Origin of the sequence: Idiomarina sp. UBA4520 (assembly GCF_002388365.1) — a bacterium.
GTDB classification, from domain to species: Bacteria; Pseudomonadota; Gammaproteobacteria; order Enterobacterales; family Alteromonadaceae; genus Idiomarina; species Idiomarina zobellii.
The window spans coordinates 19,231-134,573 of sequence record NZ_DGMK01000021.1; the positions used below are offsets into that span (position 1 = coordinate 19,231).

Annotated in this window: 104 protein-coding genes, 1 tRNA gene and 1 pseudogene (1 of these 106 running past the window's edge); 38 read left to right on the plus strand and 68 right to left on the minus strand. The window is 47.5% G+C overall.

The window, feature by feature from the left end:
- Positions 1 to 4 precede the first annotated feature (4 nt).
- The 9 genes and pseudogenes from B3850_RS10210 to dusA all read right to left on the minus strand — a co-directional run.
- A pseudogene (locus B3850_RS10210) lies at positions 5 to 125 on the minus strand (ribosomal protein S19 family protein); the annotation flags it as partial.
- A gap of 16 nt (positions 126 to 141) precedes the next feature.
- Positions 142 to 966 (minus strand): 50S ribosomal protein L2, encoded by an 825-nt coding sequence (rplB, locus tag B3850_RS10215; RefSeq protein WP_053954202.1) that lies wholly within the window; start codon positions 964 to 966, stop codon positions 142 to 144.
- Between the two features lie 14 nt (positions 967 to 980).
- Positions 981 to 1,283, minus strand: a complete 303-nt coding sequence (gene rplW / locus B3850_RS10220; RefSeq protein WP_053954201.1) for a 50S ribosomal protein L23 — start codon at positions 1,281 to 1,283, stop codon at positions 981 to 983.
- Positions 1,280 to 1,885, minus strand: coding sequence for a 50S ribosomal protein L4 (rplD, locus tag B3850_RS10225; RefSeq protein ID WP_053954200.1), 606 nt, complete (start codon positions 1,883 to 1,885; stop codon positions 1,280 to 1,282). Before rplD ends, rplW begins: the two co-directional genes overlap by 4 nt.
- Before the next feature lie 18 nt (positions 1,886 to 1,903).
- Entirely contained in the window at positions 1,904 to 2,542 is a 639-nt protein-coding gene (rplC, locus tag B3850_RS10230; protein WP_053954199.1) for a 50S ribosomal protein L3, read from the minus strand.
- Positions 2,543 to 2,580: 38 nt separating this feature from the next.
- Entirely contained in the window at positions 2,581 to 2,892 is a 312-nt protein-coding gene (gene rpsJ / locus B3850_RS10235; protein ID WP_053954198.1) for a 30S ribosomal protein S10, read from the minus strand.
- Between the two features lie 223 nt (positions 2,893 to 3,115).
- The gene (locus tag B3850_RS10240) at positions 3,116 to 4,336 is read right to left on the minus strand and encodes a dipeptidase (RefSeq protein ID WP_058576140.1); all 1,221 of its coding nucleotides are present in this window, start codon (positions 4,334 to 4,336) and stop codon (positions 3,116 to 3,118) included.
- Between the two features lie 168 nt (positions 4,337 to 4,504).
- Entirely contained in the window at positions 4,505 to 4,774 is a 270-nt protein-coding gene (locus B3850_RS10245) for a hypothetical protein (RefSeq protein WP_286874812.1), read from the minus strand.
- A 180-nt stretch (positions 4,775 to 4,954) separates the two neighbouring features.
- Positions 4,955 to 5,962 (minus strand): tRNA dihydrouridine(20/20a) synthase DusA, encoded by a 1,008-nt coding sequence (gene dusA / locus B3850_RS10250; RefSeq protein WP_414654260.1) that lies wholly within the window; start codon positions 5,960 to 5,962, stop codon positions 4,955 to 4,957.
- Between the two features lie 168 nt (positions 5,963 to 6,130).
- On the opposite strand from dusA, the gene zur reads away from it, so the two are divergent.
- Genes zur through B3850_RS10270 form a run of 4 tightly spaced genes read left to right on the plus strand, consistent with a single transcriptional unit; the run spans position 6,131 to position 9,897 of the window.
- The gene (zur, locus tag B3850_RS10255) at positions 6,131 to 6,571 is read left to right on the plus strand and encodes a zinc uptake transcriptional repressor Zur (protein ID WP_053954195.1); all 441 of its coding nucleotides are present in this window, start codon (positions 6,131 to 6,133) and stop codon (positions 6,569 to 6,571) included.
- Positions 6,572 to 6,596: 25 nt separating this feature from the next.
- On the plus strand, positions 6,597 to 8,927 hold the full coding sequence (locus B3850_RS10260) for a M1 family metallopeptidase (RefSeq protein WP_286911711.1): 2,331 nt from the start codon (positions 6,597 to 6,599) through the stop codon (positions 8,925 to 8,927).
- Entirely contained in the window at positions 8,917 to 9,423 is a 507-nt protein-coding gene (locus tag B3850_RS10265) for a DUF6702 family protein (protein WP_286874816.1), read from the plus strand. Before B3850_RS10260 ends, B3850_RS10265 begins: the two co-directional genes overlap by 11 nt.
- A 3-nt stretch (positions 9,424 to 9,426) precedes the next feature.
- A complete protein-coding gene (locus tag B3850_RS10270) occupies positions 9,427 to 9,897 on the plus strand; it encodes a chemotaxis protein CheX (protein ID WP_053954193.1) in 471 nt (156 codons plus the stop codon).
- A gap of 13 nt (positions 9,898 to 9,910) precedes the next feature.
- Here the strand turns inward: B3850_RS10270 and dnaB are convergent, their stop codons facing one another.
- From dnaB to B3850_RS10360, 18 genes are all read right to left on the minus strand, one after another.
- Complete coding sequence (dnaB, locus tag B3850_RS10275) at positions 9,911 to 11,305, minus strand: replicative DNA helicase (RefSeq protein ID WP_053954192.1); 1,395 nt, start codon at positions 11,303 to 11,305, stop codon at positions 9,911 to 9,913.
- An 85-nt stretch (positions 11,306 to 11,390) separates the two neighbouring features.
- Positions 11,391 to 12,353 carry a DUF4097 family beta strand repeat-containing protein gene (locus tag B3850_RS10280; RefSeq protein ID WP_286874817.1) on the minus strand — a complete coding sequence of 321 codons (963 nt, stop codon included), beginning with the start codon at positions 12,351 to 12,353 and terminating at the stop codon, positions 11,391 to 11,393.
- A gap of 160 nt (positions 12,354 to 12,513) precedes the next feature.
- On the minus strand, positions 12,514 to 12,966 hold the full coding sequence (gene rplI, locus B3850_RS10285; RefSeq protein ID WP_053954190.1) for a 50S ribosomal protein L9: 453 nt from the start codon (positions 12,964 to 12,966) through the stop codon (positions 12,514 to 12,516).
- 41 nt (positions 12,967 to 13,007) lie between these two features.
- On the minus strand, positions 13,008 to 13,235 hold the full coding sequence (rpsR, locus tag B3850_RS10290) for a 30S ribosomal protein S18 (protein ID WP_011235166.1): 228 nt from the start codon (positions 13,233 to 13,235) through the stop codon (positions 13,008 to 13,010).
- Between the two features lie 10 nt (positions 13,236 to 13,245).
- A complete protein-coding gene (gene priB / locus B3850_RS10295; protein WP_053954189.1) occupies positions 13,246 to 13,545 on the minus strand; it encodes a primosomal replication protein N in 300 nt (99 codons plus the stop codon).
- Between the two features lie 19 nt (positions 13,546 to 13,564).
- Entirely contained in the window at positions 13,565 to 13,915 is a 351-nt protein-coding gene (rpsF, locus tag B3850_RS10300; RefSeq protein ID WP_053954188.1) for a 30S ribosomal protein S6, read from the minus strand.
- Between the two features lie 136 nt (positions 13,916 to 14,051).
- Complete coding sequence (locus B3850_RS10305) at positions 14,052 to 14,483, minus strand: signaling protein (RefSeq protein ID WP_286875829.1); 432 nt, start codon at positions 14,481 to 14,483, stop codon at positions 14,052 to 14,054.
- A complete protein-coding gene (rlmB, locus tag B3850_RS10310) occupies positions 14,473 to 15,219 on the minus strand; it encodes a 23S rRNA (guanosine(2251)-2'-O)-methyltransferase RlmB (protein WP_053954186.1) in 747 nt (248 codons plus the stop codon). The genes B3850_RS10305 and rlmB overlap by 11 nt, the downstream gene beginning before the upstream one ends.
- A gap of 3 nt (positions 15,220 to 15,222) precedes the next feature.
- Entirely contained in the window at positions 15,223 to 17,514 is a 2,292-nt protein-coding gene (rnr, locus tag B3850_RS10315) for a ribonuclease R (RefSeq protein WP_286875831.1), read from the minus strand.
- 141 nt (positions 17,515 to 17,655) lie between these two features.
- The gene (locus tag B3850_RS10320; protein ID WP_286911712.1) at positions 17,656 to 18,264 is read right to left on the minus strand and encodes a hypothetical protein; all 609 of its coding nucleotides are present in this window, start codon (positions 18,262 to 18,264) and stop codon (positions 17,656 to 17,658) included.
- Between the two features lie 2 nt (positions 18,265 to 18,266).
- Entirely contained in the window at positions 18,267 to 19,394 is a 1,128-nt protein-coding gene (locus tag B3850_RS10325) for a murein transglycosylase domain-containing protein (RefSeq protein WP_058576134.1), read from the minus strand.
- On the minus strand, positions 19,357 to 20,070 hold the full coding sequence (locus B3850_RS10330; RefSeq protein ID WP_053954180.1) for a hypothetical protein: 714 nt from the start codon (positions 20,068 to 20,070) through the stop codon (positions 19,357 to 19,359). Before B3850_RS10330 ends, B3850_RS10325 begins: the two co-directional genes overlap by 38 nt.
- Positions 20,070 to 21,353 carry a hypothetical protein gene (locus B3850_RS10335; RefSeq protein WP_286911713.1) on the minus strand — a complete coding sequence of 428 codons (1,284 nt, stop codon included), beginning with the start codon at positions 21,351 to 21,353 and terminating at the stop codon, positions 20,070 to 20,072. Before B3850_RS10335 ends, B3850_RS10330 begins: the two co-directional genes overlap by 1 nt.
- Positions 21,354 to 21,365: 12 nt before the next feature.
- Positions 21,366 to 22,751 carry a hypothetical protein gene (locus B3850_RS10340; RefSeq protein WP_286875839.1) on the minus strand — a complete coding sequence of 462 codons (1,386 nt, stop codon included), beginning with the start codon at positions 22,749 to 22,751 and terminating at the stop codon, positions 21,366 to 21,368.
- A complete protein-coding gene (locus B3850_RS10345; protein ID WP_286911714.1) occupies positions 22,748 to 23,875 on the minus strand; it encodes a hypothetical protein in 1,128 nt (375 codons plus the stop codon). Before B3850_RS10345 ends, B3850_RS10340 begins: the two co-directional genes overlap by 4 nt.
- Positions 23,872 to 24,771: an LPP20 family lipoprotein gene (locus B3850_RS10350; RefSeq protein ID WP_286875843.1), complete on the minus strand. Its 900-nt coding sequence runs from the start codon at positions 24,769 to 24,771 to the stop codon at positions 23,872 to 23,874. Before B3850_RS10350 ends, B3850_RS10345 begins: the two co-directional genes overlap by 4 nt.
- 29 nt (positions 24,772 to 24,800) lie before the next feature.
- A complete protein-coding gene (locus B3850_RS10355; RefSeq protein WP_058576128.1) occupies positions 24,801 to 25,487 on the minus strand; it encodes a hypothetical protein in 687 nt (228 codons plus the stop codon).
- A gap of 187 nt (positions 25,488 to 25,674) precedes the next feature.
- A tRNA-Leu gene (locus tag B3850_RS10360) sits at positions 25,675 to 25,759 on the minus strand.
- 206 nt (positions 25,760 to 25,965) lie between these two features.
- Between B3850_RS10360 and B3850_RS10365 the strand changes: the two genes are divergently transcribed.
- Positions 25,966 to 26,475: an RDD family protein gene (locus B3850_RS10365; protein ID WP_286875845.1), complete on the plus strand. Its 510-nt coding sequence runs from the start codon at positions 25,966 to 25,968 to the stop codon at positions 26,473 to 26,475.
- 20 nt (positions 26,476 to 26,495) lie between these two features.
- Here B3850_RS10365 and lptG read toward each other — a convergent pair whose 3' ends face one another.
- Positions 26,496 to 27,566, minus strand: coding sequence for an LPS export ABC transporter permease LptG (gene lptG / locus B3850_RS10370; RefSeq protein ID WP_286875847.1), 1,071 nt, complete (start codon positions 27,564 to 27,566; stop codon positions 26,496 to 26,498).
- Positions 27,567 to 27,568: 2 nt separating this feature from the next.
- Positions 27,569 to 28,675: an LPS export ABC transporter permease LptF gene (gene lptF, locus B3850_RS10375; RefSeq protein ID WP_058576125.1), complete on the minus strand. Its 1,107-nt coding sequence runs from the start codon at positions 28,673 to 28,675 to the stop codon at positions 27,569 to 27,571.
- A gap of 135 nt (positions 28,676 to 28,810) precedes the next feature.
- Here lptF and pepA point away from each other — a divergent pair, with 135 nt between their 5' ends.
- From pepA to B3850_RS10395, 4 genes are all read left to right on the plus strand, one after another.
- A complete protein-coding gene (pepA, locus tag B3850_RS10380) occupies positions 28,811 to 30,316 on the plus strand; it encodes a leucyl aminopeptidase (protein ID WP_286875850.1) in 1,506 nt (501 codons plus the stop codon).
- 1 nt (position 30,317) lies between these two features.
- The gene (locus B3850_RS10385) at positions 30,318 to 30,767 is read left to right on the plus strand and encodes a DNA polymerase III subunit chi (protein WP_286875851.1); all 450 of its coding nucleotides are present in this window, start codon (positions 30,318 to 30,320) and stop codon (positions 30,765 to 30,767) included.
- Between the two features lie 7 nt (positions 30,768 to 30,774).
- Positions 30,775 to 33,624 carry a valine--tRNA ligase gene (locus B3850_RS10390; RefSeq protein ID WP_286911715.1) on the plus strand — a complete coding sequence of 950 codons (2,850 nt, stop codon included), beginning with the start codon at positions 30,775 to 30,777 and terminating at the stop codon, positions 33,622 to 33,624.
- Positions 33,625 to 33,738: 114 nt separating this feature from the next.
- Positions 33,739 to 34,176, plus strand: a complete 438-nt coding sequence (locus B3850_RS10395; protein ID WP_286872687.1) for a hemerythrin domain-containing protein — start codon at positions 33,739 to 33,741, stop codon at positions 34,174 to 34,176.
- A gap of 21 nt (positions 34,177 to 34,197) precedes the next feature.
- Here B3850_RS10395 and rraB read toward each other — a convergent pair whose 3' ends face one another.
- The 6 genes from rraB to B3850_RS10425 all read right to left on the minus strand — a co-directional run bounded on the left by rraB (position 34,198) and on the right by B3850_RS10425 (position 40,635).
- Positions 34,198 to 34,581: a ribonuclease E inhibitor RraB gene (gene rraB, locus B3850_RS10400; RefSeq protein WP_286872689.1), complete on the minus strand. Its 384-nt coding sequence runs from the start codon at positions 34,579 to 34,581 to the stop codon at positions 34,198 to 34,200.
- A complete protein-coding gene (locus B3850_RS10405; RefSeq protein ID WP_286872692.1) occupies positions 34,578 to 35,303 on the minus strand; it encodes a 1-acylglycerol-3-phosphate O-acyltransferase in 726 nt (241 codons plus the stop codon). Before B3850_RS10405 ends, rraB begins: the two co-directional genes overlap by 4 nt.
- Before the next feature lie 15 nt (positions 35,304 to 35,318).
- Positions 35,319 to 37,559 (minus strand): DNA topoisomerase IV subunit A, encoded by a 2,241-nt coding sequence (parC, locus tag B3850_RS10410; RefSeq protein ID WP_286911716.1) that lies wholly within the window; start codon positions 37,557 to 37,559, stop codon positions 35,319 to 35,321.
- Between the two features lie 24 nt (positions 37,560 to 37,583).
- On the minus strand, positions 37,584 to 39,476 hold the full coding sequence (gene parE, locus B3850_RS10415) for a DNA topoisomerase IV subunit B (protein ID WP_286871823.1): 1,893 nt from the start codon (positions 39,474 to 39,476) through the stop codon (positions 37,584 to 37,586).
- 65 nt (positions 39,477 to 39,541) lie between these two features.
- A complete protein-coding gene (locus tag B3850_RS10420) occupies positions 39,542 to 40,009 on the minus strand; it encodes a DUF1249 domain-containing protein (RefSeq protein WP_286871821.1) in 468 nt (155 codons plus the stop codon).
- Between the two features lie 8 nt (positions 40,010 to 40,017).
- Positions 40,018 to 40,635, minus strand: coding sequence for an NUDIX domain-containing protein (locus tag B3850_RS10425; protein ID WP_286871819.1), 618 nt, complete (start codon positions 40,633 to 40,635; stop codon positions 40,018 to 40,020).
- Positions 40,636 to 40,856: 221 nt separating this feature from the next.
- Here B3850_RS10425 and tolC point away from each other — a divergent pair, with 221 nt between their 5' ends.
- Together tolC and lpxL are read left to right on the plus strand one after the other, a co-directional pair.
- Complete coding sequence (gene tolC, locus B3850_RS10430; protein ID WP_273268500.1) at positions 40,857 to 42,230, plus strand: outer membrane channel protein TolC; 1,374 nt, start codon at positions 40,857 to 40,859, stop codon at positions 42,228 to 42,230.
- Between the two features lie 100 nt (positions 42,231 to 42,330).
- Positions 42,331 to 43,257: an LpxL/LpxP family Kdo(2)-lipid IV(A) lauroyl/palmitoleoyl acyltransferase gene (gene lpxL / locus B3850_RS10435; protein ID WP_129497053.1), complete on the plus strand. Its 927-nt coding sequence runs from the start codon at positions 42,331 to 42,333 to the stop codon at positions 43,255 to 43,257.
- On the opposite strand, the gene glnE is transcribed toward lpxL, so the two are convergent.
- The gene (gene glnE, locus B3850_RS10440) at positions 43,241 to 46,105 is read right to left on the minus strand and encodes a bifunctional [glutamate--ammonia ligase]-adenylyl-L-tyrosine phosphorylase/[glutamate--ammonia-ligase] adenylyltransferase (RefSeq protein WP_286911717.1); all 2,865 of its coding nucleotides are present in this window, start codon (positions 46,103 to 46,105) and stop codon (positions 43,241 to 43,243) included. The genes lpxL and glnE overlap by 17 nt on opposite strands.
- Positions 46,105 to 47,679, minus strand: coding sequence for an inorganic triphosphatase (locus B3850_RS10445; protein ID WP_286911718.1), 1,575 nt, complete (start codon positions 47,677 to 47,679; stop codon positions 46,105 to 46,107). Before B3850_RS10445 ends, glnE begins: the two co-directional genes overlap by 1 nt.
- Before the next feature lie 151 nt (positions 47,680 to 47,830).
- Here B3850_RS10445 and putA point away from each other — a divergent pair, with 151 nt between their 5' ends.
- Positions 47,831 to 50,998 carry a bifunctional proline dehydrogenase/L-glutamate gamma-semialdehyde dehydrogenase PutA gene (putA, locus tag B3850_RS10450; RefSeq protein WP_286911719.1) on the plus strand — a complete coding sequence of 1,056 codons (3,168 nt, stop codon included), beginning with the start codon at positions 47,831 to 47,833 and terminating at the stop codon, positions 50,996 to 50,998.
- Between the two features lie 83 nt (positions 50,999 to 51,081).
- Here putA and B3850_RS10455 read toward each other — a convergent pair whose 3' ends face one another.
- From B3850_RS10455 to B3850_RS10470, 4 genes are all read right to left on the minus strand, one after another.
- Complete coding sequence (locus B3850_RS10455) at positions 51,082 to 51,504, minus strand: hypothetical protein (protein ID WP_286874014.1); 423 nt, start codon at positions 51,502 to 51,504, stop codon at positions 51,082 to 51,084.
- Positions 51,485 to 53,269 carry an acyl-CoA dehydrogenase C-terminal domain-containing protein gene (locus B3850_RS10460; RefSeq protein ID WP_286874016.1) on the minus strand — a complete coding sequence of 595 codons (1,785 nt, stop codon included), beginning with the start codon at positions 53,267 to 53,269 and terminating at the stop codon, positions 51,485 to 51,487. Before B3850_RS10460 ends, B3850_RS10455 begins: the two co-directional genes overlap by 20 nt.
- A gap of 111 nt (positions 53,270 to 53,380) precedes the next feature.
- Positions 53,381 to 54,073, minus strand: coding sequence for a general secretion pathway protein GspB (locus B3850_RS10465; RefSeq protein ID WP_286874019.1), 693 nt, complete (start codon positions 54,071 to 54,073; stop codon positions 53,381 to 53,383).
- Between the two features lie 2 nt (positions 54,074 to 54,075).
- Positions 54,076 to 55,482 (minus strand): ExeA family protein, encoded by a 1,407-nt coding sequence (locus B3850_RS10470; RefSeq protein ID WP_273268498.1) that lies wholly within the window; start codon positions 55,480 to 55,482, stop codon positions 54,076 to 54,078.
- A gap of 118 nt (positions 55,483 to 55,600) precedes the next feature.
- On the opposite strand from B3850_RS10470, the gene B3850_RS10475 reads away from it, so the two are divergent.
- The gene (locus tag B3850_RS10475) at positions 55,601 to 56,737 is read left to right on the plus strand and encodes a multifunctional CCA tRNA nucleotidyl transferase/2'3'-cyclic phosphodiesterase/2'nucleotidase/phosphatase (RefSeq protein ID WP_286874025.1); all 1,137 of its coding nucleotides are present in this window, start codon (positions 55,601 to 55,603) and stop codon (positions 56,735 to 56,737) included.
- Here the strand turns inward: B3850_RS10475 and folK are convergent.
- On the minus strand, positions 56,721 to 57,230 hold the full coding sequence (folK, locus tag B3850_RS10480) for a 2-amino-4-hydroxy-6-hydroxymethyldihydropteridine diphosphokinase (RefSeq protein ID WP_286874028.1): 510 nt from the start codon (positions 57,228 to 57,230) through the stop codon (positions 56,721 to 56,723). The two genes, B3850_RS10475 and folK, sit on opposite strands and share 17 nt — an antisense overlap.
- A 9-nt stretch (positions 57,231 to 57,239) precedes the next feature.
- Positions 57,240 to 57,623, minus strand: coding sequence for a dihydroneopterin aldolase (folB, locus tag B3850_RS10485; RefSeq protein ID WP_286874030.1), 384 nt, complete (start codon positions 57,621 to 57,623; stop codon positions 57,240 to 57,242).
- A 98-nt stretch (positions 57,624 to 57,721) separates the two neighbouring features.
- On the opposite strand from folB, the gene plsY reads away from it, so the two are divergent.
- A complete protein-coding gene (gene plsY / locus B3850_RS10490; RefSeq protein ID WP_053954151.1) occupies positions 57,722 to 58,312 on the plus strand; it encodes a glycerol-3-phosphate 1-O-acyltransferase PlsY in 591 nt (196 codons plus the stop codon).
- Here the strand turns inward: plsY and tsaD are convergent.
- The 3 genes from tsaD to B3850_RS10505 all read right to left on the minus strand — a co-directional run bounded on the left by tsaD (position 58,296) and on the right by B3850_RS10505 (position 61,556).
- Positions 58,296 to 59,345, minus strand: coding sequence for a tRNA (adenosine(37)-N6)-threonylcarbamoyltransferase complex transferase subunit TsaD (tsaD, locus tag B3850_RS10495; protein WP_286911720.1), 1,050 nt, complete (start codon positions 59,343 to 59,345; stop codon positions 58,296 to 58,298). The genes plsY and tsaD overlap by 17 nt on opposite strands.
- A gap of 103 nt (positions 59,346 to 59,448) precedes the next feature.
- Positions 59,449 to 60,522 (minus strand): phosphodiesterase, encoded by a 1,074-nt coding sequence (locus B3850_RS10500; RefSeq protein ID WP_286874036.1) that lies wholly within the window; start codon positions 60,520 to 60,522, stop codon positions 59,449 to 59,451.
- The gene (locus B3850_RS10505; RefSeq protein ID WP_286874039.1) at positions 60,522 to 61,556 is read right to left on the minus strand and encodes a type IV pilus twitching motility protein PilT; all 1,035 of its coding nucleotides are present in this window, start codon (positions 61,554 to 61,556) and stop codon (positions 60,522 to 60,524) included. Before B3850_RS10505 ends, B3850_RS10500 begins: the two co-directional genes overlap by 1 nt.
- 34 nt (positions 61,557 to 61,590) lie before the next feature.
- Between B3850_RS10505 and B3850_RS10510 the strand changes: the two genes are divergently transcribed.
- The 4 genes from B3850_RS10510 to B3850_RS10525 are packed head-to-tail and all read left to right on the plus strand — an operon-like array spanning position 61,591 to position 64,124.
- Positions 61,591 to 62,301, plus strand: coding sequence for a YggS family pyridoxal phosphate-dependent enzyme (locus B3850_RS10510; protein WP_286874042.1), 711 nt, complete (start codon positions 61,591 to 61,593; stop codon positions 62,299 to 62,301).
- A complete protein-coding gene (proC, locus tag B3850_RS10515) occupies positions 62,301 to 63,125 on the plus strand; it encodes a pyrroline-5-carboxylate reductase (RefSeq protein WP_058576103.1) in 825 nt (274 codons plus the stop codon). The genes B3850_RS10510 and proC overlap by 1 nt, the downstream gene beginning before the upstream one ends.
- Before the next feature lie 9 nt (positions 63,126 to 63,134).
- Positions 63,135 to 63,662, plus strand: coding sequence for a YggT family protein (locus B3850_RS10520; protein ID WP_058576102.1), 528 nt, complete (start codon positions 63,135 to 63,137; stop codon positions 63,660 to 63,662).
- A gap of 36 nt (positions 63,663 to 63,698) precedes the next feature.
- Positions 63,699 to 64,124 carry a DUF4426 domain-containing protein gene (locus B3850_RS10525; RefSeq protein WP_129497068.1) on the plus strand — a complete coding sequence of 142 codons (426 nt, stop codon included), beginning with the start codon at positions 63,699 to 63,701 and terminating at the stop codon, positions 64,122 to 64,124.
- Positions 64,125 to 64,132: 8 nt separating this feature from the next.
- Here the strand turns inward: B3850_RS10525 and B3850_RS10530 are convergent, their stop codons facing one another.
- Positions 64,133 to 65,863 (minus strand): potassium/proton antiporter, encoded by a 1,731-nt coding sequence (locus tag B3850_RS10530; protein ID WP_286874052.1) that lies wholly within the window; start codon positions 65,861 to 65,863, stop codon positions 64,133 to 64,135.
- Positions 65,864 to 65,987: 124 nt separating this feature from the next.
- Here B3850_RS10530 and rdgB point away from each other — a divergent pair, with 124 nt between their 5' ends.
- Together rdgB and hemW are read left to right on the plus strand one after the other, a co-directional pair.
- Entirely contained in the window at positions 65,988 to 66,596 is a 609-nt protein-coding gene (gene rdgB, locus B3850_RS10535; RefSeq protein ID WP_286911721.1) for an RdgB/HAM1 family non-canonical purine NTP pyrophosphatase, read from the plus strand.
- Entirely contained in the window at positions 66,596 to 67,750 is a 1,155-nt protein-coding gene (hemW, locus tag B3850_RS10540; protein WP_286911722.1) for a radical SAM family heme chaperone HemW, read from the plus strand. The genes rdgB and hemW overlap by 1 nt, the downstream gene beginning before the upstream one ends.
- Here the strand turns inward: hemW and trmB are convergent.
- Both trmB and B3850_RS10550 read right to left on the minus strand, forming a co-directional pair.
- Positions 67,747 to 68,466 (minus strand): tRNA (guanosine(46)-N7)-methyltransferase TrmB, encoded by a 720-nt coding sequence (gene trmB / locus B3850_RS10545; protein WP_286874062.1) that lies wholly within the window; start codon positions 68,464 to 68,466, stop codon positions 67,747 to 67,749. The genes hemW and trmB overlap by 4 nt on opposite strands.
- 112 nt (positions 68,467 to 68,578) lie before the next feature.
- Entirely contained in the window at positions 68,579 to 69,673 is a 1,095-nt protein-coding gene (locus B3850_RS10550) for an OmpA family protein (RefSeq protein ID WP_286874065.1), read from the minus strand.
- 115 nt (positions 69,674 to 69,788) lie between these two features.
- On the opposite strand from B3850_RS10550, the gene mutY reads away from it, so the two are divergent.
- The 4 genes from mutY (at position 69,789) to B3850_RS10570 (ending at position 73,654) form a co-directional block, all read left to right on the plus strand.
- Positions 69,789 to 70,829: an A/G-specific adenine glycosylase gene (gene mutY / locus B3850_RS10555; RefSeq protein ID WP_286874067.1), complete on the plus strand. Its 1,041-nt coding sequence runs from the start codon at positions 69,789 to 69,791 to the stop codon at positions 70,827 to 70,829.
- Between the two features lie 11 nt (positions 70,830 to 70,840).
- Positions 70,841 to 71,113, plus strand: coding sequence for an oxidative damage protection protein (locus tag B3850_RS10560; RefSeq protein WP_053953997.1), 273 nt, complete (start codon positions 70,841 to 70,843; stop codon positions 71,111 to 71,113).
- 175 nt (positions 71,114 to 71,288) lie between these two features.
- Complete coding sequence (gene proB / locus B3850_RS10565; protein ID WP_053953996.1) at positions 71,289 to 72,404, plus strand: glutamate 5-kinase; 1,116 nt, start codon at positions 71,289 to 71,291, stop codon at positions 72,402 to 72,404.
- A complete protein-coding gene (locus B3850_RS10570) occupies positions 72,401 to 73,654 on the plus strand; it encodes a glutamate-5-semialdehyde dehydrogenase (RefSeq protein ID WP_053953995.1) in 1,254 nt (417 codons plus the stop codon). The genes proB and B3850_RS10570 overlap by 4 nt, the downstream gene beginning before the upstream one ends.
- An 83-nt stretch (positions 73,655 to 73,737) precedes the next feature.
- On the opposite strand, the gene B3850_RS10575 is transcribed toward B3850_RS10570, so the two are convergent.
- On the minus strand, positions 73,738 to 75,723 hold the full coding sequence (locus B3850_RS10575; protein WP_058576093.1) for a 3-deoxy-D-manno-octulosonic acid kinase: 1,986 nt from the start codon (positions 75,721 to 75,723) through the stop codon (positions 73,738 to 73,740).
- A 5-nt stretch (positions 75,724 to 75,728) separates the two neighbouring features.
- Positions 75,729 to 76,505: a hypothetical protein gene (locus tag B3850_RS10580; protein WP_058576092.1), complete on the minus strand. Its 777-nt coding sequence runs from the start codon at positions 76,503 to 76,505 to the stop codon at positions 75,729 to 75,731.
- Between the two features lie 121 nt (positions 76,506 to 76,626).
- Between B3850_RS10580 and B3850_RS10585 the strand changes: the two genes are divergently transcribed.
- Positions 76,627 to 78,183, plus strand: coding sequence for a cryptochrome/photolyase family protein (locus B3850_RS10585; protein WP_273268042.1), 1,557 nt, complete (start codon positions 76,627 to 76,629; stop codon positions 78,181 to 78,183).
- Between the two features lie 12 nt (positions 78,184 to 78,195).
- Positions 78,196 to 78,732, plus strand: a complete 537-nt coding sequence (locus B3850_RS10590; protein ID WP_273268044.1) for a lipocalin family protein — start codon at positions 78,196 to 78,198, stop codon at positions 78,730 to 78,732.
- Here the strand turns inward: B3850_RS10590 and B3850_RS10595 are convergent.
- The gene (locus B3850_RS10595; RefSeq protein ID WP_273268046.1) at positions 78,729 to 80,495 is read right to left on the minus strand and encodes a DEAD/DEAH box helicase; all 1,767 of its coding nucleotides are present in this window, start codon (positions 80,493 to 80,495) and stop codon (positions 78,729 to 78,731) included. The two genes, B3850_RS10590 and B3850_RS10595, sit on opposite strands and share 4 nt — an antisense overlap.
- A gap of 349 nt (positions 80,496 to 80,844) precedes the next feature.
- On the opposite strand from B3850_RS10595, the gene B3850_RS10600 reads away from it, so the two are divergent.
- The 9 genes from B3850_RS10600 (at position 80,845) to nspC (ending at position 93,966) form a co-directional block, all read left to right on the plus strand.
- Positions 80,845 to 82,287 (plus strand): NAD-dependent succinate-semialdehyde dehydrogenase, encoded by a 1,443-nt coding sequence (locus tag B3850_RS10600; protein ID WP_053954012.1) that lies wholly within the window; start codon positions 80,845 to 80,847, stop codon positions 82,285 to 82,287.
- Positions 82,284 to 83,657 carry an aldehyde dehydrogenase family protein gene (locus B3850_RS10605; RefSeq protein ID WP_286871835.1) on the plus strand — a complete coding sequence of 458 codons (1,374 nt, stop codon included), beginning with the start codon at positions 82,284 to 82,286 and terminating at the stop codon, positions 83,655 to 83,657. The genes B3850_RS10600 and B3850_RS10605 overlap by 4 nt, the downstream gene beginning before the upstream one ends.
- Positions 83,658 to 83,732: 75 nt before the next feature.
- Positions 83,733 to 84,584 carry a thioredoxin gene (gene trxA, locus B3850_RS10610; RefSeq protein WP_286871837.1) on the plus strand — a complete coding sequence of 284 codons (852 nt, stop codon included), beginning with the start codon at positions 83,733 to 83,735 and terminating at the stop codon, positions 84,582 to 84,584.
- A gap of 71 nt (positions 84,585 to 84,655) precedes the next feature.
- Positions 84,656 to 85,741: a cell division protein ZapE gene (gene zapE / locus B3850_RS10615; RefSeq protein WP_286871839.1), complete on the plus strand. Its 1,086-nt coding sequence runs from the start codon at positions 84,656 to 84,658 to the stop codon at positions 85,739 to 85,741.
- Positions 85,742 to 86,037: 296 nt separating this feature from the next.
- A complete protein-coding gene (locus B3850_RS10620; RefSeq protein ID WP_286911723.1) occupies positions 86,038 to 87,456 on the plus strand; it encodes a sodium-dependent transporter in 1,419 nt (472 codons plus the stop codon).
- Positions 87,457 to 87,475: 19 nt separating this feature from the next.
- The gene (locus B3850_RS10625) at positions 87,476 to 89,305 is read left to right on the plus strand and encodes a GNAT family N-acetyltransferase (RefSeq protein WP_286871843.1); all 1,830 of its coding nucleotides are present in this window, start codon (positions 87,476 to 87,478) and stop codon (positions 89,303 to 89,305) included.
- Positions 89,306 to 89,368: 63 nt separating this feature from the next.
- Positions 89,369 to 91,537 (plus strand): prolyl oligopeptidase family serine peptidase, encoded by a 2,169-nt coding sequence (locus tag B3850_RS10630; protein ID WP_286871846.1) that lies wholly within the window; start codon positions 89,369 to 89,371, stop codon positions 91,535 to 91,537.
- 84 nt (positions 91,538 to 91,621) lie between these two features.
- Complete coding sequence (locus tag B3850_RS10635; protein ID WP_273268058.1) at positions 91,622 to 92,821, plus strand: saccharopine dehydrogenase family protein; 1,200 nt, start codon at positions 91,622 to 91,624, stop codon at positions 92,819 to 92,821.
- Between the two features lie 11 nt (positions 92,822 to 92,832).
- Positions 92,833 to 93,966, plus strand: coding sequence for a carboxynorspermidine decarboxylase (gene nspC, locus B3850_RS10640; RefSeq protein ID WP_286911724.1), 1,134 nt, complete (start codon positions 92,833 to 92,835; stop codon positions 93,964 to 93,966).
- A gap of 26 nt (positions 93,967 to 93,992) precedes the next feature.
- On the opposite strand, the gene B3850_RS10645 is transcribed toward nspC, so the two are convergent.
- From B3850_RS10645 to acs, 7 genes are read right to left on the minus strand one after another with little or no spacing between them, the layout of a single operon-like run.
- A complete protein-coding gene (locus B3850_RS10645) occupies positions 93,993 to 94,625 on the minus strand; it encodes a tetratricopeptide repeat protein (protein ID WP_286911725.1) in 633 nt (210 codons plus the stop codon).
- Between the two features lie 28 nt (positions 94,626 to 94,653).
- Positions 94,654 to 95,439, minus strand: a complete 786-nt coding sequence (locus B3850_RS10650; protein ID WP_286871858.1) for a type III pantothenate kinase — start codon at positions 95,437 to 95,439, stop codon at positions 94,654 to 94,656.
- A 9-nt stretch (positions 95,440 to 95,448) separates the two neighbouring features.
- A complete protein-coding gene (gene birA / locus B3850_RS10655; RefSeq protein WP_286911726.1) occupies positions 95,449 to 96,432 on the minus strand; it encodes a bifunctional biotin--[acetyl-CoA-carboxylase] ligase/biotin operon repressor BirA in 984 nt (327 codons plus the stop codon).
- A 28-nt stretch (positions 96,433 to 96,460) separates the two neighbouring features.
- Complete coding sequence (gene murB / locus B3850_RS10660; protein ID WP_286871863.1) at positions 96,461 to 97,450, minus strand: UDP-N-acetylmuramate dehydrogenase; 990 nt, start codon at positions 97,448 to 97,450, stop codon at positions 96,461 to 96,463.
- A 23-nt stretch (positions 97,451 to 97,473) separates the two neighbouring features.
- The gene (locus tag B3850_RS10665; protein WP_286911727.1) at positions 97,474 to 100,929 is read right to left on the minus strand and encodes a PAS domain-containing hybrid sensor histidine kinase/response regulator; all 3,456 of its coding nucleotides are present in this window, start codon (positions 100,927 to 100,929) and stop codon (positions 97,474 to 97,476) included.
- The gene (locus B3850_RS10670) at positions 100,926 to 101,558 is read right to left on the minus strand and encodes a response regulator transcription factor (RefSeq protein ID WP_126751880.1); all 633 of its coding nucleotides are present in this window, start codon (positions 101,556 to 101,558) and stop codon (positions 100,926 to 100,928) included. Before B3850_RS10670 ends, B3850_RS10665 begins: the two co-directional genes overlap by 4 nt.
- A 21-nt stretch (positions 101,559 to 101,579) precedes the next feature.
- Positions 101,580 to 103,520: an acetate--CoA ligase gene (gene acs, locus B3850_RS10675; RefSeq protein WP_286911728.1), complete on the minus strand. Its 1,941-nt coding sequence runs from the start codon at positions 103,518 to 103,520 to the stop codon at positions 101,580 to 101,582.
- Between the two features lie 182 nt (positions 103,521 to 103,702).
- Between acs and B3850_RS10680 the strand changes: the two genes are divergently transcribed.
- Positions 103,703 to 104,875 (plus strand): DcaP family trimeric outer membrane transporter, encoded by a 1,173-nt coding sequence (locus B3850_RS10680; RefSeq protein ID WP_053953973.1) that lies wholly within the window; start codon positions 103,703 to 103,705, stop codon positions 104,873 to 104,875.
- A gap of 84 nt (positions 104,876 to 104,959) precedes the next feature.
- Here the strand turns inward: B3850_RS10680 and B3850_RS10685 are convergent, their stop codons facing one another.
- The gene (locus B3850_RS10685) at positions 104,960 to 106,267 is read right to left on the minus strand and encodes an alkaline phosphatase (protein WP_286871878.1); all 1,308 of its coding nucleotides are present in this window, start codon (positions 106,265 to 106,267) and stop codon (positions 104,960 to 104,962) included.
- Positions 106,268 to 106,356: 89 nt separating this feature from the next.
- Positions 106,357 to 107,667 carry an exodeoxyribonuclease VII large subunit gene (gene xseA, locus B3850_RS10690; protein ID WP_053954011.1) on the minus strand — a complete coding sequence of 437 codons (1,311 nt, stop codon included), beginning with the start codon at positions 107,665 to 107,667 and terminating at the stop codon, positions 106,357 to 106,359.
- A 146-nt stretch (positions 107,668 to 107,813) separates the two neighbouring features.
- Here xseA and B3850_RS10695 point away from each other — a divergent pair, with 146 nt between their 5' ends.
- Together B3850_RS10695 and B3850_RS10700 are read left to right on the plus strand one after the other, a co-directional pair.
- On the plus strand, positions 107,814 to 108,728 hold the full coding sequence (locus B3850_RS10695; protein ID WP_286871880.1) for an alpha/beta fold hydrolase: 915 nt from the start codon (positions 107,814 to 107,816) through the stop codon (positions 108,726 to 108,728).
- Positions 108,725 to 109,996: an O-acetylhomoserine aminocarboxypropyltransferase/cysteine synthase family protein gene (locus B3850_RS10700; protein ID WP_286911729.1), complete on the plus strand. Its 1,272-nt coding sequence runs from the start codon at positions 108,725 to 108,727 to the stop codon at positions 109,994 to 109,996. The genes B3850_RS10695 and B3850_RS10700 overlap by 4 nt, the downstream gene beginning before the upstream one ends.
- Positions 109,997 to 110,058: 62 nt before the next feature.
- On the opposite strand, the gene mscS is transcribed toward B3850_RS10700, so the two are convergent.
- The 7 genes from mscS to gspI all read right to left on the minus strand — a co-directional run.
- Positions 110,059 to 110,880: a small-conductance mechanosensitive channel MscS gene (gene mscS, locus B3850_RS10705; protein WP_053953969.1), complete on the minus strand. Its 822-nt coding sequence runs from the start codon at positions 110,878 to 110,880 to the stop codon at positions 110,059 to 110,061.
- Positions 110,881 to 110,956: 76 nt separating this feature from the next.
- Positions 110,957 to 111,703, minus strand: a complete 747-nt coding sequence (locus tag B3850_RS10710; protein ID WP_058576070.1) for a type II secretion system protein N — start codon at positions 111,701 to 111,703, stop codon at positions 110,957 to 110,959.
- A complete protein-coding gene (locus tag B3850_RS10715; protein ID WP_286871701.1) occupies positions 111,700 to 112,218 on the minus strand; it encodes a type II secretion system protein M in 519 nt (172 codons plus the stop codon). Before B3850_RS10715 ends, B3850_RS10710 begins: the two co-directional genes overlap by 4 nt.
- A 4-nt stretch (positions 112,219 to 112,222) precedes the next feature.
- Positions 112,223 to 113,428, minus strand: coding sequence for a type II secretion system protein GspL (gspL, locus tag B3850_RS10720; RefSeq protein ID WP_286871702.1), 1,206 nt, complete (start codon positions 113,426 to 113,428; stop codon positions 112,223 to 112,225).
- A 3-nt stretch (positions 113,429 to 113,431) separates the two neighbouring features.
- A complete protein-coding gene (gene gspK, locus B3850_RS10725; RefSeq protein ID WP_286871705.1) occupies positions 113,432 to 114,412 on the minus strand; it encodes a type II secretion system minor pseudopilin GspK in 981 nt (326 codons plus the stop codon).
- Positions 114,402 to 115,085 (minus strand): type II secretion system minor pseudopilin GspJ, encoded by a 684-nt coding sequence (gspJ, locus tag B3850_RS10730; protein ID WP_286871707.1) that lies wholly within the window; start codon positions 115,083 to 115,085, stop codon positions 114,402 to 114,404. Before gspJ ends, gspK begins: the two co-directional genes overlap by 11 nt.
- On the minus strand, positions 115,075 to 115,343 hold the 3' portion of the coding sequence (gspI, locus tag B3850_RS10735) for a type II secretion system minor pseudopilin GspI (protein ID WP_126751891.1). The gene runs 124 nt beyond the window's last position; the window shows 269 of its 393 coding nt (coding positions 125–393); the start codon falls outside the window, past its right edge; the stop codon is at positions 115,075 to 115,077. The genes gspJ and gspI overlap by 11 nt, the downstream gene beginning before the upstream one ends.

Genomic DNA, 115,343 nt, shown 5'->3' on the forward strand with positions numbered 1-115,343 from the left:
GGGATGATCATTGAACGACGGGACCAAGTTTTAATTGGCTTTTTATCCCCGGCTTCCAACGCTTTCTCCACCTTATTTAGCAGGTGAAGGTCTATAAATGGACCTTTTTTAAGAGAACGTGGCATGTTTAATCCTCAACTCTTATTTGTTGCGACGACGTACGATGAACTTATCAGTACGCTTGTTCTTACGGGTTTTGTAGCCCTTGGTCGGCGTGCCCCATGGACTTACTGGGTGACGACCACCAGAAGTACGGCCTTCACCACCACCATGTGGGTGATCAACTGGGTTCATCGCCACACCACGTACGGTAGGACGAATACCACGCCAGCGGTTTGCACCGGCTTTACCCAATTGACGCAGCATGTGTTCTGCGTTACCAACTTCACCAAGAGTAGCGCGGCCTTCAGCTTGAACGCGACGCATTTCACCAGAACGTAGGCGAATGGTTACGTAAGCACCATCGCGCGCCAAGATTTGGCAATATGCACCAGCTGAACGAGCCATCTGCGCACCTTTACCAGGTTGTAATTCAACAGCGTGCACAACACTACCCACTGGGATATTACGCATTGGCAAAGTGTTACCTGGTTTAATAGGCGCATCTGAACCAGATTGAATGCGGTCACCCACTTTCAAGTTCTTAGGCGCTAAAATGTAACGGCGTTCACCGTCTGCATACAGAACCAAAGCAATGTTTGCTGAACGGTTCGGATCGTATTCAATACGCTCCACTTTTGCAGGAATGCCGTCTTTATTACGTTTAAAGTCGATAATACGGTAATGGTGCTTGTGACCACCGCCGATATGACGAACCGTAATACGACCGTTATTGTTACGACCACCAGACTTGCTGTTCTTTTCCAGCAATGGTGCGTAAGGCTTGCCTTTGTACAGATCCTGACCAACGACTTTTATCTTGTGGCGTTGACCCGGAGACGTAGGCTTACTTTTAACTACAGCCATGTTTATTCCTCCTGTTACTCAGCGCCGCCAGCGAAGTCAATGTCAGCACCTTCTTTCAAGGCAACATACGCTTTTTTCCAGTCGTTACGCTTTCCGAAACGGAAACCGGTACGCTTGGTTTTACCTTTAACTTTGACGGTACGTACGTTTTTGACTTCAACTTCAAAAAGTTTTTCGACAGCTGCTTTGATTTCGGCTTTTGTCGCATCAACAGCAACTTTGAATACAACAGTGTTGTTGCCTTCAGCAGTCATTGTCGACTTTTCCGAAACGTGAGGTGCTACAATCACATTAAGCAAACGTTCTTCGCGCATCATGATAACACCTCCTCAAGCTGCTTGACGGCGTCTGCAGTCATCAATACTTTTTCGAAAGCAATCAGACTGACAGGGTCGATACCCTGAACGTCACGCACGTCGACTTTATGCAAGTTGCGAGACGCTAAGAATAGGTTCTCATCAACTTCTTTGGTCACGATTAAAACGTCATTCATATCCATTTCTTTAAGCTTCGCAGCCAGTTGCTTCGTTTTTGGCGCTTCAACACCAAACTTCTCAACAACGACCAAACGCTCTTGGCGAATGAGCTCTGAAAGGATGCTTTTAATCGCACCACGGTACATTTTCTTGTTAACTTTCTGGGTGTGATTTTGCGGTTTAGCCGCAAACGTTGCACCACCAGAACGCCAGATTGGACTACGGATAGTACCCGCACGAGCACGACCAGTCCCTTTTTGACGCCAAGGTTTCTTACCGCCACCTGCTACTTCAGAACGAGTCTTCTGAGCTTTAGTGCCCTGACGAGCACCTGCAGCGTATGCTACAACTACTTGATGGACAAGGGCTTCATTAAACTCACGTCCAAAGGTAGCTTCGGAAACCTCAAGACCGCCTTTTGCGTCTTTCAATGTTAATTCCATCACTATTCTCCTCAGACGTTATGCCTTGACCGCAGGTTTAACGATAACATCACCACCGGTTGCTCCCGGTACCGCACCTTTTATTAATAAAAGATTGCGCTCTGCATCAACTCGAACGAGTTCAAGTGATTGCGTAGTGACTTGTTCATTACCCATTTGGCCAGCCATTTTTTTGCCTTTGAATACTTTACCAGGCGACTGGTTTTGACCGATTGAACCCGGCGCACGGTGAGCCAATGAGTTACCGTGAGTAGCGTCCTGGGTACGGAAGTTCCAGCGCTTAACAGCACCAGCAAAACCTTTACCTTTTGAAGTACCAGTAACGTCTACTTTCTTAACTTCTGCCAAAACTTCAACAGTCAGTTCTGCGCCAACTGCGTAGTCTTCGCCTTCGCCATTTTCCAGGCGGAATTCCCAAAGACCACGACCTGCCTCAGTACCAGCTTTAGCGAAGTGACCCGCTAAAGGCTTGGTTACGCGGCTTGCTTTCTTCTCGCCTGTGGTCACTTGAAGGGCACGATAACCGTCTGTTTCCTCAGATTTAATCTGAGTCACACGGTTCGCCAGCACTTCGATCACAGTAACAGGAACAGAAGCGCCGTCTTCCTGGAAGACACGCGTCATTCCTACTTTACGACCGACTAGACCTATAGCCATTGTTAAAACCTCTCGTGTGTAATCCTATTACTGCCCACTTAACCCAAGCTGATTTGTACATCAACACCAGCTGCCAAATCTAAACGCATAAGCGCGTCTACGGTTTTGTCAGTTGGGTCCATGATGTCAATCAGACGCTTGTGGGTGCGGATTTCGTACTGGTCACGCGCGTCTTTATTCACGTGTGGGGAAGTCAGCACGGTGAAGCGTTCTTTCCGTGTTGGCAGTGGGATAGGACCACGTACCTGAGCACCAGTGCGTTTTGCAGTTTCTACGATCTCTGCAGTCGACTGGTCGATCAGACGGTGATCGAACGCTTTCAAACGAATCCGAATTCTTTGATTAGCCATAAATAAATCAAAGCCTCAATAAAAAAGAGCATTTAAAAAAGAGCACAGAAAACCGCAACCTCCCTGGCACATACCGGGGGTGCGATATTCTACGTCAACCGTTCAGTCCCCAATCGGGACTGTTGTCGAACCCCAATAAATAAAAAGCTTTCGCTAAAAATTCATGGAGTGGCCGCGAATTATACGGATTCGCGGCCTTGTGTCAAGACTTAAAAGCTCTTAATTAGTGTCCTTCAGCGTAATCTTCGACCGCTTTCCAAACACGCATTAAGTTTTCGCCGAGAATCATTTGTATTTCTTTCTCAGAGTAACCACGATCAAGCAGTCCCTGAACCAGGTTTGGGTAGTCTGAAACATCTTTTAATCCAACCGGGAGAGAGTCCCCTACTCCATCGTAATCAGAGCCCACCCCAATGTGTTCAACACCAATAAGCGCTTTTACATGGTCAATATGGTCCAGTACCGTTTCCAGTGTTGCGAACGGATACGGGTTATTTGCTTCAATGTCAGCGATGCGACGCTTCGCTTCTTCGCTATCGGCTCCATACTGCTCTTTCACGGCGCTAATACGTTTTTTCATCATGTCGCGGTAGCGGTTAGCCTGTTCCGCAAGAAATGACGAGCCAAAGTTAATTTGAATCACACCTTCATTTTCAGCCAAAGCTTTAAGCATGTCGTCGCTCATATTACGCTCAAAACCTGGTGTGTACTTACGTAACGATGAGTGAGAGGCAATAACAGGCACTTCACTAATTTCAACAGCCTGGTAAAACGCATCGTCTGAAATGTGAGAGACATCAACCATCACCCCCACTTTGTTCATTTCTTTGACGAGCTTCTTACCAAAAGGACTTAAACCATCCCATTGGCGGCGTATGTCGTACGATGAGTCTGAAATGTGGTTTGACAGCGAGTGAGCTAACGTAATGTAGCGAATACCACGCTCATAGAACATGTGTAGGTTATCCAAGTCACCTTCTATGGGGGTTCCGTTTTCCATGCCCAGCGCTATCGACATTAAGCCTTTTTCCTTATTCGCACGAATATCGTCAGTGCTATATGCCATCGCAAATTTATCAGGGGCACGCGCAACCAATGCTTCCATGCCATCGATCAATTCATGTGCCAACTGAACACTGCCACCACTTTCTTCATAAGAGGCTGGTATATAAATGGACATAAATGGCGCATCGAGGCCACCTTCTACCGCTCTTGGGTAATCGAAATCACCGTCCTTGGTTGCAACGGATACGTCGTCCCATTTGTCACGGATGCGATACGGAACATCAATATGCGTATCCACGAGCAAATACTCATGCGCTAAATTGATTGCTTTTTCAGAAGCTTGATATTGGGTTTCTTGTTCGTTCGATGATGATTGGCTGGCCGTTGCACAACCGGTTACAGCAACCAAAATGGATGCGGCAAGTAATGACTTTAACATGCGTATTCCTCATTATTGTTTTTAGAGATACACGCAGATTAGCAAAAGTCTAACCTTGTCGCATCATTGATGCGCTCAATCCCATTGCAGCTCCGATAATTAACGTACCTATTACCGGAGCTGCTAACCAGCCAACCCACCAGGGCTCAAAGATAATCATGCTTCACCCTACTGAATTTGCTTGGCTTTATTGTCTTCCGGAAGCTCTTCTTTAGACGACTCAGCAACCACAGTTGTCTCTAAAGAAAATGCTTCTGCCGCCCACTCTTGTAGTGACGCTACCGCCGAGTTTTTAATTAACTGCAAACTCTCTACTGTCATTTGAGTGACTTGCGTTTGTACCTCTTCCGACAAAGACATCTCCTGCTTGTCTGAAGCAAAAGCTGATGAACTGAACAACATAACACCACTGACTGCACCGATAATTAACGCTTTCATGAGGTTCTCCTTTGATTTAGTCATTGCGTTAGTTAAGTCGCTAAAACTAATTCAAAGGTTGTGCCAATTTTATAAGCTTTTGTTTTTAATTAGTTTATTTATATTTTGGCGCTTTAGAGATGAAAAGGAAGTGGTGAGAATCACCACTTATTAGTGAGTTTCCAAATGAGGTTTAAGCTTTTATGTCATTAATTCGCTTATCGGTTTTTTGTGATCATTTTTAAAGTCCAGGGCGCCCTTTAAAAGGGACTCGCCGCTTTGTGCTTTGGGGCCTTTAATGCTCAAATACTGCCGCCAACGCTTGCCCCCGGGAAGCCCCTGAAAAAGCCCAAGCATATGCCTGACAACATGCCAAGCTCTACCGCCGCTGGCAATATGCTTGTTAACGTAAGGGATCATTGCTTCGACGACCTCCTCACGGGAAACTGAGTTCGCCACGCAACCGAGAGTTTCGTCAAAAGACGTTAATAGCCAAGGGTTTTGGTAAGCCGCTCTGCCAACCATCACGCCATGGACATTCCGTAAATGGTTAACAATGCTTTCCGTTGTTTTAATACCGCCATTTATTGCAACAGGAAAGCCTTTATAGCGCTCCTGAGCTTTATAAACCCGGTCATACTGCAGCTCCGGAATATCTCTGTTTTCTTTCGGGCTAAGTCCCTGAAGCCAGGCTTTTCGAGCATGCAGGGTCAGTTGGTCAACTCCAGCGTCCACAACAGAGTCAGTGAACGCATAAAGGAAGTCATCGCTGTCATAGTCGTCAATACCCAACCGAGTTTTGACGGTTACCGGAATATCGACTGCTTTTTTCATGGCTTTTACACAGTCTGCGACAGCTGCAGGCTCTGCCATTAAACAAGCACCAAAGCTACCATTTTGAACACGATCAGATGGACAGCCCACATTAATATTAACTTCATTGTAGCCACGCTCTTGAGCTAAAGCTGCGCATCGAGCCATATCTTCAGGATTACAGCCGCCAAGTTGCAGAGCCACGGGATTCTCTTCTTCGTTATAAGCTAAGAAGTCCTGTTTACCGTGTATAATTGCGCCTGTTGTCACCATTTCAGTATAAAGCAAGGTTTCTTTCGTGAGTAAACGATGAAAGTAACGGCAATGACGATCGGTCCAATCCAGCATCGGAGCCACTGATAATCTGTAATTGTAAGCTGTTGCCACTGCCGGTATTCCTTATTTACTACTGTCAAACTGAGCGCCCTATTCTATCGTAAACCACGGCTTATATCAGCACAGAAATTAGTAAGGATGAGTCGTGTCCAGACTTAAGGTAAAAGCCTTTCACTTAACCACAAAACTCACTACAATGGCTTTAACTTTTTTTAAATATCCAGGCTAATGACTCGTCAAGAAGCGCAACGACTAATTCGAAAAGCTGAAGTTCTTTGTCAAAAACGAGGAGCAAGGCTAACCACCGCCCGACGTGAGGTTTTCACTATTTTAGCCGAACAGTCCGGAGCCATTGGTGCCTATGACTTACTCGACCAACTTCGGGAAGTGATACCCAACGCCAAACCTCCAACCATTTACAGAGCGTTAGACTTTCTTCAGGAACAAGGTTTTGTTCACAAAATAACGTCGTCTAACAGCTTTGTTCTCTGTACGCATTTCGATCATCAACACCCAGTGCAAATGCTTATTTGTGACTCTTGCGGTGATGTTCAGGAAATTCAATCTGAAGGGGTATACGACGAGCTAAAGCACCAGGCCGAAGCTCAAGGGTTTAAGGTTGAACAGCAAACAATAGAAGCACATGGCTTGTGCACTAAATGCCATTAAAATAAAAACTAAACAGGTCTTTACTATGAAGTTATATCTATATGCGCTAACGGCGACGGTTTTATTGGCGACTAGCCAAGCAAGCCATGCTCAGGCATTTGAAGATAAGTTTCGTCAGCTGAATGACGATAAATTTCGCAGTCCGAACGTTTATCGCACAGCTTCTGGTGCTCCGGGGCACGAGTATTGGCAGCAAGAAGCTGACTATCATATAAAAGTACAGTTGGATGATGAGAATCAGAGCATTACTGCTCAAAGTACCATCACCTACACCAATAACTCACCTGATACTTTGCGCTATTTGTGGGTTCAGCTTGACCAAAACCGGTTCCGCAAAGACTCCATAGGCCCCCAGTCAGACAGCACCAGCAAGCCTGAGCGAATTAGCTTTTCCCGTATGGAAAGCATGATGACCCAGGAAAGTTTTCCAGCAGGGTACGAGCTGACAGAAATTAGCTATGACAACGGTGAGCCACTCTCTCATTATGTCAACGATACAATGCTGCGTTTGGACTTAGACGAGCCGTTAGAAAGTAGTGAAAGCGTCACTTTTAATATCAACTGGGCTTTTAACATCATCGAAGCCGACGTGCTCGGTGGTCGTGGTGGTTACGAGTATTTCGAAGACGATGGTAACTACCTGTATGAAATGGCACAGTGGTTCCCTCGCATGGCCGCTTACTACGATGTTGAAGGCTGGCAGAATAAACAATTTGTTGGCAACGGTGAGTTTGCACTAGAGTTTGGTGACTACCGTGTTGAAATTACCGTTCCTGCCGACCATGTTGTCGCATCAACCGGCGTTCTACAAAATCCGAATGAGGTGCTAACTTCGACCCAGCGTCAGCGTTTAGAGCTAGCCCGTAATTCAGATGAGCCTGTCAAAATAGTTACTCAAGAAGAAGCTTTAGAGAACGAAAAGGAAGGCACAGACGACACCAAAACCTGGGTTTTCGAAGCCGACAAAGTGCGCGACTTTGCCTGGGCTTCTTCTCGCAAATTTATTTGGGATGCACAGGGCTATAAAAAGAATGACACTGATGTCATGGCAATGTCATTTTATCCTGAAGAAGGGAACCCGCTTTGGGAGCGCTATTCGACAGCATCGATTATTCATACCATTGAACATTACAACGACTATAGCTTTGACTATCCATACCCGGTCGCTATTTCTGTAAATGGACCAGTCGGTGGTATGGAGTACCCAATGATAACCTTCAACGGGCCTCGTCCTTACGTCGATGAAGAATCCGGAGAGAAATACTATTCAGCGCGTACTAAGTACGGGCTCATTTCAGTTATCATTCATGAAATTGGTCATATTTATTTCCCAATGATAGTGAATACCGACGAACGTCAGTGGACTTGGATGGACGAAGGTATTAATACTTACCTACAGTTCCTGGCTGAACAAAAGTGGGAAAAAGACTACCCGTCCTGGCGGGGTGAGCCGCGCAATATTACCCGTTATATGGCAAGCGCTAACCAAATGCCAATAATGACCAACTCAGAGTCGATACTCCAATTCGGCAATAACGCCTACGGTAAGCCTGCAACTGCTCTCAATATTTTGCGTGAAACCATTGTCGGCCGCGAATTGTTTGATTTCGCATTCCGTGAGTACGCTCACCGTTGGAAGTTCAAACGCCCAACCCCAGAGGATTTATTCAGAACATTAGAAGATGCCTCTGGCGTTGATTTGGACTGGTTCTGGCGCGGCTGGTTTTATTCTACTGACCATGTAGATATTTCGTTGGATAAAGTGCATTTACTGACAATAAACACGCAAGACCCTGAAGTGGAAAAAGCGTGGCAGCGGGAGCAAAAAGAACAAGAGCCAACTTCGTTAACAACGAAGCGTAATGCCGATGTCAATTATAAAATTCATCAGCAGCCCCACCTGGCCGACTTCTATAACGAGAATGACGAGTTTACCGTCACGAATGCCGATAGAAACGAATACAACGAGCTGTTAAAAGGACTGAACGAAGAGCAAAAAGCAATGCTCGAAAATGGCAGTAACTTCTATGTGCTCGACTTTTCGAATATCGGCGGCTTGGTTATGCCTATTTTGCTCGACTTGCACTATGAAGATGGCAGTAAAGAACATGTTCGTATTCCAGCGGAGATATGGCGCCGCTCTCCAGAGCAGGTTAGTAAGCTATTAATACGCGATAAAACCTTAACTCAGGTAGTCATTGACCCGAACTGGGAAACTGCCGACGTCGATACGACCAATAACTACTGGCCGGCACGTGCCGTTCCATCAAGAATTGAACTGTTCAAGCGCGACGACCGTAAAGACAGTTTAATGGAGCGTTATGATGAGAAGTTGAAGTCAGACGATGAAAGTTAAAGTTTTCGCCCTAGTAATCGGTGTTGTGCTGACGCTTCCTGCGTTAGCACATCGCTATTTTTTTGGACTAACCGAGATAAGCAGTAACCAAAACACCGGAGCCGTTGAGTTTGTTCATCAGTATACGTTACATGACGTTCAGCATGCGCTTAGCAAGTTAACAGGCGAGCGGTTTAGTCTAGATCAAGAAAACGCAGAGGCTGTGTTACAGCAATGGGTCACGGATAACTTCTCAGTCAAAAACACCAAAAGCGAAGAAGCGAGCCTGAAGTGGGTTGGTTTTGAAGCCGACTATCAGAAAATATGGGTCTACCAAGAGCTACCTAAGCAAAAAAATCTGTGCGGATGGGAAGTCTCTAATACCCTGTTATTCGACAGTTTTTCCGCGCAAGTGAATACTGTCAACGTTGTTGATAGGTACGGTAACCGTAGCCTGATATTAACGGATGAAAACAGAACTGATATCATTAACTGCCAGAAAGACAGTAAGGAATAAATAATGAATGCCGAGTTTGTAAACCCATTTCTTCAAGCGTTGCAAAATGTCTTGTCGATGATGGCTCAAATGGAATTGAAACCTGGGAAGGCTCAGTTAAAAAAAGATGAGTATGCCCGTGGCGATGTATCGGGGATTATCGGCATGGTCGGTCCTCAAGTTAAGGGATCTTTTTCGATTTCTTTTGAAGAGAACCTCGCTTGCGAAATCATGAATAAGATGCTCGGCGAGCTGCCTGACAGTATAAACGAAGACGTCTGCGACATGGTGGGTGAAATTACCAATATGGTGACAGGTGGCGCTAAGAAGACCTTAGGTGAAAACGGATACGACTTTGATATGGCAACGCCGATAGTCGTGTCAGGAAAAGACCACACTATTTCACATAAGTCTGAAGGCTCGAAACTTATAATGCCGTTCAACCACGTTGCCGGCAAAGCCTACATCGAAATTTGCTTCGACAAAATAAAGTAACGCAGAACGACGACTAATATCGGTCGTCGTCTGCAGCACGGGCATAATTGTCGAACCTCGATAAGTGCCCGTGGAATTTCAAATCGACCTTCCCGATAGGTCCGTTACGCTGCTTACCAATAATAATTTCGGCCATACCTTTTTCAGCAGAATCAGGGTGATACACCTCATCTCGGTAAATAAACATAATAACGTCCGCATCCTGCTCTATTGAGCCGGACTCACGCAAGTCCGAATTAACCGGACGCTTATCTGAGCGTTGTTCTAGTGAGCGGTTTAGCTGTGACAATGCAACGACCGGTACCTCTAACTCTTTCGCTAAAGACTTTAATGACCTCGATATTTCCGCAATTTCAAGCGTTCGGTTTTCAGACATACCCGGGACAGTCATAAGCTGAAGGTAATCGACCATGATCATAGAAAGCCCTTTATGCTCCCTATGAACACGACGCGCACGAGACCTGACTTCCGTCGGCGTTAATCCCGATGAGTCATCAATATAGATATTATTTCTATCGTTAAGCATATTCATGACCGACGCTATTCTGGCCCAGTCATCATCTTCCAGTTTACCCGTTCTCACTTTGTTCTGATCAACGCGGCTTAACGACGCTAACATACGCATCATCAGCTGCTCTGCAGGCATCTCTAAGCTAAATACCAGTACTGGCTTATCGTCATTAAGTGCAATGTTCTCGGCCAAGTTCATGGCAAAGGTCGTTTTACCCATCGACGGGCGGGCAGCAACGATAACCAAGTCAGACGGCTGTAAACCTGCCGTCATTTGGTCCAAATCTGTAAAGCCAGTCGAAACACCGGTCACACCATTGTTGTTCTTGAGCTTACTGAGTTGCTCTATTTTTCCTACAGTACGCTCAAGAATCTGATTAATACCTTGTGGCCCTTCGCTTGAGCTTACTCGTTTTTCCGCAATTTTAAACACTTTAGATTCGGCGAGATCCAATAACTCGGCACTGCTTCTGCCCTGGGTGTCATAACCCGACTCGGCAATGTCATTAGCCGCCCCTATCATTTCGCGCAGAATTGCGCGCTCTCTGACAATATTGGCATAAGCAAGTATATTCGCAGCACTCGGAGTGTTCTTGGCGATTTCACCAAGATAGGCGAACCCCCCAATCTGCTCTAGCTCACCGGCTGTTTCTAAAGACTCAGAGACCGTTACAAGATCCATAGGCTGGCTGCGCTGCGCCAGCTCATTCATTGCTTTGAATATTAAGCGATGCGCGCGATGGTAGAAATCTTCCGAAATGACGCTGCCGGCAACACTGTCCCATGCGTCGTTATCAAGCATAAGGCCGCCTAAAACCGACTGCTCAGCCTCTATGGAATGAGGCGCAGAGCGCAGTGCTTCCACCGATGCATCACGTTTTCTTGCTGTTTCTGCCATCCGAAAAACCTAAGATAGGAAATAAAAAAGAGGGGAGTACTATACAAAATCCCCTCTTAATTAGAAAGCAAGTTTGCCGATGAAACTAGTCTTTGCTTAACGTTATTTCACCGCTGACTGTTGTGGCAGAGACATCCGCCGTTGCATCGCCGAGTTTAAATTCTAATGTTGATGATGGACCCCATTCAGCTTTTTCTACTTTCTCATCGGTTAAACGATTAGTGATTTTTCCACCCGCGTTTGATTTGATGGAGAAATTAGCATGTAAGTCACCCCGCCATTCAAAGTCTAAGTCGCCACTGACTGACTTGGCTTCGACTCGAGCAGACTCTGCCAGTCCTGAGGTCAACTGTGCATCGCCGCTCACGGTTGTCATTTTAGCGTGACTTAAAATGCCAAGTGTTGCGTTAATATCACCCGAGACAGACTGCATAGTAATGTCTGACAGACTATCAGATTCGACAATGATATCGCCGCTAACCGCCTGATAGGAGCCTTCAGCAGACGTATTTTCCGTATCCGTTATGTCTCCGCTGACTGTCTCGAAACTGCCGTTACCACTCGCTCGTTTTGAATTAATATTGCCACTCACCGTTTTCAGATGTATTAACCCACTAATGTCACTAACACTGATATTTCCACTCACCAGACGCACATCGAAATCGTTGGTAAAACCAGCAGCCAATACATCCATAGATACACCTTTAACATCGATATCCATTGACTCTGGTGCATACACTTTTAAATCTGATCCGTCTGAATCAGACGAAGAGAAACTAAAGCCTTTATTTTGAGGGGTTTTAACCTCTACATATAGGGTGTTCCCCCGTTTCTCAAAGATAAACTCTTCAGCTTCTTCATCAAGTGTTCCTACAACTCTTACACTGTCAGTTTCAGAGGTAATGAGCTCCAGCTTTCCTCGCATATTATCAATAGACAGTCTACTGGTTGGCGAAACCTCAAGCTCCTTGTCGACTTTGTCTTGTGCCAGAGCTGATGAAGTTATCAAAAGCAAAGCACTGGTTAATAGAGTTATTAATGTTTTCATGTCATTCTCCCGGTTAAATTTCTTTCAGTTGTTGACTCTGAGGCTAATATGACTGGCTCAGTAAAATTAACTTCCTGCTGAAAAGCTTTACATAAGGTATACCGAAGGCAAAAAAAAAGCTGCCCGGAGGCAGCTTTTTTTAATCGGTTAGTTGCCGAAATTACTCAGCAGCAACAACTTTCAAAGTGATGTTCGCAAATACATCTGCATGCAGGTGCAATTCAATGTCAAATTCACCAACTTCACGGATAGTTCCGTGAGGCATTAACACTTCGCTCTTCTTCACTTCAACGCCTGCTGCAGTTACTGCATCAGCGATGTCGCGAGTACCGATAGAGCCGAATAGTTTGCCTTCATCACCCGCTTTAGATTCGATAACAACTGCATCTAACGCATTAACTTTTTCAGCACGCGCTTCAGCTTCTGCTAAGTGCTCAGCTAATTTGGCTTCGTACTCAGCACGGCGCTGTTCGAACAGCTCGATGTTGCTTTTAGTTGCAGGTACTGCTTTTCCTTGTGGGAAAAGGAAGTTACGTGCATAACCAGATTTTACGCTTACTTGATCGCCAAGGCTTCCCAAGTTAGCAATTTTGTCTAATAAAATGATATTCATTTTCTCGCTACCTCTACTTTTGGTAATCGAACCGCGCTAGCTTACTGATGTGAATCAGTATAAGGCAGCAGTGACAAATAACGAGCACGCTTGATAGCGCGCGCTAACTGACGCTGATACTTAGCAGATGTTCCAGTAATACGGCTAGGAACGATTTTACCGGTTTCGGTAATGTAGTTCTTAAGCGTAGCGATGTCTTTGTAATCAATTTCTTTTACGCCGTCTGCTTTAAAGCGGCAGAACTTACGGCGACGGAAAAAACGAGCCATGATGGTCTCCTTAAATCAATTCTAGATGCTGAGCGTGAAGTACGAGACGCGGCGTACCGCTATTGTCTTCGTGTCTGTGCAGAAAGCCTTCTGCTAAGACTTCACAACCCACCGTCAATTTTTGTAACCAGTGTTGTAACCCTTCACCACTTAAAACGACTTGAATTCGCACATAAGACTGGCGACTCATACCCGCTTCGGGTTGCATCGACCGATGCTCAATAACTAACTGCAAATGTTCTATGCCTGATGGGCTAGTTTCCAGCTTTGCAGCTTTGCTTAAAGTTCCGGTTAAATGCAGTCGATTCATAGTGAATAGTCAGCTTGCTTTACGCAGCTTCACTGTCACCTTTGCGATCTTCCTTCGGCTTAGTCAGCGGCGAAGGTTCAGTAATCGCTTCTTTCTTACGCATGATCATGTTGCGTAATACTGCATCGTTAAAACGGAATGCAGTTTCAAGCTCTTCCACAACCTCTGCAGACGCTTCAACGTTCAAAAGAACATAGTGCGCTTTGTGCAGTTTGTTGATTGGGTAAGCCAATTGACGACGGCCCCAGTCTTCTAAACGATGGATTTGACCACCACCTTGCTTGATCGTTTCGCTATAGCGCTCGATCATGCCAGGTACTTGCTCGCTTTGGTCCGGGTGGACCATAAATACGATTTCGTAATGACGCATTACAGTTTCCTTTTGGTTCGTATAGCCTCGGTTCAGCTCAGCCGCACTGACATAGAAGCAAGGAACTCAACTAGTAGTTAATACAATGGCTGATTTAAGCCGCGCGATACTATCAAAAAAAAGCGCTGACCGCAACTTAGTCAGCGTCTTTATGAGCTTTTTCAATACGCGAGCTTAGGAGGGAGACGAGGCGGTCCGCTAATTCATTTGCAACGGCTTTCTCACCGCGAACGATTAAATGATCAGCCGCGCTGCCTTCTTTAAATACCGAGGCATCCAATTGAATACTGGTGTCGTCTTCTGTGACTTTCGTCTGAACTTGCCACTGCGACTCTTTCTCTTTAACAACATGCCATTCGTGCCTTACCTTTAAGCGGTTTTTAATGTCGATAACCAACTCTTCTGCAGCACGACTGTCTGCCTGTTCTACATTAAATGAGAACGACACAAAAGGTTTTGTTGAGCGCATCCACTCAGGACTATCCCAGTTTGGCGTCCAACTGATAAACAACACGGCAATCATTGCCAGAGCGATACCTACAGGTATCAGTTTTCGCTTAAGCTCCACTGCGCTGCCTCACCACTTCGAACAGACAAACACCACTAGCCACTGAAACATTTAAGCTGCTGACACTACCACTTAACGGTATTGAAACAAGCTCGTCACAAGTTTCGCGAGTCATGCGTCGCATGCCTTTTCCCTCGGCTCCCATCACTAAAGCTACGGGGCCTCTGTAATCAATATCATATAAAGACTGGGTGGCTTCGCCAGCGGTGCCGTAAACCCAAACACCTTTTTCCTGAAGGTCCCGCAGAGTTCTCGCCAAGTTAGTAACAACCACTAAAGGAACCTGCTCCGCAGCACCAGAGGCGACTTTTCTTACTGTCGGTGTAATTTGCGCAGACTTGTCCTTAGGCACAATCACCCCAGTAACACCTGCAGCATCAGCAGTTCTCAGGCACGCCCCTAAATTATGAGGATCTGTCACACCGTCCAGCACTAAAAATAGCGCTGGTGCTTCCGAGCCGTCCAGAAGCTGAGCCAGGTCATGCTCTGTTAATGTCGGCGGCGAATGCACAGTTGCAACAACACCTTGATGGTTACCACCTTCAGCGCGTTTTTCCAACGCTTGCTTCGGCACCCATTGCGGTCGAATGCCAGCGGTATAACACTCATTAACAATTTCTTTAACCGACTCGTCCTGACGTTCTTTCGACACGTAAAGCTCGACTAATCGGTCGGGGTGGTTTTTCAAAATTGCCTTAACGGCATGCAAACCAAAAACGGTAACTTTCTGACTCATTGTTTATTTCCGGTTTTTATTGCGAGAGCCCTTTTTACGCTGGCCTCCGCGCTTATTTTTTGAAGGCCGACTGCCCTTAGGTTTACCAGCCCCTTTCTTAGGCATATCACGTTTTTTACCACTTGGGCTTGTCGCTTCCAGTAAGCTCAAGTCAATTTTTCGATCGTCCAGATTCACGTCTTTCACTTTGACTTTAACACTGTCCCCCAAACGGAACACGCTATGACTATTTTCCCCTATCAGCATGCCTTTTTGCTGGTCGAAGTGATAATAATCGTTGTCTAAGTTGCTTATGTGAACAAGACCATCAATTTGATAGTCGCTCAACCTAATAAACAGGCCAAAGTTTGTGACTGAGGATATTACGCCTTCAAACTCCATGCCTATGTGATCAAGCATGAACTCACACTTCAGCCACTCATCGACTTGACGGGTCGCATCATCAGCACGACGCTCGGTCATAGAAGTATGCACGCCCAGTTCATCTAACTGTGTTTCTGAATACGACCAAGCACCAACTAAGCCTTTATCACTGCCATTTTGCTTGCGAACTATCGACTTAATGGCTCGATGCAAAATTAGATCAGGGTAACGGCGAATTGGCGATGTAAAGTGTGCGTATGATTTCAGTGCTAAACCGAAGTGCCCTTTGTTTTCCGGTTGATACACCGCTTGCTGCATTGAGCGCAGTAGCATGGTTTCTATCAACTCGTGATCCTGACGGTCTTTCACTTCTTCCAGCAGCTTCGCATAGTCTCTTGGGGTAGGTTCTTCTCCGCCCCCTAAGTTGAGACCGAGTTCACCAAGAAATGCTCGAAAGCTGGTTAGACGCTCGTCGCTCGGTGTCTCGTGAACACGGAATAAGGCGCCCACTTCCTTGTCAGATTCAATCAATTGAGCCGCTGCAACGTTCGCCATAATCATGCACTCTTCAATAATTTTATGTGCAACATGGCGTTTAACAGGCTCAATACGATCAATTTTACGTTGAGCGTTGAATATAAAGCGCGTTTCCTGGGTATCAAACTCAATAGCAGAACGACGCTTACGTGCAGCGCTTAACGCGTTATAGAGTTTTCTAAGTTCCTCTATGTTTTCAAGAACCGGTTCATACTGCTCTCGTAATGCTTTGTCGCCATCGAGAATGTCTTTAACTTTGTCATAAGTGAGTCGCGCATGGCTTTTCATAACAGCGGGGTAAAACTTCGACGTTTTTAACTTACCACGCGGCCCCAGCTCCATTTCAGCGACCATGCATAAACGATCAACGTCAGGGTTTAATGAGCACAGGCCATTTGACAGCTTCTCCGGCAGCATCGGAATAACGTTATTCGGGAAGTAAACAGAATTGCCACGTTCTGTCGCAGATTTATCGAGTACCGTATCCGGACGAACATAATAAGAAACGTCAGCAATAGCGACCCACAAGCGCCAGCCCTTTTCTTCAGGTATACAGCAAACCGCGTCATCAAAGTCACGAGAGTCTGCGCCATCGATAGTAATTAATGGCAATTCACGTAAATCGACACGACCTTCATAGGCTTCTTTCGGCACCTCTTCACTGTACTTTGACAGTTCACTGTCTATTCCCTCTGGCCACTCATTTGGGATATCGTGCTCACGTATGGCCACTTCAATTTCCATACCCGGTGCCATATGTTCACCCAATACTTCGGTAACATGGCCAATAGGGCTGGTACGACGACTGGGACGTCGGGTGATTTCAACAACCACTAACTGGCCATGGCGAGCGCCATTTTTGTCGGCATCTGGAATTAAAATATCCTGACTAATGCGGTTATCGTCGGGAACAACTATGCCCAGATCATGCTCAATAAAGTAACGACCAACGATATTGCGATCCCGCGGTTCCGTTACCCGAACAATGCGTCCTTCTGTTTTCCCTCGGTTGTCTTTACCACTTTTTTTAACTAAAACCCGGTCACCATGCAGGACTGAATACATTTGATGGTGCGGTATAAATAAATCCGGCCCGCCTTCATCAGGCTGACAAAAGCCAAAACCATCTTTGTGGCCAATAATACGGCCTTTAATTAAGTCCATGCGCTCGGGTATTCCGTAGGCATTGGCCTTACTGTATATCAGCTGCCCATCGCGCTCCATAGCACGCAAGCGTCGCTTTAAGCCAACCGCCTGACGTTCGTCATCGAGTTTGAAAACACGGATAAATTCCTCAAAAGGCACCGGCTTGCGGTTGTCTTTCACTAACTGAAGTAGCTGCTCTCGGCTTGGAATTTCAACTTCGTATTCGGGCACTGTTTTATTGTCTGACATAGAATCCTATTTACTGTTGTTCGGTTAAATTACCGATGCCCAACAGTATACGTGCTGTGGAAAGGATTGTCAGTGTTGGAAGAAAATAACCCGATATGACAGCCGTCAGACCGGGCTATTTGAGTGTTTTTTAGAGGGGAATTAAAGAGACTCTAGCTCTTTTTCCAGCTCTTTCATTGCTTTTTGAGTACGAAACTCTTCATAGAGCGCCGCTTTAGATTGTGGATCAAGCTGACGGTTTGACTCATCAACTAAAGTATCAAAAGTTTCACGAGTGTCTTCTTTCACAACTAAAGCACACAAATACTTTTTACCATCAATTTGCGCTAACGAAATTTCTTCCGGCGTTGAACCTTCTAGAGTTTCGCTGGAAACTTGTTTAGTGACCTGCTCAAATGTCGAACCAACATCACTTTTGCCTTCAGCCTGAAGCTTGCGGTTATATAACTTATCTAACACACTCGCCTTTATGCTGATTTGTTGCGCCATATCCGCTCGTGCAGCAGCCACAGCTTGTGGTCTATCTACGGCCATATTTCCTGACCAGTCTACACACGCTGATGAAGCTAGCCCTTTGTCCGATTTAGGAAGAAACACCCAAGCAGGCGCTGAGTCTTGAGGATTTCCGGTCACAGACTGCATCTGCTGATTTGCCTGTGCCGACGACTTTTGCTCTTCTGTTTGTTCCGGTTGAGAGGCACAAGCAGCTAATGCAAAGCACACCCCTATGGTAATCAAATGTTTTTTCATAATTATAAACCCAATGTTTTTTGATAATGAGCTTCACGCTCAGTGACTTTTGTTAAATAATTCTTGGTTTCCGATGCCGGCAAATAAGTCATTAAATGCTCGTACACTTGCTTCGGTGACATTTGGTTCGCAGCTCTACTCGCTCTCGTCAATGAAGTGGTATTCGTCATTGCCCGCGCCACATTTCCCGGTCCAGTATTATAAGCCGCAATTGCCATATAAAAGCGAGACTGAGTATTGCGAACATCTTTAAAATAGCGGTTTATCAACAAATGAAAATAAACGCTGCCAGCCTGTATATTTCTATTCGGATCAAACAGGTATTCAGGCGTTAGCAAGCGTTGTTGACCATGCAAAAAGCCAGTGATGTCTTTTCCTGCTGACGTAGGAACTATCTGCATTAAGCCAAAAGCAGGAATGTGAGAACGGGCCAGCGGGTTAAAGCTAGATTCAGTATGGATAACAGCTATAACTAACTCGGTTGGGAGCCCCCATTGACGCGCGTAAGTCTCTGCTGCCGGTAGTACTCGTTTTACGCGATCTGATACCGCAGCGTCTGGCATCTTGATAGTCACTGAGGCTCGTTTACCGGAGCGCTGTACTTTTTGCTGAGACAAGTCCTGCGCCTCGACCTTTCTGCCTAGCAAAGACTCAGATTTCTGTGGTTGCTTTTGAGAGCGGCTATTAACACTCATGCCCGCATTGATTAAGACAGGATCGGACTCAACAGCTTCTTGCGCAGAGGTCTCATTCAACCGTTTAACTTCAGCTTTCGCAGTGTTTAATACATCCGCGTCGTCAGAGTCATCCAAAACTTCCACTGTAATAGTGTTGTTTTCATAATCGACGATGGTTCGACGACTTTTGTCGTCCGAATATTCAACCCAGCGTTTTTTATCAGGGAGCTTAGCGTCATCCCACTTTTCAGCAACTTCCTTACGATACGCTTGCTCGGCTTCCCGCCAACGCTCAACAAACGCCTGAAATTCCTGCTCACGTTTATCCTGGAACTCCTGAAACTCAGTCTGCTGCTCTTTAAGGTACTGCTCAAATTCAGCATCGTCCTGTGCAACCGTACTAAAAACGCTGAGACTAAAAATAGCTAGATAAATCGTCGGCTTTTTCAGCATCTTCCCGCTCCTTTTGTTCTTCAGCATTCAGCTTTAATTGACGGCACTCCACTGAGTCGCAGCTACTGGTTAAGTCAATCACTGATTGCCAACGGCCATCAGAAAACCAAATTGATGACACTGCGTATTTTGCAGCATTCATGATCAATGCACTGTCATTAAGGTTAGTGTCTAAATAGCCTAGACGTTGCTCCTCGGGCGCCAGCTTCGCGATTAACGCCACTGCATCGGCAGAAGAATACGAGTGTGATAAAGCTTCTTTAAGAAAAGGCTTTATCTGTTCAAGCTCGCCCTGTTCGACCAAAAACCATGCTGCTCTTACCGATAAGCCGGCGATATTCAATGACCAATCACTGACTTGTGACTCCCCCGTACAATGCAGCCACCCGGACTCATTCCATGAGTTAAACTTCTCAATGTCTGCTCGAAGAAATGAAACCTCACCAGGCACGCTAAGGCCAACACGTTCACTCAGACGTTCTCTAACTTCGGCTCTAAGAGGTAAAGTCAATGCTGACCGACAAGCTTTTTGCCAGGCCTGGCTTGGTAATTTCGAGTCAGTTCGCACTCTAGCTTCGCCGTCTGAAATCTCTTTTTCAAACCGACTCAGCTCTGGTGGCTCTGAAGCTATAGCAAGCTGGGACAAAAGCCCCAGCGATGCAATAAACCACTTCATTATAGGTTATCTTCGTCAGACACCTTACCTGACGCCCCTTGAGGGTTCGCCGCTTCGTCGTTTTGGCCACCATAAACTCGAATATTCCGACCTGAATTGCTTGGATTAGCTGTACCGCCGGCTTCCATTTCGCGTTTAGCTTCGCGAGACACCGCTTCTAAAGAAGGAGAATAAACGGATACGGTATACATCCAATGACCATCTTCGCTCGCAAAGCTCCGGTTACTGACGCCCGGAGGCAGTTGACCTTTAGTGACAGCGCCATATTCATCAGACATTTTCAATTGATTAAGGAAGACAGTACGTTCGCTATCCAGTTTTTTTGCAGTTGTCGGATCTTCTAAGCGCGGATCACCGCCGTATTCAAACTGCTGATTTGACTCCACTTGATCTTCGCTGAAGCTGCCTTTCCAATAAACTTCATCGCCCTGCATAGTGCCAATAAGCGCGCTGTTTGCTCGGCTTTGTGACTGGCGTTTAGCCGCATCTTTCAGGCGTCTTGCAACACGCGGGTTATCGTTATCGCGAATAATTGCAGAGCCATAACCCATTAAAATAATTTCGCCGGTGTCAGCATGGGTTAGGATTTTCGCTCCCATTGGCGGCAAAACACCACTGTTAATATCTGCAACTACTTGCTTAAATACTTCATTCGGGTTTGTCGTTACGGCAACAGCGCCATGGCTGTCACGAATTTGCGCGCGTGTTTTAGGTGTTGAAATTAAGCTAACTCGAACTGTCTTTTCATCAACGTTGTCATAAACATCGAAAGTGACATAGCCAGATAAAGAGCCAGATACAGAGTCAATGCAATTCTCTTGCATAGTCGTTGATTCATTAGTAACCGAGTCAGAACCCGTTTGGATATCATCCAATACGGTTTGAACAGCGTTCTCACATTCCTGTTGAATGCCATTCATATTTTCAATAAGCTGCTTCTTCGCAATTAGCGCGGCTTGGTTGTATGCGCCACGCTTCGATAACAGCGTCGCATTCATATTGTCGTAGGTGTTATAACTAGAACTACCGATAGACAAAATCCCGGTTCCGCTGCCAACCTGAACTAAACGAATACCATCCTGGTTTTCATCTACAAGCTGTTGGTGAGCTGCTTTTACAGCCGTTTTCTCGTCTTTACCGACAACCACATTACCTTTAGTAACGACGTCGGCAGACTCCACATTTTCGCCAGGTCGGGCCGGAGTCATATCTGTTAAGTCAAAGTCTTGTGCAAATGTTGGCAACGCAGCCAATAACGCTAAAGTTAAGAGTGAACGTTTCATTATTTATTTTCCTTAATCAAACCGAATAGTAAATTCATTGTTTATTTGAGCTTTGGGCAGGCTTTGTGCTGCTATTGGTCGTACCGACTGATGCAGAGCAGCAACAAGTTCACCGGTTGCTCCGGCATATCGCAAACTGGCTTTGTAATAGTCCCCCTGACTATTCACAACTACGTCTTTCACACCGCCCAGTGTCGACAAAATAGAAGACAGTTTATCGGGCTGAGACAAGTAACGCGTATGTATAAAAATATCGCGAACCATGCCACCTTGTGCGACCACCTGATTAAACGACTTTTTCAGCGTTTTGCGCAGTGACTGCTGCTGTTCGGGAGTCGCCAGGTGCACATCAATAAGGTCGTGTTCGACCTGAGCACTTGTCGGCAACGACAATAAGCTTGGTTCATTTCGCCAAAGCCCGTATTGCTGACCCGATAAATCTTCTACCTTTACATTGAGCTGCAGTCGACTGTTAGCACCCCGTTCCCGAAGAACCGAGTCAGCTTTAATCACTAAATTAGCATGAGGGCTATATTCAATACCCTGCTCTGCAAGCCAGTCTTTCAGCAGGCTACTCAGTGGTTCCGGTGCTTGAACATTCACTCGCGGCGAACCAATAGCCATCAGCACATCATTCGCAGCCTGAGCAATAGGTTGCTTTTCCACCACAGCTTTAATTGTGACTTCAACGCCGTTATTAGGCAGTTCTCGACTGTTGAGCAAAGACCACTCTTTAACCAGTCCTTGCGACCTTGTATGTAATTGTTGAGAAATAACTTCGTTCACCGAGAACTCATCACCGCTCTCGCTCGACGACTCCTCGGTCGTTGAAAACTGAGTATTTTGCTGAGTCAGCCACATACCAACGACTTGTGAAACCGCACGTTTCAAGGCATCCATTTCAGCTTGGGTGCGTGCTGTGCGGCCGTTCTCGCTATCTGGCCACCCTTCGCCTATAACCGTCACTAACACATTCTCGGCTGCAGCATCCCAGTCACCGCCATCCGATTGTTCGCTCGATTTTGGCAAACTGCCTGTTTTTAAACGAACAGTGACACAAGTATCGCTGCCCTGAAGACGAGGAGCCGAAATATCAACAGGCATTTGCTGAATACTCATACCCTGCTGTTGCATGTCGCTCAATTTACGAACCCAGGATGACGTCTCCGTGTCGATATCTTCGCTTGAGGTTTGTTGCGCCAGCAACTTAGGGGACGATAAGAATTGCGCAACCTGCGACAAGGCATCCATTTTTGCCGACTCTATCGCAGGCGTTCCGCGCCCATAGGCGCAGGCTTCCGCTTCGAGACCGCGCATTGAGCTCAGAGAAATCTGAGCTAATGCGCTGCATGAAGCTACACTGGCTAGCACACCAAAACTAAGTGCTAGTTTCCTCATGTGCGAGACTCCAGGAATCCGGCCGGAGTACCAACTGAAACAGCGAAAATCTTAGTGCCATTTGACGGGCGATAGATTCCGTTCGCCGCTGAACGTTCCACTTGTTCAGCCAGGTCGCTATTCTTCCATACCGCTATTTCACCCACTGCACTGTTGCGAGAAGGGTTCACATTGGCCACGCCAATTGGCTCAACAAAGCCAGCTTCGTATTGAAAAATAATCATTGTCTCGTTGGGTAGTACACCGGCGTTCTGACCGCGGTCCAAACTCACCTGATTTCCTTTAATACCAAGGACCTGGGCCGTTGCTGGCATTTCAGAAAGCATACGTGTCAGCAAAATATCAATGCCACGAGACGTCATATCGTTAATCACCGCATTAACGTGCGCAGGGTCGTGGTAACGAAAGCCTGTTTCATAACGGTTATTCACCATGACGTATTTCAGCTCGTTACGCTCTCGCACATCTTCCGATTTAACACGAATCTTCCCTAAATTAGGGTAAGACATTAGCTCTCGTGTGAACGGGTTCAAAACAGCGGTTGTTAGCTCTAATGTGTAGTCCATCCAGCCGGTAATTGAGCCTTCACTTTTTACTGTGCGAAGAGTATCTAATTTGACAATAAAGTCAGGCTTTAGCGCTTTCTGGCTGCCAGCTCTTTCTGCTAAGGCCCTGGCTCCCTGCTGCTCCATGAAAATTTGTTTTTCTTGAGAAATAACATCGTCGTCACGCGTAATGATTCTGAAGCGGTTAATGCCCGCGAACTGATTCTCCAGCATAAATAGCAACTGCTTATCATCATACTCACGCAGAGCCTCTACGCCTTGACCTTCACCGCCCACATCGGTACCCGCAAAATACATACGAACGGTTGGTTTCTTAAGTGGACAGGCATCAGACTCAGTCGCTGGGTTAAACGTGCAGTTCTGCAGGCCTTGAGTATCGAAATACGCCGGTACTTTAATGTCTTCGCTATCAAAGTTATAAGCGCTACGTGCAACACTGGCATTTGACGCTCGGTTTGATACTTTCGCGGTTTGTGTTTGATCAGCTTGACGAGTCTGACAAGCACTTAGAGATAAAACAGCCAATGCTGTGATAGTGAGTTTCGTCACTAACTTCATAGTTCACTTCCTTTTTCAAAAAGCCAGTTTTGTATAGGGGTATCTAAAATAGCTCGCATTTGCTCCAGGGCATGGTTACGAGCTTGCTGGGTAGATGTTCCATTACCGACAACAGTAATATGCTCTTGCCGAAATACCCTAAAAGGTGAATGTGGTTGCGTTAATTCAACCATTAAGTCCAGTTTATGCTGGTGATTATTTTCTGATTGTCTTGTTCTGTGAGCAGGCTTCAGCTGCAACCATAAAACGGTTTCTGTCGCAGACGGTATTTGCTGATTAATAATTCCAACAAGGCTTTGCAAAGAGCTGTCAGCAATAACGCGAACACCATAGCGTTGCCATACCTTTGCAACAGCACTTAAATTCTCACGAAGTTTATTTTTAAGCGTGTCATTGGTAGCGCCTAAACCGGCCAAAGCTCTTTCAAGCCTTAATCCGTAGGCATTCGCCTCCCGGTACTTTAATGCCCAAAGCACCTTATCAACAGCAGGTGACTGAGCAGGAAAACTAAGCGTCGCTATCGGTGTAAGCTCATCCTCAAGAAAGCGAATCAGTTGCCTTTTACTGATAGTTGCCTGTACGTAGGTTACGCCTGATTTTTTATCAACAAACTGCTCACTCACGTTAACTTTATTTACATCGATTGAGAGTGTTTTACTGACAACTGACTGTTTAAAGTATTGGGATGTTTCTGCTTGTGTTTTTTCAAGAAAAGAAACGTTTTCAGCAGACATCGACTGACTGACCTGAGCAATAATTTCTGCTATTGCTGCGCGTTTTGCTTCAGAACTCGACGGACCGCTGCCAACAGCTGTCAGTTGCTCACTGGTATTTTCTGATTTGAAAATCCAGTCCGGCAGCTCTTGCGCGGTGATAGAAAAACTGAAGGTGGCCATAATTATGACCACCCAATAACGAATAGGCATTACCCTTTAGCTTCTAACTCGTCTTGAAGCGCATTAATGGCTTCAATGGTTTCTTGCTCTAGCGTAATAATTTCGTTGGCATCCGATGCTAAATCGATTTGATCTTTTGCGCGTAGAATAGCCAAGCCAAGGTTATTATCGGCGTTCTGTTCGTTACTGCTCATCCACCCTGACACCATACCTAAGCTGCCAGCTTTAGCGACAGTGGTAGAGTGCTCACTTAAAATGATAGCTGCTTGCGCTAATTGCACGGTGATGTCAGTCGCTAATTTAGTATTTTGCTCAGATACACCTTCGATTGCTGAATTGTAGGCTGCGAGCTTTGGACCAATTTTGTCATCTTCAGTCTCTGCTTTTTCGTCAAACGCAATAATCGCCGCTCTCAACTCTTCTTCAGACTTACCCTGATGAGCCGTCAAAAATGCTTGTACATCAACGTAGTTTTCCGTCTGAGTACGATACTCACCCATCACGTTGTATTGGCGCTCCAGGATAGAAGCACAGATATTTAAGAATTCATCGACACCCGGCTGAATTTCAACACGGTTAAACCCGAGCTCTTCCATTTGCACAGAAAGATCAGCAACGGCCTGGTTTCTGTCTAAAGTGGCGGCGTTTTCATTTGAAGTAGACATACACGCACTCAGTACAACAGCGGCTAGTGGTGCAACGATCCATTTTTTCATAATACTTTCCCTCAGAGGCTTTGAGCCAAATCAACATTTTTGTTACATAGGCTTAGTTAAGCCATAATGGTGAATGTAAAGAAAGCGTTAAGCAGGATCAATCAGTTTTTAAATTTTTTTTAAAACAGGATCGAGAAATCGACTCTCAAATGGCTGAAAGCGAGTAAGGGTAATAAGAGGTTTATTATGGTGGCGCTGGACGGACTTGAACCGTCACTCCCGAAGGAACCTGATTTTGAATCAGGCGTGTCTACCAATTCCACCACAGCGCCATTTTTTGCGAGGTGAAGTTACCAAGGAAGGCAACGGGTCGGGATTATACCCGCGATACTTAGCTAATCAAGCGAAAATTATCGAAAAGTGGTTTTCACCGCACTGACTGATGATTCATTAACCATATTGCTTGTAATCGGGAGTTAATGTCAGCCGGTATCCTCCGTGTTAATATAACGCCATCGATAACAGAGAACTCTCTACAATGACATTAAACGCTCAAGAATTACACGCCAGTTTTCCAAGCGCTGGTTTCCTCCGTCGCTTAGCCGCCTGGGTATACGATTTTTTAGTGGCTGTCGCTATTATCATGCTCTCCTCAGCGCTGGCGTTAGGCTTTACGGCAACCTTAACTGCACTGAATTGGGTCGAGCTCAGTGAAGAGATGGATCATGCCGGATGGCTTGCCCAGGGGCCCTGGTACAGCATCTATTTAATCGGTGTATTAGCTATCTTCTTTGGCTGGTTCTGGAAACGCTCGGGTCAAACCATTGGTATGAGAGCATGGCGTCTAAAATTACAAAATCGCGATGGCAGCCGCTTAACATTAAGGCAAACCATTATTCGTTTGCTGACTTGCTGTGCGGGGCTTGGGAACCTATGGGTTTTAGTCGACTTTAAAAATCGCCGAGCCTGGCATGACTATGCAGCAGGTACTGAAGTTGTGACCTTATCGAAAGAAGCTAATCAGCTATTTTACTGGAACGAGCTTTAGGGCTCGCTCCAGTGACTTTATTACCCTGCTTTCTTCTGCATAAAGTAAACAGCAAGAGCCGCAAATACAATACTGGGTAGTAACGCGCCAAGGAAAGCGGGCACTTGATAAACTTGTGCTAACGGCCCGAATATCTCATTACTGACATGAAAGCCGAAACCGGTAATAACCCCCATCAAAATACGAGCTCCCATAGTTGTTGAGCGAAGCGGTCCAAAAATAAAGGACAATGCGACCAACAACATAACCGCAACCGTTACTGGGGCAAGCAGCTTACGCCATAATGCGAGCTCATAGCGCTTGGCAGATTGCTGATTAAGCTCCAGGTAATTCAGATAGTCCAATAAACCAGAAACCGACAAAGATTCAGGCTTAATAGTTACAACGCCTAGCTTATCCGGCGTTAATGTCGACTGCCACTGCACACTATTTTTTCGAGTTGAACTGACACGACTTGCGCTCAGTTCTGTAATAACAACATCCTGCATACGCCATGCGCCGTTAGTAAACAGCGCAGTTTGGGCGTAAGTTGCTTTTTGAAGTTCACGGTTGCCATCAAAGTCGTAAATAATAACGTTATTAAGACGCCCGGTGTCTTCCACTTCGCCAATATTGATAAAGTCAGAACCGTCCTTTGCCCAAACACCCTGCTGAGCCGAAATTAAGCTACCACCAGAAATTTCCTGTGAGCGAATTGCACGACCTTTGGACTCCATAGGTGGGGCAACCCATTCACCAATCGCCATTACGGCAACCATCATAATAATGGCGACTTTCATAACGGCGGCGATAATATTCAGTCGTGAACGGCCGGCAGCAAGCATAACAACGAGCTCAGAGTTGCTCGCCAGCATACCGACACCAATCAAGCCGCCAAGTAGCGCCGCCATAGGGAAAAATAATTCCACGTCACGCGGTAAGCTGTAAAAAACAAATAACGCCGCATCCAGGGTATCGTAATTTCCCCGGCCAACGGCCTTTAACTGTTCAACAAAACGAATCAGCGAAGACAATCCGGTCAGTACCGCCAAACTCATTAATGAGGTTTTTAGTACCGTCAGGCCAATGTATTTATCCAGAATACTTAACATCGTTAACCCCGCTTATTCCGGACACTAAAACGTGACAAGAGCTTCAAGCCCAACGGTCGACCTTTACCGATTAAAATAAAGCCGAATATCAGCAAAATAAAATGGATCCACCAAAGGCCTACTACCGACGGTATCACGCCATCTCGCACTGCGGCCTTAGCGGCCATTAACACCAGAAAGTAGCCAAGGTAAATCAAGAAAGCCGGAGCCATGCGCGCAAATTTACCTTGTCTTGGATTTACGCGACTAAGCGGCACTGCAATTAACGTTAATAACGGCATAGCCAAAGGAATAGCAATACGCCATTGAAACTCTGCTACAGCCGCATTCCCCGGAGTTTCTAATAACTCCAGCGTAGAGTAATTTTCCAGTTTTCGTGCCTGACCGTCGGCTTCCTGCTCTTTTATTTGTAGGCGATAATTATCGAAGGTCATCGTCTGATAGCTACTTTGGTCACCGGCATAGCGGTTTCCCTCTCCCAGTTCCAGCCACTGAGAACCGCTGTCTTCGCTAATAACACGTCCAGTCTTCGCCATAACGACACTGCCCGCACGTAGCTCATTGCCTTCGTGACTATGTTGCGCAACAAAAACTTCTTGCAACTCGCCTTCTTCATTCACGTCTTGAACAAAGATAACCGCCTTTTGGTTACTGGCTTGCTGGAAGCGCCCCGGCATTAACGCCGTCAAACCGCTATCCGAACGAGCTTTTTCTTCAACTTGCTGCTCTTGCTCAAGCGCCCAGGGCACCGCCCATAAAGTCAGCGCCCCAGTCACCAATGCCAATACCAACGACAAGACCAAAGTTACCCTAGTAACATACCACTCGCTGACACCACAGGCGTGCAAAATAGTCATTTCGTTGTCAGCGTAGATACGCCCGTGGGCCAGCAAAATGCCTAAAAATAAACTCAAAGGAAGAATTAAAGCGAGTAGTGCCGGTAAATTCAGCGACAACAATTGAAAAATAACACTGCCGGGAATATCTCCCTCAGAGGCATCGGACAACACACGTACAAATTTCTGACTGACGAATATAGCCATCAGAATAAAGAGCACAGCAAGCTGCGACTTTAGTGTTTCACTGATTAAATACCGAAATATGCGCACTAATGTTCACTCATGTAACTTAGGTTTTTACTGGAATAGCTGCGATTTTTAAGTAAACTTGTTATTTTAACAACAAAATGTCTTAAGAGCTAAACTATAGCAGGCATTAAAGCCACCTGAAACAGGAGCACTGTCATGGAGTTCAGCGTCAAAAGTGGTAATCCGGAAAAACAACGTTCTGCGTGTATTGTCGTAGGTGTCTTTGAACCCCGCCGATTATCTGGTGTGGCTGAACAGCTGGACAAAGTCAGTGATGGCTATTTAAGCAATTTATTGCGCCGTGGTGATTTAGAAGGTAAGTCTGGACAAGTTCTTTTATTGCATCATGTTCCAAACATTTTAGCTGAACGGGTATTACTGGTTGGTTGCGGTAAAGAGCGTGAACTTGACGAGCGACAGTACCGCCAAATTATTGCGCGTACTATTAACACGTTAAATGAAACCGGCTCGATGGAAGCGGTATGCTTTCTAAGCGAGCTACACGTAAAAGGTCGTGATACCTACTGGAAAGTTAGACAAGCAGTTGAGGCTGCCCGGGCAACGCTATATAACTTTAACGAGCTCAAAAGTAAGAAAGAAGAGCCCCGCCGCCCGCTTCGCAAGTTAATCTTCAACGTTCCGAGCCGCAAAGAACTTACTTTGGGTGAACAAGCGGTTCAACATGGGCTGGCAGTATCAGCGGGAATGGATGTATGCCGAAATGTGGCAAATATGCCACCGAACATTTGTACACCTCGTTACCTGGCCGAGCAGGCTGCAAAAATGGCAGAAGGCTACGATAACCTAAGCGTCACGACGGTTGAAGAAGCCGAAATGGAAAAGCTCGGTATGAATGCCTATTTAGCCGTTGGTCGAGGCTCTGAACATGAGTCAGTACTGACTTTAATGCATTATAAAGGTGCCCCTGACGATCAAGCCCCCGTTGTTCTTGTCGGTAAAGGCCTGACATTCGACTCCGGTGGTATATCAATAAAGCCGTCCGCTAATATGGATGAAATGAAATACGATATGGGCGGTGCAGCCGGCGTATTGGGTGCTATGCAAGCTTTGGCCGAACTGCAACTGCCTATTAACGTGATTGGTGCGGTCGCTGGATGTGAGAATATGCCGGACGGCAAAGCCTATCGCCCCGGCGATATTCTTACGACCATGAGCGGGCAAACCGTAGAAGTCCTCAATACTGACGCGGAAGGCCGACTGGTGTTGTGCGATACACTGACTTACGTTGAACGTTTTGAGCCAGACTCTGTTATCGACTTAGCAACACTCACAGGCGCCTGCGTTATCGCTCTGGGCAGTCACGCGTCTGCGGTACTCAGTCAACACAATCCACTGGCACACGAAGTGTTAAACGCCGCCCAGCAAAGCGGCGATAAAGCCTGGCGCATGCCATTATGGGACGAGTACCAACCGATGTTGGACAGTCCCTTTGCGGACATGGCGAACATAGGTGGCCGTGAAGCTGGCACTATCACTGCGGCTTGCTTCCTGTCGCGCTTCACCAAAAAGTACAACTGGGCTCACATGGATATTGCCGGCACAGCTTGGCAAGGTGGTAAAGAAAAAGGTTCAACGGGACGCCCGGTGCCTTTATTGACTCAGTTTTTAATTAACCGTTGCTCGAGCGAGGCTACCGAATAATATGCCCTCAGCTACGTTTTTTCTGATGCCGGAGGCATCAGAGGATGAGCAAAATGCGTTAATTTGCGATAAGATCGCTGAACTGTACAGAAAACATAAGCGATTGCGTGTCTGGGCTCAAAATCAAGCCCAGGCGGAAGCTCTGGATGAACTGCTATGGCAGCGTCCTGCTGATGCTTTCATTCCGCACAACTTAGTCGGCGAAGGCGCCTCTACCGGTGCTCCGGTTGAAATTGGTTGGCCACAAACGGAGCCAGGCTCAAGTAGACCGGGTTATGCGCTATTCAATTTAGCCAATGAAGTACCCGTACAGGCGCAACAGAGTCAGCAACTGTACGACATTGTGCCAGTGTCAGATGACGGCAAAGCAGTTGCCAGAGAACGTTACAAACATTACCGGGCTCGCGGTTGCCAAATGCACACCGTACCCCTGATATCCGAACAGAAGTAAGGTCATTATGGATAAAACATATTCCCCTGCAGATATAGAGCAAAACCTTTACCAACAATGGGAAGAAAAAGGGTACTTCAAGCCTAGCGGCCAAGGTGACTCTTACTCCATTATGATCCCGCCGCCCAATGTGACCGGCAGTCTGCATATGGGCCACGCTTTTCAACACACCATTATGGATACGCTTATTCGTTATCAGCGTATGGATGGTAAAAACACCTTGTGGCAGGTCGGCTCAGACCATGCGGGCATTGCTACACAAATGGTGGTGGAGCGCCAACTGGCGGCCCAAAATCAAACACGGCAAGAGCTAGGTCGAGAAGCCTTCATTGATAAAATTTGGGAATGGAAACATCAGTCCGGCGGTACTATTACTCAGCAAATGCGTCGTTTAGGCGATTCTGTAGACTGGGATCGCGAGCGTTTTACCATGGACGAAGGCCTGTCCGACGCCGTTCGCGAAGTGTTTGTGAAGCTACATGAAGAAAACTTAATTTATCGCGGCAAACGACTGGTCAACTGGGATCCGGCATTGCAAACCGCCATTTCAGACCTGGAAGTCGAAAACAAAGAACAACAGGGCTCTATTTGGTACTTACGCTACCCACTTGCTGACGGTGAGAAAACCGAAGACGGCAAAGACCATTTAGTTGTTGCGACGACGCGACCGGAAACCATGCTGGGTGATGTCTGCGTGGCTGTTCACCCAGACGACGAGCGCTTTGGACACTTAGTCGGTAAATACATTAACTTGCCTATTGTGAACCGTCGTATTCCTATCGTCGCCGACCACCATGTTGACAGCGAGTTTGGTACTGGCTGCGTAAAAGTTACGCCAGCTCACGACTTTAACGACTATGAAATTGGCAAGCGCCACCAAACCGGCATGATATCGATTTTCGATGACACTGCTCACGTTATGGAAAAGGCCGGGTTATACACCAGCACTGGCGAAGCACTGAGTGAACTTGACGGATTTGACGGAACATTACCGAGCCAATACGCAGGCAAAGAGCGTTTTGAAGCCCGCAAACAACTGATTGCTGAGTTTGACGAGCTGGGGTTATTGGAAAAAATTGAAAAACATACCAACAAAGTCCCTTATGGTGACCGTGGTGGTGTGCCTATTGAGCCTCATCTGACTGACCAATGGTATGTTCGTGTTGAGCCGTTGGCGAAACAGGCGACCGAAGCGGTAGAAGACGGCCGCATCGAGTTCGTTCCCAAGCAATATGAGAATATGTACTTCAGCTGGATGCGCGACATTCAGGACTGGTGTATCTCTCGTCAACTTTGGTGGGGACATCGCATACCGGCTTGGTATGACGAAAGCGGCAATGTTTATGTAGGCCGTACCGAAGAAGAAGTCCGTGAAAAGTATAACTTAGGTGACACAGCCCTTCAGCGGGACGAGGATGTTTTAGACACCTGGTTCTCGTCAGCACTTTGGACATTCTCTACGCTGGGCTGGCCGAAGAACACCGATGACTTAAAAACTTTCCACCCTACCGATGTGTTGGTGACTGGTTTTGACATTATTTTCTTCTGGGTTGCCCGCATGATAATGATGACCATGCACTTCATGAAAGACGATGAGGGTAAACCTCAAGTGCCTTTCAAAAAGGTGTATGTCACGGGTCTTATTCGCGACGAAGAAGGTCAAAAAATGTCTAAGTCCAAGGGGAACGTGCTGGATCCTCTGGACATGATTGACGGCATTAGCGCTGACGAATTAGTCGCCAAACGCACCGCTAATATGATGCAGCCGAAAATGCGCGAGAAGATTGAAAAGCGTACTCGTGCGGAATTCCCGGACGGCATTACAGCGCATGGCACCGATGCACTACGCTTCACGTTAACCGCTTTAGCGTCAACCGGTCGTGATATCAACTGGGACATGAAGCGCCTGGAAGGTTATCGTAACTTCTGCAACAAACTATGGAATGCCAGCCGCTTTGTGCTTATGAATACTGAAGAGCACGACTGCGGTCAAAGCGGCGATGAAATGACATTATCACTGGCTGACGAATGGATTATCGCGCGCTTTAACAGTACGGTGAAAGAATTCCGACAAGCGCTTGAGAGTTACCGTTTTGACCAGGCCGCAGCCATTGCTTATGAGTTTACCTGGAACCAGTTCTGCGACTGGTACTTAGAGCTCACCAAACCGGTTCTGCAGAACGGCACAGAGGTTCAGCAACGCGGTACCCGCCATACTTTGGTCAGCATTTTGGAACAGCTTCTGCGTTTGCTTCATCCAATTATGCCATACATCACTGAAACCATTTGGCAAAGGGTCAAGCCACTAGCGAGCGTTGAAGGCGATACTATTATGCTGCAACCGTTCCCGCAGGTACAAAGCTCGGTTAATGAGCAAGCCATGCTGGATATGGAATGGTTAAAGCGTGTTATTCTGGCTATCCGTAATATTCGTGGTGAAATGGACTTATCGCCAAATAAACCATTGCCGTTATTGTTATCGAACGCCGACGCTATGGCGAAGGGACGTATAGAGAATAACGAAAGCTTCCTGAGTAGTCTGGCCAAGCTGGAATCTATTGAGTTTATTGATAGCGATGATGACGCACCTGCCAGCATGACGGCCTTGGTTGATAGCTTGAAGTTGCACATTCCAATGGCCGGCTTAATTGACAAGGACGCTGAGCTACAGCGCTTGCAGAAGGCTATTGAAAAGGCTGAGAAAGAATGGCAGCGCCTTAATGGTAAACTCAGCAACGAAAACTTCGTTAATAAAGCGCCTGAAGCTGTTATAGCAAAAGAGCGTGAAAAGCTTGCTGAAGCTGAGGCAACGCTAAACCAGCTGAAAGAGCAGCAGGAAAAAATTAGCGCACTTTAACACGTTGACGATAATCAAACGCCCGGCTATTACGTCGGGCGTTTTTGTATGCGCTTAATCTAATTTTGTCATAAGCTCGTACCAACGGTTATACCGATAACAAGGGAGAGAGCCATGACTATTTTTGAAGAGTTACGAGTTGACCATGATAAACAACGTCAGCTTTTAGACCTTTTACTGAACACGTCAGGTAACGAGCCAGAGCGCGAGCAGTACTACCAGCAATTGAAAACTCAATTGGAACAACATGCTGCAGCGGAAGAGCGTTATTTCTATAACCCTTTAATTGAAGATAACGCAACTATTGAGATGTCGCGCCATGGCATTGCCGAGCACCATGAAATTGACGAACTCATCGAAGCCTTAGAACAAACAGACATGTCGTCTCCGGCTTGGCTGCAACATTTTAAAAACTTAAAACATAAGGTACTGCATCACCTGGAAGACGAAGAGCAAGGGTTCTTTCAGAAAGCGGGGAAGGTATTAGGAGACTCAGAAAAACAGTCTTTAGGTAAAGAATACCGGGAGATGATGAAAGAAAAAGGTCTTTAAGAACTTAATAGCCGGAGAGGATTATTCCTCTCCGTCGTCATAATCTTCGTCGAGCTCATCATCATCCAGCATAGTTCCCCAGCCGTCATACTCGACGTCACACTCGTCAGCGACAGCCGCTATTTCTCTCACCTGACGGGCTAGCACATTGTTATCTAGCTCAGCATCGGTTGCAGCAATAAATGCGAACCAGCGTTTCCCCTGCTCGTCTTCAAATTCGTCAGCGTCATCGACATGATAACCTAGCTTCACCAGCTCCACAGCAGCTTTCTCTAACTTTGTGAAGTCTGTCGCAGCAAGATGGTGCTCAATTTCATAGAGCGTGTCAGGCTCAGCACCATCACTGATTAGCGCATTAATAGTTTGCTCGCTTTGCTCAAGCAGCTCATTCAGAGGCTGACTCATTCGCTTTCCTTCTTCACTTGTTCGTTTAACTGATTAATTTTACTGTCCATAATGTCATGGCAGTGACGACTTAAGTCGCGCAAATTCTCTTTTTGATAATTGGCAATTCGTATCGGCTCAAGAAATGCCACTTTTAGAACGCCGTTATTCCAGCGGTTCATCTTAATTTTACCGTGTAGCTCTGAAACGCACACGGGAACAATATCCACCTGAGCCCGAAACGCCGTATGAAAAGCACCATTTTTAAAAGGCAGCAATCCACGCCCATAACTACGCGTACCTTCAGGGAACATCCACACGGAAATATCACGTTGGTTTATCGCATTCGCAGTCTGAGCAATTGTACCGTGTGCTTTGCCCGCATTTTTACGGTCAATCAAAATATTACCGGCCAACCAGTACAGCCAGCCAAAAAACGGTATCCAACGCAGACTTTTCTTACCCAAAGTGACCGTATTTTTTGGCAGCATCGCCGCGATAGTGAAGATTTCCCAGCTGTTCTGGTGGTTACAGACAAAAACATAGGGGCCACCGTGTTCAATATCGGGGTGCCGAGTTACTTCAATTTTCAACCCAAGCACTCGAGTCGCCCACCCAAAAATGTGGGCGAACCGATACGTGTTGTTTCGGTGAAAGGGTCGAATAATGCAAAACAGGCAGCCAACGATACCAAACACAACAATGAAGCCACCTAAAAACAACCACCTCAGCACCGCTAACATGACAACTCCCCGCCTTTACTCTTCATCTTCAACGATAATATCGTCGACTCGCTGAAGACCTCTAGGCAGTTTGTTACCCCGGCGCCCTCGCTCGCCCAGGTAGTGTTCAAGATCGGCCGGCTTCAAGGTCAGTTTGCGCTTTCCTGCCATTAGCGTTACTGCTTTGTCCGGTGCGGCTGTCGCCAGGGCCACTACATACTCTTCCCGCGACTGTGCTCTTAACGCTGGGATATTAATAATTTTGTTCCCTTTCCCTTTACTGAGCTGCGGTAAATCCGCTACCGGGAAAACCAGCATACGACCTTCATTTGATACAGCGATAACACGGTCATTTTCAATGCTGTTCACCGCTGTGGGCGAGAGTATTTTTGAACCGGTTGGTAAGGTAATAATCGCCTTGCCATTTTTGTTACGACTGACTAAATCACTAAACTGGCAGACAAAACCGTAACCCGCATCGGATGCCAACAAGACACAGCTGTCGTCTTTCCCCATCAGTACATGCTCTACCGTTTCACCTGACACCAGACTGAAGCGCCCGGTTAGTGGCTCGCCCTGGCTTCTCGCCGATGGCAACAAGTGCGCTTCACACGAAAAGCTTCGGCCTGAGCTATCAATAAATACAACTGGTTGGTTGCTTTTCCCTTCGGCTGACCCAAGGAAGCTGTCACCTGATTTATAACTCAGCTTCTCACCGTCAATGTCATGACCTTTCGCGCTGCGCACCCAGCCTTTTTTAGAGAGCACGACAGTAACGGCTTCTGCAGGCGTTAAGTCACGCTCACTCAATGCTTTTGCTTCGTTACGTTCAACCAATGGCGAGCGGCGTTCGTCACCATAAGTTTCAGCATCGGCGAGCAATTCTTTGCGAATCAAGGTTTTCAAACGCCGGTCAGAGCCCAGAATTTTCTCAAGCTGCTCGCGCTCTTTGCTTAATTCGTCCTGTTCGCCTTTCAGTTTCTGCTCTTCCAGCTTCGCCAAGTGACGTAATTTCAACTCGAGAATTGCTTCGGCCTGTTTGTCTGACAGCTCAAAGCGCGACATTAAGACTTCTTTAGGCTTATCTTCTGTGCGAATAATCTCGATGACTTCATCAAGGTTAAGATACGCAATAAGTAAGCCTTCTAAAATATGAAGACGTGCCAGTACCTTGTCTAAACGGTATTGCAAGCGGCGAGTAACCGTCTGCTGACGAAACTCCAGCCATTCTTTTAAAAGTCCAAGCAGCGGCTTAACTTGCGGACGACCGTCCAGGCCCAGAATATTCAAATTAACGCGATACTGTTTTTCTAAGTCAGTTGTCGCGAATAAGTGGTTCATCAACTGCTCGGTATCAACGCGATTTGAGCGAGGGACAATAACCAATCGAGTTGGATTCTCGTGGTCAGACTCATCTCGCAAGTCAGATACCAACGGTAATTTTTTCGCCTGCATTTGTTGAGCAATTTGCTCTAACACTTTTGCGCCCGAGGCTTGGTGGGGTAACGCAGTAACAACGATTTCACCGTCATCAACTTCATAAGAAGCACGCATTTTTATACTGCCGCGACCTGTTTCATACATTTTCTTAATGTCGTCGGCAGGCGTAATGACTTCTGCGTCGGTCGGATAGTCCGGCCCCTTTAACACGTCCATAATGTCTTCGAGCGTGCTGCTTGGCTTTTCCAATAACATGGCACAAGCGTTAGCTACTTCGCGAGCATTGTGCGGTGGGATATCCGTAGCCATACCTACTGCAATACCCGTCACGCCGTTCAACAGGATATGAGGCAACCTTGCAGGCAGCACTTTGGGCTCCTTCATGGTGCCATCAAAGTTGGGTATCCAGTCAGCAGTGCCCTGCCCTAATTCACTCAGCAGAACTTCACTAAACTTAGACAGTCGTGCTTCGGTATAACGCATGGCCGCGAACGACTTAGGGTCATCGGGAGAGCCCCAGTTACCCTGACCATCCACCAACGGATGTCGATACGAGAATGGCTGCGCCATGAGTACCATAGCTTCATAACACGCGCTGTCACCATGAGGGTGAAACTTACCCAGCACATCACCCACTGTACGGGCGGATTTTTTATACTTCGCTAAAGCCGATAAGCCCAGCTCCGACATTGCATAAACAATACGTCGCTGAACCGGCTTCAAACCATCGCCAATATGCGGCAATGCCCGGTCCATAATGACGTACATGGAATAATTTAAGTAGGCCTCTTCAGTAAAGCGGCTGAGGGGGCGTGTTTCGGTAATCTCCGTCGACATTCTCACTTCTCCTTACTAAGCAGCCTACAGTTCAGCCAAATCGGCCATGTTGCCTTTACTCTCCAGCCAAGTGCGGCGATCACTCGCGCGCTTCTTAGCCAACAACATATCCATTAGCTCTTCCATCATTTCTGCATCATCTATTGTCAGCTGCACCAATCGACGTGTATTCGGGTCCATAGTCGTTTCACGAAGCGTCAGCGGGTTCATTTCACCCAAGCCTTTGAAACGCTGAACGTTAATTTTGCCTTTTTTCTTCTCAGCTTCAATACGGTCTAAGATGCCCTGTTTTTCGTCTTCATCGAGGGCATAAAACACCTCTTTGCCCACATCAATTCGATAAAGCGGCGGCATAGCAACAAAAATATGACCATTTTCAACCAACGGTCGGAAGTGCTTCACAAAGAGTGCACACAACAGGGTAGCTATATGAAGCCCATCGGAGTCGGCATCGGCCAGAATACAAATCTTACCGTAGCGAAGCTTGTCGAGGTCAACTGTATTCGGGTCAACCCCCACAGCAACGGATATATCATGGATTTCCTGTGATCCCAGAATTTGCTCCGGATCCACTTCCCAGGTATTCAAAATTTTTCCGCGCAGTGGCATGACGGCCTGAAACTCTCGATCGCGCGCCTGTTTCGCTGAACCACCGGCCGAGTCACCCTCAACCAAAAACAATTCGCTATTGGATGGATCCTGACTAGAGCAGTCGGTTAACTTACCCGGTAACGCAGGCCCCTGAGTGACTTTCTTACGAACAACTTTTTTGCTTGCTCGTAAACGACGCTGAGCGTTACTGATACAAACATCAGCCAATAATTCAGCTTGCTCGGTGTGCTCATTCAACCATAAGCTGAATGCGTCTTTGACGACGCCAGAAACAAAGCTGGCAGATTGTCTCGATGACAGTCGTTCTTTAGTTTGCCCGGCAAACTGCGGATCTTGCATCTTAGTCGACAAAATATAGGAGCAGCGTTCCCACACATCATCAGGTGTCAGCTTCACACCTCGCGGTAGTAGATTGCGGAACTCACAAAACTCACGCATAGCCTCTAACAGGCCTTGTCGCAAGCCGTTAACATGCGTACCACCTAATGGCGTTGGAATCAGGTTCACATAACTCTCAGATAGGCCCTCACCACCTTCCGGTAACCAGGTTACCGCCCATTCAACCCCTTCGGTTTGCGAGCTAAAAGAGCCATTAAATGGGTCTTCCGGTAAAGTAGGAACCTCTTTTACCGCTTCAATCAGGTAATCGGTCAGACCATCCTCGTAAAACCAAGTTTCTTCGGTGTCATCGACCTTATTTTTGAAGGTAATGCTTAACCCGGGACACAGCACCGCTTTCGCCCGGAGCAAGTGCTTCAACTTGGTAACAGAAAACTTTGAGGAATCAAAATACTGAGCGTCTGGCCAAAAATGGACTTTGGTTCCGGTATTGCGCTTCCCAACAGTGCCGGTGACTTCTAACTCAGAGACTTTATCGCCATTTTCGAAAGCCATTTCGTAAACCTGACCATCTCGCTTAATGGTGAGCTCAACACGCTTCGACAGCGCGTTAACAACAGAGATACCAACACCATGCAGACCACCGGAAAACTGGTAATTTTTATTCGAGAACTTACCGCCCGCATGCAATTTGCTCATAATAAGCTCGACACCCGGAACCCCTTCTTCAGGGTGAATATCCACGGGCATACCACGACCGTCATCCATGACTTCTAAGGATTGGTCGGTGTGTAGAATAACCACTAAGCTTTTAGCGTGACCGGCAAGTGCCTCATCCACACTGTTATCGATAACTTCCTGACCTAAATGGTTGGGTCGCGTGGTGTCGGTATACATACCGGGACGGCGCTGAACCGGCTCCAGGCCATTGAGCACCTCTATAGAATCGGATTTGTAGTCTGTCATGAGTCCCTGTTTTTTGTTGTAGCTCGCTCCGCAAAGTTGACTGACAATTTACCGCTAACCGTCGTCTATTTGAAGTAGTAAGGCATAAATTTCTGCACTGACTCGCTCAGCTCTGGTTGGATTCGACCTTGCTTACGACACAGTTGCAACCAGTCCGACAAAAATTGATTTGCTTGGTACTTTTCATCGCGGTGCCGCATGTCTTTATTCGGCTGACGATAATGCACTTCTAGCTTTGTAATACCCTGCGTTTTTAAGACTTCCGCCATACGCACGTCATGGTATAGGCGCACCGTCATTTTGGCGCGCAAATAATCCGCCCAGCTGGGCTTTAGTTGCTCGATCGAAATATCCGTTGTGTAACGCGAACTGTCGACACGTTTTACCACAAACACCAAGCCTTCGCCGGCTTGAATAATGACCTCAGCTTGAGTCGAGTCATCTTCATCCGGCACAAAAGGTAACAAAGCGGCATAGTTCAGCTCATTCAACCTGTGTAACTCTGCCACGTCGACAACGTAACGCTGCTGCATATCCCCCCTTACAAACTCAGCTTATTTCTAAACACATTATCTCGATGCAATAGCAACCATTGTAACCCAATTACACTGGCGGCATTATTAATTTCCTCACGCTCTAACATACCAATAGCATCTTTACGCGGTAATACATGCACTTTAATGTCTTCATCTTCTTCAGGAAGACCGCCAAAATCAGCCGCTAAACTCGTGTCGACTTCCGCAATATAAATTGTCAGCTTCTCATCGGTTCCGCCCGGGCTCGAGTAGTAGCTGGTTGCGTAAATCAACTGTTTGGCTTCCAGGCCTGCTTCTTCTTTTAATTCTCTTGTTGCGACCTCTTCAGCACTTTCATCAGCGTCAAACATGCCTGCGACAAATTCAAATAGCCAAGGCCCGTTGGGGTCGTCTAATGCACCTACCCGAAATTGTTCCAGCACGACTAACTCGTCGCGAACAGGGTCATAAGGTATCACCACGACAGCGTGGCCACGCTCCATCAATTCACGCTCAATAGGCTGACTCCAGCCGCCTTGAAACAAACGGTGTTTGAGTTTGTATTTATAAACCGACAAAAAGCCTTCATAAAGCGGCTGTTTTTTATCGAGTTCAACATCTTTTCGAGTCAATCTTGACGCCATTTCACCTTCTCACTTCAACTTTTTTTGATATGAGAGTAAAGCCTGCTTTCTGATCTACTATACAGCAAACATTCTGTTACACTTGAGCAGATTCTGAAACCATGTTTTGCTTAAATTATCAGCGTGAATCAATTACACTGGTAATCATTCAATACTGTATGTAAACTAACGCGCAATCACTTTAAGACTATTGCATGTCAAGTAACGGGACACTGACTACCATGAAAAAGCACCTCTTGTCAGCGGCTGTAGGAATTGCATTAACTACAGTCTCTTTTACGTCAAATGCGGAAGATTTAGCTCAAATTTATCGTTTAGCGGTTGATAACGACCCTACGTTGTTAAGAGCTGCGGCTGAACGTAATGCAACCCAAAAAGGCGTCGATATTGCCAAGTCAGGGTTCTTACCACAGGTTAACGGTGAAGCTGGTTATAGTGAGTCTACGAGTGACTCGCCACAGTTTGTTAACAATCAAATCCAGAAATTTGCAATAGATAGTAGTGGTTGGCAAGCAGGCGTTACTTTAAACCAAAGTATCTTTGACTGGAGCGTCTGGAAAAACGCTGACATTGCTGAAAAGCAAGCCTATCAAGCCGAGATTTCATACAGTAATGCTCAGCAGGAATTAATGCTGCGTGTTGTAAACGCTTACTTCCAGGCACTTCAGGCAAAAGACGACCTGTCATTTGCTGAAGCCGAGAAAAAAGCCATTAAACGTCAGCTTGAGCAAACCAAACAACGTTTCTCTGTTGGTTTAACCGCCATTACTGACGTGCACGAAGCACAAGCACAATATGACAGCGCCGTCGCCCGTGAAATTCAGGCTCGTAATGCCGTAGAAATTGCTTACGAAAGCATTCGTGAAATCACTGGGCAATACCCACAGACGCTGGCCGCATTAGACACCGAAACCTTTTCGCCCAGTGACCCTGCACCGGAAGATGTCATGAAATGGGTAAAGAAAGCGGAAAATAGTAATCTAAGCTTATTAGAGAGCATGGTGCAGGTTGAGATTGCTGAACAGCAAATTAAGCTTCAGCAAGCGGGTCACTACCCGACTGTGTCATTATCAGCGAACTATTCAGCCAATGATACCGATAGAACAATACAAGGTGAGCCATCCCCAGATACGGGCCGTCTTGATAGCCGTTCAATTGGTCTAAACGTCAGCGTACCTATTTTCTCAGGCTTCCGCACCTCAGCTGAAGTTTCTCAAGCGCGTGACAACTACGTTGCAACTAGCCAGCAAATGGTTCAGACACGTCGCCAAATCGAGCGTGAAGTGCGTAACGCTTACTACGAAGTATCTGCGTCAATTGCCAGTATTAGCGCATTCCAGCAGTCTGTAGTTTCAGCAGAAAGTGCCTTAAAAGCAACAGAGGCAGGTTTTGAAGTCGGTACCCGTACTATCGTTGACGTACTGAATAGCACTCAAAACTTGTATAACGCTAAGCGTAACTTATCAGAAGCTCGCTATGGCTATATTCGCCAAATGCTACGTTTAGAGCAAGCGGCAGGACAGCTTCAGGAAAACGACCTACTGGCAATTAACAGCAGTTTGTCTGAAGACGTCGAAGGAACTGCGGCAGACTAACTCCGCTGACCACAGGCACCACGTCCCGTTAGTGGTGCCTGCCTCCCTTAATTCTATGTTACTATCCGCTCCAATTTAATAAACAACAACGGTTCTTGTTGTGATTGAACAACCCAAATTTAAATTCTATTTTTTGCACCCAAAGTTCTGGCTTACCTGGCTTGGCGTTCTTATCCTTTATACCGTTTCCTGGCTGCCTTATCGTGTACAGCTGGCTATGGGGCGTGGTCTTGGCTTACTGTTTAAAAAGCTTATGCCCCGGCGCGTTAATATTGCCCGCACTAATTTAAAGCTCTGTTTTCCTGACTATAGTGACGAGAAGATCGAGTCGCTGGTTACAGAGAATATGAAGAACACCGGTATCGCTTATTTTGAAGTCGGTATGGCTTGGTGGTGGCCGGACTGGCGCATTCGTCGCAAGCTTCATATTCACGGTGAGGAGAACTTGCGCAAAGCCCAGGAAGACGGCAGTGGCGTGTTGTTATTGCTGTTTCATTTTCTCAGCCTGGAAGTGCATGCTCGCTTGCACGGGTTTGTAGAGCCTGCTGTTGGTTTGTATCGCCCTCATAACAACGCAGTAATGGAGTTTCTGCAAACTCGCGGACGTGCTCGCTCCAATAAATACATGATTCAGCGGAAAGACGTTAAAGGCATGCTTAAAGCTCTGTCTCAAGGCGATATTGCCGGTTACTTACCTGACCAGGATTACGGCCGCCGCCGTACTGAGTTCGTTAAATTCTTTGAGGTCCCTGACGCCTCAACCACCACTGGCACTATGTTGTTCGCCAACGCACCTAATTGCAAAGTGTTGGTATCTCGCTGTGTTCGCCGCAAAGACGGTACGGGCTATGACTTATATTACGAACCTGAGCTTCAAAACTTCCCGACAGGCGACGACAAAGCGGACGCTCGCTACGTCAATACCCTAGTCGAAGAGGCCGTGAAAAAAGCTCCCGAGCAATACCTCTGGGTTCATCGCCGGTTTAAAACGCGGCCTGACCCCGATATGCCTAGTTATTATCAGTAGGTTCTATCTCAGTGTCGCCAAGCAGCTTATTCCAGCAACGAATAACAGCTTGGCGCTCTGTGTCTAAGTTGTGCTTTTCTAAAAGCTGCTCTCCCTGCAACGCCAGGGCGTGACTCTCACAACGAAATATCTGAAACGCATTCACCAAATTCTGGGCATCAACATCGTCTAGCAAATGTTCTTGCTGAGCCTCGGTTAACAGTCGAATATTATCGCTGTAGCGACACAAGCTGGGGTGTGTATGCGCATATTTAAGCACAAGGTACTGAGTAATAAACTCAATGTCTGCAATACCACCATCGTCCTGCTTCAAGTCAAACGCATCCATGCGACTGGCCGACAAGTGATGTTTCATTTTGCGTCGCATGGACACAATATCTTTTTTTAACGGCTCGTCATTTCGCGGCTGCATTAATGCGGCTCGCCGGATATCCATTAACGTATCTCTTATGCTGTTACTTCCATACACGGGGCGAGCTCGAACCAATGCCTGTAACTCCCATGTCCAGGCGTCGTCATGTAGGTAGCGCGCGTAAGACTTTACCCTTGTGACTAACAGCCCTGACTGCCCGGACGGTCGTAAACGAAGATCAACATCGTATAACACCCCTGCAGTCGTTCGCGTCGTAAATAGGTGCAGTACGCGCTGCGCCAAACGCAAGTAGAACTGCTGAACCTCAATAGGCTTATTGCCGTCAGTAACCCCCTCGTAGGTCGAGTCTGTAACAAACACCAAGTCGAGATCGGACCCATAGCCAAGCTCTTCGCCACCCAGTTTGCCGTAAGCCATAACACCGAAGCCGGTATTTTCCACACTGGTTCCCTCGGGCTTTCCGTGCTTCTGGGTTAACTGGTACCAGGCCAGGCCAATCACTTCATGAATAATGGCTTCTGCCAGAGCACTCAGATGATCACTGACATTCATAAGCTCCAAAACATTACTAATATCGGCCGCAGCAATTTTAAGCTGTAGCGCCTGCTTTGCCTGTCTTAGAGCATCCATCTGCGTTTCTAAGTCCTGCTCTGGAATACGAACTAAATATTCACGCAGTAACGCATCGTAATTCTTCGCTTCAGGCAGTGTATAGAGCTGTTGAGGGTCAATCAGCTCGTCGAGTAACAGTGGATGCTGTGCCAGCTGATTCGAGATCCAGGGGCTGGCCATACACAACTTACACAGTTGCGTGCGCGCACCAGGGTTTTCCGCCAATAATTCGATGTAGGCCGTACGACTCATTATGGCTTTAATAATAGACAGCAGCCGCTCAAGAAGTCGTTCGGGATGTTGATGCTGAACCGCATGTCTTAGCATCATTGGCATTAAGCGTGCCATTGCTGCGCGTCCTCTTGGCCCGGAACTTCGACGCCGACTCTCCTGCCGAAAGTCATTAATCAGCCGCCATAAACGCTCCGGTTCATCAACCCCTTCTGCTTCCAGAATCTCGATAGCCGCGTCGTCTTCCAGCATATCTTGCCAAAGCACTTGCAGCGACTGCTCTTCTTCATCGTCTTCGGACTGCTCTCCAACGACTTGTTGAAACTCTTCGTGAATGCTCGCCATGCAGTCATCCACACGCGCTTGCACTGATGCCCAGTCGGCTTCGCCCAACATACACCGCAACCGCTCCCGACCCAGTTCGTCGTCGGGTAACTGCTGTGTTTGTGCATCATCGATTTGCTGCAAACGATGCTCTATAGTGCGTAAAAACTCATAGTTCTCAATCAGCTTGTCCGCTCGTTCGTTCTCTATGAGCTCTAGCTCAACCAAACCATTAATTGCCTTATACAGCGAGCGTGTTTGTAAACTTTTTTCCTGACCACCCCGAATAAGCTGATGCGCCTGAACAATAAACTCCACCTCGCGGATACCACCGGCGCCCAGCTTGATGTTGTTTTTGACGCCTCGCCGCCGCGTCTCCTGAGTAATAAGCAACTTCATTTTACGCAGCGCTTCTATGGCACCAAAGTCTATGTAACGGCGGTAAACAAAAGGTCGTATCAAATCATAGAACGTTTTCTCGTCCGCGGCACTTGCGCCAATAAGGCGGGCTTTTACCATTGCGTAGCGCTCCCAGTCGCGCCCTTGCTCCTGATAATAATGCTCTAGCGCGTTAATACTGGTAACCAGCGGGCCAGACTGACCGAAAGGCCGTAAACGCATATCGACCCGAAAGACCTGACCATCGGCGGTCGTTTCATCAAGCAAGGCAATAAACAGCTGCGCTAATCGCTTGTAAAACACGCTGTGCTCTAAATTACGACCGGGTCCCTCGGTTTCTCCCTGCTCAGGGTACGCAAAGATAAGATCAATATCTGAAGAAAAGTTAAGCTCACGCCCGCCAAGCTTTCCCATACCAATAACCAGCATAGGCATGGCCTCCCCATTGCTGTCCCGGGGCGTACCGTGTTTGGCTACTAATCGTTTAAAGGCCCAGCTTAGGCTTTGCTCAATAGCGGCATCGGCAAAAATACTGAAATGTTTTAACGCTTCAGTAATAGATAATTGACCAAGAATATCTGCTGCCGCCAGCTTTGCCATGACACAATGACGATACTCCCGCAGTTTATATTTGGCACGGCGGTCGTCGTCGCATTCGCTGAGTAGTTTGTTGAGCTTGCTTTCATATACACTGCTATCATCTATAGAAATAGCACCGTCATTGGCAAAAAAGTCAGCCAGCAATTGGTTGGGATAACGCTCAGCAACACGCGCAATAAAAGGACTTACCGCAAAAAGTGCGCGCAAAACTTGCTGCTGAGACTCAGTGAGCGACACTTCACCAGCTTCCCGGAAGCGCTCCCAGGCAGGCTCACTGTGTGTTTCTAAATAGGAGTTAAGCTTAAGCATTAGGCAAACCAATACGGATCACGCTTTAACGCTGCCTTTCTTGAGTATTCCAATGCCTTCAACAAGGACTCTCGTTGCATTTTTTGCCACTCCAGCAAACGGTCCAAGTCATCATCATCACGCTCTTTAATGCGTTCATGTAAAATATGCAGGGCGGTAATTTCTCGAATACCGCGCGCTAAATCCTGCCAGGGTAAACGGAATTTCTCGCGTACATCGTCGTCGAACAGCTCACCAAAACAAGTTCCCATCAGCAGACTGTTTTGCAATGGCTTCAATAACTTTAAGTAGCCTTCTTCATTCAGTTTCTCATGCTCAGAAAAAGCCGTTTGCACGAGTTGCCAGTCGCTTTTAAGCAATTGACTGCACCAAGGCGATACTGGCTGCGATAACTCTTCTGTCATTTCCTGTTCAATTAAAAATTGTGACAGTTTCAGGACTGTTGTTTGATAACGCGCAGATGCCACCACCTCTGCAACTTCATTTAACCGAATCACATCTTCCTGGCTGTTCTGTAAGCTTTCATACAGCTTTTCATAACGCTTTAAGGCTCTATGGTAGGCTCCATCTTCTGCCGTTAGCTCATCAAGCCCTTCAAAGTTTTTCAACCACTGTAACTGCTCAGTGATTTTAGCCAAGTTAGTTAACAGTTGACGCTCGCCAACACCCAGTTCAATCAATTGTTCCAGAGCAACTCGCACTAATTGAATACCATCAGCAAGTCCTTGAACCGCGCGAACACTCGGATTAAAAAGCAAACAGGACTCATTATGCTGCCAATGCCTTAACCCGTATTCAACAGCACGATACAAGGCCTGACCAATGGTAAAGTCACCTTCCAGCGGCACATAATGCATTTGTGTAAAAGGCTCCAGCAAACTCTTACCAGCCAGCATATAGCCACGCGCAGCTTTACTTAAAGAGCCGACTTTCGCCTCCACTTTACTCACTAACTGATGTGCTAAATGATACGCATCATCTATCGAGCCACCCTGTAACTCCAGCTCAATTTCAGAAATAGTTTCTGAGTTTTCACCGGCCTGGATTTGCCCCTCATCCAGCACCATTTCAATCACGCCATCACCGCTAGGCAGGCGCCATCGGGTACGCGTAAAGTCAGTCACAAAAATAGTTTCTAAGTCACGCTGAATGTCGTAAACCGGAAAGTCGTCAGGCCAAATCTCACTATCAAACAATGTTAAATCGGGCTTTTCACTATCAACATTTACATTGTACTCCGGCCGTTGATGCATACCGCCCATAACTCGACCGGCTAACTTAATCGTTTGTTCTTTTTGATCTTTATGGCTGCGTATGCGTAATCCCATATCAAACTGACGCAAACGCAAATCGGATGTGTCGAAATAACTGTTTCTGAGTTCAAACTGTGTTTTTTGCGTGGTTCCTGAACGGGCATCAGCCAGTGATTGACACACTTTTAAAGCTTGATCTCGTTTTTCAGGAGCAATCAGTAATTTTAACTCAAGTTCTTGTGACATTGACGCATTCCGAAGCGGGTGAAAGTTAAAGTAAAGGTACTGGCTTGGCGGCTTAGGGTCAACAAACATAGGCATTTTGTTGGCTTGACAGTATCCCGAAAAAATAGCAACGTGACGACAGGCCTTTTTTAGGGTCTTTACCCGCGCAAAAATAAGCTTATACTTGCGCCGATTCCCGACGTTGGGGAAGCACGCCGAGCTTCGGCCTGGCTATACAGGAGATGCTATGTTCAAAGCGAGTGAGGTGCTATCCAAACAGCATCAGGCAGAAGACTTAAAGTCTCTGCAACAAGCGATAACCGACAACTATATTGTCGATGAAGATCAATATATGCGCGAGTTATTGCCGCTTGTTCCTGCCGATGAAGAGACGGTTAGCGCAGTAACCGAACGCGCAGCTAAGTTAGTTGAGCAAGTTCGAGAGCAAGCCGACAACGGTGTTGTCGATGCTTTCCTGCAAGAGTACAGCTTAGACACTAAAGAGGGCATTATCCTCATGTGTCTCGCCGAGGCCTTGCTAAGAATTCCCGATGGCTACACTGCCGATGCACTTATCCAGGATAAACTGTCCGGCGGTGACTGGCAGAAACACATGGGACAAAGCGCGTCCTGGCTGGTGAATTCCGGTACCTGGGCATTAGCGCTAACCAATAGCGTGACTAACCCTACCGGTAAAGCGATGGAAACCCCCAGAGGTGCTTTCAGACGCCTGGTTCGCAAAATGGGCAAACCTGTCATTCGCAAAGCGACTTATGCGGCTATGCAGATTATGGGTAAGCAGTTCGTATTAGGGCGTACCATTGAAGAAGCGCTGAAAGAAAGCAGAGATAACCGCAACAAAGGTTACACCCACGCCTATGACATGCTGGGTGAAGCTGCGCTTACCGCGAAAGATGCGAATTACTACAAACAGCAGTACGTCAATTCCATCAAGACCATTACCAAAGAGAAGTTCAATAACCCGGACGCTCCAAGACCGACTATTTCAATTAAACTGTCGGCATTGCATCCGCGTTATGAAGCTTCTAACCATGAGCGTGTGCTAACCGAATTAGCGACCACTCTGACGGAGCTGGTCAAGCTGGCCAAAGAAGCAGACGTCGGCGTTACTATTGATGCCGAAGAAGCAGACCGTCATGAGTTATCGTTAGAGCTGTTTGAGAAAGTCTATCGCAGTGGTGTCTGTAAAGGCTGGCCACGTTTTGGTCTGGTCGTTCAAGCCTACTCGAAACGTGCTTTACCAACCTTATGCTGGATTACTGCACTGGCTAAAGAGTGCGGTGATGAAATTCCGGTACGCCTGGTGAAAGGCGCCTACTGGGATAACGAAATTAAGTGGACTCAGGAAAATGGTCTGCCCGGGTACCCAGTCTTTACCCGCAAATCGCACAGTGATATTTCCTATCTCGCCTGCGCTCGCTATTTAGTCAGCGATGATACCGACGGCGCGATTTATCCGCAGTTTGCGACGCATAATGCTCAGACCATTATGAGCATCCAGCACATGAACGAAACTCACAAACGCCGTATTGAATATCAGCGTTTGCACGGTATGGGTGACAGTCTGTACGACACGCTTATGGAGCAAAATCCAGGCTTGGTCGTACGCATTTATGCGCCAGTGGGTCCGCACAGAGACTTACTACCGTACCTGGTTCGCCGACTCTTAGAAAACGGCGCCAACTCATCTTTCGTTCATAAGCTATTAGACGCCGACACGCCGGTTAATGACCTGGTTGAGCATCCGATGAAAACAGCATCGGGTTACGAGAAGTATGCTAATAGCAAGATTCCACTTCCTCCTCAAATTTATGGGGATCGCACAAATTCATTAGGATTGAATATGAATATTCACTCACAAGCAGATGACTTTATTGCAGCGGTTCAGCAATATCGTGACAAACAATGGCAAGGCGGTCCTATTGTCGATGGCAAGACCGTTGAAACCGATCACCACGTCAGCATTACCAGCCCACAGGAAACCGCAAAACAGGTCGGTAGTATTTACTGGGGCGATAAGAAACTCGCAGAGCAAGCGCTTGAAAGTGCTAACAAAGCTTACAAGCAATGGCGTGACGTTCCGACTGAAGAGCGAGCGAAATGCCTTGAGAAGTTTGCTGACTTAATGGAAGCCAACCGCAATGAACTGATTGCTTTATGCTCTGTTGAAGCGGGTAAAGGCTTGCAGGACGGTATTGATGAGGTACGTGAAGCAGTCGACTTCTGTCGTTACTACGCTAACCAAGCGCGTGAGTTGATGGGCTCGCCTATTCAGCTACCGGGGCCAACTGGCGAAGACAATGAACTGTTTGTGGAAGGTCGTGGCACCTTCATCTGTATTAGTCCATGGAACTTCCCGCTGGCCATTTTCGTTGGTCAGGTCGCCGCAGCATTGGTGACCGGTAACTCAGTTATCGCCAAACCGGCCGAGCAAACTGGTCTTATCGCTTACCGCGCAGTGCAACTTGCACTAGAAGCGGGTATTCCGGGTAATGTCTTGCATTACATGCCGGGTAGCGGTGCGGAAGTTGGTAGTTACCTGACATCACAAGAAGATATTGGCGGTGTCTGTTTTACTGGCTCTACTTACACAGCACAAGCTATTAACCGTGCGCTTGCGGCTCGCACAGGACCTATCGTGCCGTTGGTTGCCGAAACAGGTGGCCAAAATGCCATGATGGTTGACTCAACAGCGCTTCCTGAGCAGGTTGTGACAGACGTTGTTGCCAGTGCATTCCAAAGTGCCGGTCAGCGCTGCTCTGCACTTCGTGTCTTGTTCGTTCAGGAAGACGTGGCTGACCGTGTTATCGACCTGCTGCGTGGTGCCATGGAAGAGTTGCAAGTCGGTGACCCGTTACTGCATGAAACCGATGTTGGCCCAGTGATTGACGGCATTGCCAAGACGAACCTTGAGCAGCATATTACCGACATTCAGCAAGCCGGTCGTTTGATTGCCCGTGCGCCAATGCCGGACTACACAATGGGTGGTACTTTTGTTGCGCCAACGGCTATCGAAATTGACAGCATCAGTCAGCTGGTAAAAGAAAACTTTGGCCCAATTCTGCATGTTATTCGTTATTCAACCGACAACATTGAGGAAGTTATTGAGAGCATCAATAACACCGGCTTTGGTTTAACTTTCGGTATTCACAGCCGTAACGAAACCTTTGCCTACGAGGTTGCCAGCAAAATTGATGTGGGTAACGTGTACATTAACCGTAACCAAATTGGTGCTATTGTTGGTGTGCAACCATTTGGTGGTCGCGGCATGTCAGGTACAGGGCCGAAAGCCGGTGGTCCTCACTACCTTACTCGTTTTATTACCGAGAAAACACGCAGTGATAACATCACAGCCGTTGGCGGTAATGCCACACTGCTATCACTGGATGACTAATTAAGTAACCTGTTATTGGGTATCAATAAAAACGCCGCTAACGTTAACCGTTGCGGCGTTTTTCAATTGGTTAGCAGGTAAGTTTAGCGCTTATCAACAAGCTCGACGTCGGTTCCGTTGACGCTTCCCTGTAAGTCCTCATCAAACACCACATAAACTTCGTGAAGGTGGTTCGACTCGTCTCTAAACTGCAGAGCTGCTATATCATCTTCGTAACGCAGCAGTTTTGGTGGGTTACTTAAGTTGTGTGTTCTGGGCGGCAAAATTAAACGCCGTTCTTCGAGCTGCTTGCCGTCCCAACTTGCGGCGACCTGTTTGGGCCGGAATTTAATCACTATCCCAGCCATGAGTGTCATGGTCAGTAAGGCGCCAACCGCAATAACCCATATCGGCACTACACCACCAATATAAATTGCCATCCACAACGCCAAAAAAAAGCCGCCCCAGGCTTGGGGGCGGCGGCTATCACGATAAAACTGAAGTGTTTCAGAATTGTTCGTCGTCATGTAAGTATAAACTCTCGCTGCCGTCTTTAATTGCACCCAATAATGCGTGAGTACGAGGCATAATGCGAGCAAAGTAAAAACGCGCTGTTTTAATTTTTGACGCCAGATAAGGCTTTTCAGCTTGTTTTTGCTCAGCCGCAACGGCCATTCGTAACCACATGTAACCGTAAGAAATATATCCCACCAAGTGCAAATATTCTACCGCAACACTGTTCACCAGGTTTTCATCGGTAGCCGTTTTTTGCAGTAACTCTTCGCTGATACTGGTTAAGTCCTGCAGTGACTTCTGCAAAGTTTCAGCTTCTTTAGCCCAGTTACTGTTGCCTGCAATCCCCTGTAGGAATGTTGCTATTTCTTCCACAAAAGGCTTCAGTAGTTCGCCACGCGAGCCCCCTACTTTACGGCCCAGCAAGTCGAGTGCCTGAATGCCGTTAGTTCCTTCATAAATTTGTGCAATACGGGTATCGCGAACCAACTGCTCTTGCCCCCATTCGCGCACATAGCCGTGACCACCAAACACCTGCTGACCGTGAATAGTCGACTCAAGACCGGTATCGGTTAAAAACGCTTTAGCAACAGGCGTCAGTAATGCCACCATAGCATCGGCTTTTTCACGAACCGCATCACCTTGAGAGTATTTTGAGCGGTCTAGCTGCTGACCGACCCAAGTCGAAAATGCACGACCGCCTTCGGTCAACGCTTTCATGGTCAGCAGCATGCGACGCACGTCACCATGCACTAAAATGGAATCTGCCTCAGCGCTGTCATTTCGAGTCGCTTTCGCGCCGCGTCCCTGAATGCGATCTTTCGCGTACTCCAAAGCATTTTGATAAGAGCGCTCTGCTGCACCCAGTCCCTGAATACCAACGCCCAGACGTTCGTAGTTCATCATTGTGAACATAGCGGGCAAACCACGATGCGGCTCGCCAACCAACCAGCCTTTAGCGCCGTCAAAGTTCATCACACAGGTTGCTGAACCATGAATGCCCATTTTGTGCTCAATAGAGCCACAACTTACGGCATTACGCTCTGTTAAATTACCTTCGGCATCGGATAAAAATTTCGGAACCACAAACAGCGAAATACCTTTAGTACCCGCCGGTGCGTCAGGCAGTTTTGCCAGCACTAAGTGAACAATGTTGTCCGCTAAGTCATGCTCACCACCTGTGATGAAGATCTTCGTGCCGCTAATTTCAAAACTGCCATCCTCTGATGGAATAGCTTTGCTTTTGATAATACCGAGATCGGTTCCGGCGTGAGGTTCGGTCAGACACATAGTACCTGTCCACTCACCTGAAACCATACGTGGTAAGTAATGATTTTTGAGTTCGTCACTGCCGTGGGAGTCAATGGCCATAATGGCCCCGGAAGTAAGACCCGGGTATAGTGAAAAAGCGATATCTGCACTGCACAGCATTTCTTCGTACTGCGCTGATAACGACTTAGGCAGCCCCATACCGCCGAACTCAGGGTTAGCAGTAACACCAACCCAGCCACCTTCGGCTAACTGACGGAAGTTTTCTTTATAACCCTTAGGCGTTGTGACTACACCGTCTTCAAACTTAACGCCTTCTTCGTCAGCTTCGCGCGCCAGCGGAGCTACTAAGTTTTCGGCTACCTTAGCGCCTTCATCAAGAATCGCACCTGCGGTTTCAACATCCATCATTTCAGCCAGTTCAGGAGCCTGCTCCCAATCCGCTGCGACATTAAAAACGTCATGCAGGACAAAGTCCATATCATCACGTGGAGCTCTGTAATCCGCCATATCTTTTACCTCTTGTCTGAACCAAACAGGGAATTTAAACCCTTAATTTAAACACCTGTTTAAACTGTATCGCACAAGAGTATGAATCCCATTGCGGGATGTCAATAATTTCTATCGTTTCCAGTCTTCTAAAGCAGGGTGCGAAAAGGCTTTATAGTCAAGCGCAAGTACCACCTGATGTGGCTCAATACGAATGACATTTAAGCTTTGGTAGCTGTCACCTTCGTACAAACGCTGCCCATTCAGCTCAATCCAGCGGTCACTCGAACTGCTCCGGTACATGTGGCTGTCATAGCTAAACTCTGGCACTTGTCGTTGGAATGCGGTCGACAAGTCAGACAAAGAAGGTACCACACTCACTTTACTTTCTGTCCCTCCCCCGGTTTGCTCAACGGCGTCCTGAAATCGGTTCAAAAGTTCAGGAGAAACATTTGATAAATCCAGAGCTTCGCGCTGATTCTCTGTTGGCTGTCGTGCCTGAGTCTGAGATTCCACCTTATTACTCGTAAGTGCCTGGGACGGCTCCGGCTCTGTCGGTGTCGCTTCCCAGCTCACCTCAGGGAGAGAAACGGCCTCTCCCCATGAGAAGTCAAGGGCAGTCATTTTAGTATCTGTGCCCGGCGCACCAGACCATAATACGGCTGCATACCCCGTTACACCGCCCAAAATAAGTGCCAACGGCCAAATCAGCCACAAGCGACTGGTCCGTTCTCTGTCTTGCGCAATAAGAGAGCTGTCTAATACGCTTTTGTTTTTCAAAAGGGGAGACTGCTGCTGTTTTAGTGCTTTTAGTAATGACGACATGATTATTCGCCCCCCTTTAATCTTGGACCGAAGTTGGAAGCTCTCGAAGCTAACCACGCCAACGTTGCAGCATCAAGCGTCCCGGTAACTTTTAACCCGTTGCTAAGTTGCAGCTCTCGAAACTGGCTGGACGAGTCTGCATCGTGCAGCTTTTCCGGTAAATGACGTTTTAACCGCGCTCTAATCCACTCTTGCTTATCTTCCGCGGTTTCGGCCGGAGCTTGTTGGTAGAGCAGTAAAAATTCTCCCGTCCAGCCGTCAGTCGTTGTCGGCGTTTCGGTTGTCATTAATAATGGAGAAGAGTCCTTGCGATACAACAAGGCCGGATAATTAATACTTTTCAGCTGCTGCAAAGTTTGGTTCATGCGGGCACAGGCTAAGTCATACTGTTCAACCCACTGGCAAAATGGCTCTGACTCTGGTGGTTCGGGCAGTCCCCAAACACTGGCGAGCTGTTGCGCCGACGCATAATCATTCGTAATTTTCACAGGTTTTGGTGAAGGTGAGCTGTACCAAAACGTCGCAACTGCCGCCACCGCGAAAAGTAACAAACTCCCTGCGACAGAAAGTGCCTTTGTCTTGTTCGGCTTTCCCCTTTTCGATGGACCGTCCAGTTCAATAGCCGCCTGGTTCAAATGGGCAGGCTTTACCTCTGGTGACGAATCGGTATAGGCAGCCAGCAGAGCCCTGTCGCAATACAGGTTTAAAAGCCTCGGAATACCTTGTGTCAGCTGATGTGCTCTTTTTGCCGCAGCCGCTGTAAACAGTGGCCGGTTTGCCCCTGCCACTTGCAATCGATAGGCAATATAACGCTGTGTATCTTGTTCAGTAAGAGGCAATAAGTGATAGCGCGCCGTAATTCGCTGAGCTAACTGTCTTAACTCCTGACGACGCAGCAAATCCTGGAGCTCAGGCTGCCCAATGAGAATAACGCGTAATAGTTTTTTATTGTGTGTTTCCAGGTTGGTCAGCAGGCGCAACTGCTCTAACACCTGCGGTCTTAAGTGCTGCGCTTCATCAATAAGCACCACACACTGCTGTCCGTCTTCATTGGCTTTTAGCAAAAACTGGCTGAGCTTATCCGTCAGCACTTTCCGTGTTGCCGAGCGTTTTTGATAGCGAATACCAAACTCATCGCACAGGCTAGCCAACAGCTCATCTTCATTCAACATGGGGTTTAGAATAAAGGCTGTTTCGGTCGACTCCGGTAGCTGCTCAATAAGCGCCCGTGACACTGTTGTTTTGCCCGTGCCGACCTCGCCGGTTAATAAGATAAAACCGCCACTGCCCTGCAACCCTTGGGTCAGGTGAGCTAAGGCTTCTTGATGGCGCTCACTCAGGTAAAGGTAATTAGGGTCTGGCGCTATGGAGAAGGGCTCTGCCTGCAAACCAAAATAGTTTTGATACATAAGCGTTGTGCGCAATTTATTATTATTTAACCAACAGTGTAACGACTTGCTTGCACATCCACCAGTGATTAGCGATGATCACTTTCACTAAGTATGGCGTTTAACCGGGGAGTCATGAGTGCAAACCTATTTAGTCGGCGGTGCTGTTCGCGATAAGTTACTGGGGTTAGCCGTTAAAGAACGTGATTGGGTGGTTGTTGGCGCAACGCCACAACAAATGCTCGATCAGGGCTTCCAGCAAGTGGGAAAAGACTTCCCGGTATTTTTGCACCCACTAACCCGAGAAGAATATGCCCTCGCCCGCACTGAGCGTAAGAATGGTAAAGGCTACAAAGGCTTTGATGTATTCGCCTCACCGGATGTCACTTTAGAAGACGACTTGGTGCGCCGCGACCTTACTATCAATGCCATAGCCGAAGACGAGCATGGACAGCTGATAGACCCCTACGGTGGCCAGCGTGATATTGAACAGAAAAAGTTACGCCACGTGTCACCGGCGTTCGAAGAAGACCCCTTAAGGGTGCTTCGCGTTGCTCGCTTTGCTGCCCGGTTTAAGCACTTAGGCTTTACCATTGCCGATGAAACGCATGAATTACTGGTCAAAATAGCTCACTCCGGCGAGCTTGAAGCTTTGACGCCTGAGCGCGTTTGGCTGGAATGGGAAAAGTCATTAGGCACAGGTAACCCGGACGTATTTCTGAGTACCCTGGCTGATATTGGCGGTTTAAATCAGGTTCTTAAGCAGTTCAAAGCGAAAAACAAAAATCTGACTCGTTTACACAAGGCGGCTCAATTCAGCGCATCTCACACCGAGCTTACCAAGCCACTTATTTTTGCGAGTTTGTTTATTGGCGAGTCGCCCGTCGAAAATATACCCAGCTTTTGCAAAGTATTGGCAATACCCAATGAGTATCGTGATGCCGCTGTACTTGCCGAGCGAAATAGTGACTTTATTATTTCAACAAAGCTGCCGAGCGCCGAGCAATTTGCTGAGGCATTGCAGTCGATAGACTACTGGCGCCGCCCGGAAAAACTGCAACAGCTACTATTGCTGCGTCAATTAGAGCATGAAGCGACTGAATTTTCAGAATGTGTTGTTGAGCAAAATCAGCAACTGGTGCAAGCCGCGATAAAGGCTTCGGAAGTGAGCCCTCAAGCACTGATAAATGAAGGCTTCACCGGCAAACAACTTGGGCTTGCGATAAAAGAAAAGCGACTGGAAACACTTAAGCACGAGCTTAAGCAAACTCTTTAAGCCAGTCGGTGTTTTCCAGCGGAGTTAAGTTTTGCTGTTCAAGCTGTTGGCAATATTGGCGCCACATTGCGCCGTAAGTTTTCTTCAAAATCGGGTGTTGTCTGTTTTCGGCTATTTCCGCCAAAGGCCAAAGCACAAACGCATTTTCAGTTATTTCGTGGCGTGGCAGCTGTGGTGCTTTTTCGCGCACCATATCGTCGTAAAGCAACACGTCGATGTCTAGCGAGCGGGGGCTGTACTTAGCGCTGTCGGGTTTGCGGCCGTTTTCTTGCTCAATGCGCTTGCAATGCGCTAATACCGTTTCAACCGGCTGCAAAGTAGTAACTTCTACGACAAGATTGTAAAAGTCGCTGCCCTTGAACCCCACCGCCTCGCTCAAAAAAATACGTGAACGTTGCTGGTAGTTAAAGCTGTCCGCCAACGCCCTCAAGCCGGACAAAATATGCTGTTCTTTATCGATATTTGAGCCGAGTCCTAAAAAGACAACTGCCACAGTAACCCCTTAGCCGAAAGGACTGTCGAAAACACTGCGACGAACAGTCACCGCGACATTAGCGGCATTGGGGACGGCACCGGGCTTCGACACCTTCACCTCGACATTCTGCACGCCAAACTCATTGAGAATTAGGGTAGCAACGCCTTCGGCTACGGTTTCAATTAACTGACGTGGCTTTTCAGCAACCCATTGAGTCACTTTTTCACTGACTAAGGCGTAATCAAGAGCGTCGTTCAAGTCATCGGACTTCGCGGCGGTTTGGTTATCCCAACTCATTTGAATATCTAAAGTGAGTGTTTGCTTCTTCTCTTTCTCCCAGTCGTACACGCCTATGATTGTATCTACGCTGAGGCCTTCAATGCTAACCACATCGATATCCGCTTGTTCCATTTTCACTCACCCCATAGTAATTGCGGCAAAAACCGCTTATTCTATAAACCGTAATTTTAAACCGCAGTCTACCCTAACAAAAGAGGGATTCGTACCCTATGACAGCGTTAACCATACTGATGATTCTGACAGCCTACCTCTTAGGCTCTATCAGTAGCGCTGTGCTTATCTGTAAATTATGGGGCCTGCCTGATCCTCGAAAGGAGGGGTCTGGTAATCCGGGGGCGACTAATGTCTATCGGGTTGGTGGAAAAATTCCGGCCTTGCTCACACTCTGGTTTGATGTATTAAAAGGCATGGTGCCGGTGTGGGGCTCGTACTTTTTAGGTATAGAGCCCTTTTTCTTGGGGCTCATAGCGGTGGCTGCCTGTCTGGGTCACATTTTCCCGCTGTATTTTCATTTTCGCGGTGGCAAAGCTGTCGCTACGGCATTAGGCGCCATGTTCCCGGTCGCCTGGGAAATGGCCTTACTACTTATTGCGACGTGGCTTGTGGTCTTCAAAATAAGCAAAGTGTCATCACTTGCCGCGCTTATCACTGTCTGTCTGGCGCCTTTTTATGCGTATTGGATAAAACCGCAGTACACCGTGCCAGTTATTATGATTTCGCTGTTAATTTTGTGGCGACACCAGTCAAATATCGTACGCCTGACATCCGGTCAGGAAAAAGGCTTTAAACGCCGTCAGTAGCCGCCGCTGGTTTGGCCACCTGCATCGGCTCTAAGTCGGTCATTGGCCAGCGCGGATACGTCTTAACACTCAATGCTTCGCGCTCTCCCGCCTGCAAACGCAAAGCCCCCGCGAGCGCGATCATGGCACCGTTGTCAGTGCAAAATTCAGTGCGAGGATAAAACACACGACCGTTCACTTTTTTCATTAACGCCTCGAGCTCGGCCCTTAGATGTTTGTTAGCACTTACTCCACCAGCTATGACCAGTCGCTTATAGCCCGTTTGCTTTAACGCACGACGGCATTTAATAAGTAAGGTATCAACAACCGCATCCTCAAACGCGCGGGCAATATCCGCCAGTGTTTGCTCGCTGTTGTCATTCGCCGCTAATGTATTTGCCGCAAAGGTTTTTAAACCACTGAATGAAAAGTTCAAACCGGGACGGTCTGTCATCGGTCTTGGGAACGTGAAGCGATCACTCACACCCTTTTCGGCAAGTGCTGCAAGCCTCGGCCCGCCCGGGTAGTCGAGCCCCATTAATTTAGCGGTTTTATCGAAAGCCTCACCGGCAGCATCATCGACAGACTCACCCAGCAACTCATAGTCACCAATACCTTTGATCTGAACCAGCTGCGTGTGTCCGCCCGACACTAATAAGGCGACAAAAGGAAATTCGGGTTGATCATCTTCCAGCATAGGCGCCAGCAAATGGCCTTCCATGTGGTGTACACCAACAGCAGGAAGACCCCATCCAAATGCCAGGCTTCGGCCTATGCAGGAGCCAACTAACAAAGCACCGACCAGGCCCGGACCTTTAGTATAAGCCACTCCATCCAAGTCTTTCGGTGTTAACCCTGCTTCTTGTAGTGCGGCTTTCACCAACGGCAACGTTTTACGTACGTGGTCTCGTGACGCCAATTCAGGTACAACACCACCATAATCAGCATGCAGCTTTACTTGCGAATACAGCTGATGAGCCAGCAGCCCTTTTTCAGTGTCATACACCGCAATACCTGTTTCATCACAAGACGTTTCTATACCTAATACCCGCATACTACTCACCGATGATGCTTTTTACCGACAATTGCGGTTATTTTACCTGATTTTTGCGGCTATGACTCGCCAGAGTCAAAAAGTTATGCCACTTTATGAGCCCCTAGTTTGACTGCAGTTCACTAAGGGTTAAGCGACGACTATCGAGCGGCCGGCCATCAACGTCACGGAGCGTTAAAACAAGTTCCGGCTGCTCTTTCCAGATCACTTCAATTTGACCATAACGACTTTCTTCATAAGCTTGTCCGTCTCTGTATACGGACGAATAGGGAGTATCGCTCCCTAAGTTAATGCTGCCGGCAGTGACCTGCCAAAGCGGGTAAGACAAATAATCATCAGCATTAGAAAATTCGCCAAACAAGCGGTCGCCAACGCCCAGTATGAGCCCCGAAGGTTGTAGCTCTTGCAGAACAGACTTCAATCTATCCTGCTCTTTAGGAAACATTGACCAACTATCGTAACCGTTGGCCGGTGCAAGTACTGGCGTCGCACTGAGTAAAATTCTTACTTCAGCGGGCTTTTGCAGTTGCTCTTTCAGCCATTGCCATTGCTTGTCGCCAAGCAGATCGCCCGCTCGATTCGGCTGATAAGGTCCCAGGTCAGCATTAAAGCGGCGCGTTTGTCGCTCCATCCAGCCGACTTGCTCTAACTCGTCACGATTCCAGCGACCATCGAGTACAATAACCTGCACCCGTTGCGGCTCATTACCAAAAATAACGCTTTTCGCAATACCATGCTCCTGAAACAGTCGTTCAGAGGTTGCCGGCTCCCGCCAAAAGGTCAAAAAGTGATTTCGTACAGCGTAGCGCTGAGGGTTGGTTTTACCCGTATGCCCACTAATACTGTAATCAGTTCTATTCCAAACAGACATCACTGCTGAACCACGCCGCAACACTCGAGGCCCGCGGAAGCGGTTAAAGACTTCATAAGCGTCAAGCAAGGCATCCATGTCATCCGCTTCAACATCTAATGTATTACCCAAAAACACAAAAACTTCCGGTTGCGCATGGTTAACTGCATCCCAAACCTCTTGTCGACTGCTGTGGTCCATGCAACAGCCAAAAGCCACCCGAGTGCTCTGCTGAGCCTGAGTGGTTGCCGTCAAAAGCAGTAGTGAAGCCCCCAACAGTAGCTGGGCAACAACCGATTTATTGCTTAATCGTTGGCAAGAACGCATTAGAAGTCCTCTTTATTCGCAGCGCAGCGACGCGCCTCCTCTGCATCTATATCGCCACGAGATACTAATTTCTTAAGCGCTTGATCCAGAGTTTGCATTCCCTTTTCGGCACCGGTTTGAATGGCTGAGTACATTTGCGCCACTTTGTCTTCGCGAATCAGGTTTTTAATTGCCGGTGTCGATACCATGATTTCGTGCGCGGCAATGCGCCCACCACCAATGCGCTTCAACAAGGTTTGCGAAATAACCGCCCGCAAAGACTCCGACAACATTGAGCGAATCATCGGTTTGTCGTCGCCCGGGAACACATCAATAATGCGGTCTATGGTTTTCGGCGCTGACGTTGTATGTAAGGTACCTAACACCAAATGCCCGGTTTCAGCGGCAGTCATCGCCAATCGAATGGTTTCCAGGTCACGCATTTCACCCACCAGAATCACATCCGGGTCTTCCCGCAAAGCCGAGCGCAACGCCGCGCTAAAACTTCGGGTATCGCGATGCACTTCACGCTGACTCACCAGACTTTTCTGGTTGTCATGCACAAACTCAATGGGGTCTTCAATGGTTAAAATATGCTGCGAACGGGTTTGATTAATATGATTCACCATCGCTGCTAAAGTCGTCGACTTACCAGAGCCCGTTGGACCAGTCACTAATACTAAGCCTCGAGGCGCATCAATAATATCCTTAAAGCTCGCAGGTGCCCCGAGCTCATCTAGTGTCGTGACATTGTTGGGAATCATCCGAAACGCGGCGGCAATGCCTTTTCGCTGCGTAAAGACGTTAGCTCGAAAACGCGCAACACCCTCTATTTCAAAAGAAAAGTCACATTCAAAGCGCGAATTAAACTCTTCCTGCTGCGATTCGGTCATTATCGCGAACAAGTCGCTTTTTAATTCTTCAGCAGAGTGCATGGGTTGATTTAAGGCCCGAATGTCCCCATCAACTCTTATCATAGGCGGACTTCCTGACGACAAATGTAAGTCGGAAGCGTTTTGTTTCACACTAAAGGCGAGTAATTCGCTAACATTCATATCCTGTCCCTGAATCAATGAGATGACGATTGCTATGACTATTAAGGTATCAGAAAAAATACAAAATAACCTTGTTAACCTCCGTCAGCAATTAAAGATATTAGGCGAGGAGTCTAGTGACAAACAACCCGTTGAGTTGTTGGCTGTCAGCAAGAAGCACTCCATTGATGCTATTAAAGCAGCGGCAGAAGCAGACCAAGTACACTTTGGTGAAAACTACGTTCAAGAAGGCGTCGAAAAAATTCAGCAGCTAAAAGCCGAAGGCTTTAATCAGTTACAGTGGCACTTCATTGGTCCGTTGCAGTCCAATAAAACGAAAGACGTTGCTGAACATTTCGACTGGGTGCAAAGCATTGAGCGCGAAAAAATTGCCCGTCGCTTAAACGAGCAGCGCCCCTCAGACAAACCGCCGTTAAACGTATTGCTGCAAGTAAACATTGATGACGACGATAACAAATCGGGATTATCGGCAGATGATGTTGAGAACCTGGCACGCTTTGTCAGTAACTGCGAGAACTTGAAGCTCAGAGGGCTAATGACCATTTTAAAGGCCGGAACCTCAGAGCAGGAGCGTAGAGACAGCTTTTCGAAAATGCGCCAGCTATACCAGCAACTGCAAGCGGTGTACGGCGAGCAAATTGACACACTCTCGATGGGAATGAGCGGCGATATGCGACAAGCCGTGCTAGAGGGTGCTAATATGGTACGTATTGGAACAGCAATTTTTGGACAACGGGAGTCATAATGAAAGACATTCGCAACATTGCGTTTATTGGTGCCGGTAATATGACACAAAGTATTGTCGGCGGTATGTGCAAAAGCGGTTACCCTGCAGACAAAGTCTGGGTCAGTAACCCAAGTGACGCAAAGCTTGAGAAAATGAAATCGGAGCTGGGCGTTAATACCAGCAATGACAACCTGGAAGTGGTCGAAAAAGCGGACGCTATCGTGCTTGCCGTGAAACCTCAGCTGATGTCTGAAGTGTGCACACACTTACGTGAAAACGTCAGCAATTTGAGTGATAAACTTATTATTACTATTGCGGCAGGTATCCGTATTCCGAAGTATCGCGAGTATCTGGGTGAGAGCATTCGCATTATTCGCGTCATGCCAAATACGCCATCGTTAGTTGGTCAGGGTATGTCAGGCTTAGTCACTGACGACTCAGTCGATCAGGCAGACAAAGACTTTGTCACTGAAGCGTTCAACGGTGTTGGTGAAACCCTGTGGGTTGCCGACGAAGACCAGTTAGATATTTTGGGTGCGGTCGCCGGTAGTGGTCCAGCGTACTTTTTCGAATTTATGGACAGCTTGGCAAAAGCAGCTACGGCACTTGGCTTTGATGCCGCCAAAGCTCGCGAGATGGTACAACAAACCTGTTTAGGTGCCGCGCAAATGGCGAAAGAAAGCGACTTGTCGCTGGAAGACTTACGTAAACAAGTAACCAGCAAAGGTGGTTCTACAGCGAAAGGTGTAGAAGCGTACCAAGAGTCCGACTTGCACGGTATTTCAGATAAAGCGGTCAAAGCCGCCGTTAACCGTAATCAGGAAATGGCGAAACTCTTCTAGGAGCCAGTAATGAATAACGCGCTTACGTTTTTAGTCGCAACACTCATTGATCTTTATCTGATCATTGTTTTGCTACGGCTTTGGATGCAGCTGACCAAAGCGGACTTTTATAACCCGGTCAGTCAATTCGTTTATAAGGCGACACAACCTATTGTTGGGCCGCTTAGAAGCTTTATGCCCAGTGTTGGTTCACTGGACACGGCAAGCCTGCTGCTCGCTTTGGCGCTAGGAATCCTCAAAGTCGCCGCCTTGGTGTGGCTGAACGGCCTCGCTGCAGGCGCCTTGGTTATTGTCATTCAAGGCGTACTGGCGACCATAAGCAGCTTCTTGTCGATGTTGTTCTGGGTGCTGATTATTCGGGCGATTCTAAGCTGGTTCTCGCAGGGATATAACCCGGTTGAAGCCATGCTGCACCAAATAACTGAGCCAGTTTTAGCGCCTATCCGCAAGGTTATACCGCCACTGGGCGGCCTCGACTTGTCGGTGCTTGTCGCCATTATTGCGTTGCAATTTTTGCGCATTTTAATTGGCGTATAATCTCAGTTAATAAAATATAAGGTGGGAGTAAAAGTTATGTTGAAAAGTACCCTGTTTGCGTTAAGTGTTGCCTTTGTTGCCGTTTTTTCGAGCGCAACATACGCAGAGCAAAAACAGACTTTAGGCAACTGGGATGTTCACTATAGTGCTTTTACTTCCACATTTTTAGCGCCTAAAGTTGCAGCTACCTACGGTATTACCCGAAGTGCTTCTAAAGGTGTTCTGAACATATCCGTGCTTGATAAAAATACACAAGCGCCGCAAGAGCTGGAAGTTACGGGCCAGGTTGTGAATCCCCTTGGTCAGGTTCAATCGTTGGAGTTTCAGAAAATTACTGAGGCAGAAGCGGTGTACTACATTACTCAGTTTGACTACACCAACGCCGAAACCTTGCGTTTCACCATTAATATTGGCGACGAGCAAACCTTAAAATTCAACCAGGAATTCTGGTTGAACGACTGACTTTTGACCTAGTTACTCACCGGTTTAACACCAATAGACTGGATATCGCCGGTTTCGCTAACGTTTCGTACCGTTAACACAACATCCCCCAACCTGACCTTGTCACCAATAACCACCCGCCGGTGGAATTTCTGCGAGAAGTAGTCCGCAATAGTGGTACTTAGCAAGCCCTCGTCCAAATCGCCCAGTGGGTAGAAACTACCGACATCAGCCAGGGTTAAGTCTCCTTTAAGAGTAAAGTCACCGAAGAACTCTTTTTCGTTCACTTTCAGTCCTTTACCGCCTGACGCAAGAATTCGACTGACTTCATCAATATCTTTTACAGTAGCGGCGACAAGCAAGCCATCACCCTCCTGCACCATCGGTTGGGTTTCCGGCTGTAACCACTCTCCTTCCCGTATAATTCCAACAAAGGTCGCTGGGGCCGTTAGTTTAAGATCTTTCCATGTTCGGTCGCAGGCCGGTGATGTTTTATCAATACGATATAGCCATACTTCAAGCGACTCAGAGCTTGGCACCGACGATAAAGGCATACGCTGCTGCGGCTGTGCCTTTAAAGGCACTTCAAGCCCAAGCCAGCGAGCTACCGGCGCAATACTCCATCCTTGAATAATCAGCGATATCATCACCACCACGAACGCGATATCAAAGTACAGCTCCTGGTTCGGCACGCCACTTAACCATGGAAACAAAGCCAGGATAATAGGCACAGCCCCTCTAAGCCCGACCCAACTTATAAATACCTGTTCCCGCCACGGGAAACTGAACGGTAACAAACTTACAATAACCGCCAGCGGGCGGGCGATAAAGATAAGTGCCACCGCAATACCTATCGCGATAGGTGCGTTCGCCACCAGGTAAGACGGTACAACCAGTAGACCCAGAATAAGGAACATGGCCATTTGACTTAACCAAGCTAAACCATCCTGAACCTGCAGGATATGAACAAGCTGTGGTAAGCGCCCATTACCAATGACAAATCCCATTAGGTAAACCGCTAAAAAACCACTCGCGTGCAGCTTAGCGGTTAATGCATAGATAGTGATTGCGCAGGCAACAGCAAGCAGCGGGAAAAAACTAAAACTCAAAGGAAGCTTTCGAGCGGCGACAATAAACAGGCGTCCCCCTAACCAGCCAATTGCCAAGCCTCCGATAAGCTGCCAGATTATATCTAACGCCATCCAATGCCACTCGGTCATGGTTCCGCTGGCAACCGCAGCCGTCATCGTTAAAGTGAGAATGACTGCCATGGGATCGTTGCTGCCTGATTCTATTTCAAGCGTCGATGCCACCCGCTCTTTTATTTGCAAACCGCGAGACTGGAAAATACCAAAGACTGCTGCGGCGTCAGTAGAGCTTAAAATTGCGCCCATCAGTAAAGCTGCTGGCCAGGGCAAATTAAATAAATACACCGCAGACGTAGCCACAATAGTACAGGTTAACGCCACACCTATCGTTGCCAGGCTAATTGCTGGCCAGAGCGCCACCCGGAAACGTTCTGGTTGAGTTCGCATACCACCATCAAAAAGAATAATAACCAATGCCGCCGAGCCAATAAAAAAGGCGATATCCGGATTATTGAACTCAATTCCCAGAATACCTTGCTCACCCGCCAGCATTCCTACCAACAGAAACGTCAGCAACACCGGAGCGCCTAAACGATTCGATGCAACGGCTGCCAGAATGCTAACAACTAACAGCAAGCCACATAGCAGAATTAGGGTATTCGCAGAGTCCAAATAACAGCTCCTTCTTATCGTTTTTCTGGTTTTATCATAACAGCTTTGTGCATTTTTTTGTGAAGATTTCAAATTCCGCCAAAAACCGATATCCTGTGCGCCGAACAGGCATGAGGTATCAATTATGGCAACGGCAAAAGAAATCGTACTAGCGACAGGAAACCCAGGTAAGGTCAGAGAGCTGCAGGCAATACTGGCTGGCAATGCGAACACCTCAGACTGGCAAGTACTACCACAGTCGAACTGGTCTTTCGAAGAGGCCGAAGAAACAGGCACTACTTTTGTCGAGAACGCTATAATTAAAGCGCGCCACGCGTGTGAAAAAACCGGATTGCCTGCTATTGCCGATGACTCAGGTCTGGCAGTTGATGCCTTGAACGGAGCCCCGGGCGTTTACTCTGCACGATACGCCGGTGCAGACGCATCGGACAATGATAATATCGAAAAATTATTACAAGCACTGTCGGGCGTAGCAACTGAGAAGCGCCAGGCGCAATTCCATTGCGTTTTGGTTTATATGAAAAGTGCTCAAGACCCGACACCACTGATTTGCCACGGTATGTGGCACGGCTCTATCTTAACCTCACCGCAAGGCACAAATGGCTTTGGTTACGACCCCGTATTTTGGGTTGAGCAACACGGGTGCTCAGCGGCAGAGCTTGAGCCGTCTGTAAAACAACAGCTCAGTCATCGCGGTCAGGCTTTACAACAACTATTGAGTCAATTGAGTTAATGACAGCGCCTAAACTTAAGCTCCCGCCGCTATCGCTCTACGTTCATATTCCGTGGTGCATCCAAAAGTGTCCGTATTGTGATTTCAATTCGCACAAGCTGTCGGGAGAAATTCCTGAGCGAGAGTACGTTGCCCGACTACTAGATGATTTGCGAGCCGATTTTAGTTGGGTACAAGGGAGAGATATTACGTCGATCTTTATTGGTGGCGGCACGCCCAGTGTACTGAGTGCGGCCGCGATGCAGTCATTAATGGATGGCATTCGACAGCTGCTTGTTTTAACCGATGATTGCGAAGTTACCATGGAAGCAAACCCTGGCACCTTTGAAACAGAAAAGTTTGCTGACTTTGTCAAAGCCGGCATCACTCGTTTGTCTATTGGTGTGCAAAGCTTACAATCAGAGCAGTTGTCCCGGTTAGGCCGCATACATGACCCGGAGCAGGCCCGCGAGGCCGCTGCACACGCGTCACAACTGCCGCTAAAAAGCTTTAATTTAGACTTAATGCATGGACTGCCTAATCAGTCTTTAGATGCCGCCATGGATGATTTAAAGCAAGCCATTGCGCTCAATCCGCCGCACATTTCCTGGTATCAGCTCACCATCGAGCCCAATACTCTGTTTGCAAGCTCTCCTCCCGAGCTCCCCGATGAAGAAACTCTCTGGGATATTTATCAAAAAGGGCATGAGCTTCTGGAGGCGGCGGGTTATAAGCAGTACGAAGTTAGCGCTTACTCTAAACCCGGCCACCAGAGTCGCCATAACCGCAATTACTGGCAGTTTGGTGACTACCTGGGCATTGGCTGCGGTGCTCACAGCAAAGTGACGCTTGCGCAGGAGCAACGCATCATTCGCTGTGAGAAAATTAAGCATCCAAAAGGCTACCTAGATTTAACCAAACCGCTGCGTTATAAGCTCAATGAAGTAGCTAAAGACGACTTAACCTTTGAGTTTTTTATGAATCAGTTTCGCTTGTTGGAGCCTGTTTCTAAGCAGCGCTTTGAAAACACAACAGGATTGCCGTCGTCGCAGGCGTCACAGCAACTCAACAAAGCAATAAGGCTGGAGCTACTGACCGAAAACGATGAAACCTGGGAGCTCACTCCCAAAGGCCACCGTTTTCTGAACTCAGTGTTAGATACGCTTCTCGATTAATTAAGAACTTTAAATTGAAGGTCCCACACGCCATGCCCTTTTCCTTCACCACGGCGCTCAAACTTCGTCTTCGGGCGGCTGTCCGGTCTTGGAATGTAACCACCCGACTCGGATAAGTTAGCCAGAGCGCTGCTGCCGTTTAGTACTTCAAGCATATGCTCTGCGTAGTTTTCCCAGTCGGTTGCTAAATGAATAATGCCGCCAGCTTCTAGTTTTTTAATAAGCAGTTCAACAAATTCAGGTTGGATAATTCTGCGTTTGTGATGACGCTTTTTGTGCCAGGGATCAGGGAAAAATACTTGCACACAATTAAGGCTGTTATCGGGTACGCACTGCTTAAGCACTTCTACGGCGTCTTCATGAAACACGCGCAAATTCTTTAAATCAGCTTCCTCAGCCGCCATTAAACATGCGCCAACTCCGGGTTCATGTACTTCAATGCCAATAAAGTTGCGCTCAGGGTCATTCTCCGCCATTTCCACTAATGAATGCCCCATACCAAAGCCAATTTCCAGAGTGACAGGAGCTTTACGGTTAAAGACCTGCTCAAAATTCAGCATTCCGTCGGTCAGTGATAGTCCCATTTTTGGCCATTGGCGTTCTATCGCACCTGCCTGACCTTTTGTTAAGCGCCCTTCCCGTTTAACAAAGCTACGCACCGTCCTTACATATTTACCTGCCGCAGCAGCTTCTTCCGCACTTTTAAAATGACTCATTAGTCCCTAAACCATTGATAACAGCTAAACACCAAAAAAACAGGCCTGAATAATCAGGCCTGTTTATATCTCGTGCGATATTATCGCTGTTTCAACGTATCAATACAACGTACTATTCACGCTCTTTTGGTACGCGGTTAACCACTTTAAGAATCGCTTCGATACGGCGGTTAGCCTGGCGATCTGCCGCACTGTTTTCACGGACTTTTGGTTGAGACTCACCATGACCTTTTGAGTCTACACGGCTACTCTCAATGCCATAACGGTTAACCAATGCGTCAGCAACTGATTTAGCACGCTTCTCAGATAACCACTGGTTATAGTCCGCTTCACCTGTACTATCAGTGTGACCATGAATAGTGATATCCAACTGAGGATGCTCTTTCATGAACTCAGCCATTTCTTCAATGTCATCAAACGCATTGTCACGAATTTTCGAAGAGTTCAGGTCAAACTCTACTAGTAACTCTTCTGTGATGGTTTCATTTTCATACTGAATGCAGCCATCTTTATCAACTGAGTAGTCTTTTGGCGTATTCGCGCATTTATCATTCGCATCAATAACGCCATCACCGTCCGAGTCTACAGGTTTAGGCTCTGGCTTCGGTTCTGGTGTTGGTGCTGCTTTTTGAGGCTCTGGTCTTGGACGCGGTTCAGGGCTTGCGTCACGACCACCAAAGAACCACTGTAAGCCAATGTTGGCAAACATCTCTGTGTAGTCTTCTTCCCAGCCGCGCTGGACACCACCTTCAATACGCCATGCTAAGTTGTCGTTAATGAAGCTGCGATGACCCACTGTGGCACGAGCAGCAACATCAGTAACATCACCAATCTCAGTATTGTTCACACCCAAGCCGGCATAAATATTGTTGTTGAAGTGGTAAAGAGCATCAACACCATAACTATCGCCGTATGCATCACCACCACCGACTAAATCGGCTTCCATGTAATCGTAATAAATGCGGGCTTCCCAAGCTTCAGTCATCATGTAACCGGCTTCAATGCCTGACGTAAAGGTTTTAAAGCCGTCATCAACGAAGAATAACTGGTTATTGTCGACCGCAACGCGATCTTCGTCTGCAGAAAAGACACCCAAGCGTGCGCCTAAATAGAAGTCATCTTTGTCTGCTTCTGTTTGTTGCGCGAGTACCGGGGCTGTAAGGCCCGCAGCAATTAAAGATAAGGTAATTAAGTTTACTGCTTTCATTGCAAATCTCCTTTTCGATGCAATAACAAATCAGCTCTAAATATGAGAGACTGTTTATGATGTAAAGATTAGTACATTCCGTTGATAAGTCATTTTTATTTGCAGAGATTTACAGTTGACTCAGTCATTTAGTAGCAAAATCCTTGAGTGGTATCACAAATTTGGTCGAAAACACTTGCCGTGGCAACAAAGCAAGACCCCTTATAAGGTGTGGGTCTCCGAAATTATGCTGCAGCAAACTCAAGTCACGACCGTAATCCCTTACTTTCAACGGTTTATGAATAGCTTTCCTGACATTCATACGTTGGCAAAGGCACAACAAGATCACGTCTTAAGCTTATGGACCGGGCTTGGCTATTACGCCAGAGCCCGAAATTTACACAAAACAGCGCAAATGATTAGTCAGGATTTCAACGGCAATTTTCCAAGTACCGTCGACGCTCTGGAGGAACTGCCCGGAATAGGCCGCTCGACGGCAGGTGCTATTCTGTCTTTGGGTCACGGCTTATACGCACCGATTCTCGACGGCAACGTCAAGCGAGTTTTAGCCAGGCACTTTGCGGTTGATGGTTGGCCCGGTAAAACAGCCGTGCAAAAACGTCTTTGGGAATTAAGTGATGAATTAACCCCTAGGGAAGAATGCGGCAACTATAACCAAGCGATGATGGATATTGGCGCCACCGTTTGTACGCGGACTAAGCCTGAGTGTCACCGATGCCCTATTGCTGCCACTTGCACAGCATTTGCCAGCAATACTATTGAACTTTACCCTGGCAAAAAGCCGAAAAGAGCCAAGCCCATAAAGTCGACACAACTACTGATTATTAAGTGTGACAATGAGGTGTTACTGCAAAAGAACCCCCAACAGGGTATTTGGGGTGGACTTTGGGGCTTTCCTCAAGCACAGGCTGATACGGAAATAGAGAGCATTCTGGACACATTCGGCATTGCTGCTGAATCGACTCAGTCATTGGCTGAGTTTCGTCACACTTTCAGTCACTTTCATTTAGACTGTTTTCCGGTCGTCATTAGAGTATCTAAGAAACCAGACTCTCTCAGCGAGTCTAATAATGCCATGTGGGTTAACCTGGATTCAGAGCAACAGTTGGGCTTTGCCGCTCCAACCGTTAAACTACTTAAAGAACTGAACAAATAAGCGAGCGAATTATGAGCCGTACTGTATTTTGCGAATATTTACAAAAAGAAGCTGAAGGTCTCGACTTTCAGCTGTATCCCGGCGAGCTGGGTGAGCGTATTTTCAATCATATATCAAAGGAAGCCTGGGCTGAGTGGCAGAAAAAGCAGACCATGCTGATTAATGAGAAACGCTTAAATATGATGGATCCTAATGACCGCGAGTTTTTAGAAACACAAATGACTGATTTCCTGTTCGAGCGTAAGGATGTTCATATTGAAGGCTACACACCGCCAGAAAGCTAACACCTAACCGCCCTTAACTATGCCAGAGCCCCTTATTTAAAGGGGCTTTTTTATTTTTCTTGTCAATTTCTATGATTCTCTAATATATTGACAATAGTTATAACTTATGGGCGTTACTGGAGCTCATTCGGGCAATCTGTTAGACTACTAACGAATTCAACAAAAGGGAGTCTTTATGAAAGCGCCATCCTGGCGAAGAGCCGTACTGAAAGTGGGGAGTGCGCTCATCGCGCCAGATGAAACTGGGGTTAGTACCAAATACTTATTACCCATAGCTCGTTTCATTAACGAGTGTCATGAACGCGGACAAGAAGTCGTTTTAGTTTCTTCGGGCAGTGTTGCTGCCGGCCGCAAGCATATTCATTTCGAACATAAAAAAGTACCTGTCGCTGTTCGTAAAGCAATGTCGGCAGTTGGCCAAAATGAAATGATGGGGTACTGGTCGCGCTTTTTTGATTTCCCCTGCGCTCAGCTACTCATGACGCACAGTGACTTACGCGACAGAGCTCGTTATGTCAGCATCAAAAACACACTCAACAGATTGTTAGAACACAACATTTTGCCTGTTGTAAATGAAAACGATGCGCTTGCCACTGACGAAATGAAAGTCGGCGACAACGACAACCTGTCTGCAATGGTCGCAACACTTGTCGACGCTGATGCGCTCTTTATTTGCTCAGACATTGATGGGTTGTTCGACGCTGATCCAAACCTCAACCCTGACGCTAAGAAAATACCAGTGGTTGAGCAAATAGATGAAAGTATCTATTCATTAGCTGGCGGTTCAGTGAGTGACGTAGGTACCGGTGGTATGCGCACGAAGATTGAAGCTGCTGAGAAAGCAACGTCGCATGGTATCGACACGTATATTGTGAATGGCCGCAAAGGCGAAACGTTCGAATCTTTGCTGCAAGGAGAAATTCCAGGAACACTTTTCCGCCGCCAGTCTGATCCAATTAGCAATAAAAAGCATTGGTTAAGACATACCCTGGTTGCACAGGGCGAGATATTGATTGATGACGGCGCAGAGAAAGCGCTGGTCGAGAACGGTGCATCGTTATTAAGTTCGGGCATCGTTGACGTACAAGGTGATTTTGATCGCGGTGATGCTGTGCTGGTGCGTAGTGCCAATGACACAGACGCTATAGCTAAGGGCATCTGCCAATACAGCTCACACGAGCTTATGCACATTAAAGGGCAGCAAACAGAAGATATCGCCGAACAATTTGGCTATAGCCCAATTACAGAAGTGATTCATCGCGACGATTTAATGATTTTGGAGGATTCATGAGCCAGCAATTAGCTAAAGAAATTTCACAACGTGCTGCCAAAGCGGCACGTGCCGTAGCAACGTTATCAGAAGCAGACAAAAACAAAGTTCTGCAAAAAATGGCTGACGCTATTCGCGCGCACCAAGACAAGATTATTGAAGTGAATAAGAAAGACTTGGTAGCAGGCAAAGAAAAAGGCCTAAGCGATGCCATGATGGATCGTCTGGAATTAACACCAGAACGTGTCGAAGGCATGGCATCTGCTATTGAAGAAATTATCAACCTGAAAGATCCCGTTGGTGATAGCTATATACTCGAAGAGCGTCCTAACGGTCTTAAGATTGAAAAGATGCGTATTCCTCTTGGCGTTATTGCCATGATTTACGAAGCGCGTCCTAACGTAACCGCAGACGCGGGTGCACTGTGCTTTAAGTCTGGTAACGCTGTCATTCTGCGTTGTGGTCGCGAAGCCATTGAAAGCAGTAAAGCCATTGCCGAAGCATTACATGAAGCTTTAGAGCAAAGTGGTTTGCCAAAAGATGTTATTACCGTGGTGCCAACACCCGATCGCGAATTAATGACCGAGCTGTTGCAGCAAAAAGACTACATTGATCTGGTCATTCCTCGCGGTGGTGAAGGTCTTATCCACTACGTGAGTGACACCAGTAAAATTCCAGTCATTCAGCATTACAAAGGTGTTTGCCACTTGTATGTCGATAAAGACGCTGATCTTGACAAAGCACTGGCTATTTTGCTGAACGGTAAGACACAACGTACTGGTGTGTGTAACGCACTTGAAGGCTTATTGGTACACCAAGACGTTGCCGATAAGTTCCTGCCGATGGCAGCTAAAGCACTAGGCGAAAAAGATGTAACTATTCACGCAGACAAGCGTTCAGTTGGTTACTTCGATGGTGCCGATGAAATTGCGGATGACCAGTTCGGTGAAGAGTATCTGGCACTGGAAATTGCCGTACGCACCGTTGATGATTTCGACGGAGCATTAGAGCACATTCAGCAGTTTGGCAGTGGTCACACTGAAGTTATCGTTACTGAGAACGATGACACAGCGAAGCGTTTCATCCGTGAAGTTGACTCAGCAGTCACCATGGCGAATGCGTCATCACGCTTCTCTGACGGTGGCCAGCTTGGTTTAGGTGCTGAAATAGGCATTTCTACCAGTAAACTGCACGCTTATGGCCCAATGGGCTTACAAGCACTGACTACTGAAAAATTCGTAGTTACCGGTAACGGCCAAATTCGCGAATAATAACGACAGACTCTCTGTCATAATAAAAGCCCCGGCGCCAAAAACGCCGGGGCTTTTTTATCGCTACTTATAAAAAGCCAGTTTTAACGACGATATCCCGTCAACAACTCAGGCCAGTCTCGAGACTCTTTCCAATAAAAGGTATCGTTCTTCTCTTTTTCTTTTCTCAGAGAGCGCAATAAACGCTGAATGTTAGCTTCTTTCCAGTCGCCCTCTTCACGGAAGTCACATTTATCAAAGTCGACTATCCAGGCTTTATCGTGGTCATCCAGCATCAGGTTATGGCAGTTTAAATCTGAGTGATAGACCCCTGCGTCATGCAGCTCTTTAATGACCGCACCAAGCTTTTGCCAAAGTTCAGCTGATAACTGCTTTTCACGCAATAAACGAAAAACATCAACCGCACCAGGAATCACTTCGACAAGAATATCGGCTCTGTAGCTAAATACCCCTGTTTTCTCCATGCGGGCAGCAACAGGTCTTGGAACCGGTAGCCCTTTTTCACGAAGCTTGAGTAACAAATCAAACTCATAAATTGCCCTGCTTTTCTCAGCGGGCTCTCTTAAAAATCGATCTTTATTAATCTTTCCAACTAAACCACCGCGGTAATAGTGACGTAGCAACAACCCCAAGTCACCCTGCTGAATAAACCAAACCGTTGCCCGGCCGGTTGAATTACCCGCAATGGCTTTCTGCTGTTGCCAGTACTGTGCTGTGAAGTGCTTATCTTCAATTGCTTCAATAATGTCGCTATCGTAGCGAATAAGCCCGCGGGGACTCTGCTCTGTTTTTATCATACCGCTTCCTGTCAGAGTATATTCCAGTGCTCTCGCTAACACGCGTTGCGTTGCACCCTGATGCGTCTTTAAGACACCTTTAGCAGCATCATGTTGTTGTTTCATGACAGCTGGCTGCTGCAGCTTATTGATTGTTTTGACAATATCGTCAACGCTTTCTACCCAGTTTACCGCGCTGGCTTTTGCCAGCTCCCCGTAAACTTGCGGGAAATTAAAAACATGTTTACCAGACATAACATTGGAGCCAGCAGCAATAACTTCAAGGGGGTTATGTCCTCCTCGTTCAATTAAACTGCCGCCAATAAAACTCACAGGTGCTAACTGCCCCCAGAGCATCATTTCGCCCATGCTGTCCGCTAAAAACACATCGCAGTCACTCGGTATCGTTTCACACTGGCTGCGCCTCGCCAGTGTCAGTGAGCTTTCTTCGACCAGTTTTGCAACCGTCTCAAACTGTTCAGGATGTCTGGGCGCGATAATAAGACAGGCTCCCGGCTCTTCATTAAGAATGGCTTTATGGGCCGCAAGTAACAGCTCGTGCTCGCCTGGATGAGTACTGCTGCCCAGCCAAACCAAGCGTCCGTTAGAATTCTCTTTCCATGACGCCGCTTTTAACTTGTCAGCCTGACTAAGCTCAATATCGTATTTGAGGTTTCCATCGACAAATAAATGCTCTTTCGGCACACCCAATACGCTCATTCGACGCGCTGTTTCTGTATTTTGTACCGAAACCAATGCTAACTGTTGCCAAACTGACTTCATTAAACAATGGAAACGTCTATACCCTGCAGCGGAACGCTCTGAAAGCCGCGCATTAAGCAAACACACCGGCGTGTTTTTCATGGCCAGTCGGTTGAGCATTTGGGGCCACAACTCGGTTTCCATAATCCAAACAGCTTTCGGTTTTAGCTTAGTCGCAAAGCGTTTTGCAGCACCTGGCGTATCTAATGGCCAATACCGGCAAGTTACCGCATTGCTAAAGTGCTTCTCTATAAGTGCTCGTGCCGTCGGCGTCATGCAGGTTATAACCACCTTTTCCCCGGGAAACTGGACAATAAACTGCTCAATTAAACGCTTCGCTGCCAGGGTTTCTCCAACTGACACACTATGAATAACCGTACAGCCTTCAAGCTCGCTACTGACAGTATCCAGTGCTAGACGCTCTGACCAATGCGAGCGATAGCGACGGTCTTTTTTTCCGCGCAACCACAGCCAGACAAAAACGGCTGGAGTCACCAGCCGTAGTATTAATCCGTAAAGCCAAAGCATCATGCCAGTTAACGCCAGTACTCAGCTATCCACTTAGTTGGCAACACCTTACGATACCACTTACCACTACGCCCTTCTAAAGCGTCATCGGGGTGCGGTTTACCGTGGAAAATAATGACTTTTGCTTCTTCCGGAATACGCGGCTCCTGAAAGAAGCTCAAGGGAAATGGGCGTAAGCAGTGGCGCTTAAAGCTTCGGCACCATTTTTCCGGCCAATATTTCAGCTTATTCTGGCGGTCAACAAAGTGCGTAATGTACTCTTGCTCATTGCGTACATCGGCGGTAGCGGCGTCGGGATCTTTCTTCAAGTGCTCAAGCGCATCATCGTGCGCACCGATATTAAAACGAAATACCGATGTATTACCTGTCGCATCAGACTTATCCCATTCCTTAATGACCATGAAGTCGCCTTCCGGCTCGAAAAACTCGTCCAGGCTGCCGACAATAATAATATCCAGGTCTAAAAACAGTGTTGGCCCCTCTAAGTCATAAAGAGGGTTTGCAAAGCAGGTTAACTTCAACCAGCCATGCGCTTTTGTCCAAGGTACTTGTTTGTCGAAGTCTTCAAAGCCAATTTTTGGAATGGCTTTAACTTCAATATCATCATTAATGCCATCGAAATCATCCGTAAAGCACACAAAACGAAACGGTCGGCTCAAATGGCGGCTCACCATTGAATGCAGTGTATTCACATAATCGGGGCCGTATTTTTTACCCCACTTTATGCAAATAACATTAACGGGCTTTTGCTGAGACTGACTCTCTGCACTTTCAACCTGGCTCATAAAAACTCCTGACTCTTAAACTAACGCGCATAATGCCATATTTTAGCGAATTTCGGTACGCCAATCTGAATTAACTCAAGCAACGTATTAAGCCTTAGTTAACTCTGGTTATGGACTCGTAATGAAGGCGAAGACAATAAGGCTGATATTAGGTGACCAATTAAATGCTCGCCACCGTTGGTTTAAAACAAAAAACTCAGAAACGCTTTACGTAATGATGGAGCTGGGGCAGGAAGCCGATTACGTGTTGCATCACCGGCAAAAGGTATTGGCGTTTTTTAAAGCCATGCGTAACTTTTCTAACGCATTAGAATCAGCGGGCCATCGCATCTTTTATCTCAGACTGGAGGATGCCCGTAACCAACAAAGCCTCACGAAGAACCTGCTTTGGTTGCTTGAAGAAACTGGCGCAAAACATATTGAGTGCCAGCAACCTGACGAATACCGACTCGACCATCAACTAAAGAGCTGGGCAGGCGCCAACAATATCGACATTAAGTGGTTTGATACTGAGCACTTCCTTACTGGCCGAAACGCTTTAAAAGACTACTTTCCAGATACCGACAATTATCTGATGGAAACCTTCTACCGCAAGGTGCGTAGTGAACACGAGATTTTAATGGAGGGTGGGAAACCAATCGGCGGGCGCTGGAACTTCGATAAAGAAAACCAAAAAAAACTGCCGAAAAACCAACACGTTCCCGAGCCTCTTGTATTTGCTAATGACGTTTCGGATATCGACAATATGCTCTCGAAGCAGAATATCAAAACAATGGGAAACGTTAATCCAAAGCAACTTATTTGGCCGGTAAACAGAAAGCAAGCGCAACAATTATTATCGTACTTCTGTGAGTTTGGCTTACCGAACTTCGGCCGTTACCAGGACACAATGACAACTGACAATATAACGCCCGGGGCACATTGGAGTCTCTTCCACTCCCGTTTGTCCTTCGCGTTGAACACCAAAATACTGCATCCATTAGAATTGGTTCACTCAGCCGTTGAGCATTGGTCCAACAACAAAGACACGATAAGCCTCGCGCAAATTGAAGGCTTTGTCCGTCAAGTTATCGGCTGGAGAGAGTTTGTCAGAGCCATTTACTGGAGGTTCATGCCCGAGTACAAAAACAACAATGCATTGAATCACACTCGTGCGCTTCCGAGCTATTACTGGAATGCGGAAACAAAAATGGCGTGTATGCATCACTCTATCCGGCAGTCTCTCGACTACGCGTACGCTCACCACATACAAAGACTGATGGTGACGGGTAACTTCGCGCTACTTGCCGGTGTTTCCCCAGACGCTCTCGATGACTGGTACTTAGGCATTTATATTGACGCTATTGAATGGGTGGAGCTACCCAATACTCGGGGCATGAGCCAATACGCAGACAATGGACTGATTGCGACTAAGCCTTACATTTCAAGTGCAAACTATATGAAGAAAATGGGTCACTATTGTAGCCAATGCCATTACGATCCGAACAAAAAAACCGGTGACAAAGCCTGCCCGTTTAATAGTCTATACTGGCACTTTATTAACCGTCATAAAGAACATTTTGAAAATAACCATAGAATGGGCATGATGTATCAGGTGTGGCGTAAAAAGTCAGAAGAAGAGAAAAGTGAACTCCTGTCACAAGCCGAAAACTACCTTCAAACAGTTAATGAGTTATAACAAGGACGCACAATGAACAAATGGTTACCTGCATTTTTACTGACCTTATTACTGACTGCCTGTAAGTCTCAGCCTACACCGGTGGCTGATGTTGTTGATGAATTCGACGCTGACCGCTATTTAGGAAAGTGGTACGAAATTGCGCGAATGCCACACAGCTTTGAAGAGGGTCTGCAAGGCGTTACCGCTGAATACCGTTTAAATGGTGACGGCACATTAGAAGTGACCAATCGTGGCTTTCATGTTGGAAATCAGGAATGGCAAACCGCCATAGGCAAAGCAGAGCCAGTTGAAAATATGAAGGCAGCCTATCAAGTGACGTTTTTCTGGCCGTTTTATGGAGGTTATTACGTAAGCTGGTTAGATGATAATTACCAACAGGCAATAGTCACCAGCGATTCACATGAGTATTTCTGGTTTTTGTCGCGGACACCGAATGTGTCTCAGCCGGACTTAGATTATGCGCTCGCAAAAGCGAATGAATGGGGATACGACATCGACCAGATGATCATTGTCGATCATCCGGCCGGTGTGAATCATTCTAATTAGTTAAAGCGACGTGCTGCGCCCTTTCCTGCCTGACGGCGTTTAGGGCCACGGGCGTCACGGTCACGAGGTGGACGCGGCGCACGCTTAACTTGCTCATCACTTAGCTCAAGACCCATTGGTTGCTGACGGACACGCGCTTTTTTCAGTACGTGCATAACATCTTTCGGCATACCTTTTGGCAGTTGAACTAACGCATGGTTGTCAAATAACTGGATTTGACCAATGTATTTGCTGTCCATAGAGGCTTCGTTAGCAATCGCCCCAACGATGTCTCCGGGGCGAGCACCATGCTCTTTACCCACTTGAATTTTATACGTATCAAAGTCGATATCTGCGGCACGTCCACCGCGCTCAGCACGAGGTTTACGCTTATCACCACGTTCATTACGGCCAGGACGTTCACTGCGCATTTCACGCACTGGACGGTCTTCTTTTAAGAACAACGGGCGTTGTTTATGTTGTTCAGTCAAAAGCGCCAAGGCTAAGTCTTCAGCAGAAAGTTCATCACTTTCGAGCCATTGACCAAGCAGCTTTTTCAGCTTGTCACTGTCAGCATGCGCATTGTCTGCCTGCATCGATGCCTGAAGCTTCTCTAGTAGTTGCTGTTGGCGATGCTGACTCAACTGGTTCGCATTTGGAACCTCGAAAAACTCTACCGGAGCATTGGTCAAACGCTCGTAGTGACGCAATAAATGACGCTCTTTCGCACGGAAGAACAAAATCGCTTCGCCTGAACGTCCCGCGCGACCAGTACGACCAATACGGTGAACATAAGACTCGGTGTCACTCGGTAAGTCGTAGTTAATAACGTGAGTAATTTCAGGTACATCCAAACCGCGTGCTACAACGTCTGTCGCCACCAAAATTTCGATATGACCGCTGCGCAGCTGACTGACTGTTTGCTCACGCTGTGCTTGGTTTAGGTCACCGCTTAGTGGTGACGCTTTGAAGCCTGATCGCTGTAATAACTCAGCCACATCCATAGTGTCCTGGCGAGTGCGCACGAAAATCAATGCACGCTGGTACGGAGTCACTTCTAATAAGCGAGTCAGAGCGGTCATTTTCGTCATGCCCTGAACTTTCCACGCTTTCTGTTTTATTGTCGCTTTTTCACGCGCAACCGCTTCAATCTGAATATTCAGTGGTTTATTCAGGAACGTTTTGGCTAGCTTACGGATAGCGTTCGGCATGGTTGCCGAGAACAGTGCACGCTGAGCTGTCTCAGGCACACCTTTTAAAATAGTTTCAATGTCTTCAATGAAACCCATGTTCAACATTTCGTCGGCTTCATCTAATACCGCAACCTTCAAACCATCCAGTTGCAATACATTTTTATTCAGTAAGTCGATAAGACGACCCGGCGTACCAACAACAATTGAGGTACCTTGTTTTAACGCTTTTACCTGCGGGCCGAAAGCTGCACCGCCATAAACGGTAGCAACACCGACGCCACGCATTTGCTTAGAAAAGCCTTCTAAAGCTTCAGCAACCTGAATAGCCAGCTCACGCGTTGGTGTAACCACCAAGACTTGTGTCTGTTTCAGCGAAGGGTCTATTTTGGCCAGCGCGGGTAAACCAAATGCGGCTGTTTTACCGGTACCTGTTTGTGCTTCGCCCAGAACGTCGTTACCTTCCAATAACGCAGGAATAGATTGCTGCTGGATAGGAGTTGGGGTTTCGAAACCCATAGCGTTCAGTTGTTCAAGCACAGCAGAAGGTAAAGCCATGTCGCTGAACGACAGGCTCGATTGAGTCTTTGACATAAATTGTGTCTCACTATATTCCCGTTTGCCTCATGGCAAACAAAACAAATATGGGGTTATGGCCCGGCAACAGGAATCAGTGGTCAGTCTCTAAACTGTCTGGACTGGAATCAGGCGCTGCAACCCCGCGAATCAAGGGTGACCGCTGCCTCATCAGTAATGCGGTGTTCCTTGAAGGAGCTGCGGATTATACGCATTTATTCAATAAAAGCAATGCAACTGGATACTTTTTCGACAAAAAGCAAAATATAGACTGAAATCATTGAAAAAGTTGAACCATTTGTGCATTTATTGCCTACATTAGTAGAGATAAACTTATTCAGTTGGAGGCTATATGTCAGCACATTCCATGTCATCACTTACCAAAAGCGATTGTTTCATCGAGGGTCACTGGGTACCGACAGAAAAACGTTTCAATGTTACTAACCCAGCAACCGGCGAGGTGTTGGCCGAAGTAGCCGATGCCGATGACGAACTTACACAGCGCGCTATTAACGTCGCCGAGACCGCCCTGGCGAAATGGCGCAAGAAAACCGCCCGCGAACGCGCCGTTCTTTTGCGCAAGTGGTATCTGTCTATGATGGACAACAAGCAGGCATTGGGCGAATTGATGAGCGCCGAACAAGGCAAACCGGTTCCAGAAGCGGTTGGTGAGGTCGAGTACGGTGCCAGCTTCGTCGACTGGTTTGCCGGCGAAGCCGAACGCATTAACGGTGATATTCTGCCGCTGACCGACAGCAGTAAACGCGTGTTAGTAACCAAAGAACCCGTTGGCGTCTGCGCGGCCATTACCCCGTGGAACTTCCCGAATGCGATGATCACTCGAAAAATTGCACCGGCATTAGCCGCTGGCTGCACCATCGTTGTTAAGCCACCGCAGTTAACTCCTCTTTCAAGCTTAGCGTTGGCGCAACTTGCCAGTGAAGTGGGCATTCCGGACGGTGTTATTAATATCATTCCAACCAGCGATGCAAAAACTGTAGGTAAGCGCCTGGCAACTTCGCCGCAGGTTCGTAAGTTGTCATTCACGGGCTCTACCGGCGTTGGCAAGATTCTTATGCAACAATGCTCAGAGCACGTATCCAAAGTGTCGCTGGAGCTGGGCGGTAATGCTCCGTTCCTGGTGTTTGACGACGCCGACATTGAGCAGGCTGCCGATCAGCTTATTGCCTGTAAATTCCGTAATGGCGGACAAACCTGCGTTTCTGCCAACCGAGTGTTGGTGCAGGAAACGGTTGCTGAAAAATTCACTCAGGCTATTGTCAGCAAGGTAAAAGCATTAAAAGTGGGGCCGGGAACTGAAGAAGGCGTCGACTTAGGACCTCTAATTGATCAGGATGCTGTCGATAAGGTTCAGCGCCTGGTGCTGTCAGCAAAATCAGATGGCGCTACGATTGAAGCCGGCGGTTCAGTCATGACCGAACTGGGCGATTTATTCTACGCACCAACCGTGGTTTCAGGCGTTACTGACGATATGGACATCACCAAAGAAGAAATCTTTGGTCCTGTCGTTGCCATTAATACCTTCGAAACGGAAGAAGAAGGCATTAAGAAAGCCAATGACACGCCATTTGGGCTGGCGTCGTACTTTGCCGCGAAAGACACCTCTCGCATTTTCCGAGTGAGTGAAGCACTTGAATACGGCATGGTAGGCGTGAATACCGGCGGTATTTCGCATGCTTACAACCCATTTGGCGGCATTAAAGAGTCCGGTATTGGACGGGAAGGATCAAAATACGGTATTGATGAATACTTAGAATTGAAAACCGTAACCCTCGGCGGACTTGAATGAACCCACAACTTAAAACGTTAGAGCAACTTCAACACACCTTTGACAGCGGGCTTACACGTCCGCTGTCTTGGCGTCAGCAGCAGTTAAAACAGCTCTCCCGTTTTTTAGAAGACCACGAAAAGGACTTACTGGAGGCACTGCAGCAAGATTTAGGAAAGTGCCCCAGCGAGTCTCAACTCACGGAAATTCAGTTTTTAAAAACCGACATAAGGCATAGCCTCAAAGCACTTCCTGGCTGGGTGAAACCGCGCAAAGTCAGTAACCCAATGCTTGCCTGGCCTGCCACGAGTGTAATAGTGCCAGAGCCCTTAGGAAGCGTATTAGTCTTAGGAGCCTGGAATTACCCGGTGCAACTGACATTAGCGCCCGTTATTGCCGCTATTGCTGCGGGTAACTGTGCGCTGATTAAGCCATCAGAGCATGCTGAGGCAACCGCAAAAGTTTTTGAGAAACACCTGGTAAATTACCTAGACAGCGCAGCGTTTAAAGTCATTACTGGCGGCGTTGAAGTCTCTCAACAGCTGACCGAATTACCGTTTGATCATATTTTTTACACGGGCGGCCCACAAGCGGCTAAAGCCATTATGGCAGCGGCGGCTAAAAACCTGACACCTGTTACGCTTGAATTGGGTGGCAAAAGTCCTGCCGTTGTGTTGAGCGACGCCGATATTACCGTAATGGCTCGCCGCATTGTCTGGGGCAAATACCTTAACGCTGGGCAAACCTGTATCGCGCCAGACTATTTGCTGGTTGAGGAGTCAATGAAAGATCGTTTAATTGACGCATTACGCGAGCAAATTGCGCAATTTTATGGGGATGATCCTCAGCAATCGAATGACTATGGCCGTATTATTCACGAGCAACACTGGCAACGACTGACACAGATGCTGGACAGTGAAAACGTCGTTATTGGTGGAGATTTTGACAAGCGTGAGCGTTATATCGCACCAACAGTTATCGATGGAGTATCTGGTGACAGTTCGCTAATGCAGGAAGAAATATTTGGTCCGCTATTGCCGGTAGTCAGCGTGAAGTCAGCTTCTGAAGCTATTGAGTTTATCAACACCAAGCCTAAACCTTTGGCGCTTTATGTGTTTTCAAAAGATAAGCGAATGCTGAAACAGTTTACTCAACGAGTGTCCGCTGGCAATGTTTGCTACAACGACACTCTGATGTTTATGCTCAACGACAACCTGCCGTTTGGGGGTGTAGGCCAAAGCGGTATGGGTCGTTATCACGGAAAGTGGGGCTTTGATACTTTTAGTCATTTAAAACCCGTTATGACCCGCAGTTTCAGCTTCGACGTGGCATTGCGTTACCCCCCTTACAGTAAATTAAAAGACAAAGTCTTATCCTGGTTTGCCGGTTAACCTTGAAATTGGCGTTTAGCGTCAGCATATCCTGCGTTAAGACACGAATAAACTGACACAGGAGAACGGGCGCAAATGTCACAGTCCAACATTATTGATGTCACCCTGCAGAACTTTCAGCAGGTGCTCTTAGAAGGCTCAAAAGAGAAACTGGTTATTATCGACTTTTGGGCTGACTGGTGCGAGCCATGTAAGCAGCTCATGCCAGTGTTGGAAAAGTTGGCGGGCGAATACAACGATCAGGTTATTCTGGCTAAAATAAACTGCGACGATCAACAAGAGTTGGCCATGCAGTTTGGTATTCGTAGCCTTCCGACTGTGGCTTTCTTCAAAAACGGTGAGCCGGTCGATAGCTTTGGTGGTGTTAAAACCGAAGGCGAAATTCGGGAAATTTTGAGCAAACACCTGCCCAGCCCGTCAGATAACCTGATTCAACAGGCACAAGTAGCCATGGGTGAAGGCGATGCGAACAAAGCCTATACCTTGGCTAAGCAAGCCTATGACCTCGACAATACCGATATGGCAGCCGTTAAGTTGCTCGCTGAAGCGGCGGTCGACGCCGGTCGATTAGACCAGGCGAAAGAGCTTGTCGCTGCAATTCCTATGGTTGAGCAAGACAGTGACTATCAGCGCATTAAAGGCAAGCTAGAATTAGCGGAAGACGCTGCCGACTCTCCGGAACTTCGCGCTTTGCAGGATCAAGCCAAGCAAAACCCAGATGACTTATCGCTGAAATTACAATTAGCCTTAAAGTTTCATGAAGCGCACCGCGATGAAGAAGCGCTGCAACTGGTCTTTACCGTGTTAACGAAAGACGTCAATTTTGAAGGTGCGAAAAAATACGCACTGGACATTATTAATTCGTTACCCGATGGTGATCCGCTCGCAGCGACCTATCGTAGAAAACTCTACAGCATGATGTATTAGGCTGTTCACTAGCAACGATCTTGGCCGGCTCCCTCAGCCGGCCCTTTTTTTGGCACTAACTGACTAACCCCATGCAGCAAATTTATCAGAGCCAGGTTAACTCCGGAAAACTGAACGAAGACTCATTTCAACGCAAAGCGGTCACCGCGTTGCAGCAGCGTCTTGATGCTATTCGGAATAACAGCCAGGCGCCCATAAAAAGCTTGTACTTCTACGGCCCTGTCGGCCGCGGAAAAACCATGCTAATGGATATGTTTTCCGAACAGCTACGCTCACTTTCAACAGCCAACTCATCGTTTATAAGGCTGCACTACCACCACTTTATGGCCAGAGTTCATGATGCACTAAATGGTTTGCAGGGTGAGGAAAACCCAATGCAACAACTCGCAAAAGAGTGGGCTAGCGAATATTCAATTATCTGCCTGGACGAATTTTTTGTGGAAGACATTGGCGACGCCATGATTCTGGCTCGCCTTTGGGAAAGCTTGTTTGCTGCGGGCGTGACATTAATTACAACGTCTAACGCGCCTCCTGCCGAACTGTATAAAGACGGCTTGGCTCGACACCGCTTTGAACCGACTATTGAGCTTTTAAACAGTCAGTGCGAACTCATTGACTTAGGTTTTGGCACTGATTACCGGCGAATTAACCATACTGACATGCCGCTTTATCTTATTGAGGGACAACCTGAAGAATTGAAAACTTTGGCCGAGACTCGCTGTGGCACGGTAGAGCCAGCCGAAAGCGTCTCCATAATGAACCGAAGTATCCCTTGCTTGTGGGGCAATAAAGAAATAATTGGCTTTGACTTCATGAGCTTATGCTCTGGCCCCAGAAGCCAGCGCGACTACATGGAACTGGCCGATAAATATTCCGCCATAGCCGTTCAAAATGTGCCTGCCTTTACCTACGTTCCCGACAAAGAGTTGGTGCATGGCGTCGAAGAAACCTACCAGCGGGAACACGACGCAAAGCTTATCAGTAAGCTCGATAATGAAGCTCGCCGCTTTATCGCACTTGTCGACGAATGCTATGACCGCGGCTGCAGATTGCTTATAACAGCAGAAGTCAGTGTTGAGCAACTGTATCAGGCACGACAGCTTGCCTTCCCATTCAGACGCTGTGTGTCGCGTCTTTTCGAAATGCAGCATTGGTAGGGGAAACACGCCGGTAAAAAGACGCCAATCTGTTCCAGAGAGTAGAATTCCCTGTATTTACCAGCGTGTTAAAACAGAGTTAGAAAAAGGTTACATGAGTTTTAACATTTTCCAATATCGCATTTGTAATGGATGTTAATAATTTTCTTAGCGTTCAGGTCGGACTTGCCAATATTCACGACGTATTCACTCACCCGCCGCTTGCCGTTAACGTTACCCCTTGCTAGGATTGCTGGAATTTAATAAATGATGCTTAACAAGCACCTCAAGATAATAACGATAATAAGAAGGTCAGAATGAGCGAACAACGCGATCAATTCAGCTCTAAAATTGGATTTATACTAGCCGCGGCAGGCTCTGCTGTTGGCATCGGCAACTTAGTCGGCTTCCCTGTCGCAGCAACAAAAAACGGTGGCGGCGCATTTCTTATTATTTATGCTTTGTTCGTTGCCTTTATTTGTGTCCCAGTCATGCTCGCAGAAATGGGTCTTGGCCGCAGAGCTCAAAAAAGCCCACTAGGGTCCTATCAGGCATTATCACCAGACAATAAAGGCTGGCATATAGCAGGGCTACTGGCCGTTATTACGCCCTTTATGATTGCCGTATTCTATATGGTCATTACCGTATGGATATTCGGCTATTTATGGCACTCAGTAACCGGCAACCTGGCGATGTTAGCCGACCCGGAATACTTCGGGCAGTTTGTGAATGATTACGGTTTTGTTGGCTTCCTGGTGGCGGTTACCGTCATTATTAACGTGATTCTGGTAGGAGGCGTTCGCAAAGGCATCGAAAAAGCCGCCAAGTTCCTGATGCCAGCTCTTTTTATTATGCTGGTATTGTTGGTCATTTTCGTTTTATCACTCGACAACGCAGCATTGGGTGTTGAGTTTTACTTGGTCCCTGACTTCTCAAAAATTGACGGCTCCGTTATCAATGGTGCACTGGCACAAGCTTTCTTCTCATTATCTCTGGGTATGGGTATTCTGATTACCTACGGCTCTTATTTCAGCCGCCGCGACGACATTGTCACTTCAGGGAAACTGGTCGCTCTAACTGATACTGCAGTCGCATTTACCGCTGGTTTAATGACTTTGCCTGCTATTTTTGCAATAAACCCGAACACCAACCCGGACACGCTGAGCGACTCTTCAGTCAGTATGATTTTCTCCTTCTTCCCACAAATTTTTGTGGCATTAGAAGACGTTGTCGGGTATTTCGGTGCTAGCTTAGCCGCGACTGTCTTCTTTTTGCTGACGTTTATTGCAGCTATTACGTCACTCGTATCCATACTGGAAGTACCAACGGCAGCCATTATTGAGAAAGCGAAGTTCAGCCGTAAAAAGACTCTGCTGGTTATGGGCTTTGCCGTTACCGTACTTACACTAATAGCAGCCACCTCATTTGGTTTTATACCAGCATTTACTGAGTTCACATCCTACGCCGGGCAAACGAAGTCGGTTTTTGACGTTATTTACGACGTCTTTTACGACACCATATTGCCGCTAAACGGTCTGCTTATCTGCTTATTCGTTACTCTACACTGGCGCAAAAAAGGGTTAGAAGACGAACTGTCAGAAGGCAACCCGAATTATAGAAATACACTACTAGCCAAATATGTGCGTATTTCTATCAGCACCTTTATTCCGTTAATTCTGGCGGTGGTATTCATTAATACAGTACTGACAAAATTTGTCGGATTCTCACTATTTTAATGGCAGAGTGTTGTAAGTAATGGAACGTGGCAGTTTTCGACAGCTAAAACTGCTGCAAACAGCGAGTCAATGGCAGCAAGCCTGCCAGACTCGCTCTTCTCAAAGTCTTATTCTCTCCCCAGAGGACCCAGGTGCTGATGCACACCTCAACCGATACAGAGACTACCTGGGTCATGAATTTGAAAATGTCCTTCTCGATTGTCAGGCGGGCTTAAATGCGGATGCAATTTGTGCGCTGTGCGGCACTATTGTTGGTGGCGGAGAGTTAATCATTCTTTTGCCCAGTGACAATTCCGCTATGGTCGAACGGCTTCTGCGCTTTGCGAGTCATTACTTTAATAATAATGCACTGCCTGCGAACGCTTCTGATAGCTTCAAGAAAGCCCAAACAGAACATCAGACACTGGTAGAAGTGCTGACCAGTGAATTTATCAATGAGGACTCCCCGCACACGCACATCCTTGTTGCTGAGCGAGGCCGCGGAAAAAGCACTCTGCTCGGCAAAGCATTAGCCGAAGTGAGTGCAACCTGCGCTGAAACTGAAATCATTGTTACTGCACCGAGAAAAGCCAATGCTCAGGTTTTACTGAAGCAAGCGCCAACCGCCACCTTTAAGGCCTGGGATAAGCTACTGGAACAACCCGGGGACTCGACTAAGCAGTTGATTATCGATGAAGCTGCCGGCATTCCTTTATGGGCTACCGAAAAGCTCTGCCAAAAGTTCACACCGTGGTTATTAGCCACTACGGTTTCGGGCTACGAGGGCTGCGGCCGAGGCTTTGCCATACACTTTCAGCAATGGGCAGAAAAACACTTGCCTAAAGTTAAGAATCATCGTTTATCAGCACCGATGCGCTGGCCGGAAAATGACCCTTTAGAACAATGGTTGACTGACACGTTTTTAATGGATGAAACCGCTACTTCATTAACACCGGAGCTAGCTGACGGGCAGTTTATTGAGCATGCTTCGCAACTGCAGGAAAACACCTTACGTCAATGCTTCCAGCTGCTCTTAAATGCTCATTACCAAAGCAGCCCTAATGACCTTAATTTGCTACTGAGTGACCCGTTACATCGGCTGGCTTACACTCGCCAGAACGGCGAAGTAGTTGCTGTTGCCTGGCTTATTGAAGAAGGCCCTGTTCCAAAAGAGCTGCACACACCTATTTTACAGGGTAAACGACGCCCTAAAGGAAACCTGCTGCCGCAAGCCATTGGCTATTTTTTACAGCAGCCCTGGGCTCTAAGCGCATGCTGGCTGAGAGTTGCTCGTATCGCTGTGTCTGCCGGCCTCCGTCATCAGGGATATGCCTCTGAGTTGCTCGGCTTTATTCAGCAACACCCTAGTTACAAACATATTAATAAAACAGGCACCAGCTTTGCCTGGGAGCCAGGAGTTGCGACGTTTTGGGAAGCTAATGGTTTTGTGCCATGGCGCACCAGCCACCGGCTCGACAGTGTATCGGCACGCCCCGCCTCTATTTATGTCAGAGCAGACAGTATGGGTGATGACCCAAGCTCAAACACCTCTCTGACTGACGACATTAGTCAGTGGGCAAAGGCGGAGCAGAATTGGCTTATAAACGCTCACTCTGAGATACCAGAAAACCTTATCACTAACCCTCTACCCCATTTGTTGGTGAAGGCTTACGTGAACGAGCGCATTCCATTTGACGCTGCCCACTTTGCCTTGGCTGTTTACTACCAAAATAAACACCCGGCCGACGAACTGACTCAATATTTGAGCCGGCCATCATGCTCTCTGAAACAGCTGGCACATTACTACGATTGTTCATCAAAACAACAAGCAAACGTAAAACTACGTAAAGATACCGCACGGCTTGTCTAATGTGACTTGTTGTTTTCACAACAACTTTCTATGATCAAGTCAGTCTTAACAAAGGGGAAGGCAATGACTCGTTATTCATCAATTCGTGTATTTCTGGCTACGCTGTCCGGTGCTCTTATCCTAAGCGCATGCAGCTCTCAGCCAAAGCCTCAGCAGCAGTCACCTTATGGGTTCCCGCAAACCAAAACGGTTGATCAAACAGACGACTATCACGGCACCACTGTTGCTGACCCATACCGTTGGCTGGAGAACCTCCGCTCAAAAGAGGTTTCCCAGTGGGTCAATAGTCAAAACGAGTTCTCAACACCTTATTTGCAGAAACTTCCCGCCTACAATGACCTGAAGCAACGGTTAACCGAGCTTTGGAACTACAAAAAAATAGGCACGCCATTTCAATACGCGAATCGATACTTTTACTTTGCTAACGACGGTCTGCAAAGCCAGGACATTCTTTACACAATGACGGACTTAGAGAGCGCTCCGGAAGTATTAATTGACCCGAATAAACTCAGCGAAGACGGCACGTTATCACTAGCCAGAATACAAGTGTCCCCTAACGCAAAGTATATCGCTTACGCGGTTTCAGAAAAGGGTAGCGACTGGACTGAAATTCACATTAAAAATATTGAGTCTGGCAAGACTTTGTCCGACAAAATAAGTGGCGTTAAATTCTCCAATATCGCTTGGCTGCCAAACGAAACCGGCTTCTATTACAGCCGCTATCCTCAAAATGCTAATGGAAAATACGACGACTCAAAGCCCGTTAGTGTTTACTTTCACAGCTTGGGACGCTCTCAAAGTGATGACGAATTGATCTTCGCGTTACAGAATCAACCTAGCTGGAACCCATATCCGGAGGTGACACATGACGGTCGCTATTTATTAATCAATGTGTCTTCCGGGTATGATGCTAACGCTGTTTTCAGCCGCCCATTAGCCGAGGACAGCGAACCTTTCACCGGACTGTTAACCAAATGGGATGGCCAGTATGATTACGTGACCAGTCATGACAGTAAGCTATATTTCCGGACTACCGCCCAGGCCCCAAGGGGTCGGGTTATAGCTATTGATATGAACAGCAAGGGTGATGACAACTGGTCTGAAATAATTCCTGAAAGCACACATACATTGACCTCAATCTCCGCGGTCAACGGCCAACTCTTTGCTCACTATTTGCAAAACGCGCATTCCCGTGTCGGAATTTTTGACCTCAAAGGTCAAGTGTTGCAGGAGCTTGCTCTGCCCGGCATCGGCACCGTCTCAGGCTTTAACGGGTCGCCGTCAGCTAAAGACACCTTTTTCAGTTTTTCAGGTTTTACCGAACCTGGAAAAATTTACCGATACCAAGTAGAGCAACAGCGCACAACTTTGTGGCAGGAAGTCGAATTTCCGGCCGAACTTGAGTCATACGAAACGCATCAAGTGGTCTACGAGAGTAAAGACGGCACAGAAATCCCTATGTTTCTGGTGCACTCTCAAGACGTGGAACTGGACGGAAGTAACCCCACGCTGCTGTATGGTTATGGTGGTTTTAATATCTCTTTAACGCCCGAATTTAAAGCCGACCGTATTGCCTGGTTAGAAATGGGCGGAGTGCTGGCAATACCTAACTTGCGAGGCGGTGGCGAATTTGGCGAAACATGGCATCAGGCTGGCACAAAAGCTAGCAAGCAAAGGGTATTTGATGACTTTATCGCCGCCGCAGAGTGGCTAATTAAGAACAACTATACCAACAAAGACCAGCTAGCTATCCATGGCCGCAGTAATGGAGGGTTATTGGTGGGCGCTACTCTGACACAACGCCCGGAGTTATTCGCCGCAGCCGTACCAGCGGTTGGCGTATTGGACATGCTGCGTTATCACTTGCCCAATGCAAACGCACGCGGCTGGAGCAGTGAGTTTGGTTTGAGTGAAAACGCCGATGAGTTCACTGCTTTATATGAGTACTCTCCGGTTCATAACACGAAACAAGGCACTTGCTACCCAGCTACCCTTGTCACCACCGCGAATAACGACAACCGAGTCGCTCCATGGCACAGCTATAAGTTTGCGGCGGCACTTCAGGAGGACCAAGGGTGCAATAATCCAATACTTCTCAATGTTGAAACTCGTGCAGGTCATGGTGCAGGCACACCTACGTGGATGAAAATTGAATCAGCCGCTGAGAAGTGGGCTTTTTTAAACGAACAACTCGGCATCAATAAAGAACAGAGAAGCTCTGCTTCTCAATGATGATTTTCAAAAAATGTGCTATCTTTCGCGGCAATCTTATTCGTAAAATAAGTCCGTTAACGATTTCTGTGAAGGATAGCATTCATGTCTAAAGTTCTTATTATTGGCGCTGGCGGTGTTGCTGGTGTTGTTGTTCAAAAATGTGCGAAATTACCGGAAGTTTTTTCTGAAATACACTTAGCCAGCCGCACCTTGTCAAAGTGTCAGGCACTTCAGGAAAAAGCAGGCAAAGATCGCGTTGTTGGCGTGTATCAGGTTGATGCTGATGACGCTGCAGAAGTCGCCGAGCTTATTCGCGGCATTAACCCGTCGCTGGTTATTAATGTTGCCCTGCCTTACCAGGACTTACCGATTATGGATGCGTGTTTAGAAACAGGCGTTCACTACTTAGATACCGCCAACTACGAGCCTAAAGACGAAGCAAAATTCGAATACTCTTGGCAGTGGGCGTATCAGGACAAATTTAAAGAAAAAGGCTTAATGGCGCTTTTAGGTGCTGGCTTTGACCCAGGTGTAACCAACGTATTTACCGCTTACGCCGCCAAGCATTACTTCGACGAAGTGAATTACCTGGATATTGTTGACTGCAACGGTGGTGATCACGGTCAGGCCTTTGCAACTAACTTTAACCCGGAAATTAACATCCGCGAAATTACTCAACGCGGCAAATACTGGGAAAATGGTGAGTGGCACGAAACAGACCCTATCAGTGTTCGTAAAGACTTAGACTACCCAAATGTTGGCGTGCGCCCTTCGTACTTGCTGTTCCACGAAGAGTTAGAGTCTCTGGTTAAGCACTTCCCAACTATTAAGCGTGCGCGCTTCTGGATGACCTTCGGTGACCAATACCTGACGCATTTGCGTGTATTAGAAAACGTAGGCATGACCTCTATTGAACCTGTTGAGTTTGAAGGCAAGAAAATTGTGCCTCTGGAGTTTCTGAAAGCTGTATTGCCAAACCCTGGTTCATTAGCGGAAGGTTACACCGGCAAAACCTGTATCGGTACCTACGTTACCGGCATGAAGGACGGTAAAGAAAAGACCATCTTCATTTACAACAACTGTGACCACGCCGAAACTAATAAAGAAGTTGGCGCACAGGCTGTATCCTACACAACGGGCGTGCCTGCCATGATAGCCGCTTCACTGATGCTGCAAGGCGAGTGGATGAAACCCGGTGTATGGAACATGGAGCAGTTTGACCCGGATGAGTTCATGAACCGTCTGAATCAATACGGTTTACCATGGCACGTTCAAGAATGCGACAAGCCGTTTGAGAAGTAAGTGAGTCACTGATGAGCCATTATTTATCGCCGGAAATTCCGTCGCCATGCTACGTGCTGGATGAGAAGCTGCTACGCCGCAACCTCGAACTTATGCAATACGTTCAGGAAAAAAGCGGCGCAGATATTATTCTTGCACTGAAAGGCTACTCAATGTGGTCCGCGTTTCCGCTGATTAAGCAATATTTGAAAGGCTGTACAGCCAGCTCGGTATGGGAAGCCAAACTGGCCGCCTATGAGTTTGGTCGTGAAGTGCACGCTTATGCGCCGGCATACAAACAAGGCGATATTGATGAGCTCCTGCCATTAGTAAACCACTTGTCCTTTAATAGCGTGACTCAGTGGCAGCGCTACCATGAACAAGTAGCTGAAGCTGGGGTTTCTATTGGCTTACGTATAAACCCGGAGCACCAGGAGGCAGACACTGAGCTGTACGACCCCAGTGCCCCCGGATCACGCTTGGGCATTAGAGCCAGCGAGCTTAACCAGCATGATTTAACGGGTGTTGAGGGCTTACACGTTCACAACTTGTGCGAGTGTGACTCTTTCGCTTTAGAACGTACGCTGGAAGCTGTAGAAAGCCGCTTCGGCGAACAGTTAAAACAGGTTAAATGGCTTAATTTAGGTGGTGGTCACTTAATGACTCGCGAAGGGTACGATGTCGAACACCTTATAAGCCAGCTTAAACGCCTACGTGAGACCTATGACCTTCAGGTGATTCTGGAGCCGGGCTCTGCGGTTGCCTGGCAAACCGGTCCGTTAGTTTGCGAAGTGGTGGATATTGTTGACAACAATGGTCCTATCGCCTTACTTGATATCTCAGCAACGGCGCATATGCCGGACGTATTAGAGATGCCTTATCGACCAGCAATTACTGATGCCGGGCTGCCGGGAGAAAAAGCCTTCAGTTATCGCTTAGGGGGTAATAGTTGCCTGGCCGGTGATGTCATTGGTGAATACAGCTTTGATCAAGCATTGGCCGTTGGTGACCGACTCATATTTGAAGACATGATGCATTACACCATGGTGAAAACGACATTTTTCAATGGTGTACAGCACCCGGCTATCGGAATACTGCGTGAAGACGGACGTTTTGACTGCATACGAGAGTTTAGTTACGAAGACTTTCGCAGTCGACTTTCATAGTCCTTAAAAAAACGTTAAAGCGGCCACTATTCCAGTGGCCGTTTTGCTTTTTCCACCACGGAAGGTGGCATGCGTTCTGACAGTTGCACCAGTTGCTGCTGAATTTCCCGATGCTTACCAGAATCACCTGTTACTGAGTTGTGCAGCCAATGGTAGGCATTTTCGTAGTCATAAGGGCTGCCATGATCATTCAGTAAAATACTGACAAAACGCTGCTGAGCACGAAGGTTTCCTAAAGAAGCGGCCTCACGCAAGTATAAAATAGCGCGTTCAATATCCTGCTGTACGAGTCTTCCTTCATGATAGTAACGCCCCAGTTGCTCCAGCGCCTCGACTAACCCCTGCTCTGCTGCTTTTTCCATATACAGCAAACCAATTTTAGGATCCCTGTCATAGCAAATACCCCATGCTTTCATATCGCCATAAAGAAATTGGTACGTCGGACGGCGTTCAAGCTCTGCCTGAGCCTCAATATCCTGGGCTAACTGACAACGGTCAACATCGCGAACCTGAGTAATGTGTTCATTTGTAGCAAACATTTCCACCAGCTCAGCATCAGAATATAGCTGAACCGCTTCTATGTCCTGAGACTTTGCAGGTAAGGCAAATAAGACACCGCTTAGTACGGCCGCGATTATCGCTGCTTTATGCCACGTCATGTTCTACTCCAGTACGCTTAATCAGTCACTACTGTTGGTTATCGGCACAAAGTCTCAAACCCTTAAAGGTTAAGTCATCAATGCGACAGATATTACCACTCAAATGGGAGGCCAGTTGTTCGCTGTCGCCGCCGGTGACAACAACAGTAAACGCCTCATCGTTAAATAACGAGGGAGAGAGTTTGGCCGCCTCGTAAACAACTCCAATTAAGCTAGCCTCAATGCCATGCAGCATGCCTTCGCGGGTACTGACCCCGGGCTCTAGTCTTGCCTGAGCACTCTGCTCGATGGGCACGTTACCTAACTGCGCAGTGCCCTGTCCAAGCGCATTCAACATTAACTGCCGACCGGGTACTATCCAGCCACCCAAGTGTTGTCCGTCGCGGGTTAGCCAGTCCACAGTCAATGCCGTACCGGCATCAATAATAAGCGCATGCCCGGTAATCGCTTTATGACAGCCTAACAAAGCCAACCAACGGTCAGCGCCTAACGCTTCAGGCTTCTCCCGGTACGCGTTTACCACCCCTAACTGAGTCGCGCGAGTACTTTGCCAGCGCACGTTAATTCCAAGTTCGGCCAGCGACTGATTCAATGTATCAACCACTTGCACAGACGCCACGCTCACCCCTAAAGCTTCTTTGGTGTCTTCGAGTTGTTCACTGTTAATAACACCCAGCAAAATATCCTTTAACGAGCGACTCAAATCATTCAACCAATGCTGATGCTCAATAGCCCCCAGCCACTGAATAGAGTCAGTATGCTTGTCCCACCAAGCGAACTTACACCGTGTGTTACCAGCGTCAATGAGTAGCATCTAATGTCCCTACTGTTGTAATCGTAAACTAATTTCACCGCCGAAGTAGCGCTTCACGCCGGTCTCGTCCTGCACCAGCAAGGCACCGTTTTCATCGATACCACGGCAGGTCCCGACACATTCGCGCTGCCCCATAATGAGACGTACCGGCTTATCGAGAAATTGATCATAAGCACGCCAGCGTTCCTGAAATACACTGAGCCCTGCCGCATCATATTCCGACAAGCACGCGAGAACCGAATCTCTAACCCTTGCCGCTATCAGGTTGCGGGACATGATAGTGGGTATTTCACTGCTTATATCAGTCCATGCCTGGTCAATATGTTGCGTCACACTTTCCGGCATTTTCAGGTTAATCCCAATGCCAATAATGCTGTGCGCAGATCCGTCCGCCAGTGTTTCTAAGTCGACTAAAATACCAGACACTTTTTTGCCTTTTATATAGACATCATTCGGCCACTTTAGGCCAACGCCCTCAATTCCCAGAGACTCAAAACACTCGGCTAAGGCTACACCAACGGCCAGACTCAAGCCCATAGCACCGTGTATGCCCTCTGCCAGGGGCCAGTAAACACTGAAATATAAGTTACTTCCAAATGGCGATATCCAGCGCTTACCCCGCCTTCCCCTGCCTGCTGTCTGAGCTTCTGCAAATACCGAGTACCCGGCCGCTAACTTTTGTTCCTGCGCCAGCAGTTTGAGCTCATCATTACTTGAGTCGACAACCGAATAAACCGCAAAATCAGGTTCGTTAGTGAAGTGATCAGTGGCTTGTTTTATCTTTTCTTTGTCCAGCAGCTCTAGCTGCTGAGACAATTTGTACCCCTTACCGCTGACAGAGAATAACTCAAGGCCCAGTTCTTCAAGCTTATGAATGTGCTGATTCACCGCGGCTCGGGAAATATTCAACTGCTCACCCAACGACTGGCCGGAATGAAACTCGCCATCCGATAGCTGCTGAATAAGCTGATCAAGTCGTTGTGACTGCTTCATGGCGTACGTCCCTTCTTATTTGAAGCATTTATAAGTTAATGAGTCCCTGAGCACCCACGAGACGAACTTCAGGCTCAAGCTCCACGCCCGTTACATCATAAACACGGTCTTGTATCTCTTGTGCTAACGCCAATAACTCAGCGCCCCGCGCCTGACCATTATTAACTAGCACCAGAGCTTGCTTAGGGTTAACCCCAACATTACCCACCGATAACGACTTTAAGCCCAGGTTGTCGATAAGCCACCCCGCTGCCAGCTTCACTGAGCTGTCAGAGACAGGATACGACACCACTCCCGGTAACTTTGGTTCCAGAGCTTTTAGATGCTCTATCGACACCACCGGATTCTTAAAGAAGCTTCCTGCATTCGGCGTCACCGTCGGGTCAGGTAGTTTCTGACGGCGAGTTTCAATGACTTTGTCGAAAATTGCCTGCGCAGTTACAGGTTCCGGAAGTTCATTTAATGGTGCGTAATGCGTCACTGGATGCCACTTTTTCGGCATTAGAAAACTGACTTCCGTGATAAACCAACGCCCTGGCGTTTGTTTGAAAATACTGTCGCGATAACCAAATTCACAGTCCGAAGGCGTAAAATAAGCCCAATGGCGCTTTTCTACATCCCAGGCTGTCACCAGCTCAATAAACTGTGACACTTCCACGCCGTAAGCACCAATATTCTGCACCGGTGCAGCACCGACAGACCCTGGTATCAAAGCCAGGTTTTCCAGCCCATTAATATCCATTGAGCGCAACTGCGACACCAGTTCATGCCAGTTTTCCCCGCCGGCAACTGTTACCCTTGTGTATTCGGGCAACTCGTCAACCTGAACACCTTTCAGGGCGTTATGGATAACCGTCCCATGGAAGTCTTCAATAAACGCCGTGTTACTGCCTTCGCCCAATAGATACCAAGGCTCTTGCGGCTCTAATGTCATAAGATTATCGGCGCTGGTCACCTCAACAAAGTCAAAACACTCTGCCGGTAAACGAAATGTGTGTAAGTTCGATAAATCCCTCAAGCGAGGCCTCACGTTAATGCCAATTACTTTCGCATGCTAATATATTTCAAAAAGGCTTTTAACGCAGCCGGTTTTACGGGTTTTGGTAAAAACTGCAGGCCTAATTTTCGTGCGGATTGTTTCACCGCGTCATCACTCATGGCTGTCACTAACGCGGTGGGCACTTTACGCTGCCACTGTTCCCACAAAGTTTCAGCCAACGACAGGCCGTCCCCATCGCCTAACTGATAATCAACCAGTATGCCGTGCGGCGGCTCATCAGGGGTGCTCTTAGCGTAATCAACCGCCTTAGCAAAACTATTGAAGGTTACCGCTTCGCAGTCCCATTTATTCAGCAATGCACTCACCGCATTCAGGTTTTCATTGTCGTCGTCCACGACCAATAAGCGTAATGACGCATTGGGTCCCTCATCGAGTTTACGTTTGGGTTTATCAATGACTTGAGCTGCATTGCCCAAAGGCACTCTAACCGAAAACCGCGAGCCTTTGCCTTCAACAGAGGTCACTTCCACGTCACAGCCCAGTTGCTCACCCATGCGCTGAGCTACACTTAAGCCTAATCCGACGCCTTCAACGTTCTGATTCTGAATACGGTAGAACGCATCAAAAACCTTATTTTGCTGTTGCGCGGCTATACCAGGGCCGGTATCCCAAACCGATATCTCCAGTTCATCGCCTTTTTTACGAACGCCCAATAAAACGCTGCCTTTTGGGGTGTACTTAATCGCATTAGAAAGAAAGTTTTGTACAATACGCCGCAAGTACGTTGGGTCTGTTAACACCGGACGGTCAACATAAAAGGCTCTGAAATCCAAATGTTTTTGATCGGCCAGCACCGCATACTCTTCCACCAAAGGCTTCAAAACTGAGCTTAGTTGCACATGCCGGAATTTAGGCTGCAACGCCCCCTGATCCATTTTGGCAATGGAAAGCAGCGTCGAAAGCAAATGTTCGGTTGAGCCAAGCGCCGTATCGAGCTTGCCCAATAACTGCTGGTTTTTATCAGACAGTTCTTTTTCATGTATCGCCGACAAATACAGGCGTGCAGCATTCAATGGCTGCAATATGTCATGGCTGGCAAGCGCCAGAAAACGTGTTTTTGAGGCATTTGCGGCCTCAGCCTCCGCTTTGGCTTTCTTAAGCTCTTCTTCCACCTCGCGGCGTCGATCAATTTCCGCCGTTAACTCTTGGTTTATTTCTCGGATTTCTTGTGTGCGTACGTCGACGCGTTGTTCAAGGTCGATATTGGCATCTTCAAGCGCCTGCTGGGTTTCAACATGTTCAGTAATGTCCGTAAAGCTGGTCACAAAACCACCGGTTGGTAATGGGTTCCCAACCATTTCTATGACTCGACCGTCGGCACGGCGACGAATAAAACGATGTGCCGAGCCCATTTGCATATAGCGCAGTCGCTTATTAACCAGTTCATCGACGTCGCCTGGTCCGCATTCACCACGTTCGGCATTGTAGCGAATCAATGTCGCAATGGGCTGTCCCGGCTTTACCATGCCTTCAGGGTATTCAAACAAATCTAAATAGCGTTTATTCCAGGCAACCAGCCGCAAGTCAGCGTCAACCACGCTAATACCCTGTGCCAGATTCTCAAGCGAGCTGAATAAAATAGACTGCTGGGTTTGCAGTGCCTGTGTAGTGTCATCGAAAAAGTGCACCACTTCTTCTAAGTTAAGCTGTTTATCGCGTAATGCCGCATCGACCAACGAGCGCGCCGTTGCTGACCCAAGAACACCGGCAATGGCTCGCTCTACAAAACTAATAAAGGACTGGTCTGCCAGTTCTTCTGGCAATAACTCTTTATCTTCTGGCTGCTGAAAGTACTGCATGAGCTGTTGTGCACGTTGGCCACCTAAGAAGGTTTTCAGCAACAGCATCATATCTGCGTTGGTTGCGTTATAGTCTTTATGCAGGTGTTGCTGTTCCGGCAGTTGCGCTTTCGGCTTAACAAAAGCAGTTGCCTGAATGCGGTCCACCAGTCTGGGTCGGGCCAACAACGAAAATGCGATAAAACCAAATGCGTTCAGCGCCAGCGATACAACAGTGCCTCGGGTTATAATTTCAACGTCGGTGAGCTCGGGGTAAGAATACAGCGGAATTAGCACCGCTAGCACCCAACCAATAGACCCCGCACCAAGCCCCGCATAAACACCGCGAGCGTGCCCTTTTCGCCAATACAAAGCCCCCAGTAATGCCGGTAATAGCTGCAATACCAGCGAGAACGCCAGCAAGCCGATACTCACCAGGTTGGTTTGTGCCGCCCAGAAGTAGTAACAAAAGAACGACAGCACCATAGTAACGGCAATAGCGACTCGCCGAATGAGCAGTAGTGCCCGGTCATATTCCCGTTTACGCTGCTTTAACGGCAGCTTAGAGTCTCGTTGCAACAATATCGGCATGATAACGTCGTTGGTTATCATGGTACTTAACGTAACCGACGCAATAATCACCATGGCGGTAGCCGCAGAAATACCTCCGATAAAGATAATGAGCGACAACCACAGTTGGTCTTTAAGCAAAGGTAACTGCAATGAGAACGTTGAGCCGTCGCCGTTATTACCTAAGAAGAAACTGCCCGCAATGGCAATAGGAATAATAGCCGCAGCGGTCAGGCTAAGATAAAGAGGAAACCCCCAACGGGCAGTTTTTAAATGCCGAGTGTCGACGTTATCGACCACCGCCACATGAAACTGTCGGGGCAGACATAAAATCGCTCCCGCAGCCATTAGCGTTTGAACAATAAACTCAAACTCACCAAACTTGGCAAAAGACCACTGCGGAGCTGATACAGAAGTAAAGTTACTCAGTAACGACGGTGAAGGGTTCTCAGCAATAAGCGTCCAGGCAAACACTGCGGCAGCCATTAACGCCACCAGTTTTATCATCGACTCAACCGCAATAGCTAAAATCATGCCACTGCGATACTCAGTAACTTCCACGTGGCGTGTACCAAAGAGCATGGCAAATATGGCCATTAAAGCTGCTGCACCCAGCTCTTTAATTGAAAATTCAGACATGACACCGGTGCTCTCTGTCAGCACCGAAAAGCTCACACCCACCGCTTTTAGTTGCAAAGCGATATAAGGAATAATAGCTGTGGCAGCGATGGCTGTAACCGCAACGGCCAAACGCCTGCGTTTACCGAAACGAGATGAGATAAAATCGGCAATCGAGGTGATATTTTGCTGTTTACTGACCGAAACCAGTTTCTCTAAAACTCGAATGCCAAAAATAAAGAGTAAAATGGGCCCCAATAGAATGGGGAAAAACGCCCAACCCTCGGTGGCCGCATTACCCACAGCGCCATAGTAAGTCCAGGAGGTGCAATAAATGGCCAATGACATGGAGTAAACCATTGGCTTGTGGCTTATTTTATTCGCCCAGGACCCTAAACGATCACCCCAGGTCGCAATGGCGAACAGAAAAATGACATACGCCAGTGAGGCGAATACCAGCAGCCAAGTCATAACTGCAGACGTTCAGCGACCAGTACGGCTTGAGTACGGCTATAAACTCCGAGTTTACGGAAGATTGCCGTAATGTGAGCTTTGACGGTCGCTTCAGTAATATTTAACTGATAAGCGATTTGTTTGTTTAGTAGGCCTTCGTGTAAAAAATGAAGTACGCGGTATTGCTGCGGTGTCAATTCAGACACTTTACGCGCCAACTCCTGGTCTTCGTCAGATATGACATCCAGGCGCTCGCGGGACTCTTTAGGCACCCAGGTTTCGCCTTGCAAAATGGTGTCTATCGCTTCTGCTATTTCCGCTGACGGCAATGACTTAGGAATAAACCCCAGCGCCCCAAAACCAATACATTTAGCAACAATTGACGCATCTTCACTGCCGGAAATGATAGCAACAGGCAATAACGGATAGTCTTCACGGACTCGAATAAGGCCATATAAATCACCGCTGCCGGGCATGTGCAAATCGAGCAGCAATAAGTCGACGTCGTCGTCTTTGTTTAACGCCGCGAGTGTCGAGTCCAGGTCTTCGGCTTCGCGTAAGGTAAGCTCAGAAAAGTGATTCGCGAGAGCGCCTTGCAGCGCCTCGCGAAACAGAGGGTGGTCATCTGCGATTAAAAATTTCGCCATGAGATTCCAAATTAAGTGACATTATTTATTCATTCGATTCTCTATCAATGAATCTACCACACTTGGATCAGCAAGCGTAGAGGTGTCACCGAGATTCTCATATTCGTTAGCGGCAATCTTACGCAAAATACGACGCATGATCTTACCTGAACGTGTTTTCGGCAAACCCGTCGTCCAGTGAATCAGGTCAGGGGTTGCAATTGGGCTTAATTCAGAACGAACCCAGTTACGTACTTCTTTGGTTAATTCATCGGTTACTTCCACACCTTCAACCGGTGTGATGTATACGTAAATACCCTGACCTTTTAAGTCATGCGGATAACCAACAACAGCCGCTTCGGCCACTGACTTATGCGCAACCAACGCGCTTTCAATTTCAGCCGTACCTAGACGGTGTCCCGATACATTCAGAACGTCATCCATGCGACCAGTTATCCAGTAGTAACCATCGGCGTCACGACGCGCGCCATCACCACTGAAGTAACGGTTCTTGAAAGTCGAAAAGTAGGTTTGCTCGAAACGCTCATGGTCGCCCCAAAGAGTACGCATTTGACCAGGCCATGAGTCATTAATAACCAAACCTCCTTCGGCTTCGCCTTCCTGGATATTCCCTTCTCCATCAACCAGTGCAGGTTGAATACCAAAGAATGGACGTGTTGCTGAGCCGGGTTTTAAATCGGTAGCACCCGGCAGTGGTGCAATTAAAATACCGCCGTTCTCGGTTTGCCACCAGGTATCCATAATTGGACATTTACCGTTACCAATAGCGCGGTGGTACCACTCCCAGGCTTCTGGGTTAATTGGTTCACCAACACTACCCAGAATACGCAAACTTTCACGGGTCGACGTCTTCGCTGCTTCGTCACCTTTCGCCATTAAGGCACGAATTGCCGTTGGCGCGGTGTAAAGGATATTGACCTTGTGTTTATCAACAATTTCGCCAATACGGCCAACCCCGGGATACGTTGGCACACCTTCAAACATCAGTGTGGTTGCACCGTTTGCCAGCGGCCCGTAAACAATGTACGAGTGACCAGTAATCCAGCCGACATCGGCTGCACACCAGTAAACATCGTCATCGTGATAGTCGAAGACATACTCATGCGTCATTGACGCATACACCATGTAACCACCGGTAGTATGCACAACCCCTTTCGGTTTTCCGGTCGAGCCGGACGTGTAAAGAATGAACAGCGGGTCTTCGGCGTTCATCACTTCTGCCTGGCATTCATCGCTGACATCGCCAATCAACTCATGCCACCAAACGTCACGACCTTCTGTCCATTCAACGTCACCTTCGGTAACACGACATACAATGCTGTGCTCTAATGAAGGACAAACGCCATCAGACAAGGCTTTATCCACATTGGCTTTCAAACCAATAGTGCTGCCGCCACGACGACCTTCGTCGGCGGTAATTATAGCCTTTGCCTGACAGTCGTTAATGCGGTCCGCAATAGCATTTGGTGAGAAACCGCCAAAGATAACGGTATGAACCGCGCCAATCCGGGCACAGGCCAACATCGCATAAGCCGCTTCCGGAACCATTGGCATGTAAATAGCGACCCGGTCACCTTTACCAATACCTAATTTTTTCAAGCCATTAGCAAAGCGAGATACCTCTTTATGTAACTCGCGGTAGGTGATGTGTTTGTCTACACTAGGGTCGTCGCCTTCCCAGATAATCGCTGTTTTATCGGCCTTATCAGCAAGGTGACGGTCGACACAGTTGTAACAGGCGTTTAGAGTGCCGTCTTCGTACCACTTAACACTGACTTTACCCGGTTCGAAACTGGTATTTTTAACTTTGGTGTAAGGTGTGAACCAAGTAATTCGCTGTCCGTGTTCACTCCAAAAACCTTCAGGATCGTCTACTGACTGTTGGTAAAGTTTCTTATAACCGTCATTATCGATTTTGGCTTTAGCTTTGATATGTTCAGGAACTGAATACAGTTGCGACATTACCTCTTCCTCCTTATTCGCAAGATGGTATCTGTTGTACGTTTTAAAGGGCTTAAACACTATTAGACCATAGTCTAGATTGATAAAAATTGACCAGTTAACGAGAATTAACAGCGTTTATCTTTGGCATAACAATAAAATGCACGATCAAAACGAACACTTGGCTTACAGGGGAGAACACCATGGCTAAAGCAAGTATCGCAAAGAAATTCACCGTATCAGCAGCAAGCGCTGCCGTACTCGGTGTTATGAGCTTAGGAGCTCAGGCAAACGAAACTGACATCGATTTTGGTGGTTTTGTTAAACTGGACATGATGGTATCGGACTACACCGATGGTCAGGCACCTTCAAGCGGCAGTATCGCTCGGCAACAGTATATTCCAAGCCTCACCCCTGTGGGTGGTGAAGGCGACGACATGGTCACCGATTTTCACGCACGTCAGTCGCGTTTTTTCCTTACCACCGACACTGAGTTAGATAATGGTGAAACGCTGACCGGCCATATCCAAATGGATTTTATGTTGACCCCTGACGGTGACCAACGTATTTCAAACTCTTATAGTCCGCGTCTACGTCACGCATTTTTAAAATATGGGAAATGGACTTTTGGTCAAACCTGGTCTAACTTTCAGGACCTAAACATTCTGGCTGAATCCGTCGACTTTATCGGCATCACCGATGGCATTATCTTCAACCGCCAGGCACAAATTCGTTACACCTCCGGTGGCTTTAGCGCCTCAATTGAAAACCCTGAAACCACAGTGACACCTGCTGGTGGGGGACGTATTGTTTCCAGTGATGGATTTATGCCAGATGTTACTTTTAAATATACCGGCAAGTCTGACAACCTGACCTGGCAGGCGTCTGCATTATTGCGTCAGCTCACTTATGACGTCACACAAACTGGTGACGATGAAACAACTTTCGGTTACGGTTTGAGCTTTGGTGCTAAATACACCTTTGGTATGGACGACATTCGTGCGTCTATTACAACCGGTTCGGGCTTAGGTCGCTATTTAGGTCTCAACACATGGAACGGCGCTTATATCGATGGTAACGGTGAGCTGGAAGCCATTGACTCAACCGGTATTTCTTTTGCTTACCGCCATTTCTGGACTGAGAAAGTTCGTTCAAACATCGTATATTCGCGTGGCTGGGCAGACAATGATGAAGAGCTGCTTGCACTCGCTGGTGACATGACTGAATACACACAGCGCCTCGCGTTTAACGTGATGTATTCACCAGCTTCCAACCTAACCTTTGGTGCGGAAATTTCACAAGCTAACCGTGAAACAGAAGCTAATGTAGACGGCGACTTAAACCGCCTACAGCTGATGGCAATGTATAAGTTTTAAACGATATTCCCAACCAAAAACGCCGGTAGCCACAAAAGGTTACCGGCGTTTTTTCTGTCTGGGCATTGTCTGCCCAAACAAGCTTTATTTCACAATATCAATTAACCGCTTACCAATGTCTGTGTTATCCATATACCCACGGAAATCTTCAGAGTAAGGTCCTTTAGCAAAAACCGGGACGTCTACTGCGGTGTGGCCACTGCCCGTCCAACCCGTACCGGTAATATCACCGGTAATATACACCAAAGCATCGTGTAGTGCGTCTTCACGCTCTTCACCTTCCTGCTCAGATGCAAGCGCCAGCTCGTCGATATAGTCCTGAGTCAGCTCGAAGTTCACTTTGTCAGCAACATACTCGGGCCATTTCTCAGCGTCCATGTCCAGAAGTTCACTGCGCATTGTCGCAATAGAGCTTTCAATAGCCATGACTCTGTCTGAATACCATGCGTACTCACCGTCACGCCCCAGAGTTAAACCGCCAGTAGAATGGTCAGCAGTCATCACCAGTAACGTATTGGGGTTATCTTGCATGAAGTCAGCAACAACCGTTAACGCTTTATTTAACGAGTCCATTTCATGCACCGCGCAAGCAATATCATTGGCATGACCACACCAGTCAATTTGGCTGCCTTCAATCATAAGCGCGAACGGTTTGTCGTCACCTGACAATAAACGCAGCGCAGTGCTGGTCATTTGTGCCAGCGAGTCTTTACCTTCATCAATTGCATGCGGCAGACCTTTTGGTGCAAACAAGCCCATAACCGGCGCCTGTTCAACTTGATCTAACATTTGCATGTCCTGAATAACCTTCAAGCCATGTTGCTCTAGCAGTTCCGCCCAGTTCTTGTCGTCACGAATAAAATACTGCTGACCGCCGCCAAGCAAGACATCATAAGACGCTTCATTTTTTATATACTGCTGCGCCATAAGGTCAGCTATTTCGTTGTACTCGTAGCGAGACGGATGATGCGAGAAAAATGAAGCCGGCGTTGCATGGTTAATTTGCGAGGTCGATACGGAGCCTGTCATATAACCGCTATTTTTAGCGTACTCCATGACCGTTTTTAACGACGTTTTATCGTTATCCATGCCAATAGCGCCGTTATACGACTTTTCCCCCGCCGACAAAGCGGTAGCGCCAGCTGCTGAATCCGTCACCCAGGTATCGTCTTCCGGATAAGTGGTTGCGGCCCCGGTGAGGTAGTGGTCGAACTGTGTTTCAGCAATGTCTTTGGTGTCTAAATCAGACATGGCATAGCGGTAAGCACTGATAAATTCAAAGCCCATACCATCACCAATGACATAAATAATATTGGGCTTCTGCTCTTCAGCCACCGCGCCCGGTGCACTCAGCGCAACCCCGATGGCTGCGGCTGCTAAGGTTTTTTTCATACGACAACTCCGTTTAATTCTGTAACGCTCTTTGTATAGCCTGATTATATCAAGCCCTAAATGTCAGTGATATGACAACAAACCGCAATTTAATCGCGTCTCGCCGTGAATGAGCCGTCGGCCAGTCGAACATCGACCGGTTCGCCACTAGCAACGTCATCCGCACGACGCACAACCTCGCCACTATCTTTACGAACAATGGCGTAACCTCGCTCCAGCGTATTCAGCGGGCTGACCAGGTTCAATGACTGCATCAATTGCCCTTGCCGAGACTTTTTGTCTCTCAGTAAACGCGCCATGACTTGCGGCAAACGCTGCTGAAGAATTGTCAATTGCTGTTGGTATTGTGCCAGTCGTTTTTCCGGATGCACGGATTGCAAGCGCCTCACTAAATGCGTGTGCTGCTGACGCTGACGCATAAGTTGCTGAGTCAGCGCCCGACTCGCACGCGCCTGTAACTCGTCAGCCAGTTGCGACTGTTGTTGCAGCAGTCGTTGTGGATGCTGCTGTTGCAGGCGTGTTTGCAAAAATTGCCATTGTTGTTTGAGGCGTTGTATATGCCTTAACTGAGCCTGTTGCAGCCGCTGCATTAACGCCTGAGCACGCTGCAGTTGCTGTTGCTGGTCTCGCGTGACCAACTCTGCCGCAGCCGATGGTGTGGGTGCTCGCATATCAGCAACAAAGTCTGCAATGGTGAAGTCAATTTCGTGACCGACCGCACTAATCACCGGCATCGGAGCGGTAGTCAGCAGCCGGGCAAAACCTTCATCGTTAAAACACCACAAGTCTTCCAGTGAGCCACCGCCGCGCGACACTAGCAGCACATCCACTTCATTACGCTCAAACGCCGTTTGCGCCATAGATTGAAGTTGGGCTACTGCGGCTTCTCCCTGAACCGACGTCGGATAGATAATCACTTCAACGCTGGGGTCCCGCCGTTTCATAACCGCTAATATGTCTTTTATTGCCGCCCCGGTTGGTGAGGTCAGCACACCCACTTTGCGAATGTGCTCCGGTAATGGTCGTTTGCGATCGGCCGCGAATAGTCCTTCAGCACCGAGTTTTGCTTTCAATTGCTCGTAGCGCTGTTGTAATAAGCCCTGTCCGGCGTCTTCCAGGTGCTCGACAATTAGCTGATAGTCACCGCGCGGCTCATACAAGGTCACTTTGGCTTTCACCAGGACTTGTGAACCGTTTTGCGGGCGCATAGCCGCTCGCTGATTGGCGCCTCGGAACATGGCGCAACGTACTTGTGAGCGTTCATCTTTCAGCGTGAAATACCAATGCCCAGAGCCCGGCGCGGCAAAATTAGAAATTTCACCCACCAGGCTTATTTGGCGAAAACCCTGCTCAAGTAACTGGCGGATTTCACCATTCAGCTGACTGACCGAGTAAACCATCGACATATTCGACCTCCATTCAATGCGCTGATACTACCACAGAATTCAAAACAATAATTTCGCATTTGGACGTCTAAATGTCTTGACGGCTTTATATCCATTTATTATTGTCGCTGTATTGTCGTTTCAAATTGACGGAGGCCGCTATGGTTCTTCCTATTGCTCGTTCATTTCATACGCAAACGCCTTATGGCCGCTTAAAAGGGTATCGGTATGGCTTTCCCGATGCCCCGGCTATTGTTGTACAGGGCGGTATCAGCGCAACCGGAAAGCTTTGGACACCGTCCGGCGATGGTTGGTGGCAATCGCTGCATCGGCTCTTCGCAGACACTGACGATTACCAATTTATTAGCTTTGACTACTTCGGCGGGTTAGGCGGCTCTGATTGTCCCGACACTCCGCTGTCCGTACGAGAACACAGCAATGCTATTCATCACGCATTGCAAGCGGTATTGCCGGACGAGTCTCTGCACGGCTGGATTGGCGGCTCATTCGGAGGTGTTTTAGGCCTCCAGTACGCACTGGATAACCCAGAGTCGCTTGAGCGGCTAAGCGTTATTGGAGCGGCTCATAAACCATCGGTGCACTCGTCTTTATTGCGTTATTTCCAACAAGCGCTCATACAACGCTGCAACGATTCACAATTGGGTATTGTATTAGCCAGAGCACTGGCCATGCTCAGCTACCGCAGTGCGGAAGAGTTTGAATCGCGCTTTAGTAGCAGCGATGACGCTTTCGAGTACCTACTTTATAAAGGTGAACGACTGCTTAAAGAAAACGGTAACAGCTCACGCAGCCTGTTCACTCATCTCACACCCGTGTTGAACGAATACAGCATTAATCCTGAGCCTATCGAAACGCCAGTGCATTTAGTTGACTTCACCAGTGACACCATTGCGCCACCAAGCCTAGTCACGGAGCTTGAAACCCTGCTACCCAACTGTACGTCACATGTGTCCGTTCAAAGCGAATACGGGCACGACGGATTTATAAAGAACGTGCCCCAATACGGCACGTCACTGACACATTTTTTATTTGAAACGCATTTGGAGACCATATGAAAGACGAAACCTTATCCATTCATCATGGCTACGACACCGACCCAACCACCAAGTCAGTAGCTACGCCGATTTATCAAACGGCATCGTACGAGTTTGACAGCGCTCAGCACGGAGCTGATCTCTTCGACTTAGCGGTTGAAGGCAATATCTATTCACGCATTATGAACCCCACCAACGACGTGCTGGAAAAACGGGTTGCCGCCCTTGAAGGGGGTGTTGCCGGTCTCGCAGTCGCTTCAGGTATGGCGGCCATTGAATACACCCTAATTACTTTGGCAAGTCAGGGCGACAATATCGTTACCACCCCACAGCTTTATGGAGGCACCTATACACTGTTTCGCCATATGCTGCCGTCGCTCGGTATCGAGGTCCGTTTTGCCGAATCAGACAATGCGAAAGACATTGAAGCACTTATTGATGAGCGCACCAAAGCGGTTTACTGCGAAAGCATTGGTAACCCCGCAGGAAACATTGCCGACTTAGAAGCACTGGCGGGAGTTGCCCACACTCATGGCGTACCGCTCGTCGTTGATAATACCGTCGCTACGCCTATTCTTTGTAAGCCCATTGAGCATGGCGCTGACATCGTCGTTCATTCATTGACGAAATACATTGGTGGTCACGGTAATTCAATTGGTGGACTTATAGTCGACTCAGGCAAATTTGACTGGCTGTCACAAAAGGCGCGTTTCCCACAATTTAGTAATCCCGAACCGGCTTATCACGGTGTGGTTTATACCGACGCATTCGGACCCGCCGCTTTTATCGCAAGAGTCAGAACCGTGGCTCTGCGTAATACGGGCGCCTGTTTGTCGCCCTTTAATGCCTTTTTATTGTTGCAGGGACTGGAAACTCTGACTTTGCGTATTGAGCGACACTGCGAAAACGCAAAGGCTGTCGCCGACTATCTACTACAACATCCTAATGTTGAATGGGTGAATTACGCAGGTTTGGCTCAGCACCCACACTATGAACTTGCTGCCAAATATGTGACTGGCGGGTTACCTGCATCATTGCTTACCTTTGGCATAAAAGGCGGTTACGAGGCAGGAGTTAAGTTTTATGACAAGCTTGGCTTGTTTAAACGGTTAGTGAATATCGGCGATGCAAAGTCGCTTGCCTGCCACCCTGCTTCTACCACTCACCGTCAGCTGTCGGAAAAAGAGCAAGCTGCTGTTGGAGTTAAACCAGAAGCCATCCGCTTGTGTGTCGGCATAGAGCACATTAGCGATATTATTGCTGACTTAGAGCAGGCATTAAGCATTTAATATACCGAAAAAAGAAAAGCCACCGGACGGTGGCTTTCTCATCTCTAACAGGCGCATGAATTTTATGCGTCGTCCTTTTTCAAATGAACGTCCATTTGAGGAAAGGGAATACCAATACCTTCCTCGTCTAAACGGTCTTTAATGCGCTCTAACAAGTCCCAGCGCGTTGGCCAGTAGTCTTCATTTTTGGTCCACGGACGTACATTAAAGTCTACAGAAGAAGCGCCAAGCTCCGTCACTGTCACCACAGGCTCAGGATCTTTCAGAACCCGTTCGTCACTGGTAATAACGTCCATAAGTACTTGCTTCGTTTTTTGCAAGTTAGCGCTATAACTCACACCAATGACCAAATCGATGCGACGCAGTTCTTCACGATTGTAGTTGGTAATTGGGCCACCGATAATTTCCGAATTCGGCACAAAGATAATTTTACGGTCCGGCGTTTTCAAAACCGTCTGGAAGATATTGATTTGTTCAACCGTGCCGGAAACCCCGCCAGCGTCAACGTACTCGCCCGCACGGAACGGACGGAACATAATAAGTAATACGCCCGATGCAATGTTCGACAGTGACCCTTGCAGTGCAAGGCCAATGGCCAAACCTGCCGCACCTAAAATAGCAATAAAGGACGTAGTTTCGACCCCGACATGCGACAGCGCCATCATAATGGCGGCAATGAAGATAACGGTTTTTACAATAGCGCTGACGAAGCTAATAACTGCGCCGTCCACTTCGCGTTTTTGCATGCCTTTGGACATGACCCGGGTAACGCCATTCGCCACTATTTTACCAATAATCAAAATGGCAATCGCAATAATAAACTTAATCGAAAACTCGATAAGCATATCCTGATTGTCGTTTATCCACTGAACGATGCTGTCCATAATATTTCCTTATTTAGCAATAACTAAACTATGATTTTCCCAAAATAGCGCTTATTACGCCTATTCGCAAACGCATTTACAGGCGGAACGAGTAGCGCCCCTGCGCGTCTGGCTGACCCATGTATTGAATAAACTTTGCCAGGCCTTCTGGCGTTCGCGGTGTTGGTTTTACGGTACCTGACGCTTTAATGTCCTGACTATTGATACTCGCATCAACTTCCAGACTTAAATCGTTGTCGCCTTTCATGATTAATGCGACGGAATTATCGTCATGACACCCTAGCTCGACCGGAAAGCTCCCTAGTGACTGCCATTGTCCATTGACCAGCACCTGAATATTGTCGCCGCTGGCACTACCTTCTAAGTTATCGCACCAACGCACAGGCCCCGGCGCTGTCACCACGTACTCACTTACGTCTAGTTCCCAGCGACCTTTCGTTTGCAATGGCAGCTTGGTTTGAGCGATATCCAATAATGCGCCTAAGCTACCGCTGGCCTTTATATTTTGCGCACCAATACGGGTCGAGCTAGCTAATAAACGTCCCTGCAACGAAAATGGATTATTCTGTTTTGGCACTTTGACATCAACAACCAGATCGCCGAGGAAAATCGATGACACTTGCCAGTCCCAGCTAAGATCGTTAATGACATTACCATCGACCACGACTTGTCCGGCAGCTCCTTGCCATAAGGTTCCAGACACTTGCGTCAATTGAATGTTATTCGGCAATGGCATCCAATAAATAACGCGTGCCGGCAACAATACCAACAAGGTTATTAAATAAGCCAAAACAAGCCAGGGCAGCCAGCGCTTTAATTTCATGAGACGTCTTTCACCAATAGTTTTCGTAATCGGACACTACCTGGTTGTTCAAGCCGGGCAATATCAGCACCGGTTAGCTGTAAACCAAAGTCACTTTCCAGCGCATTCATAAACTGAAGCAGTTGATTAAATGGCACTGTGTCCACCGTGACCAGATACTCTTCACCTTGCGGCTGAATACGCGCCAACTCAATGTCATACTGCGCCGCAGCCTGGTTAATACGCTGGCTGAGGGAGCCCTTCACGGTTGAGCTTTTAGCACTTCTACCTTCCATGCTTTTATATCGCGCTATCGCCTGTTGTACCCATTGATACTGGTCTTGCTGAGACTTCAAACGGTTCTCCGCCTGTATCACTGACTGAGAACTTGGCAACCAAACAATGAAATATAAAAACGCAATGGCCAATACAATGGCTAATGCGCTTAGCAGGCGCTGCTCACGGCTATTAAACTGCTGCCAACGGTTATAAGCAAGCTGACGATAAGGCTCAAAAATTGCTTTAAGTTTATCCATAACGTTACCCCTGAAGCTCTATAGTCAGTGCGCCGGAAACCTGGCTTCCGCGGTTACTCATCGACCCAGCCTCTATGGCTACACCGTTATTTTGAGCCGCCCGCTGAAAAGCTTCCAATTGTGAAAAGCTCTCAGCTGTTGCCTGCAGTCGCAATTCATTATTTTGAAAACGCAGCAATTCTAGCTTCACCGCCGGTTCGGCCTGAAATGCTGGTTGCAAGCTATCCAGGGCTGCTATAACCGAGCTTTCAGTATTTCCGGCACCGCCCAGTCGTTCAATTTTCTGCTGCAACTGTGCTCTTAAATTGACAATACGGCTTTCGCCAGGAAATGCCTCACGATAAAGCTGCTCTGCCTTTACCTGCAAAGACGCTCGCTGCTGCTCAAGTTGCCAGTATTTTATGCCATTGAGAGTGATAGCCAACACAAATAATACACTGGCAGCAATAGCCAAAGGTTTCCATGGCAAACTTGACGACTGTCGCTGCTTTCTCGCACGAAAAGCTCCTTGCCTGAGGTTGATTTCAGCATTGCTTTGTAAAGCCGCGACAGCAATTGTCATGGGCACTTCAATATCGGCAGACTCTAATACGCTAGGCGGCTGAGGCCAGTCTATAGCACCATAGTGAATGATTTTTTCAGGCGGCTCATATTCGCTGCTTAATATGGGGGCAAGTTCAGAAAATGCGGCTCGCTCCACCGCAAAGCCTTGCCAGACCGAGGTTCTTACCAGAACGCTATGACCCAATTCAATAGCGTGCCATTCATTCTCGTGAGCCGGCAGTAGGAAAATATCAGGCAACCAACGGTTAGACTCAATTCCTGACTCTGACAGAACACCCAACCACTGTTGCATATGTGCTTTTTCTACAACGGCCACCGGTATTGTCGAGGCTTTTGTTTCCGGCCAGGCAAAATGCAGCGTTTCTATGTCTGCCGCAAGTTCTTCTTCCAACGCATACGGAATAACTTTATCCAAATGCTTTTTACTCCCCGTCGGAAGGGTAACCTGAGTTAAAAAGACATCTTGACCCGGAACAGCAATAACCACATCACTGCGTGACGCTTTATCCGCCAACTGTGACAGCTCTTCGGTTGACTCCAGCTCGCCGCTGGCAATAAGCTCCTGTTGCTGGTTATGCCACAACACCCAGGGAATGCTTTCTGTTGTTCCAAAAGCAGGCAGTCGTATTATTAGCGTTTCCTGCATGTTTTATTCTCCCATCGCACGGTACAAGGTGGCTACTTCGCCGTTGTTAACGTGCAGTACTGAACGGGCTTTCATTTCAACATCGCCCCATTGTATATATGCGGTTAGCTGAAAGTATTCACTTTCAACATCAAGTTCTGACAGTTCGCCGTTAAGCTCTGATTTCACATTGGCAATAGCTTCAACTTCATCGACCTCTTCATTCGACTCATAGCCTGTTTCCGGCCTGTTCGACAAGAAGGATTGCGCATCTTGTAACGACATTTTACCTTCTGTCACTGCTGTCAGTAATGCAGCTTGATCTTCTTTAAGCGTATTCACGTTAATCATTAATGCCGTTTCATTCGGTATTACGCAGACATAAGGACGCAGTTTGCGAACGACTTCCCGACTGTATCCCCTAATCATGCGCAGCTCGCTAACGTCCAGTAGTAAGCTGTTTGCCGCTAAGTATGGCTTAGGCAGTCCCTGATAATCAGGATCTTCAGCACCATTTGAACCCGACAGCTGAGTGTCACCGTCTATCCAGTCAACCAGGCTATCGGTTAACCCCTGCGCCTGATATTCATCGAGTTCAACACCTTGCAATAGCGCTTTATATTGGCGCTTACGTCGTTCCAGCGTGCCAGGGTCTTCCTCATCCGTCACCATACTGTTCAAATTAAAACAACTGGATAAGTCTCTCACACGAGCCGCTATCTGCCCACCTTCAACCGGGAACGGACCGCTTCGGCTGGCCCAGCTTTGTTGGTTATTCGCGACACCATCATTTTCGTTTAACTCGCGCTTTAACGCTTCTTTTAAAACATCCTCAGCGCTTAGCCACATCCAGTAAGTTTGTTCAGCTTGCTGCAAGTTGCCCATGCGGGTTATTTGCATTTGCAGTTTACTTCCGAGGTTCACTGCTATCACCGAAACCAGAGCAATAACCAGCATGACCGTTATGAGCGCGGCGCCTTTTTGACGAGAGTTTTTAGTCTGCATTCGCCCCTCCCGAACTTTGCGCCTCCGCTAGACCTGCACCAGCAACCAAAAATATACGCTTAATTTCGCCATATTGTTCGGTCTGCAAAGTCACCTCAATGGCTTTCGGTAAATCGCCTTCGCTGCGCCACTCTGCGTTCCAGCCCTTATCCAATCCACGATTACCATCGCTTTGACCTGCTGCTCTATAAAAGCGAAACGACAAGTCTGTCACACCGCTCAACAACGTCTGCACAGTTGGTTCGTTACTCCTATCATTCACAAACGAATAACTAACCCGTTGTAACTGGCCATCCATAACTCGATAAATAACCGGCTGTAACTCGGCTCGCGGCAGAACATCACCCGGGTTATCAAAGCCGCTGCGCACAAAAGCTAAAACGCCGCGCTCCGAATCAAAGTAGCCAACATCATTACTTAGATACTGGTGTGTTACTTCAGTGTCATTGGGGCGCGTCGGCTTAGCGACTAACTGACGAATGTCTTGTTGCATTAACAGCTGGCTAAACTGCAGCTGCTCCAGCGACTCACGCCGCTCGCTCGACTGCTGCTCGGTACTGACCATTTGGCTTAGCACCTGATAACTGGCTATACCAATTACCGCAAAAATGGCCATAGTCACCAACACTTCAACTAAGGTGAACCCCGACTGTCGGTTGCCGTTAACGTGCATTCCGGTCACCTCTAGCGGCTGAGTCAGGCTTTCTCAAGTAGCGCGTTAACCGATAATGCTCCCGCCCACCTTCCGTTTTTGACACTATCACTGTGACAGCGACGACATTAGGAGTTACTGTTTCAACCACCTGTTGCTGCCAATGCCAGGTGGTGCCGGCTTGCTCAGCCGTGCCTTTCTTATTGTCTTTTACCGGCCATTCCTGGGCCAGGGACACTTCTGCTATCCGGTTTGACGCCACATACTGTGCAAAGGTTT

Coding starts and splice junctions, on each gene's coding strand:
- rdgB (WP_286911721.1), top strand. CDS start 65,988: ATGGCAACGGCAAAAGAAATCGTACTAGCGACAGGAAACCCAGGTAAG.
- B3850_RS10650 (WP_286871858.1), bottom strand. CDS start 95,439: ATGCTACTCATTGACGCTGGTAACACACGGTGTAAGTTCGCTTGGTGG.
- B3850_RS10635 (WP_273268058.1), top strand. CDS start 91,622: ATGTCTAAAGTTCTTATTATTGGCGCTGGCGGTGTTGCTGGTGTTGTT.
- B3850_RS10695 (WP_286871880.1), top strand. CDS start 107,814: ATGGTTCTTCCTATTGCTCGTTCATTTCATACGCAAACGCCTTATGGC.
- B3850_RS10670 (WP_126751880.1), bottom strand. CDS start 101,558: ATGGCGAAATTTTTAATCGCAGATGACCACCCTCTGTTTCGCGAGGCG.
- B3850_RS10465 (WP_286874019.1), bottom strand. CDS start 54,073: ATGTCGTCATTACTAAAAGCACTAAAACAGCAGCAGTCTCCCCTTTTG.
- B3850_RS10335 (WP_286911713.1), bottom strand. CDS start 21,353: ATGAAACGTTCACTCTTAACTTTAGCGTTATTGGCTGCGTTGCCAACA.
- B3850_RS10445 (WP_286911718.1), bottom strand. CDS start 47,679: ATGCCTATGTTTGTTGACCCTAAGCCGCCAAGCCAGTACCTTTACTTT.
- tsaD (WP_286911720.1), bottom strand. CDS start 59,345: ATGCGGGTATTAGGTATAGAAACGTCTTGTGATGAAACAGGTATTGCG.
- rplC (WP_053954199.1), bottom strand. CDS start 2,542: ATGGCTATAGGTCTAGTCGGTCGTAAAGTAGGAATGACGCGTGTCTTC.
- B3850_RS10245 (WP_286874812.1), bottom strand. CDS start 4,774: ATGAAAGCGTTAATTATCGGTGCAGTCAGTGGTGTTATGTTGTTCAGT.
- B3850_RS10575 (WP_058576093.1), bottom strand. CDS start 75,723: ATGATGCTTTGGCTTTACGGATTAATACTACGGCTGGTGACTCCAGCC.
- rplD (WP_053954200.1), bottom strand. CDS start 1,885: ATGGAATTAACATTGAAAGACGCAAAAGGCGGTCTTGAGGTTTCCGAA.
- B3850_RS10585 (WP_273268042.1), top strand. CDS start 76,627: ATGAAGGCGAAGACAATAAGGCTGATATTAGGTGACCAATTAAATGCT.
- nspC (WP_286911724.1), top strand. CDS start 92,833: ATGAGCCATTATTTATCGCCGGAAATTCCGTCGCCATGCTACGTGCTG.
- B3850_RS10425 (WP_286871819.1), bottom strand. CDS start 40,635: ATGGCGTCAAGATTGACTCGAAAAGATGTTGAACTCGATAAAAAACAG.
- B3850_RS10265 (WP_286874816.1), top strand. CDS start 8,917: ATGAAAGTTAAAGTTTTCGCCCTAGTAATCGGTGTTGTGCTGACGCTT.
- B3850_RS10625 (WP_286871843.1), top strand. CDS start 87,476: ATGGAACGTGGCAGTTTTCGACAGCTAAAACTGCTGCAAACAGCGAGT.
- B3850_RS10510 (WP_286874042.1), top strand. CDS start 61,591: ATGACTATTAAGGTATCAGAAAAAATACAAAATAACCTTGTTAACCTC.
- putA (WP_286911719.1), top strand. CDS start 47,831: ATGTTCAAAGCGAGTGAGGTGCTATCCAAACAGCATCAGGCAGAAGAC.
- rnr (WP_286875831.1), bottom strand. CDS start 17,514: ATGTCAGACAATAAAACAGTGCCCGAATACGAAGTTGAAATTCCAAGC.
- B3850_RS10700 (WP_286911729.1), top strand. CDS start 108,725: ATGAAAGACGAAACCTTATCCATTCATCATGGCTACGACACCGACCCA.
- B3850_RS10570 (WP_053953995.1), top strand. CDS start 72,401: ATGAGCCAGCAATTAGCTAAAGAAATTTCACAACGTGCTGCCAAAGCG.
- B3850_RS10500 (WP_286874036.1), bottom strand. CDS start 60,522: ATGCGTTCTTGCCAACGATTAAGCAATAAATCGGTTGTTGCCCAGCTA.
- B3850_RS10600 (WP_053954012.1), top strand. CDS start 80,845: ATGTCATCACTTACCAAAAGCGATTGTTTCATCGAGGGTCACTGGGTA.
- B3850_RS10620 (WP_286911723.1), top strand. CDS start 86,038: ATGAGCGAACAACGCGATCAATTCAGCTCTAAAATTGGATTTATACTA.
- glnE (WP_286911717.1), bottom strand. CDS start 46,105: ATGCTTAAGCTTAACTCCTATTTAGAAACACACAGTGAGCCTGCCTGG.
- B3850_RS10260 (WP_286911711.1), top strand. CDS start 6,597: ATGAAGTTATATCTATATGCGCTAACGGCGACGGTTTTATTGGCGACT.
- rpsF (WP_053954188.1), bottom strand. CDS start 13,915: ATGCGTCATTACGAAATCGTATTTATGGTCCACCCGGACCAAAGCGAG.
- mscS (WP_053953969.1), bottom strand. CDS start 110,880: ATGGACAGCATCGTTCAGTGGATAAACGACAATCAGGATATGCTTATC.
- tolC (WP_273268500.1), top strand. CDS start 40,857: ATGAAAAAGCACCTCTTGTCAGCGGCTGTAGGAATTGCATTAACTACA.
- zapE (WP_286871839.1), top strand. CDS start 84,656: ATGCAGCAAATTTATCAGAGCCAGGTTAACTCCGGAAAACTGAACGAA.
- xseA (WP_053954011.1), bottom strand. CDS start 107,667: ATGGTTTACTCGGTCAGTCAGCTGAATGGTGAAATCCGCCAGTTACTT.
- parE (WP_286871823.1), bottom strand. CDS start 39,476: ATGACAGACTACAAATCCGATTCTATAGAGGTGCTCAATGGCCTGGAG.
- B3850_RS10505 (WP_286874039.1), bottom strand. CDS start 61,556: ATGAATGTTAGCGAATTACTCGCCTTTAGTGTGAAACAAAACGCTTCC.
- B3850_RS10345 (WP_286911714.1), bottom strand. CDS start 23,875: ATGAAGTTAGTGACGAAACTCACTATCACAGCATTGGCTGTTTTATCT.
- B3850_RS10340 (WP_286875839.1), bottom strand. CDS start 22,751: ATGAGGAAACTAGCACTTAGTTTTGGTGTGCTAGCCAGTGTAGCTTCA.
- B3850_RS10525 (WP_129497068.1), top strand. CDS start 63,699: ATGTTGAAAAGTACCCTGTTTGCGTTAAGTGTTGCCTTTGTTGCCGTT.
- parC (WP_286911716.1), bottom strand. CDS start 37,559: ATGTCGACGGAGATTACCGAAACACGCCCCCTCAGCCGCTTTACTGAA.
- folB (WP_286874030.1), bottom strand. CDS start 57,623: ATGGAACAAGCGGATATCGATGTGGTTAGCATTGAAGGCCTCAGCGTA.
- B3850_RS10420 (WP_286871821.1), bottom strand. CDS start 40,009: ATGCAGCAGCGTTACGTTGTCGACGTGGCAGAGTTACACAGGTTGAAT.
- B3850_RS10470 (WP_273268498.1), bottom strand. CDS start 55,482: ATGTATCAAAACTATTTTGGTTTGCAGGCAGAGCCCTTCTCCATAGCG.
- B3850_RS10595 (WP_273268046.1), bottom strand. CDS start 80,495: ATGTCAAAGACTCAATCGAGCCTGTCGTTCAGCGACATGGCTTTACCT.
- rplW (WP_053954201.1), bottom strand. CDS start 1,283: ATGATGCGCGAAGAACGTTTGCTTAATGTGATTGTAGCACCTCACGTT.
- dnaB (WP_053954192.1), bottom strand. CDS start 11,305: ATGGCAGAAACAGCAAGAAAACGTGATGCATCGGTGGAAGCACTGCGC.
- rraB (WP_286872689.1), bottom strand. CDS start 34,581: ATGAGTCAGCCTCTGAATGAGCTGCTTGAGCAAAGCGAGCAAACTATT.
- proC (WP_058576103.1), top strand. CDS start 62,301: ATGAAAGACATTCGCAACATTGCGTTTATTGGTGCCGGTAATATGACA.
- B3850_RS10455 (WP_286874014.1), bottom strand. CDS start 51,504: ATGACGACGAACAATTCTGAAACACTTCAGTTTTATCGTGATAGCCGC.
- B3850_RS10320 (WP_286911712.1), bottom strand. CDS start 18,264: ATGAAAAAACATTTGATTACCATAGGGGTGTGCTTTGCATTAGCTGCT.
- proB (WP_053953996.1), top strand. CDS start 71,289: ATGAAAGCGCCATCCTGGCGAAGAGCCGTACTGAAAGTGGGGAGTGCG.
- hemW (WP_286911722.1), top strand. CDS start 66,596: ATGACAGCGCCTAAACTTAAGCTCCCGCCGCTATCGCTCTACGTTCAT.
- rplB (WP_053954202.1), bottom strand. CDS start 966: ATGGCTGTAGTTAAAAGTAAGCCTACGTCTCCGGGTCAACGCCACAAG.
- B3850_RS10560 (WP_053953997.1), top strand. CDS start 70,841: ATGAGCCGTACTGTATTTTGCGAATATTTACAAAAAGAAGCTGAAGGT.
- gspJ (WP_286871707.1), bottom strand. CDS start 115,085: ATGCACGTTAACGGCAACCGACAGTCGGGGTTCACCTTAGTTGAAGTG.
- B3850_RS10330 (WP_053954180.1), bottom strand. CDS start 20,070: ATGAAGTGGTTTATTGCATCGCTGGGGCTTTTGTCCCAGCTTGCTATA.
- B3850_RS10460 (WP_286874016.1), bottom strand. CDS start 53,269: ATGGCGGATTACAGAGCTCCACGTGATGATATGGACTTTGTCCTGCAT.
- B3850_RS10630 (WP_286871846.1), top strand. CDS start 89,369: ATGACTCGTTATTCATCAATTCGTGTATTTCTGGCTACGCTGTCCGGT.
- rlmB (WP_053954186.1), bottom strand. CDS start 15,219: ATGAGTCAGAAAGTTACCGTTTTTGGTTTGCATGCCGTTAAGGCAATT.
- B3850_RS10715 (WP_286871701.1), bottom strand. CDS start 112,218: ATGGATAAACTTAAAGCAATTTTTGAGCCTTATCGTCAGCTTGCTTAT.
- zur (WP_053954195.1), top strand. CDS start 6,131: ATGACTCGTCAAGAAGCGCAACGACTAATTCGAAAAGCTGAAGTTCTT.
- rpsR (WP_011235166.1), bottom strand. CDS start 13,235: ATGGCTCGTTTTTTCCGTCGCCGTAAGTTCTGCCGCTTTAAAGCAGAC.
- B3850_RS10680 (WP_053953973.1), top strand. CDS start 103,703: ATGGCTAAAGCAAGTATCGCAAAGAAATTCACCGTATCAGCAGCAAGC.
- B3850_RS10605 (WP_286871835.1), top strand. CDS start 82,284: ATGAACCCACAACTTAAAACGTTAGAGCAACTTCAACACACCTTTGAC.
- birA (WP_286911726.1), bottom strand. CDS start 96,432: ATGAAGCAGTCACAACGACTTGATCAGCTTATTCAGCAGCTATCGGAT.
- trmB (WP_286874062.1), bottom strand. CDS start 68,466: ATGAGTCATTTTAAAAGTGCGGAAGAAGCTGCTGCGGCAGGTAAATAT.
- B3850_RS10520 (WP_058576102.1), top strand. CDS start 63,135: ATGAATAACGCGCTTACGTTTTTAGTCGCAACACTCATTGATCTTTAT.
- B3850_RS10710 (WP_058576070.1), bottom strand. CDS start 111,703: ATGAAATTAAAGCGCTGGCTGCCCTGGCTTGTTTTGGCTTATTTAATA.
- gspK (WP_286871705.1), bottom strand. CDS start 114,412: ATGCAGACTAAAAACTCTCGTCAAAAAGGCGCCGCGCTCATAACGGTC.
- acs (WP_286911728.1), bottom strand. CDS start 103,520: ATGTCGCAACTGTATTCAGTTCCTGAACATATCAAAGCTAAAGCCAAA.
- rpsJ (WP_053954198.1), bottom strand. CDS start 2,892: ATGGCTAATCAAAGAATTCGGATTCGTTTGAAAGCGTTCGATCACCGT.
- B3850_RS10365 (WP_286875845.1), top strand. CDS start 25,966: ATGACATTAAACGCTCAAGAATTACACGCCAGTTTTCCAAGCGCTGGT.
- B3850_RS10350 (WP_286875843.1), bottom strand. CDS start 24,771: ATGGCCACCTTCAGTTTTTCTATCACCGCGCAAGAGCTGCCGGACTGG.
- gspL (WP_286871702.1), bottom strand. CDS start 113,428: ATGCAGGAAACGCTAATAATACGACTGCCTGCTTTTGGAACAACAGAA.
- plsY (WP_053954151.1), top strand. CDS start 57,722: ATGACAGCGTTAACCATACTGATGATTCTGACAGCCTACCTCTTAGGC.
- B3850_RS10240 (WP_058576140.1), bottom strand. CDS start 4,336: ATGTTAAAGTCATTACTTGCCGCATCCATTTTGGTTGCTGTAACCGGT.
- B3850_RS10355 (WP_058576128.1), bottom strand. CDS start 25,487: ATGAAAAAATGGATCGTTGCACCACTAGCCGCTGTTGTACTGAGTGCG.
- trxA (WP_286871837.1), top strand. CDS start 83,733: ATGTCACAGTCCAACATTATTGATGTCACCCTGCAGAACTTTCAGCAG.
- B3850_RS10665 (WP_286911727.1), bottom strand. CDS start 100,929: ATGACTTGGCTGCTGGTATTCGCCTCACTGGCGTATGTCATTTTTCTG.
- B3850_RS10390 (WP_286911715.1), top strand. CDS start 30,775: ATGGATAAAACATATTCCCCTGCAGATATAGAGCAAAACCTTTACCAA.
- B3850_RS10325 (WP_058576134.1), bottom strand. CDS start 19,394: ATGCTGAAAAAGCCGACGATTTATCTAGCTATTTTTAGTCTCAGCGTT.
- pepA (WP_286875850.1), top strand. CDS start 28,811: ATGGAGTTCAGCGTCAAAAGTGGTAATCCGGAAAAACAACGTTCTGCG.
- lptG (WP_286875847.1), bottom strand. CDS start 27,566: ATGTTAAGTATTCTGGATAAATACATTGGCCTGACGGTACTAAAAACC.
- B3850_RS10385 (WP_286875851.1), top strand. CDS start 30,318: ATGCCCTCAGCTACGTTTTTTCTGATGCCGGAGGCATCAGAGGATGAG.
- B3850_RS10580 (WP_058576092.1), bottom strand. CDS start 76,505: ATGAGCCAGGTTGAAAGTGCAGAGAGTCAGTCTCAGCAAAAGCCCGTT.
- B3850_RS10395 (WP_286872687.1), top strand. CDS start 33,739: ATGACTATTTTTGAAGAGTTACGAGTTGACCATGATAAACAACGTCAG.
- B3850_RS10550 (WP_286874065.1), bottom strand. CDS start 69,673: ATGAAAGCAGTAAACTTAATTACCTTATCTTTAATTGCTGCGGGCCTT.
- B3850_RS10270 (WP_053954193.1), top strand. CDS start 9,427: ATGAATGCCGAGTTTGTAAACCCATTTCTTCAAGCGTTGCAAAATGTC.
- B3850_RS10280 (WP_286874817.1), bottom strand. CDS start 12,353: ATGAAAACATTAATAACTCTATTAACCAGTGCTTTGCTTTTGATAACT.
- B3850_RS10685 (WP_286871878.1), bottom strand. CDS start 106,267: ATGAAAAAAACCTTAGCAGCCGCAGCCATCGGGGTTGCGCTGAGTGCA.
- B3850_RS10590 (WP_273268044.1), top strand. CDS start 78,196: ATGAACAAATGGTTACCTGCATTTTTACTGACCTTATTACTGACTGCC.
- priB (WP_053954189.1), bottom strand. CDS start 13,545: ATGAATCGACTGCATTTAACCGGAACTTTAAGCAAAGCTGCAAAGCTG.
- B3850_RS10405 (WP_286872692.1), bottom strand. CDS start 35,303: ATGTTAGCGGTGCTGAGGTGGTTGTTTTTAGGTGGCTTCATTGTTGTG.
- rplI (WP_053954190.1), bottom strand. CDS start 12,966: ATGAATATCATTTTATTAGACAAAATTGCTAACTTGGGAAGCCTTGGC.
- B3850_RS10645 (WP_286911725.1), bottom strand. CDS start 94,625: ATGACGTGGCATAAAGCAGCGATAATCGCGGCCGTACTAAGCGGTGTC.